This window comes from Dryocola clanedunensis (genome assembly GCF_038405435.1).
Taxonomy (GTDB): Bacteria; Pseudomonadota; Gammaproteobacteria; order Enterobacterales; family Enterobacteriaceae; genus Dryocola; species Dryocola clanedunensis_A.
The window spans coordinates 679,187-794,529 of sequence record NZ_JBBYHZ010000001.1; the positions used below are offsets into that span (position 1 = coordinate 679,187).

111 protein-coding genes, 2 tRNA genes and 3 pseudogenes (1 of these 116 cut by a window edge) are annotated in these 115,343 nt (G+C 54.4%); 54 read left to right on the top strand and 62 right to left on the bottom strand.

The genetic code is table 11. The annotated features are described in order from the left end of the window. Position 1: 1 nt before the first annotated feature. Both AAE045_RS03135 and orn read right to left on the bottom strand, forming a co-directional pair. Positions 2–77: transfer RNA gene (locus AAE045_RS03135), tRNA-Gly, on the bottom strand. Positions 78–325: 248 nt separating this feature from the next. Next, the gene (gene orn, locus AAE045_RS03140) at positions 326–871 is read right to left on the bottom strand and encodes an oligoribonuclease (RefSeq protein WP_455425993.1); all 546 of its coding nucleotides are present in this window, start codon (positions 869–871) and stop codon (positions 326–328) included. A 113-nt stretch (positions 872–984) separates the two neighbouring features. Here orn and rsgA point away from each other — a divergent pair, with 113 nt between their 5' ends. The 3 genes from rsgA (at position 985) to mscM (ending at position 6,481) form a co-directional block, all read left to right on the top strand. After that, positions 985–2,040, top strand: a complete 1,056-nt coding sequence (gene rsgA, locus AAE045_RS03145; protein ID WP_455546421.1) for a small ribosomal subunit biogenesis GTPase RsgA — start codon at positions 985–987, stop codon at positions 2,038–2,040. 80 nt (positions 2,041–2,120) lie between these two features. Next, complete coding sequence (gene asd / locus AAE045_RS03150; RefSeq protein WP_455546422.1) at positions 2,121–3,086, top strand: archaetidylserine decarboxylase; 966 nt, start codon at positions 2,121–2,123, stop codon at positions 3,084–3,086. Positions 3,087–3,145: 59 nt separating this feature from the next. Beyond that, positions 3,146–6,481, top strand: coding sequence for a miniconductance mechanosensitive channel MscM (mscM, locus tag AAE045_RS03155; protein ID WP_455546423.1), 3,336 nt, complete (start codon positions 3,146–3,148; stop codon positions 6,479–6,481). A gap of 105 nt (positions 6,482–6,586) precedes the next feature. Here mscM and epmA read toward each other — a convergent pair whose 3' ends face one another. Continuing rightward, positions 6,587–7,564, bottom strand: coding sequence for an elongation factor P--(R)-beta-lysine ligase (gene epmA, locus AAE045_RS03160; RefSeq protein ID WP_455546424.1), 978 nt, complete (start codon positions 7,562–7,564; stop codon positions 6,587–6,589). A gap of 330 nt (positions 7,565–7,894) precedes the next feature. Between epmA and frdA the strand changes: the two genes are divergently transcribed. The 5 genes from frdA to AAE045_RS03185 all read left to right on the top strand — a co-directional run bounded on the left by frdA (position 7,895) and on the right by AAE045_RS03185 (position 11,813). After that, on the top strand, positions 7,895–9,685 hold the full coding sequence (frdA, locus tag AAE045_RS03165) for a fumarate reductase (quinol) flavoprotein subunit (RefSeq protein WP_455546425.1): 1,791 nt from the start codon (positions 7,895–7,897) through the stop codon (positions 9,683–9,685). Beyond that, on the top strand, positions 9,678–10,415 hold the full coding sequence (locus tag AAE045_RS03170; protein WP_455546426.1) for a succinate dehydrogenase/fumarate reductase iron-sulfur subunit: 738 nt from the start codon (positions 9,678–9,680) through the stop codon (positions 10,413–10,415). The genes frdA and AAE045_RS03170 overlap by 8 nt, the downstream gene beginning before the upstream one ends. A gap of 10 nt (positions 10,416–10,425) precedes the next feature. Further along, a complete protein-coding gene (gene frdC / locus AAE045_RS03175; RefSeq protein WP_271130053.1) occupies positions 10,426–10,821 on the top strand; it encodes a fumarate reductase subunit FrdC in 396 nt (131 codons plus the stop codon). Positions 10,822–10,831: 10 nt separating this feature from the next. Further along, a complete protein-coding gene (gene frdD / locus AAE045_RS03180) occupies positions 10,832–11,191 on the top strand; it encodes a fumarate reductase subunit FrdD (protein WP_455546427.1) in 360 nt (119 codons plus the stop codon). 91 nt (positions 11,192–11,282) lie between these two features. Beyond that, on the top strand, positions 11,283–11,813 hold the full coding sequence (locus tag AAE045_RS03185) for a lipocalin family protein (protein ID WP_455546428.1): 531 nt from the start codon (positions 11,283–11,285) through the stop codon (positions 11,811–11,813). Here AAE045_RS03185 and sugE read toward each other — a convergent pair. Next, entirely contained in the window at positions 11,810–12,127 is a 318-nt protein-coding gene (gene sugE, locus AAE045_RS03190; RefSeq protein WP_455426004.1) for a quaternary ammonium compound efflux SMR transporter SugE, read from the bottom strand. The genes AAE045_RS03185 and sugE overlap by 4 nt on opposite strands. A gap of 289 nt (positions 12,128–12,416) precedes the next feature. On the opposite strand from sugE, the gene AAE045_RS03195 reads away from it, so the two are divergent. Beyond that, positions 12,417–13,013: a response regulator transcription factor gene (locus AAE045_RS03195; RefSeq protein ID WP_455546429.1), complete on the top strand. Its 597-nt coding sequence runs from the start codon at positions 12,417–12,419 to the stop codon at positions 13,011–13,013. A 37-nt stretch (positions 13,014–13,050) separates the two neighbouring features. Here AAE045_RS03195 and ecnB read toward each other — a convergent pair whose 3' ends face one another. The 3 genes from ecnB to efp all read right to left on the bottom strand — a co-directional run bounded on the left by ecnB (position 13,051) and on the right by efp (position 14,064). After that, entirely contained in the window at positions 13,051–13,197 is a 147-nt protein-coding gene (gene ecnB / locus AAE045_RS03200; RefSeq protein WP_202305374.1) for a lipoprotein toxin entericidin B, read from the bottom strand. 104 nt (positions 13,198–13,301) lie between these two features. Then, complete coding sequence (locus tag AAE045_RS03205) at positions 13,302–13,436, bottom strand: entericidin A/B family lipoprotein (RefSeq protein ID WP_455426006.1); 135 nt, start codon at positions 13,434–13,436, stop codon at positions 13,302–13,304. A 61-nt stretch (positions 13,437–13,497) separates the two neighbouring features. Beyond that, on the bottom strand, positions 13,498–14,064 hold the full coding sequence (gene efp / locus AAE045_RS03210; protein ID WP_202305372.1) for an elongation factor P: 567 nt from the start codon (positions 14,062–14,064) through the stop codon (positions 13,498–13,500). Positions 14,065–14,104: 40 nt separating this feature from the next. Between efp and epmB the strand changes: the two genes are divergently transcribed. Beyond that, positions 14,105–15,133: an EF-P beta-lysylation protein EpmB gene (gene epmB / locus AAE045_RS03215; protein WP_455546430.1), complete on the top strand. Its 1,029-nt coding sequence runs from the start codon at positions 14,105–14,107 to the stop codon at positions 15,131–15,133. A gap of 119 nt (positions 15,134–15,252) precedes the next feature. Here the strand turns inward: epmB and AAE045_RS03220 are convergent, their stop codons facing one another. The 4 genes from AAE045_RS03220 to AAE045_RS03235 all read right to left on the bottom strand — a co-directional run bounded on the left by AAE045_RS03220 (position 15,253) and on the right by AAE045_RS03235 (position 18,363). Then, positions 15,253–15,609, bottom strand: a complete 357-nt coding sequence (locus tag AAE045_RS03220) for a DUF4156 domain-containing protein (protein ID WP_455546431.1) — start codon at positions 15,607–15,609, stop codon at positions 15,253–15,255. A 141-nt stretch (positions 15,610–15,750) separates the two neighbouring features. Continuing rightward, positions 15,751–17,397 carry a chaperonin GroEL gene (gene groL / locus AAE045_RS03225; RefSeq protein WP_455426009.1) on the bottom strand — a complete coding sequence of 549 codons (1,647 nt, stop codon included), beginning with the start codon at positions 17,395–17,397 and terminating at the stop codon, positions 15,751–15,753. 38 nt (positions 17,398–17,435) lie between these two features. Then, positions 17,436–17,729 (bottom strand): co-chaperone GroES, encoded by a 294-nt coding sequence (locus AAE045_RS03230; RefSeq protein ID WP_043081801.1) that lies wholly within the window; start codon positions 17,727–17,729, stop codon positions 17,436–17,438. A gap of 136 nt (positions 17,730–17,865) precedes the next feature. Next, on the bottom strand, positions 17,866–18,363 hold the full coding sequence (locus tag AAE045_RS03235; protein WP_455546432.1) for an FxsA family protein: 498 nt from the start codon (positions 18,361–18,363) through the stop codon (positions 17,866–17,868). Positions 18,364–18,701: 338 nt separating this feature from the next. Here AAE045_RS03235 and aspA point away from each other — a divergent pair, with 338 nt between their 5' ends. The 5 genes from aspA (at position 18,702) to AAE045_RS03260 (ending at position 24,348) form a co-directional block, all read left to right on the top strand. Beyond that, positions 18,702–20,138, top strand: a complete 1,437-nt coding sequence (gene aspA, locus AAE045_RS03240) for an aspartate ammonia-lyase (RefSeq protein ID WP_455546433.1) — start codon at positions 18,702–18,704, stop codon at positions 20,136–20,138. Between the two features lie 118 nt (positions 20,139–20,256). Further along, complete coding sequence (locus tag AAE045_RS03245) at positions 20,257–21,558, top strand: anaerobic C4-dicarboxylate transporter (RefSeq protein WP_455546434.1); 1,302 nt, start codon at positions 20,257–20,259, stop codon at positions 21,556–21,558. 96 nt (positions 21,559–21,654) lie between these two features. Then, positions 21,655–21,978, top strand: a complete 324-nt coding sequence (cutA, locus tag AAE045_RS03250) for a divalent cation tolerance protein CutA (protein WP_455546435.1) — start codon at positions 21,655–21,657, stop codon at positions 21,976–21,978. Further along, complete coding sequence (locus tag AAE045_RS03255) at positions 21,954–23,726, top strand: protein-disulfide reductase DsbD (protein WP_455546436.1); 1,773 nt, start codon at positions 21,954–21,956, stop codon at positions 23,724–23,726. Before cutA ends, AAE045_RS03255 begins: the two co-directional genes overlap by 25 nt. Positions 23,727–23,772: 46 nt before the next feature. Then, positions 23,773–24,348: a transcriptional regulator gene (locus AAE045_RS03260; protein ID WP_455546437.1), complete on the top strand. Its 576-nt coding sequence runs from the start codon at positions 23,773–23,775 to the stop codon at positions 24,346–24,348. A gap of 2 nt (positions 24,349–24,350) precedes the next feature. On the opposite strand, the gene AAE045_RS03265 is transcribed toward AAE045_RS03260, so the two are convergent. Continuing rightward, positions 24,351–24,953 (bottom strand): LysE family translocator, encoded by a 603-nt coding sequence (locus AAE045_RS03265; RefSeq protein ID WP_455546438.1) that lies wholly within the window; start codon positions 24,951–24,953, stop codon positions 24,351–24,353. Between the two features lie 54 nt (positions 24,954–25,007). Continuing rightward, the gene (locus tag AAE045_RS03270; RefSeq protein ID WP_455546439.1) at positions 25,008–25,841 is read right to left on the bottom strand and encodes an AraC family ligand binding domain-containing protein; all 834 of its coding nucleotides are present in this window, start codon (positions 25,839–25,841) and stop codon (positions 25,008–25,010) included. 182 nt (positions 25,842–26,023) lie between these two features. Here AAE045_RS03270 and AAE045_RS03275 point away from each other — a divergent pair. The 12 genes from AAE045_RS03275 (at position 26,024) to AAE045_RS03330 (ending at position 37,711) form a co-directional block, all read left to right on the top strand. Next, positions 26,024–26,099: transfer RNA gene (locus AAE045_RS03275), tRNA-Phe, on the top strand. Between the two features lie 1,097 nt (positions 26,100–27,196). After that, positions 27,197–27,727, top strand: a complete 531-nt coding sequence (locus AAE045_RS03280; protein WP_455546440.1) for a fimbrial protein — start codon at positions 27,197–27,199, stop codon at positions 27,725–27,727. Between the two features lie 93 nt (positions 27,728–27,820). Then, positions 27,821–28,498, top strand: a complete 678-nt coding sequence (locus AAE045_RS03285; RefSeq protein ID WP_455546441.1) for a fimbrial biogenesis chaperone — start codon at positions 27,821–27,823, stop codon at positions 28,496–28,498. 95 nt (positions 28,499–28,593) lie between these two features. Next, on the top strand, positions 28,594–31,164 hold the full coding sequence (locus AAE045_RS03290) for a fimbria/pilus outer membrane usher protein (protein ID WP_455546442.1): 2,571 nt from the start codon (positions 28,594–28,596) through the stop codon (positions 31,162–31,164). Positions 31,165–31,210: 46 nt separating this feature from the next. Next, the gene (locus tag AAE045_RS03295; RefSeq protein WP_455546443.1) at positions 31,211–32,158 is read left to right on the top strand and encodes a fimbrial protein; all 948 of its coding nucleotides are present in this window, start codon (positions 31,211–31,213) and stop codon (positions 32,156–32,158) included. Between the two features lie 30 nt (positions 32,159–32,188). Then, the gene (locus AAE045_RS03300) at positions 32,189–32,701 is read left to right on the top strand and encodes a fimbrial protein (protein ID WP_455546444.1); all 513 of its coding nucleotides are present in this window, start codon (positions 32,189–32,191) and stop codon (positions 32,699–32,701) included. 165 nt (positions 32,702–32,866) lie between these two features. Continuing rightward, positions 32,867–33,262, top strand: a complete 396-nt coding sequence (locus AAE045_RS03305; protein ID WP_455546445.1) for a hypothetical protein — start codon at positions 32,867–32,869, stop codon at positions 33,260–33,262. A 109-nt stretch (positions 33,263–33,371) separates the two neighbouring features. After that, positions 33,372–34,289, top strand: coding sequence for a metal ABC transporter substrate-binding protein (locus tag AAE045_RS03310; protein WP_455546446.1), 918 nt, complete (start codon positions 33,372–33,374; stop codon positions 34,287–34,289). Continuing rightward, positions 34,286–35,095, top strand: a complete 810-nt coding sequence (locus AAE045_RS03315; RefSeq protein ID WP_455546447.1) for a manganese/iron ABC transporter ATP-binding protein — start codon at positions 34,286–34,288, stop codon at positions 35,093–35,095. Before AAE045_RS03310 ends, AAE045_RS03315 begins: the two co-directional genes overlap by 4 nt. Before the next feature lie 3 nt (positions 35,096–35,098). Continuing rightward, positions 35,099–35,956, top strand: a complete 858-nt coding sequence (gene sitC, locus AAE045_RS03320) for an iron/manganese ABC transporter permease subunit SitC (protein ID WP_455546448.1) — start codon at positions 35,099–35,101, stop codon at positions 35,954–35,956. 41 nt (positions 35,957–35,997) lie between these two features. Further along, positions 35,998–36,798: a metal ABC transporter permease gene (locus AAE045_RS03325; RefSeq protein ID WP_455546582.1), complete on the top strand. Its 801-nt coding sequence runs from the start codon at positions 35,998–36,000 to the stop codon at positions 36,796–36,798. 49 nt (positions 36,799–36,847) lie between these two features. After that, on the top strand, positions 36,848–37,711 hold the full coding sequence (locus AAE045_RS03330) for a MurR/RpiR family transcriptional regulator (protein ID WP_455546449.1): 864 nt from the start codon (positions 36,848–36,850) through the stop codon (positions 37,709–37,711). 59 nt (positions 37,712–37,770) lie between these two features. Here the strand turns inward: AAE045_RS03330 and AAE045_RS03335 are convergent, their stop codons facing one another. The 5 genes from AAE045_RS03335 to AAE045_RS03355 form a co-directional block, all read right to left on the bottom strand. Beyond that, the gene (locus AAE045_RS03335; protein ID WP_455546450.1) at positions 37,771–38,373 is read right to left on the bottom strand and encodes a 2-dehydro-3-deoxy-6-phosphogalactonate aldolase; all 603 of its coding nucleotides are present in this window, start codon (positions 38,371–38,373) and stop codon (positions 37,771–37,773) included. After that, on the bottom strand, positions 38,360–39,214 hold the full coding sequence (locus tag AAE045_RS03340) for a 2-dehydro-3-deoxygalactonokinase (RefSeq protein WP_455546583.1): 855 nt from the start codon (positions 39,212–39,214) through the stop codon (positions 38,360–38,362). Before AAE045_RS03340 ends, AAE045_RS03335 begins: the two co-directional genes overlap by 14 nt. Beyond that, complete coding sequence (locus AAE045_RS03345; RefSeq protein ID WP_455546451.1) at positions 39,214–40,704, bottom strand: sodium:solute symporter family protein; 1,491 nt, start codon at positions 40,702–40,704, stop codon at positions 39,214–39,216. The genes AAE045_RS03340 and AAE045_RS03345 overlap by 1 nt, the downstream gene beginning before the upstream one ends. A gap of 148 nt (positions 40,705–40,852) precedes the next feature. Next, positions 40,853–41,248 carry a RidA family protein gene (locus AAE045_RS03350; protein ID WP_455546452.1) on the bottom strand — a complete coding sequence of 132 codons (396 nt, stop codon included), beginning with the start codon at positions 41,246–41,248 and terminating at the stop codon, positions 40,853–40,855. Positions 41,249–41,319: 71 nt separating this feature from the next. Further along, complete coding sequence (locus AAE045_RS03355) at positions 41,320–42,750, bottom strand: N-acyl-D-amino-acid deacylase family protein (protein ID WP_455546453.1); 1,431 nt, start codon at positions 42,748–42,750, stop codon at positions 41,320–41,322. 202 nt (positions 42,751–42,952) lie between these two features. On the opposite strand from AAE045_RS03355, the gene AAE045_RS03360 reads away from it, so the two are divergent. Further along, on the top strand, positions 42,953–44,173 hold the full coding sequence (locus AAE045_RS03360; RefSeq protein WP_455546454.1) for an amino acid deaminase: 1,221 nt from the start codon (positions 42,953–42,955) through the stop codon (positions 44,171–44,173). A 58-nt stretch (positions 44,174–44,231) separates the two neighbouring features. On the opposite strand, the gene AAE045_RS03365 is transcribed toward AAE045_RS03360, so the two are convergent. The 16 genes from AAE045_RS03365 to AAE045_RS03440 all read right to left on the bottom strand — a co-directional run bounded on the left by AAE045_RS03365 (position 44,232) and on the right by AAE045_RS03440 (position 57,384). Next, a complete protein-coding gene (locus AAE045_RS03365) occupies positions 44,232–44,867 on the bottom strand; it encodes a hypothetical protein (protein ID WP_455546455.1) in 636 nt (211 codons plus the stop codon). Position 44,868: 1 nt separating this feature from the next. Beyond that, positions 44,869–46,479: a hypothetical protein gene (locus tag AAE045_RS03370; RefSeq protein WP_455546456.1), complete on the bottom strand. Its 1,611-nt coding sequence runs from the start codon at positions 46,477–46,479 to the stop codon at positions 44,869–44,871. 59 nt (positions 46,480–46,538) lie between these two features. After that, positions 46,539–47,063: a tight adherence pilus pseudopilin TadF gene (gene tadF, locus AAE045_RS03375; protein WP_455546457.1), complete on the bottom strand. Its 525-nt coding sequence runs from the start codon at positions 47,061–47,063 to the stop codon at positions 46,539–46,541. Next, positions 47,050–47,523, bottom strand: a complete 474-nt coding sequence (locus tag AAE045_RS03380) for a hypothetical protein (RefSeq protein ID WP_455546458.1) — start codon at positions 47,521–47,523, stop codon at positions 47,050–47,052. Before AAE045_RS03380 ends, tadF begins: the two co-directional genes overlap by 14 nt. Continuing rightward, positions 47,510–48,277 carry a tetratricopeptide repeat protein gene (locus AAE045_RS03385; RefSeq protein WP_455546459.1) on the bottom strand — a complete coding sequence of 256 codons (768 nt, stop codon included), beginning with the start codon at positions 48,275–48,277 and terminating at the stop codon, positions 47,510–47,512. Before AAE045_RS03385 ends, AAE045_RS03380 begins: the two co-directional genes overlap by 14 nt. Then, complete coding sequence (locus tag AAE045_RS03390; protein WP_455546460.1) at positions 48,274–49,188, bottom strand: type II secretion system F family protein; 915 nt, start codon at positions 49,186–49,188, stop codon at positions 48,274–48,276. The genes AAE045_RS03385 and AAE045_RS03390 overlap by 4 nt, the downstream gene beginning before the upstream one ends. Further along, positions 49,185–50,096 (bottom strand): type II secretion system F family protein, encoded by a 912-nt coding sequence (locus AAE045_RS03395; protein ID WP_455546461.1) that lies wholly within the window; start codon positions 50,094–50,096, stop codon positions 49,185–49,187. The genes AAE045_RS03390 and AAE045_RS03395 overlap by 4 nt, the downstream gene beginning before the upstream one ends. Further along, positions 50,089–51,342, bottom strand: coding sequence for a CpaF family protein (locus AAE045_RS03400; protein WP_455546462.1), 1,254 nt, complete (start codon positions 51,340–51,342; stop codon positions 50,089–50,091). The genes AAE045_RS03395 and AAE045_RS03400 overlap by 8 nt, the downstream gene beginning before the upstream one ends. A 3-nt stretch (positions 51,343–51,345) precedes the next feature. Next, entirely contained in the window at positions 51,346–52,485 is a 1,140-nt protein-coding gene (locus AAE045_RS03405; RefSeq protein WP_455546463.1) for a hypothetical protein, read from the bottom strand. After that, complete coding sequence (locus AAE045_RS03410; RefSeq protein ID WP_455546464.1) at positions 52,486–52,947, bottom strand: hypothetical protein; 462 nt, start codon at positions 52,945–52,947, stop codon at positions 52,486–52,488. Next, positions 52,934–54,226, bottom strand: coding sequence for a type II and III secretion system protein family protein (locus AAE045_RS03415; protein ID WP_455546465.1), 1,293 nt, complete (start codon positions 54,224–54,226; stop codon positions 52,934–52,936). The genes AAE045_RS03410 and AAE045_RS03415 overlap by 14 nt, the downstream gene beginning before the upstream one ends. Then, complete coding sequence (locus tag AAE045_RS03420; RefSeq protein ID WP_455546466.1) at positions 54,216–55,109, bottom strand: hypothetical protein; 894 nt, start codon at positions 55,107–55,109, stop codon at positions 54,216–54,218. Before AAE045_RS03420 ends, AAE045_RS03415 begins: the two co-directional genes overlap by 11 nt. A gap of 11 nt (positions 55,110–55,120) precedes the next feature. Next, complete coding sequence (locus AAE045_RS03425) at positions 55,121–55,582, bottom strand: prepilin peptidase (RefSeq protein WP_455546467.1); 462 nt, start codon at positions 55,580–55,582, stop codon at positions 55,121–55,123. Positions 55,583–55,728: 146 nt separating this feature from the next. Further along, on the bottom strand, positions 55,729–55,956 hold the full coding sequence (locus AAE045_RS03430; RefSeq protein WP_455546468.1) for a Flp family type IVb pilin: 228 nt from the start codon (positions 55,954–55,956) through the stop codon (positions 55,729–55,731). Between the two features lie 161 nt (positions 55,957–56,117). Further along, positions 56,118–56,603: a hypothetical protein gene (locus AAE045_RS03435; protein ID WP_455546469.1), complete on the bottom strand. Its 486-nt coding sequence runs from the start codon at positions 56,601–56,603 to the stop codon at positions 56,118–56,120. Next, positions 56,575–57,384, bottom strand: coding sequence for a winged helix-turn-helix domain-containing protein (locus AAE045_RS03440; protein ID WP_455546470.1), 810 nt, complete (start codon positions 57,382–57,384; stop codon positions 56,575–56,577). The genes AAE045_RS03435 and AAE045_RS03440 overlap by 29 nt, the downstream gene beginning before the upstream one ends. Positions 57,385–58,083: 699 nt before the next feature. Between AAE045_RS03440 and AAE045_RS03445 the strand changes: the two genes are divergently transcribed. After that, positions 58,084–58,251, top strand: a complete 168-nt coding sequence (locus tag AAE045_RS03445; protein WP_455546584.1) for a winged helix-turn-helix transcriptional regulator — start codon at positions 58,084–58,086, stop codon at positions 58,249–58,251. A gap of 28 nt (positions 58,252–58,279) precedes the next feature. Here the strand turns inward: AAE045_RS03445 and AAE045_RS03450 are convergent, their stop codons facing one another. The 8 genes and pseudogenes from AAE045_RS03450 to AAE045_RS03485 form a co-directional block, all read right to left on the bottom strand. Further along, entirely contained in the window at positions 58,280–58,954 is a 675-nt protein-coding gene (locus tag AAE045_RS03450; protein WP_455546471.1) for a DUF799 domain-containing protein, read from the bottom strand. Beyond that, positions 58,951–59,313 carry a DUF4810 domain-containing protein gene (locus AAE045_RS03455; RefSeq protein WP_455546472.1) on the bottom strand — a complete coding sequence of 121 codons (363 nt, stop codon included), beginning with the start codon at positions 59,311–59,313 and terminating at the stop codon, positions 58,951–58,953. Before AAE045_RS03455 ends, AAE045_RS03450 begins: the two co-directional genes overlap by 4 nt. An 11-nt stretch (positions 59,314–59,324) precedes the next feature. After that, entirely contained in the window at positions 59,325–59,954 is a 630-nt protein-coding gene (locus tag AAE045_RS03460) for a CsgG/HfaB family protein (RefSeq protein WP_455546585.1), read from the bottom strand. A gap of 615 nt (positions 59,955–60,569) precedes the next feature. Further along, positions 60,570–60,944 carry a CDI toxin immunity protein gene (locus tag AAE045_RS03465; RefSeq protein WP_455546473.1) on the bottom strand — a complete coding sequence of 125 codons (375 nt, stop codon included), beginning with the start codon at positions 60,942–60,944 and terminating at the stop codon, positions 60,570–60,572. Between the two features lie 5 nt (positions 60,945–60,949). Further along, a pseudogene (locus tag AAE045_RS03470) lies at positions 60,950–62,056 on the bottom strand (VENN motif pre-toxin domain-containing protein); the annotation flags it as partial. A 211-nt stretch (positions 62,057–62,267) separates the two neighbouring features. Further along, positions 62,268–62,882, bottom strand: coding sequence for a hypothetical protein (locus tag AAE045_RS03475; RefSeq protein ID WP_455546474.1), 615 nt, complete (start codon positions 62,880–62,882; stop codon positions 62,268–62,270). Next, a complete protein-coding gene (locus AAE045_RS03480) occupies positions 62,872–63,153 on the bottom strand; it encodes an HNH/endonuclease VII fold putative polymorphic toxin (RefSeq protein WP_455546586.1) in 282 nt (93 codons plus the stop codon). The genes AAE045_RS03475 and AAE045_RS03480 overlap by 11 nt, the downstream gene beginning before the upstream one ends. Before the next feature lie 138 nt (positions 63,154–63,291). Then, positions 63,292–64,569, bottom strand: a pseudogene (locus AAE045_RS03485) (VENN motif pre-toxin domain-containing protein); the annotation flags it as partial. Between the two features lie 117 nt (positions 64,570–64,686). Between AAE045_RS03485 and AAE045_RS03490 the strand changes: the two are divergent. Beyond that, positions 64,687–64,848 carry a hypothetical protein gene (locus AAE045_RS03490; RefSeq protein ID WP_455546589.1) on the top strand — a complete coding sequence of 54 codons (162 nt, stop codon included), beginning with the start codon at positions 64,687–64,689 and terminating at the stop codon, positions 64,846–64,848. A gap of 80 nt (positions 64,849–64,928) precedes the next feature. On the opposite strand, the gene AAE045_RS03495 is transcribed toward AAE045_RS03490, so the two are convergent. The 5 genes from AAE045_RS03495 to crfC form a co-directional block, all read right to left on the bottom strand. Continuing rightward, entirely contained in the window at positions 64,929–65,234 is a 306-nt protein-coding gene (locus AAE045_RS03495; protein ID WP_455546475.1) for a hypothetical protein, read from the bottom strand. Positions 65,235–65,247: 13 nt separating this feature from the next. Then, on the bottom strand, positions 65,248–75,291 hold the full coding sequence (locus AAE045_RS03500) for a hemagglutinin repeat-containing protein (RefSeq protein WP_455546476.1): 10,044 nt from the start codon (positions 75,289–75,291) through the stop codon (positions 65,248–65,250). 11 nt (positions 75,292–75,302) lie between these two features. Next, positions 75,303–76,979, bottom strand: coding sequence for a ShlB/FhaC/HecB family hemolysin secretion/activation protein (locus AAE045_RS03505; protein WP_455546477.1), 1,677 nt, complete (start codon positions 76,977–76,979; stop codon positions 75,303–75,305). Between the two features lie 160 nt (positions 76,980–77,139). Continuing rightward, entirely contained in the window at positions 77,140–78,015 is an 876-nt protein-coding gene (locus AAE045_RS03510; protein ID WP_455546478.1) for a diguanylate cyclase regulator RdcB family protein, read from the bottom strand. Further along, entirely contained in the window at positions 78,012–80,378 is a 2,367-nt protein-coding gene (gene crfC / locus AAE045_RS03515; protein WP_455546479.1) for a clamp-binding protein CrfC, read from the bottom strand. The genes AAE045_RS03510 and crfC overlap by 4 nt, the downstream gene beginning before the upstream one ends. A 631-nt stretch (positions 80,379–81,009) precedes the next feature. Between crfC and AAE045_RS03520 the strand changes: the two genes are divergently transcribed. Together AAE045_RS03520 and yjdN are read left to right on the top strand one after the other, a co-directional pair. Continuing rightward, on the top strand, positions 81,010–81,345 hold the full coding sequence (locus AAE045_RS03520) for a zinc ribbon domain-containing protein YjdM (RefSeq protein WP_271130076.1): 336 nt from the start codon (positions 81,010–81,012) through the stop codon (positions 81,343–81,345). Between the two features lie 128 nt (positions 81,346–81,473). Then, positions 81,474–81,914, top strand: coding sequence for a VOC family metalloprotein YjdN (gene yjdN, locus AAE045_RS03525; RefSeq protein ID WP_455546480.1), 441 nt, complete (start codon positions 81,474–81,476; stop codon positions 81,912–81,914). Positions 81,915–81,965: 51 nt separating this feature from the next. Here yjdN and AAE045_RS03530 read toward each other — a convergent pair whose 3' ends face one another. The 10 genes from AAE045_RS03530 to AAE045_RS03575 all read right to left on the bottom strand — a co-directional run bounded on the left by AAE045_RS03530 (position 81,966) and on the right by AAE045_RS03575 (position 92,263). Then, the gene (locus AAE045_RS03530; protein ID WP_455546481.1) at positions 81,966–82,928 is read right to left on the bottom strand and encodes a fimbrial protein; all 963 of its coding nucleotides are present in this window, start codon (positions 82,926–82,928) and stop codon (positions 81,966–81,968) included. Positions 82,929–82,947: 19 nt separating this feature from the next. After that, complete coding sequence (gene fimG / locus AAE045_RS03535; RefSeq protein WP_455546482.1) at positions 82,948–83,448, bottom strand: type 1 fimbrial minor subunit FimG; 501 nt, start codon at positions 83,446–83,448, stop codon at positions 82,948–82,950. A 14-nt stretch (positions 83,449–83,462) separates the two neighbouring features. Beyond that, positions 83,463–83,984: a type 1 fimbrial adaptor subunit FimF gene (gene fimF, locus AAE045_RS03540; RefSeq protein WP_455546483.1), complete on the bottom strand. Its 522-nt coding sequence runs from the start codon at positions 83,982–83,984 to the stop codon at positions 83,463–83,465. Positions 83,985–83,994: 10 nt separating this feature from the next. Further along, positions 83,995–86,628 carry a fimbrial biogenesis usher protein gene (locus AAE045_RS03545; protein ID WP_455546484.1) on the bottom strand — a complete coding sequence of 878 codons (2,634 nt, stop codon included), beginning with the start codon at positions 86,626–86,628 and terminating at the stop codon, positions 83,995–83,997. Positions 86,629–86,714: 86 nt separating this feature from the next. Beyond that, entirely contained in the window at positions 86,715–87,419 is a 705-nt protein-coding gene (locus AAE045_RS03550; RefSeq protein WP_455546485.1) for a fimbrial biogenesis chaperone, read from the bottom strand. A gap of 28 nt (positions 87,420–87,447) precedes the next feature. Further along, positions 87,448–87,990, bottom strand: a complete 543-nt coding sequence (locus AAE045_RS03555) for a fimbrial protein (protein WP_455546486.1) — start codon at positions 87,988–87,990, stop codon at positions 87,448–87,450. A 74-nt stretch (positions 87,991–88,064) separates the two neighbouring features. Further along, entirely contained in the window at positions 88,065–88,613 is a 549-nt protein-coding gene (gene fimA / locus AAE045_RS03560) for a type 1 fimbrial major subunit FimA (RefSeq protein ID WP_455546487.1), read from the bottom strand. 476 nt (positions 88,614–89,089) lie between these two features. Beyond that, positions 89,090–89,695: a tyrosine-type DNA invertase gene (locus tag AAE045_RS03565; RefSeq protein WP_455546488.1), complete on the bottom strand. Its 606-nt coding sequence runs from the start codon at positions 89,693–89,695 to the stop codon at positions 89,090–89,092. Between the two features lie 287 nt (positions 89,696–89,982). Beyond that, positions 89,983–90,588 carry a tyrosine-type DNA invertase gene (locus tag AAE045_RS03570; protein WP_455546489.1) on the bottom strand — a complete coding sequence of 202 codons (606 nt, stop codon included), beginning with the start codon at positions 90,586–90,588 and terminating at the stop codon, positions 89,983–89,985. Between the two features lie 460 nt (positions 90,589–91,048). Continuing rightward, a complete protein-coding gene (locus tag AAE045_RS03575) occupies positions 91,049–92,263 on the bottom strand; it encodes a phospholipase effector Tle1 domain-containing protein (protein WP_455546490.1) in 1,215 nt (404 codons plus the stop codon). 198 nt (positions 92,264–92,461) lie between these two features. Between AAE045_RS03575 and phnC the strand changes: the two genes are divergently transcribed. The 14 genes from phnC to phnP all read left to right on the top strand — a co-directional run bounded on the left by phnC (position 92,462) and on the right by phnP (position 103,379). Further along, complete coding sequence (phnC, locus tag AAE045_RS03580; RefSeq protein WP_455546491.1) at positions 92,462–93,244, top strand: phosphonate ABC transporter ATP-binding protein; 783 nt, start codon at positions 92,462–92,464, stop codon at positions 93,242–93,244. Positions 93,245–93,271: 27 nt separating this feature from the next. After that, on the top strand, positions 93,272–94,288 hold the full coding sequence (phnD, locus tag AAE045_RS03585) for a phosphonate ABC transporter substrate-binding protein (RefSeq protein WP_455546492.1): 1,017 nt from the start codon (positions 93,272–93,274) through the stop codon (positions 94,286–94,288). 94 nt (positions 94,289–94,382) lie between these two features. Further along, positions 94,383–95,165 (top strand): phosphonate ABC transporter, permease protein PhnE, encoded by a 783-nt coding sequence (gene phnE, locus AAE045_RS03590; protein ID WP_455546493.1) that lies wholly within the window; start codon positions 94,383–94,385, stop codon positions 95,163–95,165. A gap of 99 nt (positions 95,166–95,264) precedes the next feature. Next, complete coding sequence (phnF, locus tag AAE045_RS03595; protein ID WP_202305334.1) at positions 95,265–95,990, top strand: phosphonate metabolism transcriptional regulator PhnF; 726 nt, start codon at positions 95,265–95,267, stop codon at positions 95,988–95,990. After that, a complete protein-coding gene (phnG, locus tag AAE045_RS03600) occupies positions 95,991–96,452 on the top strand; it encodes a phosphonate C-P lyase system protein PhnG (protein ID WP_455546494.1) in 462 nt (153 codons plus the stop codon). Further along, a complete protein-coding gene (gene phnH / locus AAE045_RS03605) occupies positions 96,449–97,033 on the top strand; it encodes a phosphonate C-P lyase system protein PhnH (protein ID WP_455546495.1) in 585 nt (194 codons plus the stop codon). The genes phnG and phnH overlap by 4 nt, the downstream gene beginning before the upstream one ends. Next, a complete protein-coding gene (locus tag AAE045_RS03610; protein ID WP_455546496.1) occupies positions 97,033–98,097 on the top strand; it encodes a carbon-phosphorus lyase complex subunit PhnI in 1,065 nt (354 codons plus the stop codon). Before phnH ends, AAE045_RS03610 begins: the two co-directional genes overlap by 1 nt. Then, positions 98,090–98,935 (top strand): alpha-D-ribose 1-methylphosphonate 5-phosphate C-P-lyase PhnJ, encoded by an 846-nt coding sequence (locus tag AAE045_RS03615; RefSeq protein ID WP_271131239.1) that lies wholly within the window; start codon positions 98,090–98,092, stop codon positions 98,933–98,935. Before AAE045_RS03610 ends, AAE045_RS03615 begins: the two co-directional genes overlap by 8 nt. Continuing rightward, positions 98,932–99,690, top strand: coding sequence for a phosphonate C-P lyase system protein PhnK (gene phnK / locus AAE045_RS03620; RefSeq protein WP_455546497.1), 759 nt, complete (start codon positions 98,932–98,934; stop codon positions 99,688–99,690). The genes AAE045_RS03615 and phnK overlap by 4 nt, the downstream gene beginning before the upstream one ends. 81 nt (positions 99,691–99,771) lie before the next feature. Beyond that, positions 99,772–100,476 (top strand): phosphonate C-P lyase system protein PhnL, encoded by a 705-nt coding sequence (phnL, locus tag AAE045_RS03625; RefSeq protein ID WP_455546498.1) that lies wholly within the window; start codon positions 99,772–99,774, stop codon positions 100,474–100,476. Beyond that, positions 100,463–101,599 (top strand): alpha-D-ribose 1-methylphosphonate 5-triphosphate diphosphatase, encoded by a 1,137-nt coding sequence (phnM, locus tag AAE045_RS03630; protein ID WP_202305320.1) that lies wholly within the window; start codon positions 100,463–100,465, stop codon positions 101,597–101,599. The genes phnL and phnM overlap by 14 nt, the downstream gene beginning before the upstream one ends. Beyond that, complete coding sequence (phnN, locus tag AAE045_RS03635; RefSeq protein WP_455546499.1) at positions 101,599–102,186, top strand: ribose 1,5-bisphosphokinase; 588 nt, start codon at positions 101,599–101,601, stop codon at positions 102,184–102,186. Before phnM ends, phnN begins: the two co-directional genes overlap by 1 nt. Beyond that, on the top strand, positions 102,179–102,643 hold the full coding sequence (gene phnO / locus AAE045_RS03640) for an aminoalkylphosphonate N-acetyltransferase (RefSeq protein WP_202305316.1): 465 nt from the start codon (positions 102,179–102,181) through the stop codon (positions 102,641–102,643). The genes phnN and phnO overlap by 8 nt, the downstream gene beginning before the upstream one ends. Then, the gene (phnP, locus tag AAE045_RS03645) at positions 102,621–103,379 is read left to right on the top strand and encodes a phosphonate metabolism protein PhnP (RefSeq protein ID WP_455546500.1); all 759 of its coding nucleotides are present in this window, start codon (positions 102,621–102,623) and stop codon (positions 103,377–103,379) included. The genes phnO and phnP overlap by 23 nt, the downstream gene beginning before the upstream one ends. A gap of 139 nt (positions 103,380–103,518) precedes the next feature. On the opposite strand, the gene AAE045_RS03650 is transcribed toward phnP, so the two are convergent. From AAE045_RS03650 to AAE045_RS03670, 5 genes and pseudogenes are all read right to left on the bottom strand, one after another. Next, positions 103,519–104,025: an REP-associated tyrosine transposase gene (locus AAE045_RS03650; protein ID WP_455546501.1), complete on the bottom strand. Its 507-nt coding sequence runs from the start codon at positions 104,023–104,025 to the stop codon at positions 103,519–103,521. A gap of 99 nt (positions 104,026–104,124) precedes the next feature. Next, positions 104,125–104,538 (bottom strand): annotated as a pseudogene (locus tag AAE045_RS03655) (REP-associated tyrosine transposase); the annotation flags it as partial. 63 nt (positions 104,539–104,601) lie between these two features. Continuing rightward, positions 104,602–105,183, bottom strand: a complete 582-nt coding sequence (locus tag AAE045_RS03660) for a hypothetical protein (protein WP_455546502.1) — start codon at positions 105,181–105,183, stop codon at positions 104,602–104,604. A 247-nt stretch (positions 105,184–105,430) separates the two neighbouring features. After that, a complete protein-coding gene (gene yjdP / locus AAE045_RS03665; RefSeq protein ID WP_271131232.1) occupies positions 105,431–105,775 on the bottom strand; it encodes a DDRRRQL repeat protein YjdP in 345 nt (114 codons plus the stop codon). Between the two features lie 282 nt (positions 105,776–106,057). Next, positions 106,058–108,631: an ATP-binding protein gene (locus AAE045_RS03670; RefSeq protein WP_455546503.1), complete on the bottom strand. Its 2,574-nt coding sequence runs from the start codon at positions 108,629–108,631 to the stop codon at positions 106,058–106,060. A gap of 215 nt (positions 108,632–108,846) precedes the next feature. Here AAE045_RS03670 and AAE045_RS03675 point away from each other — a divergent pair, with 215 nt between their 5' ends. From AAE045_RS03675 to AAE045_RS03710, 8 genes are all read left to right on the top strand, one after another. Beyond that, positions 108,847–110,370, top strand: a complete 1,524-nt coding sequence (locus AAE045_RS03675) for a sugar ABC transporter ATP-binding protein (RefSeq protein ID WP_455546504.1) — start codon at positions 108,847–108,849, stop codon at positions 110,368–110,370. Beyond that, positions 110,363–111,358: an ABC transporter permease subunit gene (locus tag AAE045_RS03680; protein WP_202305299.1), complete on the top strand. Its 996-nt coding sequence runs from the start codon at positions 110,363–110,365 to the stop codon at positions 111,356–111,358. Before AAE045_RS03675 ends, AAE045_RS03680 begins: the two co-directional genes overlap by 8 nt. A 97-nt stretch (positions 111,359–111,455) precedes the next feature. After that, positions 111,456–112,388 carry an ABC transporter substrate-binding protein gene (locus AAE045_RS03685; protein WP_202305297.1) on the top strand — a complete coding sequence of 311 codons (933 nt, stop codon included), beginning with the start codon at positions 111,456–111,458 and terminating at the stop codon, positions 112,386–112,388. A 114-nt stretch (positions 112,389–112,502) separates the two neighbouring features. Next, the gene (locus tag AAE045_RS03690; protein WP_455546505.1) at positions 112,503–113,186 is read left to right on the top strand and encodes a D-lyxose/D-mannose isomerase; all 684 of its coding nucleotides are present in this window, start codon (positions 112,503–112,505) and stop codon (positions 113,184–113,186) included. Between the two features lie 332 nt (positions 113,187–113,518). Then, positions 113,519–113,674 (top strand): Hok/Gef family protein, encoded by a 156-nt coding sequence (locus AAE045_RS03695; protein ID WP_455546506.1) that lies wholly within the window; start codon positions 113,519–113,521, stop codon positions 113,672–113,674. A gap of 405 nt (positions 113,675–114,079) precedes the next feature. Next, entirely contained in the window at positions 114,080–114,235 is a 156-nt protein-coding gene (locus tag AAE045_RS03700; protein ID WP_455546507.1) for a Hok/Gef family protein, read from the top strand. 405 nt (positions 114,236–114,640) lie between these two features. Further along, entirely contained in the window at positions 114,641–114,796 is a 156-nt protein-coding gene (locus tag AAE045_RS03705; protein WP_455546508.1) for a Hok/Gef family protein, read from the top strand. A gap of 405 nt (positions 114,797–115,201) precedes the next feature. Next, positions 115,202–115,343: the 5' portion of a Hok/Gef family protein gene (locus AAE045_RS03710; protein ID WP_455546507.1), read on the top strand. 14 nt of this gene lie beyond the right edge of the window; the window shows 142 of its 156 coding nt (coding positions 1–142); it begins with the start codon at positions 115,202–115,204; its stop codon lies off the right edge, out of view.

Below are 115,343 nucleotides of genomic sequence, written 5' to 3' on the forward strand. Positions count from 1 at the left end.
TTGGAGCGGGAAACGAGACTCGAACTCGCGACCCCGACCTTGGCAAGGTCGTGCTCTACCAACTGAGCTATTCCCGCTCTGTGTAACGCTGCAAATTCTGCATCGGTACGGGAGGCGCATTATACGAGAAATCGTTTTAGCCGCAACCCCCTCAAACCATTTTTTTCATGAATTTAGTCTGAATGGTGATTTAAGCGGCAATCTGATTATTTTGCGTCCGCCCGCCCCGGTCTGCATGAAACATAGGGTAGATAAACGCGGTGTCACCCAGCACAAACGGTGGATGACACAGGCTTATCCGCGCTACGCAAACGTAAGCCGCAGATTACAGCTTAATAAAGTTTTCGCGGTAAAACGCCAGCTCCGCCACCGACTCGCGAATATCGTCCATCGCCTGGTGAGTGCCCTGCTTTTTGAAATCGGCAAGGATGGCTGGTTTCCAGCGGCGCGCCAGCTCTTTGAGCGTGCTGACATCCAGATAGCGGTAATGGAAGTAAGCCTCCAGCTCCGGCATATACTTAAACAGGAAGCGGCGATCCTGGCCGATGCTGTTGCCGCAGATAGGGGAAGCGCCCTGCGGCACCCACTGCTTCAGGAATTCAAGCGTTGCCAGCTCCGCCGCACGGTCGTCCTGGGTGCTGGCTTTTACTCGCTCAACCAGACCGCTGCCGGTATGGGTACGGACGTTCCAGTCATCCATCAGCGCGAGCTGCTCGTCGGACTGATGCACCGCAATAGTTGGCCCTTCCGCAAGGATGTTCAGATTGGCGTCGGTCACCAGGGTGGCAATTTCAATTATGCGATCCCGCTCTGGATCCAGACCGGTCATTTCTAAATCAATCCAAATCAGATTGTTTTCGTTTCCACTCATGCTATTTTCCACCCTTCTCGCTCGTTACCCAGCCGTGACGGTGGGTTAATTCGTATAAAATAGTGTGTATCATAGAGGTTTTGCCCCGCAGGGGCGACCAGGAGCCAGAACGATTGAGCAAAAATAAACTCTCCAAAGGACAGCAGCGCCGGGTAAAAGCAAACCACCAGCGTCGGCTTAAACAAACCGTGGAGAAAGCCGATCCCGACGACTCTCAGTTTGGCGAACCCCGGGATGGCCGGGTAATCAGCCGCTTCGGCCAGCACGCGGATGTCGAATCGCCGGAAGGCGAAGTCCACCGCTGCAACATTCGCCGCACCATCCGTTCGCTGGTCACCGGCGACCGCGTCGTCTGGCGCCCGGCGAAAGAAGCCGCCGCTGGCGTAACGATTAAAGGCATCGTAGATGCGGTTCATGAACGCACCTCGGTGCTGACCCGCCCGGACTTCTACGACGGCGTGAAGCCCATCGCCGCCAACATTGACCAGATTATTATCGTTTCCGCGATCCTGCCGGAGCTGTCATTAAATATTATTGACCGTTATCTGGTGGCCTGCGAAACGCTGGACGTAGAACCGCTGCTGGTCCTGAACAAAACTGACCTGCTGGACGAAGCGGGCCTGGCGTTTGTGAATGAGCAGATGGATATCTATCGCCATATCGGCTATCGCGTGCTGATGGTCTCCAGCCACAGGGCCGAAGGGTTAAAAGAGCTGGAAGAGGCGTTAATCGGGCGCATCAGCATCTTTGCCGGTCAGTCCGGCGTGGGCAAATCCAGCCTGCTGAATAACCTGCTCGGCTTCAAAGACGAACAGATACTGGTTAACAACGTTTCAGACAACTCAGGTCTTGGCCAGCACACCACCACCGCCTCCCGGCTCTATCACTTCCCGGGCGGCGGCGATGTTATCGACTCCCCAGGCGTGCGTGAATTCGGTCTGTGGCACTTAGAGCCGGAACAAATCACCCAGGGATTTGTCGAATTCCATGACTACCTTGGCCACTGCAAATACCGCGACTGCCGCCACGATAACGATCCGGGCTGTGCGCTGCGCGAAGCGGTAGAACGCGGCGAAATCGCTGAATTACGCTTCGATAGCTACCATCGCATTCTGGAAAGCATGGCGCAGGTAAAAACGCGTAAAAACTTTTCCGATATCGACAACTGACAATTAAGCTGGGCGCCGTTAGAATCGCCCCCTTTTTCTGTTTGATCCCGCTAAACCGGGTGCTTAGCCAGGAGGCTATCTTGTTAGACAACATTAAACTTTCGCTGCAATACATTCTGCCGAAACTCTGGCTGACCCGCCTTGCGGGCTGGGGCGCAAGTAAACGTGCTGGCTGGCTGACTAAGCTGGTCATTGACCTGTTTGTGAAATACTACAAGGTCGACATGAAAGAGGCGCAGAAGCCGGATACCGCAAGCTATCGCACCTTCAACGAGTTCTTCGTGCGCCCGCTGCGTGACGACGTGCGTCCGGTTAACACCGATCCTAACATTCTGGTTATGCCAGCCGACGGCGTTATCAGCCAGCTCGGCCGCATCGAAGAAGACAAAATTCTGCAGGCGAAGGGCCACAACTACAGCCTCGAAGCGCTGCTGGCCGGTAATTACCTGATGGCCGACCTGTTCCGCAACGGCAGCTTCGTCACCACCTATCTGTCGCCACGCGATTACCACCGCGTGCACATGCCGTGTAACGGTATTCTGCGCGAAATGATTTACGTGCCGGGCGACCTGTTCTCCGTAAACCATCTGACAGCCCAAAACGTGCCGAACCTGTTTGCGCGGAACGAGCGCGTAATCTGCCTGTTCGATACCGAGTTTGGCCCAATGGCGCAGATTCTGGTGGGTGCTACCATCGTTGGCAGCATCGAAACCGTCTGGGCTGGCACCATCACCCCACCGCGTGAAGGCGTGATTAAGCGCTGGACATGGCCTGCGGGCGAAAGCGACGGTGCGGTTGCGCTGCTTAAGGGTCAGGAAATGGGCCGTTTCAAACTGGGCTCAACCGTCATCAACCTGTTTGCCCCAGGCAAAGTGGATCTGGCAGAACAGCTGCAAAGCCTGTCGGTGACCAAAATCGGTGAGCCGCTGGCCGTCTCTACCGAAGCCATTGTGGAGCCGGAAGTGCCGGTGAGCGAGATCCCACAGGCGGAAGTCGAAGCTGAACTGGAAGCCAGCCCGCTGGTGGAAAACAAACCCGAAAGTTAATCTGCTCTTCCCCGCCCCGCTGGCTCACCGCCGGGGCGGACTCACCTATAGGTACTGACGTGCGCCTGATAATCACTTTTCTGATGGCCTGGTGCATCAGCCTGGGTGCGGTTGCCGCAACGCTCCCCGATGCAAAACAAATCTCCCAGGAACTCGAACAGGCCAAAGCCGCGAAGGATCAGCCGAACCAGGCCGATATCGTCGATGCGCTTACGGCCGCCCTTAACGCGCTCGATGAACGAAAGGCATCGTTAGAACGCGCTGACCAGTATCAGAAAGTCATTGATAACTTCCCTAAGCTGTCGGAAACCCTGCGCCAGCAGTTAGCTAATTTGCGTGATGAGCCGCAAAAAGTGCCGGAGGGCATGTCCACCGACGCGCTGAACCAGGAGATCCTGCAGGTCAGCAGCCAGCTGCTGGAGAAAAGCCGCCTGGCACAGCAGGAGCAGGAGCGCGCGCGGGAAATCGCCGATTCTCTGACCCAGCTTCCCCAGCAGCAAACGGACGCGCGTCGCCAGCTTAACGAAGTTGAGCGCCGGGCCGGAAGCCAGGCAACGACAGGTACGCCTTTGCTGCAGGCACAGCACCTCTCCCTGCAGGCTGAATCCGCCCGCCTGAAGGCGCTGGTCGACGAGCTGGAACTGGCGCAGCTCTCCGCCAGTAACCGTCAGGAGCTTGCCCGCCAGCGCGCGGAGCTGGCGCAGAAGCAAAGCGCTCAGTTGGATGCCTGGCTCCAGGGGCTGCGCAACCAGCTCAACAGCCAGCGTCAGCAGGAAGCCGAACGCGCGCTGGAAAGTACCGAACTGCTTGCTGAAAACAGCGCTGACCTGCCACCGGTTATCGTCGCGCAGTTCAAAAGCAACCGTGAGCTCTCCCAGGCGCTGAATCAGCAGGCCCAGCGTATGGACTTAGTCGCCTCTCAGCAGCGCCAGGCCAGCAGCCAGACGCTGCAGGTACGCCAGGCGCTGAACACCCTGCGCGAACAGGCTCAGTGGCTGGGCGTTTCTAACGTGCTGGGCGAAACGCTGCGGGCCCAGGTTTCACGCCTGCCGGAAATGCCCAAGCCGCAGCAGCTGGACACGGAGCTCGGCCAGCTTCGCGTCCAGCGACTGCATTACGAAGATCTGCTCAACAAGCAGCAACAGCTGCGCCAGACGCGTCAGCTGGATGGCAAGGATCTGACCGCCGAGCAAAATCGCATTCTTGAAGCGCAGTTGCGCACCCAGCGTGAGCTGCTGAATTCCCTGCTCCAGGGTGGCGATACGCTGATCTTAGAGCTGACGAAGCTCAAAGTCGCCAACGGCCAGCTTGAAGATGCCCTTAAAGAAGTCAACGAAGCGACCCACCGCTACCTGTTCTGGACATCAGACGTCAGCGCCATTGGCTTCTCGTGGCCCATCGAAATCGTCCAGGATTTGCGTCGGCTGATCTCGCTGGATACCGTCAGCCAGCTCGGCAGCGCCAGCATCATGATGCTGACCAGCAAAGCAACGCTGCTGCCGCTGTTTGCCGCCCTGATTCTGGTCGGCTTCAGCATCAGCTCCCGCCGCCACTTTACGGCGTTCCTCGAGCGTTCCAGCGCGAAGGTTGGCAAAGTTACCCAGGATCACTTCACCCTGACGCTGCGCACGCTGTTCTGGTCAATTCTGGTCGCTTCCCCGCTGCCGGTACTGTGGGCAACGCTGGGCTATGGCCTGCAAGAGGCATGGCCTTATCCGATTGCCGTCGCAGTAGGCGACGGGGTTACAGCAACCGTGCCGCTGCTGTGGGCGGTAATGATTTGCGCCACCTTCGCCCGCCCTACAGGCCTGTTCGTCGTCCACTTCAGCTGGCCGCGTGAACGCGTCGCCCGGGCGATGCGCTACTACCTGATGAGCATCGGGCTGATTGTGCCGCTGATTATGGCGCTCATCATGTTCGATAACCTCAACGACCGTGAATTTTCTGCCTCCCTGGGTCGGCTGTGCTTCATGCTGATTTGCGGTGCGCTGGCGCTCGTCACGCTCAGCCTGAAACGCGCGGGTATCCCGCTGTACGTGGACAAGCAGGGCAACAACGATAACGTCGTCAACAGGATGCTGTGGAACCTGCTGCTGTGCGCGCCGCTGTCCGCTATTCTGGCGGCCGCCGTGGGCTATCTGGCAACGTCCCAGGCGCTGCTTGCGCGTCTGGAAACCTCGGTCGCCATCTGGTTCCTGCTGCTGGTTATCTACCACGTTATCCGCCGCTGGATGCTGATTCAGCGCCGCCGTCTGGCCTTTGACCGCGCCAAGCATCGTCGTGCGGAAATACTGGCACAGCGCGCCCGTGGCGAAGAAGAGGCGCCCCACAGCCACAGTACCGAAGGCTCGGCAGAGATTTTTGAAGAGGCGGAAATCGATCTCGACACCATCAGCGCCCAGTCGCTGCGCCTGGTCAGGTCGATTCTTATGCTGATCGCCCTGCTGTCGGTCATAGTGCTGTGGTCGGAAATCCACTCCGCGTTCGGCTTCCTTGAGAACATCACGCTGTGGGATGCCACCTCGACGGTGCAGGGGGTGGAAAGCATTGAACCCATCACGCTCGGCGCGGTGTTAATCGCCATCCTGGTCATCATCATCACCATGCAGCTGGTGCGCAATTTACCCGCCCTGCTTGAACTGGCGATACTCCAGCATCTGGATTTAACGCCGGGTACGGGTTATGCCATCACGACCATCACCAAATACCTGCTGCTGCTGATTGGCGGGCTGGTTGGCTTCTCGATGATTGGCATTGAGTGGTCGAAGCTGCAGTGGCTGGTTGCCGCCCTGGGTGTCGGGCTGGGCTTTGGTTTACAGGAGATTTTCGCCAACTTTATTTCGGGCCTGATTATCCTCTTCGAGAAGCCGATCCGCATTGGCGACACGGTGACGATCCGCGATCTGACGGGCAGCGTTACCAGGATCAATACCCGGGCGACGACGATCAGCGACTGGGATCGCAAAGAGATCATCGTGCCGAATAAGGCGTTTATCACCGAGCAGTTTATCAACTGGTCGCTGTCCGACTCCGTCACGCGTGTGGTGCTGACCGTACCTGCCCCGTCGGATGCAAACAGCGAAGAGGTGACCAACATCCTGCTGAGAGCGGCCGAGCGCTGTTCGCTGGTGATAGACAACCCGCCGCCGGAAGCCTTCCTGGTGGATTTACAGGCTGGTCTGCAAATTTTCGAATTACGCATTTATGCCGCCGAGATGGGGCACCGCATGCCGCTGCGCCATGAGATCCACCAGCTGATCCTGCAGGGCTTCCGCGAGCACGACATCGACCTGCCGTTCCCACCGTTCCAGATGCGTCTGGAGAACATGGGGAGCGCAAAAACCAGGGCGATTAATTCAGCGGGTAAAGGCGGCAGGACGGCGGGAAGCCTCTAAAGGTCAGGGAGACGGGTTTTGTAGGGTGGATAAGCGGCAGCGTCATCCACCGGTATTTGCCGGATGACGCTTCGCTTTTCCGGCCTACGAGGCGGACGTTGCCTTTTAGGCGCGGTCCACCGGGAAGGCCAGCACGTCCGCAAGGCTCTCAGCCCCCAGCGCCAGCATAATCAGACGATCCACGCCCAGCGCCACGCCGGAGCAGTCCGGCAGCCCCGCCTTCAGCGCTTCCAGCAGGTTCGCGTCGACAGGCTGCTGCGGCAGGCCGCGGGCGGCGCGCTTGCGGTTATCCTGTTCGAAACGCTGCTGCTGCTCGCGGGCATCGGTCAGCTCGTGGAAACCATTCGCCAGCTCAATACCTTTGAAATAGACCTCAAAGCGCTCTGCCACGCGATGGTCTTCGGTGCTGATCTGCGCAAGCGAAGCCTGGCTCGCCGGGAAGTGGTAGATAAACGCCGGTTTATCCTTACCGATATGTGGTTCAACGCCCATGGTAAACAGCAGCTGCAGCAGGGTATCGCGATCTTCTTCGGTATCCGCGATATTGCTTAAATCCAGCTTAGCTGCCGCCTCACGCAGCGCGGGCTTGTCCGCCGACAGCGGATCGATTTCCAGGTGGCGCTGGAAAGCCTGCTGATAGGAAAGTGACTCCGCAGCTTCGCATTCCAGAACCTGCTGGAGCAGATCGTCCACCTCGTTCATCAGGCGGTACATATCGTAATGCGGACGGTACCACTCCAGCATGGTGAACTCTGGATTATGGTGACGTCCCATCTCTTCGTTACGGAAACTGCGGCACAGCTGGAACACAGGGCCAATGCCCGCCGCCAGCAGGCGCTTCATATGGTATTCCGGACTGGTCATCATGAACAGATTCATGCCCTGAGAGTGGCCCGGCCCAACAAAACGGGTTTCGAACGGCACCAGATGAATATCCGTGACCGTTGCCTGACTCATGCAGGGTGTTTCCACCTCCAGTACGCCGCGGTCGGCAAAAAAGCGCCGAATTTCCGCCATAATAGCGGCGCGTTTCAACAGGTTGGGGATGGACGCGCTCGGCTGCCAGGTGGCCGTTTCGCTCATGGTTTAGTCTCCGTAGTCAAACAAGGCCAGGAAGTCTACTCGCATCCCGTATGGGAGACAAATTTTGCTCAGCAAAACGGCGGGCATGGCCGGTACCCCATACTTATTAATAGTCATAATTTCGTGACGCAACTCATCACTCCTGAGAATTAATTGCGCCACAGAACAGCAAAAAAATCGAACACGTCAAATTTCCTTAAAATCCCTCCGGTTATACTTCGCTACCTACAAAGGAGCAGGGAAACACCCTTTCGCAATAGCCCCTACCGTTTCGGTGGTCTACCTTTGGTGAATTAGCATTGCGAAATAACTAAAAACTGGAGGAATGTCGTGCAAACCTTTCAAGCCGATCTCGCCATTATTGGCGCTGGCGGAGCGGGATTACGAGCGGCCATTGCCGCAGCTCAGGCCAATCCACAGGCTAAAATCGCTCTGATTTCCAAAGTCTATCCGATGCGTAGCCATACCGTGGCCGCAGAAGGTGGCTCCGCTGCCGTCGCGCAGGATCACGACAGCTTCGAGTACCATTTCCACGACACCGTGGCGGGCGGCGACTGGCTGTGCGAGCAGGACGTCGTGGATTACTTCGTACACCACTGCCCGACGGAGATGACCCAGCTTGAACAGTGGGGCTGCCCGTGGAGCCGTCGCCCGGACGGGTCGGTGAACGTACGCCGTTTTGGCGGCATGAAAATTGAGCGCACCTGGTTTGCCGCGGATAAAACCGGCTTCCACATGCTGCACACCCTGTTCCAGACCTCTTTGCAGTTCCCGCAGATTCAGCGCTTCGACGAGCATTTCGTCCTCGATATTCTGGTCGACGATGGTCAGGCGCGCGGCCTGGTGGCGATGAATATGATGGAAGGCTCGCTGGTGCAAATCCGAGCCAATGCCGTGGTGATGGCAACGGGCGGCGCGGGCCGCGTTTATCGCTATAACACCAACGGCGGTATCGTCACCGGTGACGGCATGGGCATGGCGCTGAGCCACGGCGTCCCCCTTCGCGATATGGAGTTCGTGCAGTACCACCCAACCGGCCTGCCGGGCTCCGGCATTCTGATGACGGAAGGCTGCCGCGGCGAAGGCGGCATTCTGGTCAACAAAGACGGCTACCGCTATTTGCAGGATTACGGTATGGGGCCAGAGACCCCGCTCGGCGAGCCGAAGAACAAATATATGGAGCTGGGTCCGCGCGACAAAGTCTCCCAGGCCTTCTGGCACGAATGGCGCGCTGGCCGCACCGTTCCTACGCCGCGTGGCGATGTGGTTTATCTCGACCTGCGCCATCTGGGCGAGAAAAAACTCCTCGAGCGCCTGCCGTTTATCTGCGAGCTGGCGAAAGCCTATGTTGGCGTAGATCCGGTGAAAGATCCGATTCCGGTGCGCCCAACCGCGCACTACACCATGGGCGGTATCGAAACCGACACCAAATGCGAAACCCGCATCAAAGGGCTGTTCGCGGTGGGCGAGTGCTCATCCGTAGGCCTGCACGGCGCGAACCGCTTAGGCTCCAACTCCCTCGCTGAACTGGTCGTGTTTGGCCGCATGGCGGGTGAACAGGCGATGCAGCGCGCAGGCGAAGCACAGCCTGCCAACGATGCGGCGCTTAACGCCCAGGCAGCGGACGTCGAAAGCCGCCTGAAGAAGCTGGTGAACCAGGAAGGCAGCGAAAACTGGTCGAAGATCCGCGACGAGATGGGCCTGTCGATGGAAGAAGGCTGCGGTATCTACCGTACGCCGGAGCTGATGCAAAAAACTATCGACAAGCTGGCGGAACTCCAGGAACGCTTCAGGCGCGTGCGCATTACCGACAGCTCCAGCGTGTTTAATACCGATCTGCTCTATACCATCGAGCTGGGCCACGGTCTGAACGTCGCGGAGTGTATGGCGCACTCGGCAATGGCACGTAAAGAGTCTCGCGGGGCGCACCAGCGCCTGGACGAAGGCTGCACAGAGCGTGACGACGTCAATTTCCTGAAACACACCCTCGCCTTCCGCGATGCGGATGGCACCACGCGTCTGGATTACAGCGACGTGAAAATCACCACCCTGCCACCGGCAAAACGCGTCTACGGTGCGGAAGCAGAAGCAGCCGACAAGAAGGAGGCGACGAATGGCTGAAGTGATGAAGTCCCTGAAGATTGAGATTGTGCGCTACAACCCGGAAACGGATAGCGAGCCGCACAGCGCAGTCTACGATGTCCCTTACGATGAACAAACCTCGCTGCTGGATGCGCTGGGTTACATCAAGGACAACCTGGCGCCGGACCTCAGCTACCGCTGGTCCTGCCGTATGGCGATCTGCGGCTCCTGCGGCATGATGGTTAACCGCGTGCCGAAGCTGGCCTGTAAGACCTTCCTGCGGGAGTACACGCAGGGCATGAAGGTCGAAGCGCTGGCGAACTTCCCAATCGAGCGCGACCTGGTGGTCGACATGACCCACTTTATCGAGAGCCTGGAGGCGATTAAGCCGTACATCATCGGCAATCCGCGCACGCCGGATCAGGGGCCAAACGTCCAGACTCCGGCGCAGATGGCGAAGTACCATCAGTTCTCCGGCTGTATCAACTGCGGCCTGTGCTATGCCGCCTGCCCGCAGTTTGGCCTGAATCCAGAGTTCATCGGCCCGGCGGCGATCACCCTCGCCCACCGCTACAACTTGGACAACCGCGACCACGGCAAGAAAGAGCGTATGGCGCAGTTAAACGGCCAGAACGGCGTCTGGAGCTGCACCTTCGTGGGCTTCTGCTCGGAAGTGTGTCCGAAGCACGTCGACCCGGCAGCCGCCATCCAGCAGGGCAAAGTCGAAAGCTCGAAAGACTTTTTGATTGCCACCCTGAAACCACGCTAAGGAGTGCACAATGACCACCAAACGTAAGCCGTATGTTCGCCCCATGACACCAACGTGGTGGCAAAAACTGGGCTTCTACCGCTTTTACATGCTGCGTGAAGGCACGGCGGTGCCGACGGTCTGGTTCAGCCTCGTGCTGATTTACGGCCTGTTTGCCCTGAAGGGCGGACCGGACAGCTGGATGGGATTTGTCAGCTTCCTGCAAAACCCCATCGTCGTGATCCTCAACATTATCACCCTGGCGGCGGCGCTGCTGCACACCAAAACCTGGTTTGAGCTGGCGCCGAAGGCTGCCAACATCATTGTTAAAGATGAAAAAATGGGGCCGGAGCCGGTCATTAAAGGGCTGTGGGCGGTAACTGCGGTTGCCACGGTCGTCATTCTTTTTGTTGCCCTGTTCTGGTAAGGAGGACGTTATGATCAATCCCAATCCGAAACGCTCCGACGAGCCGGTATTCTGGGGGCTGTTTGGCGCAGGCGGCATGTGGGGGGCAATAATCGCGCCCGTCATCGTGCTGCTGGTAGGTATCATGCTGCCGCTGGGCCTGTTCCCCGGCGATGCGCTGGGCTATGAGCGCGTGCTGGCTTTTTCCCAGAGCATCATCGGCCGCCTGTTCATCTTCCTGATGATCGTGCTGCCGCTGTGGTGCGGGCTGCACCGTATTCACCATGCGATGCACGACCTGAAAATCCATGTGCCGTCCGGCAAATGGGTCTTCTATGGTCTTGCTGCGATTCTGACCGTTGTGACGCTGATTGGCGTGATTACTCTGTAAGCCGCTAAGCAAGCGCTAAAATGCCTGCCGATGTGCAGGCATTTTTTTTGCCGCCATCTACACTTAGCAAAAAGCTGACAAGGATTAAGCTATGCGCATCTGGCCGATCGTTTCTGCCATCTCAGTGGCCCTATTGGTTGTATCCTGTAGTACCCCCACCCCGCCGCCGAACGTCACGGTGGTCAATAATTTTGATGCTAAGCGCTATCTCGGGCAGTGGTATGAAATTGCCCGCCTCGACCACAGCTTCGAGCGCGGCCTGCAGCAGGTCACGGCGACTTACAGCCTGATGGACGACGGCGGAATACGCGTGGTGAACCGGGGCTTTAATCCTGACCGGCAGAAATGGCAGCAGAGCATTGGTAAAGCGTACTTTACCGGCAGCCCCGATCGGGCGGCGCTGAAGGTGTCGTTCTTTGGGCCGTTCTATGGCGGCTATAACATTATTGCGCTGGATAAAGATTATCGCCACGCGCTGGTCTGCGGGCCGAACCGCGACTATCTGTGGATACTCTCCCGCACGCCGACCATCAGCCCGGAAGTCAAACAGCAGATGCTGGATACCGCGACCCGCCAGGGCTTCCCGGTCGAGAAGCTCCTGTGGATCCAGCAGAAAGGTTAGTGGGTGCTGAGCTTCAGGCCGATGATGCCGATGACGATCATAGCCAGGCTCGCGATGCGGGCCGGGCTTGCCGATTCACCTAACAGCAGGATCCCCGTGGTGGCCGCCCCAACGGCACCGATCCCCGTCCACACCGCGTAGGCCGTTCCCGTCGGCAGCGTTTTCATCGCCCATGACAGCAGCGCCATGCTCAGAACCATCGCCACGATGGTGATTACGCTTGGCCACAGGCGGCTAAAACCATGGGTATATTTCAGGCCGACGGCCCAGACCACTTCCAGAAGACCAGCAATAAACAGAACAAACCAGGACATAACCGCTCCTTGTGAAGGGGTCGTCCCCGAAATAAGAAGAGGCGCAGGCGGGTCGTCCCGCAAGGCCGATGCGAAGAGCATAGTTTAGCACCCGGTCCGGACAAGGAAAATCCCACACGGCTTTTTCCTTTTGCATGAAGCGATGCCCCCTTAGCCCTTGCTAAGCCTGGAATTAGCTCACGATCGTCACGCAGTTCCGCACTTCAACGGGCGGAGAATGCTCCTATGATTAAGCGTCTCCCTCTCGTCCCTGTAAAGGCTGCAATAATGAATGTCGTGAAGCTTAACCATGCTTAAAATATTATTGGTCGATCGCTGTGTTTATAGCCGTCAGGGAATAAAGGACTTAATTAATAAAGATAATATATTCTGTATTGCCGAAACCGATAATTTACTGCTGGCTCGGGAGAAAATAATACAGTGGCAGCCGAATATGGTGATTGCCGACTTCTCTGGCTTTTCAGGGATGCTGCATAATATTCGGCAGCTCTCCGCTATCTATTCCGCCTGCGGGAAGTCGACGCGCCTGATGGTCATGCAAAGCGGCGAACACCAGCAGATTGAGCACTATTGCCGACAGTGGGGTACGGCGCAAATCGTCAGCAAATCCATCCCTCTTGATGAGCTACGGAGCTTAACCGAGCGTATTATTCATTCGCGTCCACCCTTCAGGTTTCGCCAGAATAACATTGCGCCACTTTTGACGTTACGAGAAGAACGAATTTTGAAATTATGGTCGGAGGCGGTGAGTAACGAGGTAATCGCCCGCGTTATGGGCATCAGCACAAAAACGGTTTATACCTACAAGCGGAATATAAGGATGAAGCTGGGAGCGGATAACCGCTTTTCTTTATTTTTATCGCCGCCGTTAACGGCAGTAGAATAACGGTACGGCATAGACTACCGTACCGTAACGACACAAGTTAGTCCTGGGCTTTCGTTGCCGCGCCAGAAATCGCGTTACCACCATCCTGAATATCTTCACCAACGCCGCGCGTGGTATTACAAGCGGTCAGTAATGACGACAGCACCACAAGTGAAAAGAACGCTGCAATAGTTTTCTTAAGCATGACATTTTTCCTTTTTTGCCGATGTGATTGTGTATAGCCACTTAAGCATAGCCAAAAAATGGAAAGCTGATGTCAATCCTGAGGTTTTTTAGGAGTGATGGAAGTTATTTGTTTGCCGCACGCTCAATGGAGCCACCGAGGTGCTGTAAATCTTCGCCGAAGCCGCGCGTGGTGTTACAGCCGCTCAGAAACGACGCCAGGAATGCGATAAAAAGGAAACACTTAAGCTTAGAATTCATCTTCCCTGCCTTCAGCTAGCTGCGGCGCAGCCTGCAAAGCTACGCCGCGTTCACGCGTGAATTACTTAACGCGAGAGACGTATTCGCCAGTACGAGTATCAACTTTGATAACTTCGCCAATCTGTACGAACAATGGCACTTTAACCACGGCGCCGGTAGTCAGCTTAGCTGGTTTACCGCCGGTACCTGCGGTGTCGCCTTTCAGGCCTGGATCGGTTTCAACGATTTCCAGCTCAACGAAGTTTGGTGGCTGAACGGCGATTGGACGGCCGTTCCACAGGGTCACGATACATTCCGCCTGGTCCAGCATCCATTTCGCGTTATCGCCGATAGCCTTCTCGTCCGCAGCCAGCTGCTCGAAGGTTTCGTTGTTCATGAAGTGGTAGAATTCACCGTCGTTGTACAGGTAAGTCAGGTTCATATCGATAACGTCTGCGCCTTCGGCGGAGTCGGTAGATTTGAAGGTTTTCTCAACGCGGGTACCGGTCAGCAGGCGGCGCATTTTCACGCGGGCAAACGCCTGGCCTTTACCTGGTTTCACGAACTCGCTGGATTCGACAGCGTAAGGTTCGCCTTCGAACATGATTTTAAGACCGGCACGGAAATCGTTGCTAGAATAAGTCGCCATAAGGCCCTCTGAAATTGTTAATTGGTAGCTTAGCCAAAAAATGGCACACATTGTAACCCTAAATCCCCCCCGCAGAGAAGATTGGTTAACGCAACTTGCCGATGTTATAACCGATCCTGACGAACTGCTGCACATTTTAAATGTAGATGCCGACGAAGAGCTATTGGCAGGACGTGACGCACGTCGACTTTTTGCGCTTCGCGTCCCGCGCGCCTTCGTGGCCCGCATGGAAAAAGGTAATCCGCAGGATCCGCTGCTGCGCCAGGTGTTGACCGCTCAGGAAGAGTTCGTTGCCGCCCCCGGCTTCAGCACCGACCCGCTGGAAGAGCAGCACAGCGTAGTGCCCGGCCTGCTGCATAAATACCGCAACCGCGCCCTGCTGCTGGTAAAAGGCGGCTGCGCCGTTAACTGCCGTTATTGCTTCCGCCGCCACTTCCCGTATGCCGATAATCAGGGCAATAAGCGCAACTGGCAGGCCGCGCTGGCGTATATCAGCGAACACCCCGAGCTGGACGAGATTATTTTCTCCGGTGGCGATCCGCTGATGGCCAAAGATCACGAGCTGGACTGGCTGCTGGGCGAACTGGAAGCCATCCCGCACATTAAGCGCCTGCGCATTCACAGCCGGTTGCCAATAGTTATCCCGGCGCGCATTACCGAAACGCTGACGGCTCGCATTGCCCGCTCACGCCTTCAGGTGCTGCTGGTGAACCACGTCAACCACGCGCAGGAGATTGGCGATGAGTTTCGTGAAGCGATGAAAAGCCTGCGTCAGGCGGGCGTCACGCTGCTTAACCAGAGCGTGCTGCTGCGGGGCGTGAACGATAGCGCCGTGACGCTGGCGGAGCTGAGCAATGCGCTGTTTGATGCGGGCGTAATGCCTTATTACCTGCACGTGCTGGATAAGGTGCAGGGCGCGGCGCATTTCATGGTCAGTGACGATGAAGCAAGAAAGATTATGCGGGAGCTGCTGACGCTGGTTTCGGGCTATATGGTGCCGAAGCTGGCCCGCGAGATTGGCGGAGAGCCGAGCAAGACGCCGCTGGATTTGCAGCTGCGGCAGAGCTAAAGCTAAAGCGGTGGATGACGCTTCGCTTATCCACCCTACAAAATTGGGCATTCCCCTCACCCCAGCCCTCTCCCCAAAGGGGGGAGGGAGAAAACAACCGGGATAAGGGCAAAATTACATCAGTTCGGGCACTTATACACCTGGCCGTTCATGACGCTTGCGGTCGGCGCGAAGCTCGACAGCAGATTCTGGCTTGGGCTGCTGACGCCATAAATCACGTTACCGCCCATTGCGGCCGCATTGTTACGCAGGGCATTTGCCGCGCCGCGCATCGAGCCGCCCTCTTCGCCGTGCTGACCAGATAGCCAGTTGCTCTGCTCACCGCTGGCGCTGCCTAACAGCTGGCAGTTGCTGGCCGGCTTCTCTTCAACAAAGCGAACGCTTTGACCCGCGGCACTCAGATCGTTATTGCTGGTACTGCATCCCGCCAGCAGCAACGCTGCCACAGCCATTCCTGCTGAAACTTTTATGCGCATGTTGTTCCCCGTAATCAATGCTGTGTTCAATGTAGTCGTGGGCCATCATCACCCGGTATGACCTTATACCAGACTGAGGCCCAAAAGAAAAAACCCTCAGCCATTTCTGACTGAGGGTTCTTTAACACAAGGTGCTTTGGGTTACATCATGCCGCCCATGCCACCCATGCCGCCCATACCACCAGCGCCGCCTAAATCAGGCGCATCGCTTTTAGGCAGGTCGGTAACCATGCACTCGGTGGTGATCATCAGGCCAGCCACGGATGCCGCGTACTGCAGAGCAGAACGGGTCACTTTGGTTGGATCCAGGATACCCATGTCGATCATGTTGCCGTATTCTTCGGTTGCTGCGTTGTAGCCGTAGTTGCCGTCGCCCGCTTTCACGGTGTTAGCAACAACGGATGGCTCTTCGCCGCAGTTCAGCACGATTTGACGCAGCGGAGCTTCCATTGCACGCAGTGCAACTTTGATACCCACGTTCTGGTCTTCGTTCACGCCACGCAGTTCGCCCAGCTTAGAAGCGACACGGATCAGCGCAACGCCACCGCCAGCTACCACGCCTTCTTCTACCGCAGCACGAGTTGCGTGCAGAGCATCTTCAACGCGAGCTTTCTTCTCTTTCATTTCAACTTCGGTAGCCGCACCGACTTTGATTACCGCAACGCCGCCAGCCAGTTTCGCTACGCGCTCCTGCAGTTTTTCACGGTCGTAATCAGAAGTTGCTTCTTCGATCTGCTGACGGATCTGGGAGACGCGGCCAGCAATCGCAGGTTCTTCACCGCTGCCATCGATGATGGTGGTGGTGTCTTTGTTGATAACGATACGCTTAGCGGTACCCAGATCTTCCAGGGTCGCTTTCTCCAGCTCCATACCGATCTCTTCAGAGATAACGGTACCGCCGGTCAGGATAGCGATATCCTGCAGCATTGCTTTACGACGGTCGCCGAAGCCAGGTGCTTTAACAGCAGCCACTTTCACGATGCCGCGCATGGTGTTAACAACCAGCGTAGCCAGCGCTTCGCCTTCAACATCTTCAGCGATGATCAGCAGTGGTTTACCGGCTTTCGCAACGGCTTCCAGAACTGGCAGCATTTCACGGATGTTGGAGATTTTCTTGTCAGCCAGAAGGATGAACGGGCTGTCCAGTTCGATAGAACCGGTTTCTGGCTTGTTGATGAAGTACGGAGACAGGTAGCCACGGTCGAACTGCATACCTTCAACCACGTCCAGCTCGTCCTGCAGGCCGGTGCCTTCTTCAACGGTGATAACGCCTTCTTTGCCCACTTTCTCCATCGCTTCAGCGATCAGAGTACCTACGGTTTCGTCGGAGTTAGCAGAGATAGTACCAACCTGAGCGATAGCTTTAGAGTCAGAGCATGGTACGGACAGCGCTTTCAGCTCTTCAACCGCAGCGATAACCGCTTTGTCGATGCCGCGCTTCAGGTCCATTGGGTTCATGCCCGCAGCCACAGCTTTCAGGCCTTCGGTGATGATTGACTGAGCCAGTACGGTGGCGGTGGTGGTGCCGTCGCCCGCAGCGTCGTTCGCTTTAGAGGCAACTTCTTTCACCATCTGCGCGCCCATGTTTTCGAACTTGTCTTCCAGTTCGATTTCACGCGCTACGGAAACACCATCTTTAGTGATGGTCGGTGCACCGAAAGATTTATCCAGAACCACGTTACGGCCTTTAGGACCGAGGGTAACTTTCACTGCATCTGCCAGTACGTTTACGCCGCGCAGCATTTTCACACGAGCGTCGTTACCGAATTTTACGTCTTTAGCTGCCATTCTTTTTTTCCCTTAAATTCGTTTAATTTGCCTGCGGATTACGCTTCAACAATTGCCAGGATGTCGCTTTCGGACATGATCAACACTTCTTCATTGTCGATCTTCTCGGACTTCACACCGTAACCATCGTTGAAAATCACGATGTCGCCGACTTTTACGTCCAGCGGTTGCACGTTACCGTTTTCCAGGATGCGGCCTTTACCGACAGCGATGATTTCGCCACGAGTTGATTTACCTGCTGCGCTACCGGTCAGCACGATGCCGCCTGCAGACTTGGACTCAACTTCTTTACGCTTGACGATGACGCGGTCGTGTAGTGGACGAATACTCATGTGATAGCTCTCCTTTGAGAAAGTCAGTATCAATTGTTTGGGTAACGCCGGCCCAGATGGGTTATCGGCTGGTGACGTGAGAGATGGGGATGCGCCTTCCCCCCTTCAAGGGGGGAAAACAAAAAAATTATAATTTTTAACGATTGTGACGGTCGTCGTTATCACGGAAATCGTCACGCTCTTCGAGGCGCTTTGGGCCATCGTCCTTACGCTGGTACTCACCGTCGAAGGTCTGGCCGCCGTCCGCCCCCGCGCTGAAACCACCGCCAGGCATGCGGGAGAAGCGCAGATGGGGCATCAGCTTCATGGTCAGATGCTTCTGGACCGGCGGTAACAGCAGCAGCAGGCCCAGGAAATCCGTGAAGAAGCCGGGCAGCAGCAGCAGGAAGCCGGACAGCACCAGCGAGACGCTCTTTATCATCTCTGCCGCAGGGCTTTCGCCAGCCGCCATCTTCTGCTGCATCTGCATGAAGGTTTTAAAGCCCTGGTTGCGCACCAGCGACATACCGATGATGGAGGTAAAGATGACCAGCAGCAGGGTCAGCAGGACGCCAAACACATGAGCGACCTGAATAAATATGGATATCTCTATGTAAACATAAAGAAAAATGGCAATTAACGGTATCCAGCGCACCGTATTCTCCTGTAATGAGGCAGGCGCACCAGTGCACCTGCGAAAGGGTCAGCACTAACGCATTGCTAACAGATGGTGACGCTTTAGCCAAAGATCAATCTAACCACCAGCTTATTTTTCACGAAATCTTCATCCGTTGATCGAAATCACATATTAATAATTGTTATGTGATGTCGCTTTTAATAAGTGATCCAGATAGCTGCTTTTCGCTATGATCAGCATATCATCACGGCATGGAGACCGATTATGGACATATTCTTCGGTCTATTCATCTCACGACCACACATCCTGTGCGTGAAAACGGTACATTTATTGGCAGCTTGAAAAAGAAGGTTCACATGTTAAATAACATTCGTATCGAAGAAGATTTGTTGGGTACCAGGGAAGTGCCAGCGGACGCCTACTACGGCGTTCATACTCTGAGAGCGATTGAAAACTTCTACATCAGTAACAACAAAATCAGCGATATCCCTGAATTTGTGCGCGGTATGGTCATGGTGAAGAAAGCGGCAGCGATGGCGAACAAGGAGTTGCAGACCATCCCGAAAAGCATTGCCAACACCATTATTCAGGCCTGTGACGAAGTGTTGAACAACGGCAAGTGCATGGATCAGTTCCCGGTAGACGTTTACCAGGGCGGGGCCGGTACCTCCGTTAACATGAACACCAACGAAGTGCTCGCCAATATCGGGCTTGAGCTGATGGGCCACCAGAAAGGTGAGTATCAGTACCTCAACCCGAACGACCACGTCAATAAATGCCAGTCCACCAACGATGCCTACCCAACCGGTTTCCGCATCGCGGTATATGCCTCTATCGTCAAGCTGATCGATGCTATCAACCAGCTCGGCGACGGCTTCCAGCGCAAAGCTGTCGAATTCGAAAACATTCTGAAAATGGGCCGTACCCAGCTGCAGGATGCGGTGCCGATGACGCTGGGCCAGGAGTTCCACGCCTTTAACGTCCTGCTGACCGAAGAGACTAAAAACCTGCTGCGCACCGCAGAGCTGCTGCTGGAAGTTAACCTCGGCGCGACGGCAATCGGTACGCGTCTGAACACCCCTGAAGGCTACCAGCAGCTGGCCGTGCAGAAGCTGGCGGAAGTCAGCAACCTGCCGTGCGTACCGGCGGAAGACCTGATTGAAGCGACCTCCGACTGCGGCGCCTACGTCATGGTGCACAGCTCGCTCAAGCGCCTGGCGGTGAAAATGTCGAAGATCTGTAACGACCTTCGCCTGCTCTCCTCCGGTCCGCGCTCCGGCCTGAACGAAATCAACCTGCCAGAGCTGCAGGCCGGCTCTTCAATCATGCCTGCTAAGGTGAACCCGGTAGTGCCGGAAGTGGTGAACCAGGTGTGCTTCAAAGTCATCGGCAACGACATTACCGTGACCATGGCCTCTGAAGCGGGCCAGCTGCAGCTGAACGTCATGGAGCCGGTGATTGGCCAGGCGATGTTTGAGTCCATCCACATCCTGACCAACGCCTGCTACAACCTGCTGGAAAAATGCATCAACGGCATCACCGCTAACAAAGAAGTGTGCGAGAGCTACGTCTACAACTCGATTGGTATTGTGACTTATCTTAACCCGTTCATTGGCCACCACAACGGTGACATCGTCGGGAAGATTTGCGCGGAGACGGGTAAAAGCGTACGCGAGGTTGTGCTGGAACGCGGCCTGCTTACGGAAGCAGAGCTGGACGATATTTTCTCGGTCCATAACCTGATGCACCCGGTCTACAAAGCCAAACGCTACACGGATGAAAGTGAACAATGATATTCACGAGTAGCTAGCTAAGCCAAAAGGCACGTCCATCGCGACGTGCCTTTTTCGTTTCATAAACACAATAATACAACAACTCATTTTCAACTCATTAATCTTCAAGGAAGCATCCATGATAGTCATCGAGCTCATCATCGTGTTGGCAGCCATATTTCTTGGCGCAAGGTTAGGCGGTATCGGTATCGGCTATGCCGGGGGACTGGGGGTGCTGGTGCTGGCGCTGATAGGCGTAAAACCCGGCCATATCCCCTTTGATGTTATTTCCATTATTATGGCGGTGATCGCGGCTATCTCTGCGATGCAGATCGCGGGCGGCCTTGACTACCTGGTTAACCAGACTGAAAAGCTGCTGCGCAAGAACCCGAAATACATCACTATTCTCGCGCCCATCGTGACCTACTTCCTGACGATTTTTGCGGGAACCGGCAACATCTCTTTAGCCACGCTGCCGGTAATTGCAGAAGTTGCAAAAGAGCAGGGTATTAAGCCTTGTCGTCCTCTGTCCACCGCCGTTGTTTCGGCTCAGATTGCTATCACCGCGTCCCCAATTTCGGCGGCAGTGGTGTATATGTCCTCCGTGCTCGAAGGCCATGGCGTCAGCTACATTCATCTGCTGGCGGTGGTCATCCCTTCTACGCTGATGGCCGTGCTGATCATGTCCTTCCTGGTCTCTAAGCTGTTCAACTCAAAGCTCTCTGACGATCCGGTTTACCGCAAGCGCCTGGAAGAGGGGCTTATCGAACTGCGTGGCGACAAGCAGATGGAGATCAAGCCCCGGGCTAAAGCGTCCGTGCTGATGTTCCTGCTTGGGGTGGTGTGCGTTGTTATCTACGCCATTATCAACAGCCCGAGCCTGGGCCTGGTCGCCACGCCGCTGATGAACACCACCAATGCGATCCTGATTATCATGCTGTCCGTCGCCACGCTGACTACCGTCTTCTGCGGCGTTGAAACTGAAAGCATCCTTAGCTCAAGCACTTTCAAAGCGGGCATGAGCGCCTGTATCTGTATCCTGGGCGTGGCCTGGCTTGGTGATACCTTTGTTTCCGCCAACATCGATTGGATTAAAGAGACGGCCGGTAGCGTGATCCAGAGCCATCCGTGGCTGCTGGCGGTGATCTTCTTCTTCGCCTCCGCCCTGCTCTACTCCCAGGCGGCGACCGCTAAGGCGCTGATGCCGATGGCCCTGGCCCTGAACGTTTCGCCACTGACCGCGGTTGCTTCTTTTGCCGCCGTTTCCGGCCTGTTTATTCTGCCAACCTACCCGACGCTGGTCGCTGCGGTACAGATGGACGACACCGGCACCACGCGCATTGGCAAGTTCGTCTTTAATCATCCGTTCTTTATTCCGGGCACGATAGGCGTTGTGCTTTCGGTCTGCTTCGGCTTCCTGCTGGGCAGCTTCATTTTGTAAATATCCCAAAACGCGGGTCGCTTTGCGGCCCGTTCTCTTCTCGCTCGTCCCGCCGTGCTATAGTCACCCGCAGTTTCCCTTCAGAGGAGGTTTGCGATGTCGACTACCCAGGCCGTTGTCATATTGTGTACTGCCCCGGATGAGGCCACCGCCCAGGATCTTGCCGCTCTCGTACTGGCAGAAAAGCTCGCCGCGTGCGTGACCCTGCTGCCCGGCGCTACCTCGCTCTACTACTGGGAGGGGAAAATGGAACAGGAGTATGAAGTGCAGATGGTGCTTAAAAGCGACGTTGACCATCAGGAAGCGCTGCTGGCCTGTCTGAAATCGCACCATCCTTACAAAACACCTGAATTACTGGCTCTGCCGGTTACCCACGGAGATAGTGAATACCTCTCATGGCTCTACGCATCTTTACGCTGATCTTCCTGCTCTTCAGCACGCAAACTTTCGCAGGTCTGTTCGATAACCAGGGCAAATCGCAGTTCGTCCCGGTCGATCAGGCTTTTGCCTTTGATTTCCAGCAGTCCGGCAGCCAGCTCAACCTGAACTGGCAGATTAAACCTGGCTACTATCTGTATCGCCAGCAGATCAAGCTCAACCCGGCTCAGGCAGAGATTGCTCCGCCCGCCCTGCCGAAGGCGGCCTGGCACGAAGATGAGTTCTACGGCAAAACCGAGATTTACACCGATAAGCTGAACCTGCCGGTGACGGTGAACGCCGCCGCCAAAGGCGCGACGCTAAGCGTGACCTACCAGGGCTGCGCCGAAGCCGGGTTCTGCTATCCGCCGGAAACAAAAACCGTTCCGCTGAGTGAGGTCGTGGCTTCTGAAGAAAGTCGCCCTCACCCTACCCCTCTCCCCCAGGAGAGGGGACAAACCAGTGCAGAGCACTCTTCCTCCCTCTCCTCCTCTGGGGAGAGGGCCGGGGTGAGGGGAGCAGGCGACATAGAGTCTAACCAGCTCCCGTTCTCCGCTCTGTGGGCATTCCTGATCGGCATCGGCATCGCCTTCACGCCGTGCGTGCTGCCGATGTACCCGCTGATCTCCAGCATCGTACTGGGCGGTAAACAGCGCCTCTCCACCGGACGCGCGCTGCTGCTGGCATTTATCTACGTGCAGGGGATGGCCCTGACCTACACTGCGCTGGGCCTGGTGGTTGCGGCTGCGGGATTACAGTTCCAGGCCGCGCTGCAGCACCCGTACGTGCTAATCGGCCTGTCGGTGCTGTTTGTACTGCTGGCGGCGTCCATGTTCGGGATGTTCACCCTGCAACTCCCCTCTTCCCTGCAAACGCGCCTTACGCTGATGAGCAACCGCCAGCAGGGTGGTTCGGCGGGCGGCGTTTTTGCAATGGGCGCGCTGGCAGGGTTGATTTGCTCGCCGTGCACCACCGCACCGCTTAGCGCCATTCTGCTGTATATCGCGCAGAGCGGGAACATGTGGCTCGGCGGCGGCACGCTCTATCTTTACGCGCTGGGCATGGGCCTGCCGCTGATCCTGATCACCGTCTTCGGCAACCGCCTGCTGCCGAAAAGCGGCCCGTGGATGGAAACGGTCAAAATTGCCTTCGGCTTTGTGATCCTGGCGCTGCCGGTATTCCTGCTCGAACGCGTGCTGGGGGACGTCTGGGGCTTGCGTCTGTGGGGGCTGCTGGGCGTGGCGTTCTTCTGCTGGGCGTTTATCACCAGCCTGCAGGCCAGCAAACCGTGGATGCGCCTGGTGCAAATCATCCTGCTGGGTGCCGCGCTTGTTAGCGCGAAGCCGCTTCAGGACTGGGCGTTTGGCACGGCGGTTACCGCCAGCCAGCCTCACCTGAACTTCACACGTATTGCTAACGTCGATCAGCTTGACCAGGCGCTGACGCAGGCCAAAGGTAAACCGGTCATGCTGGACCTTTATGCAGACTGGTGCGTGGCCTGTAAAGAGTTCGAGAAATATACCTTTAGCGATCCGCAGGTTCAGAAGCAGCTCGCAAATACCGTGCTGCTCCAGGCAGATGTCACTGCCAATAACGCGCAGGATGTGGCACTGTTAAAGCATCTGAACGTATTAGGCCTGCCGACGATTCTGTTCTTTGATGCCGAAGGCCAGGAGCGTCCTGCCGCCCGCGTCACGGGCTTTATGGACGCCAGCGCTTTCGACACGCATTTGCGCAAACAGGCGCAGTAAACAACACTAATGTGGGATAACCCGTTGAACGACGGAGGAGAATACCGTGCAACGCGAAGACGTACTTGAGCACGCCCTGCACGTCCTTGAACGTGAAGGGATTGCCAGCACCACCCTGGAGATGGTCGCAGGTGAGGCGGACCAGCCGCTGCATGACATCGAAAAATACTGGCCCGACAGCGAAGCGCTGCTGTACGACGCGCTGCGCTACCTGAGCCAGCAGGCCGAGGCCTGGCGCCGTCAGTTCATGCTCGACGATTCACTGTCGATTGAGCAAAAGCTGATGAAGCGCTATGAGGCTCTGACCGAATGCGTCAACAATGAGCGCTATCCCGGCTGCCTGTTCATTGCCGCCTGCACGCTTTATCCCGATCCTTCCCACCCTGTTCATCAGCTGGCCGACCAGCAGAAAAAACGGGCGTGGGAGTACACTCACGAGCTGCTGACCCAGCTTGAGGTGGACGATCCGGTGATGGTCGCCCATCAGATGGACCTGGTGCTGGAAGGCTGCCTGAGCAAGCTGCTGGTCAACCGTAGCCAGGCGGACATCGATACCGCTCAGCGTCTTGCGGAAGATATTCTGCGCTTTGCCCAGTGCCGCAAGGGCGGCGCGCTGACCTGAGGCTAGCCGAGAAATCCTGCCCAGGCTGAAGCCAGCAAGCACAGCGCCATCCCCCGTTGGAACCAGACGAGTGATGTCGTTGTGCGAAATACCCTTTCCACCGCCTTCCCCAGCAAAGCCCAGCAGCTCAGGCAGAGCAAAGAAATCAGTAAAAACCACCCTGAGAGCAGTAACACCCCCTGCAAAGGCTGCGTCCCCTGAGGAGCAAACAGGCTGACCACCGCCAGCGCCATCATCCACGTTTTAGGATTAATAAGCTGCAACAGTGCCGCCGCCCGACAGCTAAATGGACGCAGAGCGTCATCCCTGAGGTTCGCCGCCGGTGCGCTAAATAGCTGCCAGCTCAGCCAGCTTAACCAGAGCGCGCCAGCCCAGCTCATGACGTCCCGTATCACAGGATACTGACGTAATAACTCCCCCGCTCCCGCACCGGAAATAAAGACGATAAGACAGGCGGCAAAACACGCCCCGAACACCGCCGGAAGCGTCGCCCTCACGCCGAAGCGCTGGCTGTTAGCCAGAATCAAAATATTGGTCGGTCCCGGGGTGATGGAAGCCACAAAGGCAAAAAGCAAAAATGGGGCAACAGAAGAAAGCTGGCTCACGGTTCAGCAACTCCGGTGATGGTCTGAACCCTGACTTTTACCTTTTTTGCCCGGCTAGTCTGGAAGGTTTGTGCACAACCTGCGGTAATGGGCCGGCGACAGGCGATAGGCACGCTGGAACCAGCGGCCTAAATGGCTTTGATCCGCAAACCCCAGCGCGGCCGCAACGTTGACCGGCAGCTCTCCCTTAGCGAGAAGCGCCCTCGCCCGCGCAAGACGTAGCTGGACGAGCCAGGCATGTGGCGCAAGATGAAATTCTCTTTTGAAGCAGCGGGTCAGCGTAAATCTGTCCGTCTGCGTTTCCCGCGCCAGGTCTGACAAACCGATATTCTCGCCTATGTGCGCATGCAGATAATCCCTGGCGCGGTGCGCAATGGCCGTACTGCGGACCTGCGAAGACAGACGCTTTCGCCACTCGCAGTGGCCAGTGAGCTGCCCTAAAAGATTATCCATCGTGTTTTGCTGCACAATCCTCATCTCTTCGCCGTGCAGGGCCTGAAACGCGCCAGAAATTGCCTGCGCGAGCCGGGGGTCATGTGCAATCGTGCGGCAAAAATGCAGCGAATAGCTGGAAGGCGTGCTTTCAAATAGTCCCTGAAGTGTTCTCGTCAGCCACTGCTCGTCGAGATAAAACGTCAGGTAGGTAAAACCGCCCGCAACCGGAGCGTCACCGTCGTGGATCTCCCCAGGCTCAAGCAAAAAAACATCGCCGGGCGTGCTGTGATGGCGTTCCCTGCGGCAGTGGAACTGCTGCGTGCCCGCAAGCGTGATGCCGACAAGATAGCTGTCGTGCCAGTGGGGGTCGTATGCGTGGCCCTCAAAATGGGCCCGAATCGTCTCTATGCCCGTCTCGCCATGTTGGTGTAGTTCAACCCAGTCTTGTGCCATTTCCCCTCCTGATTCCAGCCTGCCAGAATTTGCAACCGCGCGAAAAATGTCTGGAAGATTTGTGCATTATCGCCACCGAAGGGCAAACAACGCCTCAGATTGACGCAAAGTTAAGCGATTGAACAGTTTTCCCTGAAATATGATTGACGCCCAACGGCCTTTACGGTTTAATGCGCCCCGTTGCCCGGATAGCTCAGTCGGTAGAGCAGGGGATTGAAAATCCCCGTGTCCTTGGTTCGATTCCGAGTCCGGGCACCACTATTTAAAGAAACCAGCCTAAGGGCTGGTTTTTTGCTTTCTGGCATCTGGACTCGTCATCGAATTTGGTTCGATTATTCGCTGCGAGCAGCTCACCCCTTCGGGGCCAGCGCGAAGAGCGCGCAGTTCAAACTGCCTGCGGCGTTAGTCCGAGTCCGGGCCCCACTATTTAAAGAACCCAGCCTATGGCTGGGTTTTTGCTTTTCTGCGTCTGGACTCGTCATCGAATTTGGTTCAATTACTCGCTGCGAGCAGCTCACCCCTTCGGGGCCAGCGCGAAGAGCGCGCTGTTCAAACGCCTGCGGCGTTAGTCCGAGTCCGGGCACCACTGTTTTAAGAACCCAGCCTATGGCTGGGTTTTTGCTTTTCTGCGTCTGGACTCGTCATCGGACACATCAACGCCCCTGCCCCGATCATTGACCTCGCCCATAATATTCAGCTAATCGGCACTCTCTTCACGCGGCTTCCGACCCTGGCCCTGTTTCATTTATGGTCTGAAAACTTATCAAATCATAAAAAAAATATTATTCTCGCCTTTCTATTATTCATCAGCTTTATGAAACACGTAAAAGACAATCACTCAACCAATATTAAACCCGTCCTTTTAGACATACATACAGGCGAAACGGGAAAATTAGGAATATCTTTAGGTTTTTGTTCCCTCACTGCATTGCAGTCTGCTTTCATTTTACTTAACCTACCCAATAAGAAATAAGAAATTTTTATTTGCAAAGCTTACCGACGAATAAATTAAGCAGAATTATAGCTTCTACAAATATTATTTGCATAACAAAACATACAGTATCTAATAACAAACCTGCTGGGTAGGTTACCATCAAAAATGACCGGCGCGATGAACACATAAATAACTATAGTGCAAAGCGTTAAAAAATCAGGCGTTAAGCGTTTGAAAAAGCGGCTTTACTTTTGTTGAAAAACATAAGTTCGGGGATGGATTTATATATCTTTCCGGGGGCTTATTTTGAAGTAGGGTGTACTGCGGCGTCTCCGTAGAAACGCTCAATAATGGAAATGAATGGCGTAGAAATATGCCAACTACAACTGCGATGTAATATTACATCCTTAAAGGAATAGAAATGAAAAAGACTCTGATGACTGCCGCCATTCTGGCGACCACGGCTCTCACTTCAAGCGTTGTTGCCGCAAGCGACGGCCAGATTAACTTCACCGGTGAAATCATTACTGCTGCATGTTCAGTAACTAACACCCCGTCTGCTCCGCTGACCGTTGCTTTGGGCAAAGTGTCTAAAGGTGCCTTTACCGGCGCTGGTACAACTGCCTCACCAACCACTTTCCAGCTGGAATTAACATCTTGCCCTGACACCGCATCTTCTGCTTCTGTGCGCTTTGACGGCACTAGCGTCACTGGCGATACCAGCATACTGGCGCTGAACGCGGCTACCGGCGTGGCTACTGGCGTTGGTATCCAGATCTCTGATGACGCTGGCGCAGTTGTTTCATTATTCCAGCCGTCTAAAACTTACACCCTGGCAGAAGCCCCAGCGGTGAACAAGCTGGGCTTTGTTGCCCGTTATATCGCTACCGCAACCACCATTACTGCTGGTCCGGCAAACTCCACTGCCAACTTTACTATTAACTACAACTAAGTTTATTTCTGCTGTTGATACAGCAACTTAATACTGACCAGAGGGCCAGATAAGTTAGAGCTGGCCCTTTAATTACTTAAAGCGGACTGAAAAATGCGAATTTTACCTGGAACTCTGTTGGCGGCCTTACTTCTTAGCACCAGCATGGCTCATGCAGGCGTTATTGTTGGCGGCACACGCCTTATTTATGATGCCAGCAAAAAGGAATCTTCTCTTAACATCAGCAATCCAGATGACGTCCCTTATTTAATTCAGGCCTGGGTTGAAAGTAAAGACGGCGAAACGGCCAAACCTCCCTTTATCGTTACCCCACCCCTCTTCAGGCTGGAAGGCGGTCAGGAAAACGTACTACGCGTTGTACAGGCGGGGGGGAATTTGCCGACAGATAAAGAATCCCTCTACTGGATGAGTATTAAATCTATCCCCTCAGCGACTAAAGAATATTCGGGAAACACTCTGCAAATTGCAGTTAAAACACGCATCAAACTAATTTACCGTCCTAAAAGTATTAAAGGCGTGGCAGAAGATGTCACCGATAAGCTGAGATGGTCACGCAGTGGAAGCAAAATAACGGTCACCAACCCAACGCCATTTTATATGAATTTCCACCAGGTTACCTTCGGTGGCAAAAAGGTTGAGGATGTCACCTTTGTCGCACCAGGCAGCAGCAGCACCTATGTCGTTCCGAAGGGAGCCTCAGCAAATAAAATCAGCTGGAAAATTATCAGTGACTACGGCGGCTCCGGCAAGGAGCACAGCGCTTCATTATAGATGACAGCGATGCCTGAAAAATAAAATATCCCTGCACAGGCAGTGCAGGAAAGGACACAGGATCTGAGGATCCTGAAGCCTATGGAGCTAAATGGATGAATAGCGCTAAAAAAGGGCACAGCTCGCGGGCTGCCCCGCGTAAACACCGCCTTGCCTGGCTGATAGCCGGGCAGCTGGCACTGATGGGGGGAACCTTTACGAAAGCACACGCAAGGGAGTTTTTTAACCCTGCTTTGCTGGAGCTTGATTCTGTACAGGGCGCCAGCGACATCGACCTCACCATGTTCGAAGAACAAGGTACACAGCCGCCTGGCACCTATCACGTCGATATTTATGTGAACAATGACATGGTGGATACCCGCGACGTAGAGTTTCAGCTGAAAAAAACGGCCGATGGCCCGGAGCGGCTGGAGCCCTGCCTGAGCGTAAAGCAGCTTAGCGAAATGGGTGTGAAGACGGACCATTTCCCGGCGCTCGGCAGCGCTGAGGAGCAATGTGCCAACCTTTCAGCTATACCTCAGGCCAGCGCAGATTTTCGTTTCAGTTCTCAGCAACTGCTGCTCAGCTTCCCCCAGGCTTCTGTCTCAAAGCAGCCGCGTGGCTACGTGTCCAAAACACAGTGGGACGAGGGTATTACCGCGCTGTTAATGAACTACAGCATCAGCGGCTCTAATACCTACGCCGGTACTGCCAATACCTCTGACTCAAATAATCAATATGCCAACCTGAGGCCCGGGATAAATATTGGTCCATGGCGATTACGTAACTACTCCACGTGGAACCGTGACAGCGAAGGACAGCAGCAATGGAAATCCGTTTATACCTACGCCCAGCGGGCGATCGCCCCTCTGGACGCTTCCCTTACGCTTGGTGACAGCAACTCGCCGAGTGAGATCTTTGACGGCGTGCCCTTCAGGGGAGCGCAAATAGCTTCTGACGATGAAATGCTGCCGGACAGCATGCGAGGCTACGCGCCCGTAGTGCGGGGCATCGCGCGAACTAACGCGGAAGTTATTATTCGTCAGGACGGCTACACCATTTATCAAAGCTATGTCTCCCCGGGCGCATTCGAAATTAACGATATGTACCCTACCGGCGGCAACGGCGACCTCGACGTCACCATTAAGGAAGCCGACGGCAGTGAACAGCACCTCATCGTGCCTTATGCTTCCCTGCCGGTTTTGCAGCGTGAAGGCCGCCTGAAATACTCCCTGACCTATGGTCAGTACCGCGCCTACGATGACAGCGTGGATAAAGTCATGTTCGGTCAGGGCACGGCCATGTACGGCCTGCCGAGCGGCTTCACCCTCTACACCGGCGGACAATTTGCAGAAAAATATCAGTCGGCTGCATTAGGCGTGGGCAAAAACATTGGTGAAATGGGGGCGCTTTCCGTTGATTTAACCCAGGCGTGGTCCACGCCGAAAAATACGGAAGAACAGTCGGGACAATCCTGGCGCATTCGTTACAGTAAAAATATCGTTCGCACCGGGACCAACTTCGCCATCGCGGGCTACCGTTACTCCACAAAAGGGTTCTACAGCCTCAACGAAATTCTGGATACCTGGCGTGACAGCAGCGCACCGTTAAACGATCAGCGCCGCCGCAACCGGACTGAATTCACCATGAACCAGGAGTTAGGTGAAGTGGCGGGATCGCTGGCAGTTAGCTGGATGAGCGAAGACTACTGGAACAGTAATCGCACCATGCGCTCCATCGGTGCCAGCTACAACAACAGCTGGAACGGCATCAGCTACGGCCTTAACTACAGCTACAACATCAATAGCCAGGATACCGGCTCCGGTAAAACTTACGAACGCGACCAGATCTTAGGTTTCAACATCACCGTGCCGTTCAGCCGCTTTGAACACAATACCAACGCCACCTACGGCATCAGCAGCAGTAAAAAAGGCAATACTTCGCAGAACCTGGGGATTAACGGCACCCTGCTCGATGACGACAACCTTAGCTGGAGCGCGCAGGAAACCTACGGCAATAAAGGCGTTGGCTATGGCGGCAACCTGAGTACGGACTACCGTGGCGCCTATGGTGAAGTCAACGCTGGCTACGCCTGGGATAACTCATCTAAGCGTCTCAACTATGGGCTGCAGGGCGGCATTATCGCCCATGAAAACGGCATCACCTTTGGGCAACCACTGGGCGAAACCGTTGCCCTGGTTAAAGCACCTGGTGCCGCTGGCGTAAACATCAGTAACCAGACAGGGGTCAAAACCGACTGGCGCGGCTATGCCATCGTGCCTTATTCAAGCCCGTACCGTAAAAACATGGTGCAGCTGAATACTGAAACCTTACCTGAAAACGTGGACTTAACGCTGACCACCCAGGCCGTCGTGCCAACGCGTGGGGCAGTCGTGCGGGCAAACTTTGAGGCCAACGTAGGATACCGAATTCTGATGTCTCTCCTGCGGGCCAATGGCAGCGTGGTGCCGTTCGGCGCAGTGGTCAACGACCCACAGCAGAAAACAGCTCAGGGTTTCCTGGTAGGGGATGCAGGCCAGGTCTATTTAACAGGGATGGCCGACAGCGGCACGCTGCAGGTGAAATGGGGAGCCGACGACGAACAAAGCTGCACGGTATCGTACCGCCTGGATCAACAAAATTCTCAGGACACGGCCGTCAAGATAATGACCGGCAAGTGTCTGTAATAATTAAGGAGAAGACGCTTTGAACTACAAAATGTTATTTCGCCTGATGCTGATTGTTATTTCAGGCATGTTCTACAGCGGACAGGCGGCGGCATGGTGTACGAGCACGCCGTCGCTGCCAACAACTTTTAACGCGGGCAATCTCTCCGTGACAACGCTGCTTGCCGTGGGTTCTGAAGTCCCCGGCAGTGAGAAAGAGTTTACTTTATCCATTCTTTGCAGCGCTGAAGAATATCAAAAACCTATTAACGCCTGTTTTATGGGCCAGAAGCCTACGTGGGTAAGCGGTTATGATGCCGTCTATGAAAGCGGCGTCGAGGGCATTGGCATCGCACTGAAAAATGCCAGCGGCGAAAAAATCCGCGCAAATATGGCTAACTGCGGGAAATCGACCAGCTTAGGCACCGCAGCAAACTACCCCACCCCCGCCGCTATAAAATTGAAATTGGTGCTGGTTAAAACCAGCAATTTGATTTCGAACGGCTCGATAAACCCCGGACAGGCATGGGGGATTTTTATTGACCGGGATCGACTTCCTTCCTGGCCAAGCACCGTTTCCTTCACCGGCAATGTGGCGGTCAAGCCGCTGACCTGTCAGGTCGGCAACGGCACCAGCATGCTGGTAAAAATGGATAAAGTTATGGCCTCCGAGCTGCCAACTTTAGGCTCAATTGCCGGGAACACGGACTTTAGCATACCGGTAACCTGCGCCGGGGCTTCAACCGTTTCAATGACGATCACCCAGCCTGCAGGCACCTCGTCTGGACAGGGTTTACTGGCAGATTTAACAAATAAATACACCGGCTATGCCATACAAATGCTGAAAGACGGGGTGCCCGTGACGTTTGGCCGGGCGTACTCAATAGGCACCATCCCGGCCGGTGGCGGCACGCTGAATGTTCCCTTTAAGCTCAGGTACTACAGAAATAACACCTACGATGTAAACCCAGGCAAAGTCCAGTCATATGCAACAATTTCAATGACATATCAATAAATACTGGCTGTACTGAAGAGAGCGAATCTGATGAAAAAAACAATAATATTGCTGCTGTTATGTTTAAGCGCTACCGGGGCGTATGCCGGTGATTTCATCGTTAATATTGAAGGGGGCGTTATCACCGGCCCCTGTATTATTGACGCTGGTTCAACTAACCAGACCGTCAACTTTGGCAAAATGGCCATTTATAATATTGACCATGTTGGCGACGGCAGCAGCTGGCAATACTTTTCGATTAAACTGCGTAACTGCCCGGCGGATATCGTCACCGCTACTGCAACGTTCACCGGGCAGGCCTCAGCCACCGACCCAACCGTCTTCGTCAATTCCGGCACGGCTTCCGGGCTTGGCATTCAGCTCGCGCAGCGAGATTTTGCCTCCGTCATGATCTCCAACGGCAGCCGCATGGAACTGCCCGTCAAGCCTGACAGGACTGCTGAATTCGACGTCGGCGCGCGCGTTGTCCGTATCTCCACCGAAAGGGGAGTGAATACCGGTACGATAAAGGGGGCGGTGCAGTTTACCATTACCTATCAGTAGCGCTTTTATCTCATCACCCCACTCTCCGCGAGCCAGCAATCGCTGGCTTTGTCAGTTTAAATTTAAACATCTTTTTGGTGGTTTCCTGACCATCGTTGCGGGTATTTTCCAGTCCCAGACGCGATCGAACGCCCTGCATCGCCGTTTAGTTACCGAGGAAAACCCATGTCGAAAAAATCCATCTTGCTGCTGGCGCTGCTGCTGGCCGGCTGCGCAAACCATGTTGATAAGACGGTCAATGCCGTTAACCAGATTACGCTTCCTGCGGTCACCGCGACCACCGACAGCCAGGCGAACCCGGCAGAACTGCAGGGCATGCATGCATCCAACCAGAAAATTATCGGGCGTCTGACCGCAGAGATCAAAGAAGGACAGAACGTCAACGAGGCCCGCACCGACGATATCCTCAACCCGCACAGCGAGATCCACGCCGCCTTCAAAGCGCTGACCCAGCTCGAACAGATGAACCTGCTCAACGATTTATACCTCAAAGATAAGAACACATCGGGCCTGGGGATGATTGCAACCGCGCTGAAGCCGCTGGAAGGCAAGTCCGCTTAAACCCTAAGCACCCCAATCAAATGATAATTATTTGCATTTAAACATAGCTACGGCTATGTTTTATTGCAATTGCTATATCTGTGCGTTTATCAGACGATAAGGGGATGTCATGTTCGGAAAGGCAGCGGCAAAAAAACTGGTGGTAGCCAGCGTCATGGCGGCGCTGATGTTCTCTTCGGCGCAGGCGTGGGCGAAGGATAAATTTAAAGTCGTGACCACCTTTACCGTTATCGCGGATATGGCGAAGAACGTGGCGGGGGATGCGGCGGACGTGGAGTCCATCACCAAAGCGGGTGCGGAGATCCACGAATACCAGCCCACCCCGGGGGATATCCGCCGGGCGCAGGGCGCGAAGCTCATTTTAGCCAACGGGCTGAACCTCGAACTCTGGTTCCAGAAGTTTTATCAGCATCTCAACGGCGTGCCGGAAGTGGTTGTCTCCACCGGCATCACCCCCACCAGCATTACCGAAGGGCCGTACGACGGCAAACCGAACCCGCACGCCTGGATGTCACCGAATAACTCACTAATTTATGTCGATAACATTCGTGATGCGTTCAGCAAATACGATCCTGAAAATGCGGCCATCTACGCAAAAAACGCCGAAGCCTATAAGCAAAAAATCAAAGATACCCTGCAGCCGCTGCAGAGCGAGCTGGCGAAGATCCCGGAGGATAAGCGCTGGCTGGTGACCAGCGAAGGGGCGTTCTCCTACCTCGCCAACGACTTTAAGCTGAAAGAGCTTTATCTCTGGCCGATCAACGCCGACCAGCAGGGCACGCCGCAGCAGGTGCGCAAGGTGATCGACACCATTCGCAAAAACGCTATACCGGTAATTTTCAGCGAAAGCACCATCTCCGATAAGCCCGCCCGCCAGGTTGCCCGCGAAGCCGGTGCGCACTACGGCGGCGTGCTGTATGTGGATTCCCTGAGCGCGGCAGATGGCCCGGTTCCTACCTATCTCGACCTTTTGCGCGTCACAACCGCGACCATCGTTAAAGGCATTAACGAAGGAGCGCAAAAATGACGGACAGATTCGGCATCTCCGTTCAGGACGCCAGCGTCACCTACCGCAACGGCCACACCGCGCTGCGGGACGCAACGTTCACTATCCCGACCGGCACCATCGCGGCGCTGGTTGGCGTGAACGGCTCAGGAAAATCTACCCTCTTCAAGGCGATTATGGGCTTCGTGCATCTGGCGAAAGGCTCAATTTCGATTCTTGGCATGCCGACCAAAAAAGCGCTGCGCCAGAATATCGTCTCCTACGTGCCCCAGTCGGAGGACGTGGACTGGTCGTTCCCGGTGCTGGTGGAGGACGTAGTAATGATGGGCCGCTACGGCCATATGGGGATGCTGCGCATTCCGGGCAAGGCTGATAAACAGGCCGTGGATCATGCGCTGGCCCGCGTGGGGATGAGCGATTTCCGCCACCGGCAGATTGGCGAGCTGTCCGGCGGGCAGAAAAAGCGCGTGTTTCTCGCCCGCGCCATCGCCCAGGACGGCCAGGTCATACTGCTGGACGAGCCGTTCACCGGGGTGGATGTCAAAACCGAAGAGCAGATCATCAGCCTGCTGCGTGAGCTGCGCGACGAAGGCCGCACCATGCTGGTTGCCACCCATAACCTAGGGGCGGTCACCGACTACTGCGACCAGACCGTGCTGGTGAAAGGCACCGTTCTCGCCTATGGCCCCACCCGCGAAACCTTCACCCAGGAAAACCTCGAAATCGCCTTCAGCGGCGTGCTGCGTCACGTCACCCTGACGGGACTTGAAACCAGCGTGGTAACGGATGACGAACGCCCGTTTATTCGCGCCGTAAAAGGGGAGTAGCCGATGAGCATCCTGCTTGAGCCGTTCTCCTATGGCTACATGTTCAACGCCATCTGGGTATCCGCGCTGGTCGGCGGCGTCTGCGCGTTTCTTTCCTGCTACCTGATGCTGAAAGGCTGGTCATTGATTGGCGACGCGCTCTCGCACTCTATCGTGCCGGGCGTGGCGGGCGCTTATATGCTTGGCCTGCCCTTTTCCCTCGGTGCCTTTTTCTCCGGCGGGCTGGCGGCGGCCACCATGCTGTTTCTTAACCAGCGCACGCGCCTGCGGGAGGACACCATCATCGGGCTGATCTTCTCGTCGTTCTTCGGCCTCGGGCTGTTTATGGTGTCGCTGAACCCGACGTCGGTAAATATTCAGACCATCGTGCTCGGCAATATTCTGGCTATCGCCCCGGCGGATATCGTCCAGCTGGCGGTCATCGGCTTCGTGTCGCTGGCGATCCTGCTGGTGAAGTGGAAAGATCTGATGGTCACCTTCTTCGATGAAAACCACGCCCGCTCCATTGGCCTGAACCCCACCCTACTCAAGGGGCTGTTTTTCACCCTGCTTTCCGTGACCACGGTTGCCGCGCTGCAAACCGTTGGCGCGTTTCTGGTGATTTGCATGGTGGTGACGCCGGGCGCGACGGCCTATCTGCTGACCGACCGCTTCCCGAAATTACTGATGATTTCCGTGGCGCTGGGAAGCATGACCAGCGCGGTCGGCACCTACGTCAGTTACTACCTTGATGGCGCGACGGGCGGCATCATCGTCGTGCTGCAAACCATCCTGTTCCTGCTGGCCTTTATCTTTGCGCCGAAGCACGGCCTGCTGGCAAACCGCAAACGTGCGCGCCTCGCGCAGGGAGCCGTCCAGTGAGCCTTATCGACACGCTGCTTTCACCGTTTCAGTTCGACTTTATGGTTAACGCGCTGGTGATAACCGCGCTGATAGCCGTACCCTGCGCCTTGCTCTCCTGCTTCCTGGTTCTGAAAGGCTGGGCGCTGATGGGCGACGCCATGAGCCACGCGGTATTTCCCGGCGTGGTGATCGCCTGGATGGTCGGCCTGCCGCTGGGCATCGGCGCTTTTATCGCGGGATTATTCTGCGCGTTGGCCACCGGGTACGTGCAGGACAACAGCCGCATCAAGCGCGATACGGTGATGGGGATTGTGTTTTCCGGCATGTTTGGCGCGGGGCTGGTGCTTTACGTCTACCTGAAGCCGGAGATCCACCTCGACCATATCCTGTTTGGCGATATGCTGGGCGTCGGCCCTGCGGACATCCTTCAGACGGGGATTATCGCGCTGCTCACCGCCGCGATTGTCTTCGTGAAGTGGAAAGATTTCCTGCTGCACGCCTTCGACCCCACCCAGGCGCAGGCGTCAGGTCTTAACGTCAGGCTGCTGCACTACGGAATGCTGTGTATGGTGGCGCTGACTATCGTGGCGGCGCTGAAGGCCGTGGGGATTATTCTGGCAATCTCGCTGCTTATCGCCCCCGGTGCCATCGCCTCGCTGCTGACGCGCACCTTCCTGTCGATGATGCTGACCGCGCTGGCTGTCGCCCTGAGCGTCTCGTTTATCGGCGTTTACGCCTCGTTCTTTATCGACAGCGCCCCGGCCCCGACCATCGTCGTTCTGTCGGCCATGGTGTTTATCGCGGCGTTTATTTATTCGTCCCGCAAACAGGCGAAGCTGGAGGCCGGACAGCTGACCTGATCTGTGGTACAAAGTACCACATTAATATCCTTACTTTCAGGGACGCGCCATGGCCTTCTCCATCGACATTATCTCCTGCATTACCGACCGCTTTGTGGAGCTGACCGCCACGGAAAAGCGCATCGCGCAGTTCATTCTCGATGACGTGCAGTCCGCCGCGACATTGCCGATTGCAGAAATGGCGCGCCTTACCGCAACAAGCCAGGCATCCATTACCCGCTTTGCGCGCGCAATCGGCTGCAAGGACGTTCGCGAGCTGAAGGTGAAACTCGCCCAGTCGCTGGCCGTGGGGCAGCGCTTTATTCTGGACGTGCCGGATCTGGAAGGGGTGCAGGGAATTTATGAAACTATCATCAACGTGCTGGATATCAACCGCCGCGCGCTGAACCCTGAATCGCTCAACAAAGCCGTCGACTGGCTGAGCAACGCGCGGCAAATTCTGGCGATTGGCATGGGCGGCGGCTCGACGATCTGCGCGCAGGAGGTGCAGTTCCGCCTGTTCCGCCTGGGCCTGCCGGTCGTCAGCCAGAGCGACGGCCTGCTGGTGCGCATGATGTGCTCCTCCGTTGCGCCGAACGACGTGGTGCTGGCGCTGTCGCTGGGCGGCTACACGCCGGAAATCATTGAGAGTGCGGCCATGGCGCGGCAGTACGGCGCAAAGGTTATCGCCATCACGCCGGAAGAGACGCCCCTTGCCGCCAGTGCCGACGTGGTGCTGCCGCTGATCGTGCGGGAAAATGACTACATCTTTAAGCCGAGCACTTCACGCTACGCGATGCTGGCGATGGTGGACGTGCTGGCCACCGAGCTGGCAATGGCCAATAAAAGCCAGGCGAAAGACCGGCTGCGCCGCATCAAGCTGGCGCTGGACAGCCACCGCGGCGGCGTGGACCGCCAGCCGCTGGGGGATTAGTTTACCCTCACCCCTTTAAGGGCCTGTAGGCCGGATAAGCGCAGCGTCATCCGGCAAAATCATTCTAAAAATGCCGCCATAAACCGTCGAGCCTGCGCCCGCGTCACCTCAACGCCCTGCCCGGCGCGATACAAATCGCTGCCAGGCCCGGCCCCGGCGCAGCCCGCTTTCAGGTACTCACCCAGATTTTCAGGCGTGACTCCGCCAACCGCCAGCACCGGAACCTCCGGCGGCAATACGGCTTTCAGCGCCGAGATATAAGCCGGGCCAAACGCCGCAGACGGGAAGATTTTCAGCCACTGCGCGCCCGCTTCCAGCGCGGTAAACGCTTCGGTTGCGGTCGCACATCCTGCGCAAACCAGCATCCCGGCTTCCACAGCACGTCGGATCACCGCAGGGTTAGTATTTGGCGTAACCACCAGCTTTGCCCCCGCCTCCGCCAGAAAATCAACTTGCTCAACTTTCAGTACGGTTCCCGCACCAATCACTGCTTTTTCGCCGTACTTCGCCACCATCTGCGCAATGCTTTGCTGCCAGTCAGGGGAGTTAAGCGGGATCTCGATATAGCGAAATCCTTCTTCGATCAGCGCCCCGACGTGGCCGCTGGCCTCGTGAGGATGAATGCCGCGCAGTATGGCGACCAGTGCTTTAGCGTCTTGCATCAAGAAGGCTCCTTATACCCTGCTGGAAGGCGGTGTCACCCGCGATGTCGCTGACCTGAATACCGGCGGCGGTACACGCCTGGCGGTAGCGGTGGCACAGCGATTCCCCACCCACCAGCGTCACCTTAGTGGTATCGCCGCGCAGCGTGGAGACTTCGGCGCCGATCAGCAGGCCGGATAACCATTCGCTGACGGCCTCGGGCGGTAGGTCGCCCAGCACCCGGGCCGCACGGGCTTCAAAAAGTTTGTTGATAAGCGCAGGCGACTCCAGCCCGCTTTGCAGACCCGCCGCAAACGCCGCGCTGTCGTCCCGCTGTTCCGGCAGCCCTTTGCCAATCAGCGAGTGGTTCATGAGCATGTAATGCAGCTCGCCGGTCATTGCGGTCTCAAAACCCTTTACCGCGCCGCCGTTCACCTGCACCCATTTGCTGTGGGTACCGGGCATGACGTAGCAGGCTGCGGGCGACAGCTGCATCGCCCCCAGCAGCTGGGTCTCTTCACCGCGCATTACGTTTCGCGCGGTTTTCAGCCCCGGCACAATCCACACGTTTTCCGCCACGGCATAAAGCTGCGAGCTAAGCTCATGGAGCAAAACCGGACAGGCCAGATACGGCACGGGCTGCCAGCCCGCGTCGCTGCCGATCATCCCGGCCATGACCACCGGCATCTCTTCCTGCCGACGCCAGGGCGCAACGTACTTATCGAATATTTCGCGGGGGGAGTGCTCCACCAGACGGCTTACGCCGTAGGGCAGTTGCAGGCTGTCCACGCATTCTCCGCTGCGGTACAGCCACGCGCGCAGGTGGGTAGAACCCCAGTCGATGGCGATATAGCTCTCGATCATCGTGCGCTCCCCGTCGCGCGCTTGCCCAGCGGCACAGGGACCGGCTCCGGCTGGCTTTCACGCTCGCGCGTGATCATCTCCAGCGCCTCTTCACGGCTCACCTTGCTGGCAGGGGTCACCAGCGTGACGACCACCGCGCAGCCCAGGCTTGCCAGCACGGAAGGCACGCACGGGTTGCCCCAGAACTTCATCCAGCTCGCGTCCGCCAGCATAATCATTGAGGTCCCCGCCCCGCCGATAAGCGCCGCCAGCGCGCCCTGCCAGTTAAAGCGCGTCCAGAAGCGGCCCAGCATCGAACAGATGAACATCCCGGACATGATCATCGAGATCATTTTGGTGATGTAGCTGATGATGTCGTTGGAGGTCAGGGCAAACAGCAGCGCCAGGCCAATCACCAGCACCAGGAAAATACGCGACATGCGGATCGCCTTTTCCGGCGCGGGCATGTGCCCGGTAATCAGCGTATACAGGTCACGCAGCATGATAGAGACCGCCGCAATGGCATCGGAGCTGCCCGAGGACATGTTCGCCGACATCCCGGCAATCAGCACCGCCATCGCCAGCACCGGCGGCAGCACCTGGGTGGCAAACAGGAAGGCGAAGCCGCTGTTCTCCAGCGCCGGGTTCATGGTGTAGGCCGCCATGCCGATGATCGCGGGCAGGAAGGAGAAGCCGAGATACAGCAGGCCGGTAATGACGAAAGATTTGCGCACCGTGCCGACGGACTTAGCGGAGTAAATGCGCTGGCGGTAAGAAGGCGTTGCCAGCACGCCGACGCCAATCACCATCGCCAGTGAGAAGGCGGGCAGAATGCCAAGCTTATCCACCGCAAACAGGCTTTGCGCCGCCGGATCGACGGCCTGCTGGATGTGGCTCCAGCCGCCCACGTGGTGAACCGCCAGCCCCGCCATCAGAATAAAACCGATAAACAGAATTAGAGACTGAATGGTGTCAATCCATACCACCGCAGAATAGCCGCCGATGCCGACGTAAACCACAAAGGCCGCCGCAATAATAATTTTCGCCGTATTAATATTAATGCCGCTCGCCCACGCCAGATATAAACCCCCACCCAAAATATGGGCACCCAGCCAGCCGATAGAGGCGATAAATATCAGAATGGCAACGACGTTTTTCACCAGTTTACTGCCGCCGGTATAATAGGATATCTCTTCGCTCATGGTCATAAAGCGCATTTTACGCACCGGGGCGAACAGCCAGGCGACCAGCAGAATACCCACGGCGCCGCCAAGGCCATATAACATCCCTGCCCAGCCGTTAGTATAGCCAAAGCCTACCGCGCCTACGCTCGACCCCGTCCCCACCATGGTGCCAACGGTCGATCCCAGCGTTAAAATCATCGGTAATGAACGACCGCCCAGCAAAAAGTCGTCGCCATTTTTCTGGTTGCGCGAAACATACCAGCCCAGCGTAATCATCGCGCAGGCATATATTCCAAACCAGATCAAAAAGGAGTAATTATTCATGGCTCACTTCCAGATTAATAATAAAGGTGAAATTAGCCGCCTGAAAAAAACCTACAGGAAACCCGTTGGCACTTTTAATAAGTGGTGCCTTAAATTAATTTTTTAATTATTGGGCGGATAAGCGTAATGTTATCCGCCGTGGTTAATTTTATTTTGCCCGGTCGGCGTTGTAACAGGTCAGGTCCACTTCTACTTTGCAGTCCACCACCAGGTCAGCCACGCAGCAGACGCGGGCTGGCGGATGGTCGGCAAAGAACTCGCTGAACACTTTGTTGAACGACTGAAAATAGCGGGAGTCGGTCAGGAATACTTTTACGTGCACCACGTCGGCCAGGGTGTAACCGGCGCTTTCCATGATGTCCACGCAGTTCTGAATCGCCAGGCGGGACTGCTCGATTATCCCCCCTTCCACGACCTCACCCTCTTTCATCGGCGTTTGCCCTGAGACGTACAGCCAGCCGCCCGCTTCTACCGCTTTCGCAAAGGGCAGCTTCTGCCCGCCGGTGCCGGTGCTGCCGCCTACTCCGTAACGTTTAATGCTCATTGTTGCTCCTTTCCTGATGGTGGATGGCGCTGCGCTTATCCACCCTACATGTCAAATTCGTGGATAAATGTTTAACGGCGTAAAAACCTTCCGGCACGCCCGGTAACCTGCTTGTTCTGGCCATAGCTCATCACGCCGTTGACCATCACCGCTTCAATGCCCGCCGCTGGCTGCTGCGGGTCGCTGAAGCTTGCCACGTCGCGCACCGTTTCCGGGTCGAACATTACCAGATCGGCATAGTAGCCGCATTTCACCAGTCCGCGTTTTGGGAGCTGGAACCGCGCTGCGGACATGCCCGTCATCTTATGTACCGCCACGGTAAGCGGGAAAAGCTTCTCGTCGCGGCTGTAGTGCCCCAGCACGCGCGGGAAAGCCCCCCACAGGCGTGGATGCGGCATCGGATCGTTCGGCAGACCGTCAGAACCGACCATCGTCACCGGGTAGCTCAGCACCCGGCGCACGTCCTGCTCGTCCATGTTGTAGTAAATCGCCCCGGCGGGCATCAGCAGTTTGCCGGCCTCAACCAGCGACATCGACCAGCCCTCGGCAATCTGCTTCAGCGACTGCCCGGCAATCTCCGGATGCGGCTCCGACCAGGTGATAATGATGTCGAACTCGTCGGTGATCTGCTTCACGTCCAGCGTCGACGAACTGGCGGAGTAGGGGTAGCAGTCACAGGAGACGTCCTGCTGCTCGCGCACCTTGTCGAACAGCTTCAGCGTTTCAACGGTGCGGCCCCAGTTCTTCGCCCCGGCGCACTTATGGTGCGAAACTACCACCGGCACCCTGCCGTGGCGGCCAATGCGGAACGCTTCATCCAGCGCGTCCAGAATCGGCTCAAACTCGGAGCGCAGGTGCGTGGTGTAAATCCCCTTCTGCGCCGCTAACTCTTCCGCCAGCGCCATCACCTCTTCGGTGGAGGACTGGAACGCGGAGGCGTAGGCAAGGCCGGTACTCAATCCCAGCGCGCCCTGCTCCAGCGCCAGGCGAAGCTGCCTGCGCATGCCGCTGATTTCTTCTTCGGTGGCGGTGCGGAACAGATCGTCCATATGGTTATTGCGTAATGCGGTGTGGCCGACCAGCGTACCTACGTTTATCGCCGGGCGAGCCTGCTCAACGGCATGCGCATAGTCGGCAACCGTCGGGTAAATAAACTGGTCCACGTCACCGAGAAGATTCATCGGATCTGGCACACTGCCTTTCATGGTCGCCGTCGCGGCGCTGATGCCGCAGTTGCCGACAATCACCGTGGTGATGCCCTGGCTGATCTTCGGCAGGTACTCCGGTATACGGATCACGTTGATGTCGTCGTGGGTGTGGACATCGATAAATCCGGGCGCCAGCACGCGGCCCGTGCCGTCAATTTCATGCAGCGCCTGGCCGCCGATTGCCGGGGCAATTTCGGCGATGGTGTCGTCTTTAATCGCGACGTCGGCGCGGTATTCCGGGCCGCCGCTGCCGTCGATTACCGTGACGTTCCTGAACAGATAGTCGAACTTCATGTGTTCCATACCCCCGTTATGTTCTGGACTAAAGTTAACCATTTACAAGCCGGAAAAACAGTGGAAGACTACGCAAAACGCATACGATTTTCTGATACTTTTATTCATCATCATTGCAACACGAAAGATATATCATCTATTTTCAATAAGTTAAAAACGATACCCACTCTGAAAGAAAAGATAATCGCAAAGGAATTATGTTATGAAATACCAAGCCAGTAACCTCGTTCCGCACAAATCTGCCCCTATGTTTACCCCTGCCAACATCCTGCAGGAAGACGTTTGCCTGCCCGCAGCGGTCATTAAAAAGGCTGCGCTGGAGAATAATATTCGCTGGATGCAGCGTTACGCCGACACGCGCGGCGTATCCCTTGCCCCGCACGGCAAAACCACCATGACGCCGTGGATCTTCCAGCAGCAGCAGGAGGCGGGAGCCTGGGCCGTGGGGGTGGGCAGCGCGTGGCAGGCCAGCATTGCGATGGTCGCGGGTATCAGGCGGGTGCTGATGGTGAACCAGCTCGTCGGCAAAGCGAATATGCAGCTGGTTGCAAACCTTAAAGCAGAGTATCAGGACGTCGATTATCTTTGCTGCGTGGACAGCATCGCCAACGCAAAAGCCCTCTCCGCCTTCTTCAGCGCGCAGAACCAACGGCTTGATGTTCTTATCGAGCTGGGCGTGCCGGGCGGACGCTGCGGCTGCCGCACGGCGGAACAGGCGCTGGCGCTGGCCGAATCCATTGCTGCCTTGCCGGGCCTGCATCTGCGCGGGCTGGAGCTGTACGAAGGCGTGCTGCACGGTGAGAACCCGCAGCCAAAAGTGGAGGCTTTGCTGCGCGATGCCGCCGCGCTGGCATGCCAGCTGGAACGCTATGTGGAAGGTGAGTTTGTACTCACTGGGGCGGGTTCAGTCTGGTATGACGTGGTGTGCAACGTCTGGCTGGAGGCGGAAAAACCGGCCAGCTGCCGCGTGGCGATCCGCCCCGGCTGCTACATCACGCACGACGGCGGTATCTATCAGGAAGCGCAGGACGAGCTGATGGCGCGCGACAAGGTTGCCTGCGATTTAGGGGGAGATCTGGTTTCCGCGCTGGAGCTGGTTGCCATGGTGCAGTCCGTACCGGAAAGCGACCGTGCAATCGTCAACTTCGGCAAGCGGGACAGCGCCTTTGACGCCGGTCTGCCGCAGCCCGTCGCCCACTACCGCCAGGGCAAAGCGCTGGGCCAGCCTGCTGAATCCATCGAAACCACCGGGATTATGGACCAGCACGCGATGCTGAAGCTGAAGCCGGGTGCGGACGTGCAGGTGGGGGATATTCTGGTGTTCAGCACCTCCCACCCGTGCCTGACGTTTGATAAGTGGAAGGCGCTGCTGCTGGTGGACGAGGAGTACAACGTGCTGGAGACGTTAGAGACCGCGTTCTGATTAAGCCAGGGCGGATGAGAGACGTGCATCCGCCCGGTATAAGCATGCAGTTAAGCGCTTAGTTTTTAAGCCGATAGTAATAGACGTCCGCCTTGCGATATTTTGGGTCGTTGGTGTGCGGCCTGCTTTTCATATACATGCTCCCCAGCGCGATAATCGCGACCGGCTTATTCTGCTGAAGATCGACGGCGCTATTGTTTGCCCGTCGCCAGGAGAGCGTCTCGTTCATTTTCGCCTCGCCCATGGTGTCCGTACTGCCAATGGCAAGCAGGCCATCATACTGGCTAATCAACAGCAGTTTTTTTCGTAAATTCTCTTTCGCGCTGCTATAGGCCCTGTCACTGCCGCTGGCGAAATATATAGTTCCCAAATATTTAAGATCGTAATTTAAATTTACCGAGAAGTACTTCATCACGGAATTTGGATCCCAGTCGATACTTTTATTACACAGGACGTCGCGGTTCAGCCCCAGGGTATTGATTAACTGATGCTGTCTGAACTGCGCTTTGGATACCGCCATGCTGATGCTGCCGTCAAATAATAGAATAGGCCGCACTTCTATTTGCTTTTTAGCCGCGTACAACGACGAGTCTGAACAGTTCAGCGTTGATACCCTGCCGTCAGCGTTTAACGATGCCCGACATAAAGAGACGCTCATCAGGAGCAGGCCCATAAAAAAGATAACTTTTCTCATATTACATAGCACTCCTGCTGGTAGATTCCTGGGTCATTGCCTGCAGGAATTTTTCCTGTAAAGCGTTTGAAAAATCTTTTGTAATGTCGTCCAGAACGATATAGCCCGTATCGTTAGCCCACTGCGTTGCGCAGCCCTGGCGCTCGAATTTCTTCCGTCCGTTCTTATTTGCCGTAATGACCAGTAATTTGGCCACATTGCCATTGGCGAGCAGGCTGCGGATCCCCGAACAGGTATTGCCGACGCCCGGCAGCTTATCGGGTTCGGTGGTGTCTTTCTTATCAGAGACGAACAGCATTACCACGTTGCGGGTATTGCCGTTATTGCGGCTGAATACGGTCCTGCCTGCCCATAAAAGCCCTTCAAGGGTCTGGATGTACTGGCCTGCGTAATCGATACTGCCTACTGCCGAACGGATAGCGGAAAGGTTCGTCAGATCGGTGCGAACCTGGGCTGCCGGACAGCTCGTCGAATCGCCAAAGTAACGGCTACGCTGAACCGCTAAAGATCGATAGTAATTGGGCGGAAGGGTTAGCTGGTTGGCCGCAGCGTAATAGCGCGTTTCGGGCATGCTGTAGCTTCCCTGATTAGAAAACCTGTCAAGGTAGTCAGAGAAAAGCCGATAGTTATCGCCCGCGCGCGAATAGTGCTTAGACAAGCTAAGATAGATTTTATATTGCGGCTGCTTTTCCATTTGTTCAACAAGCCTGGCCTGCTGCTTAACGGCATAATCATTGTTATTAACGGTGAGCTGAAGGGAAGGAATGCGGCTATTGGCATCCAGCAGCGAGGCGTTAATATTTCTTATTTGTCGGCTAAGCTGCAAGTACTCCTTGGAGCCAGGATCCAGATCCTGCTGTTTTTTGGTTGCCTGCTTGATCTGCTCATTATAATTTTCAATCGCGCGATAGGTGTAACTTAACGAATTCTGAGCATCGCGTAGATTCTGCTGCGCGCGGTTCAGATTTTCCTGCTGCATATAATAATCCTCCCACCACTGAAAGGAAAAATCATCGCCTCGTCCAATACCAGTGTAACAATAGCCGCCCTGATTAACCCTGTAGGAATAGGGAATGACGCTCACTTTCATCTTAATGCCAGCATTGATTTCCCGGCCAGCCGCAGTATAAAAAGCGTTAATGGCGCGTGAGACAGATGAGTAATTATCAGGAGATGCCTCTACGGCCATTATTATATTTAGAGGATGGACTAATTTAACGACCTTATCCGCAGTGGAAGAGCGAGTGCGGGTATCTAATGAAAGCGACCGATTAATCTCCTCAAAGGGTAACGATTTAACGGAGGAGGTAAGCGCAGCCGTGCTGTAAATTTCATCGCGACGCTGCGTTTTATTCATTTTGTCGAGCGCGTCAATTTTTGCCTCTGAAACAGAAGCCTGCGTATTTCGGCTCAGAGCGTTAAAATCTACATTAGCCGCGGATGCTAACAGCCTTGCATTATCAACTGAGCCGCCAGCAATCATTGCCGAACGCGAAATGACCTGCGCGATTTGCAGCTCCTGAGCTTTCTCAAGCAGCGAGTAGGACATGTTCTCCATTAAGAAAATAGAAACGATCGTCGCCATGCCGCCCAAAGCCCAATAGGGCATCATGCTTCCCTGCTCGTTATTAATTATACGTCCCGGCATAATTTAACCCATACTGTTATCTATTAATGGTGATGACCAACCTGAACCGCACTTGCTGATATCATAAAACCACCAGGAAAGAACAAGCCCTTGGCAAACTTCCGGCAAAGTACAACCCGGTAAACAGAGTTTGTCTTTTCATAAGAGGAGCGAAGATTAAATCCATATTGATTAAGCGATTTGTTCAGCGTGCACGAGCCTCCCTGATTGCGCAGCGTAATGACGCTGTAGCGTCCTGTGGCATAAGCTACCTCTTCAATAAAAAAATCAAATTTCATACCGTTAGAATATTTTGATAATTCCGGGAACAGCTTTGCCATTTTATTGATATCAGCGTTTGCTAAATTAGCGCCGTTAAAGAGCAGCTGCCGCTGGGCAACAATATTGACCATTTGTATCGCGAGCTTATCGGCCCTGGCCTTAATAGTCATCGCCAGCGCCTGGTTAATGGTATACATCAGTAAACCGACAAAAAAGATGGCGATGAAGGTCCCTTCTATCGAAGTTACGCCTGACTCATCGGCAACAAAAGACTTAAAAATAGTCATTTATTACAAAGACCTCTCTATCGATATCAACCGGAAAAAGGTCGGTGGTTTTCGAAAAAATACGGCTTGTGAAACGACGATGTACTTTATAAGTAATCTTCATCAGCCGACAGCTGGCGCTCAATTTTCCTGTCAGCGGCGTGAAGGTTGCAGCGTTCATACAAACCACTTTCAGTTTATTTGCATCATAGCTAATGCTGCGAAAAAAACTGCTGTCCATTGAGGCGTTTAAATTTCTCCAGAACTGATCCTTTAGCTTTTCAGGCTGCTTTTGCAGAACGGTGAAATCCAGCTGCTGAACGGCAACCTGCTCGTTGTAGCTGATAACAGACATGTCCTTTTGAAAGCCAATAACTTCAAAGATCGTCATCGTCAGCAGGACAACGATCAGAAATATTACTGGCGTTTCGATACTGGCAATCCCTTCCTCTGCCGAGGTAAGGTCATCAATAAGCCACATTTTTACTTTTCAACTTTTTCAGGTCGTTGACGATAAGCATGGAAGTTTCCGGTGGATATCTCATGCTCAGCAGCTCATAAGCCTTACCCGTATCGCCTTTATTGACCAGAGCCATAATCAGATTAAAGTAGATAGGGTCTGATTTTGTATTCTTCAGGCCGCTGTACAGCAGGTTTATATCGGGCGTTTTCTCATACATGCCCTGCATATATCTGGCTAACTGAATGTTATCAATAATCGCAGGATTACCCGGCAGATAGACTCTGGCTTCATTCAGATACTTAATGCACAGGTCGTAATCGTTTTCTTTGCATATCGCCACCCCGATGTACATATTCGCAAGCCCCTTCTGCTCATCAGAAAGTAAATCGAGGCTGTTCTGCTCCACCATAGCCTGCTGCCAGGTTACGGAAGTACATTTATAGTCATTGCGTATAAGGCAGTTACGCATAATGGCAAGATTCACCCGTGCATAATCTTTGGAACCTATCGGGCTCTTTTGTTTAAGGGTGGAAAGCTCCTGATATTCAAGATCTAATTTATTTTGGCGAGCGTAGATATCAGCTAACTGAAATCGCAACCCCTTATTTTCAGGGTTTTGCTTTAAATCATTTACCACCAACTCTTCGGCTTTATTCAACGCGCCGACCTGGATAGCAATATCCGTTGTTTCATTATCAGTTGTTTTCGTTGCAAAACTACCGGCATGACAACCACATAAGACAAAAATAAAACTAATGGCGAGTTTTTTCACTTGACGATCCCTCCCAAAGTAAACTCACTGACCGCGCGCAACAGTCCTGGCGCAATAATTTCGACGATAATTGGAAACATAATAAAAAGTATCAGCGGAATGCCCATCTTAGCGTTTACCGAACCTATTTTTTCCTCTGTTTCAATAAAATGCGTCTTGCGGATTTCCTGTGACAACTCATTCAGGCTCGTCGCCATACTGGAACCGTACTTAAGTGAGTTTTTCACGGTACTGATGAAATCTTTAACCTCAGCAAGGGGAACTTGCTCATACAATTTATTACTGGCATCATCAATGTTGCCGTACTTGATATTCTGCGAGTAGTTCGACATAGCGATGCCAAGCAGTCCGGAAAAGTTACCCACAATGGGATGAAGCGTTTCCAGCGAAGCTGTGAGGGTCATACCAGTTTTAATACAGGCTGCGCTAAGATCGAGAAAGTAGATGAAATTCACTCGAAAATTATGCATCTCTTTTTTGTGTTTTCTTTCAAGATAGATTTTACTGCCAATATAATAGATAGCCATAGAGGCCGGAATGACAAAAATTTGCACCGAGCCATTTAAATAAAGAATAATTGCGGTAATTTCCAGCGCCAACAAACATACGACAGCCATAACATAAAATTTAATCGCTCGGCCCTGCTGATAGTATCCTGCACTGACAACCAGCTGATGATATTCAGTATGCGCTAATCGTTTATTGATAACCTCGCCTACATAGTCATATAGCCCGGTCGTCAATGACCTGAATCTGTTTAATATGCTCAGATAGTTGTTTAACGTCTGGTGCTTTGACACGATAAAATAAAACTTATCGTAGTACTGCTCTTCCTTTCTGTGCTTTTTTATCACAAACAGGAAGATGGCAATGCCAGCGATGAAAAAAAGTATTGAGATGAATTTAATCATAATTCAACCTTTTTGATCATCCGGTTAATCCATAAAAACCCAATCGTGACGCTGATAACTAAGTAAATAACTACGTAGCGGCCATTCTGCGCCGTAAAAAGATAATAGAAATTTGCGGAAGCAAAACACCAGAGAATGCCCAGCATGACCACAGGAAGCACTGCCAAAATTTTTGCTGACATGCGTGATTCCGACGTTAACGCCTTCGTCTTCTTTTTAATTAGCTGGGCCGCCAGGAGATCTTCTGCAAGTGCAGCCAGGGTATCCTTTAAATTTCCGCCTTTTTTGAGAGAAACGCGCAGATAGGAACTGAACACCAGATACCCTTTATAGGGATAAAGTTTTTCTCCTCTGGTTAAGACCTCTTCAAAGGTATTACCGGCCTTAAGCTGCTGCGAAATGCGGATAAATTCTCTCTGCATTATGTCATTAAGATTTTCAGCCGCGGCTTCAATGGCTGAAAATATCGTCTGGCCCACGGAAAGATTTCGGCTGATCAGGCGTAATGCGGAGGGAAAATTTGCTTCAAAATAATCGCTGTAGCGCATTTTATACTGTTGCTGAACGGACCACCCTGCAATGGCCACGACCAGGACAACCCCAGCCGCATAGGACAGGAAAGAGAGCCCAAAAGTATAGCTGCAAAATACCCAGAAACTGGCATAGCCAAACGTTAATACAGCGGCTATGAGTAAATCTGCCATGCCAAATATCAGCAAAAACTCCGGGGTGCTCATCCATTTCCAGAGGATGTTTATTTTTTTATCGTCGCCTTTTTTTTCTTCGCTATGGGGCTTGTCGACGATGATGGTCGACCAGATTTTCTGTTTTTTGTCACGACGTTTCAGCCCACGTATTATCAGCAGCAGGACAATAACAAAAATAAAAAAAAGCAGGATATTAATCATGCAGAACTCCTTTGAGCTCCGCCAGCAGCCCTACATCCTCCGCCTTCTTTTCTAAAAGTGAATGAGAGATGGTTTTGAGAAAAGCATAGCCAAGTTCACCGTCACCTTTGCGATGGATATCCAGCGTAAAAACATCCTGATGCTGGATTACGTCTCCTTCAAGCGCGCCTATTTCCGTAATATTAGTGATTTTGCGCTGCCCTGAAGGCAAACGCGAACATTGCACGATAATATCGATGGCCTGAGAGATCTGGCTATGAATGGTTTTCGCGCTGACGTTTGGGTTTGCCATAGAAAGCATGCTTTCAAGGCGAACCAGCGCGTCTTTGGGCGTATTAGCATGAATGGTCGACATAGAGCCTTCATGGCCGGTGTTCATGGCCTGCAGCATCTCAAACGTCTCGTCTCCGCGGCACTCCCCAACGATGATTCGGTCAGGACGCATACGCAGGGAGTTGATGACTAAATCACGGATACTGACTTCACCGCCGCCGTCCGCCCCTCTGGGACGAGATTCCAGACGTACAACGTGATCTTTTTGCAGCTGCAGTTCGGCGGCATCTTCAATAGTCACGATACGGTCACCGTCGCTGATCTCATTAGAAATCGCGTTCAGCAGCGTTGTTTTACCCGATCCTGTGCCGCCAGAAATAATAATATTCGCCTTAATCATGACCATTAAACTTAAATAATGAGCCATCTCCTTGCTCATAGATTCGAAGTTAATCAGATCGAAGAGATCGAGCTTGTCTTCGCGGAATTTACGAATAGAGATCACGCAGCCGTCGAGTGCTACAGGGGGCACAATAATATTAACGCGGCTGCCGTCAGCCAGACGGGCATCGACCATTGGAGAGCTTTCATCTACCCGACGGCCAATAGGGGCAACAATGCGCTGTGCGATGCGTAATATTTGCTCGTTAGACTTAAAATTTTCATCTAATTTTAAGAGACGACCTGCGCGTTCAATGTAGATAGACTCGCAGCCGTTAACCATAATGTCGCTAATCGTATGATCGGCTAACAGATCCTGAAGCGGCCCAAAGCCAAAAATATCATCATAATAGCTTTTGATAAGCTCTTCGACCTTACGTCGCGTAACGATGATATTTTCTTTGTCCAACAGGGGAATAAGCAGCTCCTCGATTCCGCCCATGACTTCTTCGACAGATGAGTCGGTATAATCAGCAGGATTGATTTTATCAAGAATCTCAATGCGCAGCTTGTCGTAAAGTTTAATGTCCATATTTTACCTTAGCACCTGTTGGATAATGTTATCGCTATTGTCATTATTGCGGAATCGGGCCAAAAAACCGCTCTTATTACCTAACAATGTACTGCCATCGACTACAACACCCAGCTTGGCATTAATTTCCGCATCCGTGATGGTAAACTTATTGGTATCATTTTGTCGGCGAATTGAAAAAAGTTTATCTCTTTTTTTATCACTCTTAGTTTGTTTGAAACCAATACGCTCCTTCAAAACATGGATATTATAGATAGATTCTATTTTTCCATCTGTTAACAGCAATCGAACGTCACTACTGTTAAGCAGCTGAATACCATTACTTAGTGACAGCGCATAATAGGGGATATTGATAAATATAAAACCATAATTATTAGCAACCGCATCAATGTAGCGTTCCAGCCCGGCAAAAATAGCATCAATATTGTTCGCGCGATGGTCTTCGCTAATCGCATTGAATGAAATATAGTCAAAATTACTGTCTATTTTTGAAACCAGCTTTAGTGCCAGCCTTGTATCAATCTCATTTTCAATATTCATGATTGATTCTAGCGCCTGCTTATTAGCCTTGACTCCGAGGACGGCATCAAAATAAACGTTGGCAATATCGCAGTTAACGAATAACGTAGAGTAGCTCCCCATCATACGGCTGTCATGCAGGTCATGAAAAACGCGATAGCTGATTTCCACATCTGCAGAAGTATTGCACACACCGACGACGAGCGAGGTGCGTGAACGGGTATGCCCGAAGTAACTTACAATCTGGACCGCAATAAAACGCACTTCGCTGGCCAGCGTGAAATAACTGGCAAAACCCGACTCTTTTGCAATGCAGGCTGCCTGAATTGAATCATCCTCACCAATGAGCATTGACTGAAAGCGGCCACGGGTTGTCATAGATATTTCAACGGTGTCATTCTCGCTGTAGGCACTGGCATCAACAATGAAAAAGATCTGCCCCTTAATGCCAGTATCAGCAATAGCGGTAATTTCTGAAATACTATGATAGACAGCGCTGCAGTCCAGAGTATACAGCGATAATATTTCAATAAGTTCATTGAACGCCTCAGGCCGCCGGGTCAAAATTATGACCTGCTCTCTTTTCCTGGTGCCTGCTTTACGTTTTAATTTATCAATAAACATTTAATTAGCCCGGGAAAACTGGTCGTTCATGTTTGTGGCACAGACTTCACGCTGAATGTATTGTGCGAGCTCTTCGCTTGTCGATTTATACCAGTTGATATCATCAAGCTCGAATATATAGCAATCATCTTTTCCAGGGTTAGTATATTGCATAGACAGATATAGCTTGTTGTCATCATCTGAAATCAGCAGAGTGCGGGCAGTTACGCCATAGTATTTTTCAACCAGGCCGGCTAACACTTTACTGTCCGCAGTTCTGTTCTTGCCATATAAAACCTCAAGGTTCTTCACCTCAGTCGAGTTTTTTTGCATGATGAAATGGTCCACCTGTGACATCATGCTTTCCTGTGGCGCAGACTCAAATTCTACAAAATATCTGTCGTCAGCAGCTGGCTGCATCGACTGGCAGCCGCTGATGAGCAAAATGCTCAGATATAGCAGAGCTGTTTTATTGAATAACATAATCTGCCCCTTTAATGAAATCGCTGGTCACGCTGTTGATATTACTGTCTTCCTTAATACCGAAATAAATCTCCCAGGGGCTTGAAAAGCGGACATAAGGCAGCTTGATATTTTTCTGTTCGGTTGGCTTAACATATTCTACCGTGGCGAATACCACTAATTCACTGCGTCCGGTAGTAAAGCCGGTTGATTTAAACAAGCTGCCAAAAATTGGTATATCTGCAAGTCCGGGGACTTTGTTCACGTACTGAGTCTGGCTGTTATCAATTAACCCGCCTAAAACAAATGATTCACCATTTTTCATGCGTACGCTGGTTTTAACGTTTCTTGTTTTGATCGTCGGCAGATCGCTACCTTCATAGCGGTAATAGCCCGCAATTTGCGACGACTCAACGCTTACGTCCATGCTGATAGTTGAATCACTATTTATGACCGGCGTGAAGTTGAGCATCACGCCGTAGTCCTTCCACTCGACCGTCGAGCCTTCTTCCGTTCGCTGGAAAATAGGGATTTCCCCCCCACCGTGAAACGAGGCGGATTTCCCGTTGGTCACGGTCAGGCTTGGCGTCGTCAGAACGGTGGCCAGGTTGTTTTTTGCTAAAGCGTTAATCGCTACGCCCAGGGCGTCAAAGTTAAAGCCGCGAACTAAGGAATGATAAACACCCCCGCTCACGGTCAGTTCAGCAAGTGTGCCACCGCCACCGCCTGTGACATCGTCCATCCCGGACATGGCCTGTCCCCATTCGATGCCCAATGTTTCACTGACATTTTTTGATACTTCGGCAACCGTCACCCGTATTTTGATTTGCTGATTCTTCTGGGTGACCAGTGAATATCGGATGTTATCCGTGCTGGCGCTTTCCGAGATCAAATCACGAACGTAGTCCGCATCCTCGTTGGTTTCAACGGTACCGTTGACGAGCAGTTCACCGCCCATGCTGACGACCTTAACTTCCTTATAACCTTCACTGATAAGCATTGCGCTCAGGGTGACGGCCTGTTCAGAGAGATCGTTTACTTTTACGGCAACAACCTTTTTTTTCCTGCCCTCTCCGGTCACCGTCACGTTTGTCTGACCAGCCTTTTTTCCAAATAAATAAACATACTTTTCGTCGACGATCCTGAAATCTGCGACGTCAGGCGACCCGACAATGACTGATTTGATGGGAAAATCGACGTTTATTTCCTTCGTTTTATCGATGTCTATCTCAAGGGCATTTACGTTGAAAGCCAGAACGCTAATCAGCAATATAAGTCTTCTCAGATATTTACCGTGCATTTTCAGTCGTTCCTCTGATTTCCTGTATCCGCGTTGGTGTGACGGAGTGCGCTGCGCCTGCAATCACTTCTGCTGGCGTGACTTCTCTTGAGTTAGTAATGATTTGTGAAACACCAGAATTGATATTGTCCGGATGCGCGGGGATCAGGAAAAACATCCCCAGTATTTGCGCCTGAATAACTTTTTCAACGGATTTCACAGGGAAGTAAACGTAAATCACGCTCCCTCCCGTTATATCACCATTCGCATTATTATTAGCTGGCGGTGATGAAGAATTCTCTTTAACGTTAAGTAGCGCATCGTTATTTCTGACGAAATAAACATTTTTAGCAAAAAGCTTTACTCGTGTATCTTTATAATCTAATCCCTTTCCGCCGGAGGTTTTATTATAGATATCTTGATCGTAGACATCATTGCTGTTTGCAAGCAAATAGATGTCAATAAAGCCAGAGTCGCCAATGTGTGGATTAATAAGGTTGATTGCTGAAACCGAAATTGGGATGGTGACGAATTCTTTATCGAATTTCTGCGTTATTCCTTCGATCTGCGCATTTTTAAGCACGCCGCCCTTTGCCAGGTTGTCGCGCAGCACCGCTCCGGACGTCATAATTTTGGTAAAGGCGTCTTTTGTCACCGCATCCTGAACCCATTCCGGCTGCTCACCAGCGCGAAACTGTTTTGTCTGCAGTGTGAGATCGTTGTTTCTGACAACTAAACCGCTGGCCAGATCTCGATTGGCAGCATAGAACTCAACGGTCTGGTATTTTTCCTGAATGTCAGGATCGACAATAACACCATCGTCCTTGTTGAGGATATTTACCATCAGTAAAACACCAATACCGATCATCATAACCGCGATAATCGCTAAGGATTTGTATCGCATGAAAAATCCTTTTAAAGTTTCCCAATAAAACTCAGCAGGCAAAGACTAAATAATATGGGTATGGCATAAGGTATCCCTTTTTGCACCTTATCCATCTTTTTTATAAATGCCAGCCGCGACAAGCCGTATTCCCATGTAATAGCCCACACCCCCCCGCCAAACAGAACCAGATATATCATGGGAATGATATTCTCTTCCGGCATGACCAGAGATGCGGTGAAAATTAACTTTGTATCGCCATATCCCATAATTTTAAAATGAGATAATAAAATTCCTACGCCCAGTATAATGAAACATACCAGGAACACACGGACACTAACGGGTGCATTTCCACTTAGGGTATTTTGTATGTATGCCAAAAGTAATATTACATAGTGACAAACGTTTGGAATCCTTCGTTCACAAATATCCTTATAGGCAACAACGATAGCCACCGCTATAAGCGCCAGAAGGAAAAAAGCCCCATAATACATATGTCGTATCTTTCTTTTATGAACGGAGCGCTGGTAGATAACAGAAGCCAGCGCTCCACCGCAGGGATTGTCAGGGAGAAAACCTGTTCACCATCTGGTGAATAGATATTTACCTAATCGAACGACAATGCCCCGTGTTCACTTGATTATCCCAGGATATTCGCTGCACCCATAATACGGTTCGCCATGACACCCCATGCGTTACGCAGCGTTGACAGGAAGTTACCATCGCTAAAGATGAAGAACAGCGCAGATGCCATAGCAACACCAATGATTGCATATTCGATTGCGGTTACGCCATTTTCGTTTTCTTTAAGGCCCTGAACCATCATCTGAGCTTTAACGAATGCTTTAGTGGTCATAGTAGTAAACATAATTTCTAACTCCGTGAAAAAATTTTGCATTTATGCAATAAAGGTTAACTTAATCCAGCTCTCATCTCCTGAGAGCAAACAGATTATCCTCATGCCGTTATCTTTAGTCATATCAAATTAATCGATTTTATATCACTAAATTATTGCTACGATAACGCTGCTTACTGACTACGCTTACTCAATATAAAAATCATCTCTTTGACATCTGAGCCATTATCTAAGAAAAAGTCATTTTTATTGACTATCAGGTATTTTTTCCCACCTTCTATGCGCAAGATTGCAGAGACGAGCTTATTGTCATTACCATAAATTTGCGTAGGCACACCCTTAACGATGTTGAATACTTCGATGTGTGCATTTGCTAAGGGGACATGCATCAATGCGTTATACTTTATGCGTGCAGTAATGTATTGCCCTAAGTTTCCCGTCTGCTGGTTGAATTTTATAAAGTACTCATCTTCATCGGTACTGAAGTTAAGATTAGCGGTTATCTTTCTGCCATCGTTCAGAACCAGTGTGCCATAGTAACCTACGCCAGCTATATTCACTTTCTCAGCCGCTCTTTTCAGTTCTGCTCCAAAGATAAAACAGATTGTTAGAAATAAAAGGGCTATTAATCTATTGTGCGACTTTGCAATGGGTTTCATCGATGTGTTCATGTCTGCTGTTGTCCTTTTTAATCAGCTCACAGCTCACAAGCTGTGTATCCTGATAAAACTTTACTGCTCCCTGTTCAATGGCAACCTGTAAACCATCTATAAAGATTTTCTTCCCTGTATGGGCATCATAAATAGCCGCTGCTGCCCATCCAGAGATAAACATTAGAATTCCACAACCAAACAATGTGAGGGTAAAGCACTGATTGAATTTTTGCTTGAGAAGAACCTTCGCCGTCTGAAGAATCGTTGCTTTTACGGGGAGATTCTGTACGGGACAGAGCGCAACCTGAGGTTGTTCATTCAGGTGAGGGGCAGTCAGTGGAGTTTCCTGCCCCGTTGGGTATAGCGGCAGGTCGGGAGCAACTGCTACGGCTTTAGTATCCGGCACTTCCTCTCCAGTAACTTTTTCACGATCGGAGAACGAAGTATCCAAGGCGTGGCAAGCTGCCTGCTCACCGCTTTCTCGGTTATCTGTAACCAGGCTGCGATCAAGCGCATAGCCCTGTTTAGGCATGGTTACTATCAACGTACGCTCGCAGTCACTGAGCTTTTTCCTCAGGGCATTTATCGTCTGATTAATTGTAAAATCCGAGACGTAGCGCCCTTGCCAGACAATTTCACATAACTCTTTTCGCGTAACAATTCCGGGGCTATTTTCATAAAGAATATCCCATAAAATCTGTTCCTTTGGCCGAAGCGAGATAAGCGTGTTCGTATCACCAGAAACCAGTCTTCTGGTGCTTTTATAATATATTAGGCTTGCTGACATGATTCTCTGCCTCCGTGCAGGTCATTTAGACTAAAAAGGGTAAGCCATTACGTCCAGTAATAGGATTATGAATTTTAGTTATTATAAAAAGCGTCTGCCCTCCGCCTTGCTGGCGGAATTCGTTTATCAACACGGCAAGCACTATATCAAGCCTTTAAGATAATTCAAACCCCCGACAAAAATATAAAAACGTCGCAGATAATTTAATATATTTAGCTCGCTGCTATATAAGGCCAGTAATTCATGGCTCTTTTTTACAATTATGCTGTAGAAGCTTACTCAAAGTTATTACATACCCGCTACATTATTGTCAAACCTCTGCTTCAACTGCTTGCTAATTTTTTATATAAAAACATCGGTTTAATCCTATTCGGATTAAATCTTATAATTATGTTCATTATTTTATCAACAACACAGCCTTAACTATCGCTAAATAGTTAGTTAAGTTAACAAATAACCCAGGAGTAGAGTAACGTTAGCTGTGTAAGCATAAACTCTTATATATTCGGGGATTAGCCTGGCGACTAATAGATAAATCCAATCACTGAAATGAGATTGATAGTGCTCCGCTTCCTGGCGGTATTTAATTTTCAGGCGGTAGGCCCAGGGCTAAGACCGTTAACGCAAATACCTCTGCTGCTTTGCGGCAGCACATTGCGCGTTGTAAGCCTCATTGCACAATAAGAGCTAACGGAACAGCTGCGCCAGTTTGAGGCCAGGAGATTAATGACGAGGCAGGTATTAGCGGAGGCACCGCCTGGAGTGGAGTATCAGATCACGGCGTTAGGAAAATCACTGTACCCCAGCCTTTATTCGCTGGCGGGGTGGATGCGGGAGAATGCTCCACATCTTTCTCTGGCGCATTAAGAGAAAGCTTGTGGAGCATGAGGGGGCTTTATAAACCCTGTTTTGCGTATTCCGGCGAGCGCGGACCGTACAGCATGCCGCTGCCCGTCCCCGCAGCCAGCAGCCGCGTGCTGGTGATGGCCGCTACATCGTGAGCCTTATCAAAAACGGTATCAGAGATCTGATTCACCGCCGCCGCAATAAGCGTGCCTAACAGGCTGTTATTGTTGTTATACCCTTTCTTTTCGTTTGAGGATGCGGAAGCGCTCCCTGTCCACAGCTCTTTCCCACTGCGCACATCAACAAGCCGGGCCTTAGCCGCCACGCGCGTTTCGCTATCGATCACCTGATATGAAGTCCCATAATCGGTCACCGTCAGATACAACACGGCATCGGCACCAAAGATGGAATGCAGCTTCGCAAGGCTGACGGAGTTGATATCATTCGCGTGCGTTACCCCATTATGCTTAAAGGTTTCTTCCACAACGGCAACCGGGAATACGTAGTAGCCCGCCTCTGCCAGCGGAAAAGTCACCTCTGAAATAAAACCATAGCCTGCACTCACGTCCGGAGAGTCATTCTTCGGCATCAGCACCAGTATGCTGCGCGGCTTACTTTCCCTGAACGCTGAATAATCTTGCTTATCAGCGCCTGAATTGGTCTTTGCGCATCCGCTTAACAGCAGTGCCAGAGCGAGGCTTGTAACAATGCTAAATAATTTCATTTCAGGCTTCCTTTTCCTTTGCTCATCAGAAAATCAATATAGGAGGCGGACTCCGGAAATAGCTGCTTCTCCAGATTAAATTCAGCCATCGCGTCGTCCATTTTTCCTGCGTTGCTAAACAGCAGACCCAGCTGCGCATGCAGACCCGGCGGCACAGGTTTGGCAGATGCCTTTGCCTGTTCAACAAGTTTTTGCAGCACGGCAATTTGTTCGGCTGGAGTGGTATCGCCTTTGTAATATTGATAAATCGCTTCCTGGTAGCCATCCCACTTATAAATTTCTTTTGGTGCCTTGCTGTTCTGGCAGCCGACCAGGCAGGCCGACAGCAGGCAGAGCAATACAAAATTATTCCTTTTCATTATGACTTCCTTTATTTCGCAGTTGGGGTCCAGGTATGGTTTTCAATCCCGTTAACCAGATCGTTCACGGCCTCGCGAATAGCGAGATCCAGCACCTTGCCGTTTAACGTTGAGTCGTAGCTTGCCGTACCGCCGAAGCCAATAATCTCACGGTTAGACAAGGCGTATTCCCCGGCGCCCTGAGCGGAGTAAACCACTTCGGAGGTGTTAACATTCACCACGTTGAGCGCAACTTTGGCATAGGCCACCTGAGATTTTCCGCGTCCAAGAATGCCGAACATCGCGCGGTCGCCGGTTTCTTTGCGGCCAAATTCAGTGACGTCGCCGGTAATGACGTAGTCAGCCCCTTTCAGCTGCTGCTGTTTGCCGTTGATGCCAGCTTCGGTTTTTATCTCCTCCATGTTTGTCCGATCCATGACGCTAAACCGCCCGGTCTGCTGCAGGTGGCTCATCAGGATGGTCTTTGACTGATTGCCAAGGCGGTCGACGCCATCGGAGAAGATGCCGTTCATATAGCTCGAACGGTTATCAAACTTGCCGACGCTAATCGGGCTTTTGGGCCCGCTATAGCTGGTGTTGTAAGACGCCACCTTTTCAACCGCCAGCGTTCTGGATGATTCAGACGCGCAACCAGCTACCATTAGCGCCGCGCAAACGGCACTGACCGCGATCAGTTTGTTTATCAAGATAAATTCCTTTTCTGAGTGATTGTTATTATTAATTGATGCCAGAAATATAACTAAGAGTTATATTTTTATTGCCAATACTTCATTTATAATGTTGCTGAATTGGCCCCTTTTTTATATTTCAGCAGCGACAAAAACACCAGCACAAAGATAGATTCAGACATATCATTGAGACTTTAATTATTTATTTATGTCAAATAGTCTCATTTATCGCGCGGAGCTTTTCATGCATTCATAAAAGGAATATTTATGACATCAAGCAATGCATTTTTAATATATTAATTTTCTATAGTTTCTCGCGATGTATAGTTCCCTGATATCCATCAGAAGGGTGGTGTACTTTAGCCAGCCCAAAGGTTATGCCGGTTAAGAGGTTGCAGGGTCTCGATAGTTACGCTGGGGTCAGAGCATCATGCAGACGCTGAAGAAGGTTTGTAAGATCCTGGTCCGCAAGAAGCGGCAGATCACTGATTTTTATGGCGAAGAAGGCATATTTTGGGAAGTGGGGCTGATGGCTAATTGACAGATAAAAAAGCTCCCGGCGCAGAGGGCCGGGATTTATACTTCAGATTATTGGCTTATTCCTAAGCGAAACATTTCGGTAGGGAATAAAGCTTGTATTATCACTTCATTATTAAAAATAAATAATTTTGGTGACAAAGCTGTGACGTCGTAAATATTTTCAGCGATCAGGCTTAACTTTGATCTAAAAACAGGAATATCTGCGTCATCTGCAAAAACGAATACATGATCATTTTCTATATGATGCGCGATGATGAGGGCGTCAATGCTCTCATAATCTGTATGTTTTATTGCTGACCAAGTAACGCTTCCTTTTGCAAGAGGATATTTATTGAGAATATCAATAGCCTCCTGCTGAGCTTTACCCTCAACTATATTAAAATCAGCACTTAGTGCTTCTCGACACTCATCAAACAAAGTCATTTACTCTACCTGTTTAGCTGTTTCAATATAGATTCAAAAGACTTCTCATTACCTTCAAAAGGTATGACTTGCTTCACTGCTTTTCCTGGCCCTTTGCCCTGAGAATAATCCCATATATTGATATGTGTACCCTTCTCAGGATCATAATCTACACGCCAACCTACTTTTCCATCACTAGATTGACGTCCAATAACTTTTCCATTCCCGGCACTTACTTCTAAACGGCCAATAACTGGCTTAGAATTTACACCTAAATTGCCAACGAGATCCAATGGCTTGTTTCGAGCACTTTCCCAATTCTTTTCTGGTTTAAGAGTTTGTTCGATTTTAGGCTGAGTACCTACTTTCGCCTTATTGATCCCGCCAAACGCCGATGCCGCAGCACTTGCAACTATACCTGCCTGAACTTCATCCAGACCATATTCTTTCTTAAGCGCTTCAGACACTTTATTAGTGGCCACAACACCTTCAGCCTGCATCTGATGCGCCCAGGTCGCTGTCAGATCGTAGACCATCTTGATCGGGATGTCTTTGCCAAGTGCATTATCAAGAGCCTGCTTCACAGCCATGCTATCGGCCAGAACATCACCGTATTTCTGCTGACAGATGGCCGGGCTGTTTGCACAGTCGTTGATCAGCTGCTTTTGTTGCGCAGTACTCAGCTCTTCGTACTTTTTAACGATCCCACTACAGTCACCGCCGCCAGCCTGACAGGTCTTCATTTCGGTAGACCAGGCATCTATCTGTTTACTGCTCAGATAGTTATTCTCAACCGCATTTTTCCCGGCTGCTGCACCCGTGACCGCACTTTCCGTGCTGTTTCCCGCCAGGCCGCCTGCCAGTCCTGCGGCAAGGGTGGAGAGCGCGGCAATGCTCTGCTTCTGCTCTTCTGACAGGTCGCTGCGTTTTACTCCCGGGTACAGCTGCTGGGCAATCAGTTCGCCCGTGGCGGCCCCTGTCGCGCCCGCTGCGGCATTATGGCCCTGCAGCTCGGCCACCACGCCGCCCAGAATGGCGTGGGCCACTGCGTTCGCCGCTTTGTTTTCCTCACCGACCTGAAGCTTAATCTGCTCATCAAGACTTGGCACAAGTCCAGTTACCGCAGCCAGAGAATCAATCGCGCTTACCGCTTCATGGAATCCCTTGATATCACCAGGTTTTGGCGCAAATCCAGCACCAAACAATGCGTATACTGCAACCTCAAAGGTTCTGTTCTACCCTCGGTGTTACTGATTACACTCCATCAACCATGAAAAATTAGAAAATATTGTTGGAGAGTATTCATTCTGAACATTACGCTCAAGTCAAAGTGTTATATAAAAATCAAAGAAGTGGTGATATATACTTTTCATGCCCCACTGCAACTATTTCACAAGAATTATCATCTGCATACCCCATAGGGAATAATACGATACCATTAAGACTCTCAACAAAATCCAGCCAAGATTTTCTTCCTACCCACTCTTCAAAGATGGGGACACTCAAATCTTGACTCAATAATGTGAAATACACATAATCATCGCGATTCAATAATATTTCCAATGTTTCTTGATCATCAGCCTCGACATTTGCGACGCCGCTTAGAACAAACCCATCACCAACGTCTAATAAAAAATCTTGTTTATTTGAGATAGCATCTAAACGAAGGCCTTCATTCCTTAGCAAGCCCCAAGTTTTTTTATATTTTACTACTGCAGATTTCGGTTGCTTTGCAGACATCTCTATCATCACAAATAGTACCATATGTTTACTATCCGTTAACCTAGCTATCATGGCTTTTAGTAATTGCACGCCATAATTTCGTCTCGTTATACATGGCACTTCCCAGCTAATAGCCGAAAGATTATATGATGAAATGCCATACCGCCGACTGAAGTTTGCTATTTCATTAGCTTGCTGGATGTCTTTTGCACATCTGATAATAATTTCAGTAGTCATAATGGTTCCCGTTAGGATCGTTAAAATGCGGCCCTCTGTTTTGTGGATCATTTACACCAAAACTATGGCCTCCAGCATCGTCTCTAATGTAAACTTTTTTAGTTCCACCGCCTTCCTTAGGAACCGTGAACTCATAAATCAAGCCTGGCTGCAAGTTATCACGCTTATCACGATTTAGATAAACGTTACTTGGATTTTGGGTGACAGGTATTCCAGCCTGACGTTTCGCTTCTCTAAAAGCCCCCTTTCTACCAGCACCTTCTGGAGCCATGTTTGCAGGACGGCTATCCTTACCCCCTCCCTTTTGTACCTTACCATCCTCATCAAGAACTTTAGCATTCTGATTGAACAGTGGATTAATATCGATTATATCCACTGAACGCAGTCCAAGGCGCTTCTCGCCTTCCTTGCTCAGCGCATTATTCTCAACCGCATTTTTCCCGGCTGCTGCACCCGTGACGGCACTTTCCGTGCTGTTTCCCGCCAGGCCGCCTGCCAGTCCTGCGGCAAGGGTGGAGAGCGCGGCAATGCTCTGCTTCTGCTCTTCTGACAGGTCGCTGCGCTTTACTCCCGGGTACAGCTGCTGGGCAATCAGCTCGCCCGTGGCGGCCCCTGTCGCGCCCGCTGCGGCATTATGGCCCTGCAGCTCGGCCACCACGCCGCCCAGAATGGCGTGGGCCACTGCGTTCGCCGCTTTGTTTTCCTCACCGACCTGAAGCTTAATCTGCTCCGCCAGATACGGCGCTGCGGCACCCGCGATGACCGCTCCTGCGCTTCCCCCTGCCAGCCCCTGAAGCGCGCCGGTCGCCGCCTGAATTCCCCGCTGGATATCGCTGCCGGTTCCCCACTGCTTCATGGCCTGCTTATAACTGGCCGTTTCGCTCAGCGCCCTGTTATAGTCGTTCCATTCCTTCTGTGGCGCGCCCTTCTTCGGCTCTTTTTTGCCTGTCTTCTCCAGCTCCGCCTTGCCTGCGTTTATCGCGATAATTTTCCCTTCAGTACGCGCAATGTCCCCGGCCTGGCTGCCTATCTCGCCTATCGTCTGGGCTATCTCCAGCCGCTTCTGCTCTTTCTCCTTGTCGAATATCGGGCTGATGCTGCCGTTGGCGTGCTCCGTATCGCGGCTCAGTCCTGACACCTCCTGCTGCTGGCTCGCTTTGTCGCGGATGGTGATGCTGCCGTCTGCAACCGCCGAACGCGTTGTCCCTTCTGCATCGCCGCCGCTACCCAGATTCGTCAGCGTGTTCATGGCCATATTGCCCATGAACTGGTCGGCGACGTTGCCGCCCGTGCTGAAGCTCCCGCCGCTGTGGCTGACGTCATACTCCGCTTTATTGTGGAGGCTGCTCCAGCCCAGCGTCCCGGTATCAAGGCTGTTATTCCCGGCGTCTGCCGTGCTGGCTATCACCGCCCCGTCCAGCCGGGTATGCTTCCCGACCGTGATGTCGAAGCCGCCGTCGCCCGCAAATATGCCGCTCTGCTCAATAACCGAGTCGTAGTTGCTGCGCATTTTGTCCTGGCTGACGCTCAGGCTGGCCGAGCCGCTCATCGAGCCAAAGGAGAAGCTGGCTCCGCCGCTGACGCTGCTCTGCCTGCTGTCGTAGCGGTCGCTGTCCTGCTGGCTGCTGATGGTCAGGTCGCGCCCCACGTCCGCCACAACTTTGTTCCCGCTGACCTGCGCCCCGCTCTTTTTCTACTCCTTCAGGCAATCCGCCCTCACCATCAATCTGAAGGGCTACAGCTGGAGGATGCGGGATTCCTAACAGGAACGCCTTTAAAGATTCGCGTGACGCCCGGTTGCCTGGTGCTTACTACTGAGAAATCATTACCTGCGCCGCCGCCAGAGCAGGAGATCATTCAGACGCTGAAGAAGGTCTGTAAGCTCCCGGTCCGCGAACAGCGGCAGATCACTGATTTTATTGAGATGATCATGGCGAAGAAGGCTTCAGTCGGGAAGTGGAACTGATGGTTGGCTGACAGGTCAAAAAATCCCGCCGACTAAGGGCGGGATTCAATATCAAAGCATACCTATATAATGATTTATGGTCAGTTTTCCTTTCTTAGAAAAACACTACAACCCTGTTTCAGTATAATTGGCTCTGGATAATCAAGCCTTTTTATAATGGTCTCTATATCAAAATTATCCTCAAAATCTGCTATGACTTCTGTTTCAACTATAGAGATATTCTCTTCATCATCGCGCCGGACTTCCCCATCAATAAAAAAATACAGCATAATTTTATCATCCACGATATCTACCGCTATATTTCTCATATTTTGAGTAATAGCCCCAAGAAGAGCAGACTGCATTGATAACTTTAATCTTTTTAAATATTCATGATTATTTTTCATTATAGCCTCCCGATTATGGACGTGCAGGTACTATGTGAGCACCATCCTTACCATAATGCACAATTCCTTTTGTTGTAGGTAAAGATAAACCAGTGTCTTTATCTACAAAGGTTCCAATGACTTTACCAAAATCAATTCGTTCTTTAGAACCAGCCAATCCAACCTCTATTTTTCCGACTTGTTGCCCTGTTCCTAATTGGGGCAGTAAAGATTGAGGTTCAACCGTAATGATACTACGCTGGCTCCCTGACGACGCTGCCGCAGTCTTATATTCATTAGTACCTACAATGTGTTTATTTTGCTGCCCTTTATTGATGGTGGCAGGTTTTACAGCTTTTCCACCATAAGCATTGACGTTTCCATCTTCGTCAACAAAACCAATTTTCAGCGGGTTTACTTCGAGGATTTTTACAGGTCGCAGGCCAAGTTTTTTCGCATCCTTGTCACCCAATGCATTATTCTCAACAACCGTCTTACCGGTCTGCGCCCCGGCAACGGCATCCGCTGTACTGTCTCCTGTCAACCCGCCAGCAAGACCTGCCGCAAGTGTAGCAAGTGCGGATACGGTTTGCTTCTCCGTTTCGCTCAGTTCCCTTACCGGCTTTCCGTAAACATTCAGCGCGACCATTGCTGCCATTTCACCGGTTGCTGCACCTGCCGCGCCGACCAGGGCGCTATTTCCCTGGGCTGCGGCAAGGGCGGCATTCACAGCGGCGTGCGCCATCGTTCTGGCTGCCGGATCGTCAATACTGTCGGCAATGGCACTGGTGATATAAGGAGCTGCGCCGTTGGCGATAGCTGCGGCAACATCTCCCCCTGCCAGCCCCTGGATCACCGCCGTCGCGGCCTGCATGGCACGCTGCACTTTCCCGCCGGTACCAAAGCCTGTATCCGCAAACGCCTTTTCATAAGCCGTTTCATACGCCTGCTTCTGAATGGCTTCCGGTGTGGTTTCTTTTCCCTCCTTCTCAAGCTTCTCTTTTGCTGCTGCCTGCGCTACCGGGTCATTCTGCTTAGCCTTCGCCGCTTTTGTCGCTTCTATCTTCCCTTCGGTTCTGGCGATATCCATCGCCTGGCTGCCTATCTCGCCTATCGTCTGGGCTATCTCCAGCCGCTTCTGCTCTTTCTCCTTGTCGAATATCGGGCTGATGCTGCCGTTGGCATGTTCCGTATCACGGCTCAGTCCTGACACCTCCTGCTGCTGGCTCGCTTTGTCGCGGATGGTGATGCTGCCGTCTGCAACCGCCGAACGCGTTGTTCCCTCGGCATCGCCGCCGCTACCCAGATTCGTCAGCGTGTTCATGGCCATATTGCCCATGAACTGGTCGGCGACGTTGCCGCCCGTGCTGAAGCTCCCGCCGCTGTGGCTGACGTCATACTCCGCTTTATTGTGGAGGCTGCTCCAGCCCAGCGTCCCGGTATCAAGGCTGTTATTCCCGGCGTCTGCCGTGCTGGCTATCACCGCCCCGTCCAGCCGGGTATGCTTCCCGACCGTGATGTCGAAGCCGCCGTCGCCCGCAAATATGCCGCTCTGCTCAGTAACCGAGTCGTAGTTGCTGTGCATTTTGTCCTGGCTGACGCTCAGGCTGGCCGAGCCGCTCATCGAGCCAAAGGAGAAGCTGGCCCCGCCGCTGACGCTGCTCTGCCTGCTGTCGTAGCGGTCGCTGTCCTGCTGGCTGCTGATGGTCAGGTCGCGCCCCACGTCCGCCACAACGTTGTTCCCGCTGACCTGCGCCCCGGCGAGCGTCGCATCCCGCCCGCTGATGATGCTGACCTGGCTGCCCGCATCCACCGTGGTTTCGTTCTGCTGCGTACCGTTGCCGTTCTCTTTGCCGTGCGCGCTGTTGCCGCTGGCGGAGACGTTGATGCCCCAGCCGCCGGAGCCGACGCCGATACCCACGCCCACGGCCCCGCCGCTGCTTTTGTTGCTGCCCTCAAGCAGCTGCGTATTCTGCGAGGAGACCAGGTTTACGTCCCTGGCCGCATCCAGCAGCACGTCCTTTCCGGCCTTCATCTGGCTGCCTGCAGCCGAGATGTCGCCCCCCGTAGCGGTCAATGAGAGACTGTTGCCAGCGGTAAGCGTGCTGCCGACAGCGGTGTCCTGTTCGCTGTGGGATCGGGATTTGGAGGACTGGGTGCCGAGCGTGGCGCTGATGCCAACGGCGTTCGTGTTCGACGGATCGCCGCCCTGCGCCGCATCCAGCCGTAACGCCTGCTCTGCCTGCACGCCATACATCCCCGCCTGAACGCCCTTGAGCGCCGCCAGCCTGTCGTCACTTTCGTTGCTGGCGGCCTGGACTGCGCCTACCGCGCCGTTTACCGCCGCGCCCGCAGCCCCGGACAGCGCTATCGTCAGGCCGCTGCTCTTCTGCTCGAACGTCTCATCGCGGGTGCGCCTGTCGTGGCCAGGATCGATAAGTACGCTGTCGCCGGTGACGGATATGTCCCGGCCCGCGATTAAATCGGAGCCGCCAACGTGCGCCTGCCCGCCCGCGCTGATGCTGACGCTGCCGCCCGTGGAGCCGACCGTGCTGGCGCTCCGGCTCTGGGTGGTGCCGTCTTCGTTCACTTCGTGGCGGGACCTGTTGGTGCCGATGGTGAAACCAAGGCCGCCGCTGCCCATCAGCCCGCTCTTTTTCTTCTCTTTGAGGCGCCAGGTGGAGTCGGTGTTTGTCGCCGCCACGATATCCACGTTGTTGCCCGCGCCCAGCGCGACGTCGCCGTCGCCCACCACCGAAGAGCCTTCCACCAGCAGGTTGTTACCCGCCGAGAGGGTGACGTTATCGCCGCTCAGCAGCGTGCCCGCCTCGCGCGTTGCGCTGTCTTCCTCAACGGTGTGGGTGGTGGTTTTCTTCAGGAACCCTTTTTTGGTTTTGGTTTCCTCTTTGAAGCGGTAGTCGCTTTCGGTGGCGGTGCTCAGGTTAATATCGCGCCCTGCGCCCACGCCGATATCGCCGCTGGCGGTGACCTGCGCGGCTTCACTGTTGACGTCCCGGCCTGCCACGATGGTGGTGGTGCCGCCGCTGGCGATTTCGGTGCCCTGCTGGCGTACCGACTCGTCGATAACGACCTTTTTCTTCGCCCTGTAGCTGCTGCCGTCGGTGGTTTCCTCCGCGAGCAGGTTCACGTCGCGGCCCGCCTGCATCGCCACGTCGCCTTCTGCGGCAAGGCCCGCAGCCTGGCCGGTGATATCCCTTCCTGCGGCAAGCGTCAGATCCCCGCCGCTGCTGACGGTGGCGCGCGCCACGTCCGTACTGTGGGATTCGCTTTTGCCGTGGCGGCTGCTTTCGCTGGTCTGCGCGGCGTTGAGGTTCAGGTCATTACCCGCTGTCAGGCTGGCGTTATCCCCCGCGTTTACCGCGCTGGCCGCCACCGTCAGGTCGCCGCCTGCCTTCATGCCCAGGCTGCCGCCTGCGGTTATCGTGCTGCCCTGGCTGGTGACCGAGGAGCTGCCAGTCGCATCTGCGCCACGGAAGCCAGACCGGCTGTAGCTGTCGGTAACCTGGTTTGCGGCCACCGCTATATTGCCCCCGGCGTTCATCAGCAGGTCGCCGCCCGCAGCGACGTTCGCGCCGGTAACGTTAATATCTTTCCCGGCGCGGAGGCTCAGGGGATCCAGGGAGGTTATCGCCGCGATATCGCCAACCGTGGTATCCGCTATCCCGACCCGGCCATTTTTGCTGCCGTCGTTAATGCGCCAGGTGTCCGTCAGCGTGACGTTGTTGATGCTGCCGTCCAGGCTCTCAAGCTCAACGGTTTTGCCGCTGATGCGCGAGCCGATATTGTTGATATCCCCCAGCGAGCTCAGCCGCAGGTCGCTGCCCGCGCTGATGAGCCCGCTGTTAAGGTTGCTGATGCCGCCAGCGCCGTCGATATTCAGGCCGTTTTTAGCGGCGATCGTGCTGCCATCGTTGCTGATATTTCCACCCGCAAGCTGCACGCTGTTACCGGCAATCACGCTGCCGTTATTCACCGTCACATCTTTTGGCGAGAGGTAGACTTTCGGCACCATCACCGTCTGGCCGTTGACGCTTTTCGCTTCCCACCACAGCAGGCTCTGGTCGAGCGAAGCTATCTGCGCGGCGGTCAGCGCAATGCCGAACTGCAGGCCAAGCGACTGCTGCGCGCTGGCGGCGTTGTCCATCAGGTACTGCATCTGCGCCAGATCCGAACCGACGCCGTTGATGTAGCGGCTGCCGGTCTTGTTCAGCACGTAGTTGCTGACGTAGCGGGTATCAAACGCCGCGTCGCCCAGGAAGCGGTAGTCGTACTCGGGGTGGAGGTTCAGGCGGTCCATAAAGTATGACGAGCCGAGAAACTTGTTCCGGTCGGTGTAGGTGCCGTCGGTTTCCCTCGGCGCCTCACCCGGCGTCATCCCCATCATGGAGTAGAGATCGCCAAACAGCGACGGATCGAGCTGGCCCAGCCCGTCCAGCTTCGGGTTGCTGACGATCAGGTAAGGGCTTGTGGGATCGCTGGCGGGCACAAAGTAGCCGTTTTCACCGCCCGGCAGCGGATAAGCGCTGATATCAACCGTTTTACCCTTCCGGTTGCTGAGGGCCGTGTTCTCAGGATCGATCGGATCTGCCGATCCCGTATCGCCCTCAAGGCTTTCACCGCCGCTAATTTGCCGGATGGCATCTTCAAGCCGATCCTGCCACTGGGGCGCATCCAGCACGGTTCGATCGACAGCGCTGAGGCTTTGCTTCGCGATGCCGTCGCCGAGGTTCTGGTTGCTGAGGGTGTTGAGCGTAGGGGCAGAAAGCGAGTTGCTTATGCCGCCCGCATGAGCAGTAGTAGAGGTGTTGCTGATATTGCTGGTGAAGTTGGTTGTGACGTTGCCGCCTGCGCTAATGACGGCTTTATAAACACTTCCATCCGCAACATATTCTGTGAACTTATTACCCAGAACATACGGAACCCACGTATGGTAATCCCTGCTGTTCTTAGATGAAACGATGCGAGAATCTGTTTCTGGAACTCCAGGTAATCCAGGCCCAGAACAAGAGTAAAAGAACCATTCACAGCGGTATTTAGCCTCAATTATTGTATTCTGGTGACCTCCTTCCGCTGAGAGGTTATTCAATACATCTCCAGTTAGCACCACATTACGACCAGCCAGTATATGGCTCGCTCGGTTATAAAGATTTTCGGCGCTAATCGTGATATCACGACCAGAAGCAATACGGGCTGCCGCTCCGGTTGCAGACACAGATACGATAGATTCACTCAACAAAAACTGGCGTGTATCTTCGCCATAAAGTTGAAAATAAACATATTCATGACAATGATCATTTGTTGCCCCAGTACAGACCCGCTCCGTACGCGAAATAATCCTTCTCGGATCGCCATCCCATTCATTCAAGCTAATTTCAAAATCCGGTCTTATTTTTGGATAAAATAAGCCATGCAACCTTTTACCAACCTTCGGAACAGCATCTGGGTATTCCTGTTCATAATGAGTTATTGACAGGCCATCCATTTCATTCAGGAAGCTCAAAGTAGTTATCGATATATCCCCCCGCAGCGTCTCAATATTCCCGGAGCTGTTCACCACTTCGCTGTTGGCGCCGCCCGCCGCGTCACGCTGCATCCACAGGTTGTCCCCTGCCAGGATATCTCCCTTCTGATTGCGGAGGCTGTCGGCAAACAGGCGCATATTTTTGCCCGCGTACAGCAGCGCGGTATTAATAATAGATCCCGTCGCGGTGGCGGTCAGGCTGCCGCTGGTGCCGGTAAACCCGCTCAGAAGAATATCGCTGGCGCTGGTCAGGGCGATATCGCCGCCGGACTGCAGCGAGCCTGCGGCATCCATCGCAATGCGGCTGCCGCTTAGATCGCTGGCCGCAGCGCCTGCGGTGAGCTGACCACTGTTGATCAGCGCTCCGCCAGCACGGATGCTTAGCCCCTGGCCCTGCATCACGCTCTGGTTGGTAATATCGCCGCGGCTGGTCAGGGTCAGCCTGTTTCCGGCCGCCATGGTATTACGCGCGGTGAAGGCATTCGTCAGGGAGACCGTCAGGTTGCCCAGCGCCAGCACCTGGCCGAGCTGCTCAAACCCGGCGCTGTTGAGCAGCAGATCGCCGCCGCTGAATAATTTTCCCGTGGCCTGCAGGTTGACCTGGTTTGCCGTGACGGTGAGCTGATTTTCGCCAAACGCCGTGCCGCTGTTATTCACGGCTGCGGCATTCAGCAGCAGGGTTGTGGCCTGCAGCCAGCCGCTGTTGGTCAGCGCTGCGGTGTTCAGCGTCAGGTCGCGGGCGAACAGCAGCCTGCCGTCATTGCGTAAGGAATCCCTCGCGTCGATGCGGGCGGCTGTTTCCCCCTGCAGCACGCCATAGTTAACCAGGTTCGGGGTAGTGATGTTCAGCGCTTTGTCGCTGATAATGCTTCCCGCCGCGCGGTTGGTCAGGCTGCCGGTAAGCGTCAGGCGAAGATTATTATTCCCCTGGATATGCCCCTGGTTATCCAGCGTGCCGCCGGTGATTTGCGTGTCGCCCCCTTCAATGCGGCCCTGGTTGCTGACCGACGCCGCGTTCAGCGCCAGCGTACCGTCCGTGAGCAGCTTTTTGCCCTGCTGCTGGGTAAACGCGCCGCTGAGCGCTGCCGTTAATCCCTCAACCCCAGATATCTCACCGCTGTTAGTCAGGTTCGTGCCGCGCAGGGTCAGATTTTTGGCCAGCCACTGCCCGCCGTTGGTCAGGTTCAGCGCCTGAATCGCCGCGCTGCCTTCGGCGATGATTTTGCTGTTTTCCGCCGACGTCAAATCGCCGCTCAGGATCAGGCTCACCCCGTCGCTGCCTGTAATCGCGCCGTTGTTTTGCAGTTTGCTGGCGGCCAGCACGATGTTTTTTCCCTGCCAGCTGCCGCTGTTGGTGATATTCACACCGTTAATCGTCAGGCTGCCCTGGGTTAACAGCTGCCCACCCGCTTCGTTGACCAGCTCAAGCAGCGGCGTCGCCATCGCCAGACGTGCGTTCAGCGCCTGCTGGCGTGCTTCGAAGGTCAGCGCGTTCATGCCGATCAGCGTGCCGCGGTTGGTCACGTTGCTCTGGTGGACGGTCAGATTTTTGCCCTGGATTGAGCCGCTGTTGGTGAGCGCTGCGCCATCCAGCGTCATCTCCCCGTCGCTGAGCAGCGAGCCGCCGTTGCTCAACGTCTGCGCCCTTATCGCTGCCGGTCCGTTGCTCAGAAGATCCCCATCGTTGACCAGCGTATCGCTCACGCTGACGCTGAAGCTGTTCTTACCAATAGCAGAGCCACCGTTGCGCCAGCTCCGGGCGGTAAACCGATCCTGCCCGCCCTGCAGCAGCCCGTCGTTTACCAGCGTTCCGCCAGTCAGGGTAAGCGCTCCGTCCGTCAACACACGCCCGCTGCGGCCAACGGTGATAGCATCCCCGCTGGCGGTCAGCCAGTCGCTGCCCTGCCACAGACCGTTGTTGGTAAGCGTGTTGGCGTTCAGCGCCAGGCTCCTGCCCTGGATTTTGCCGCTGTTGCTGAGGCTGTCTGCCGTCAGGGTGATGCCTTTCTGGCTCCAGATTTCGCCGCTGCTGCTGCCTGCCCCCTCCACGGTCGCGCTGATGCCATTGATACTTTTCACGATACCGGCGTTGGTCAGGCTTTCTAACGCTAAGGTCAGCACGCCGTTGCTCAGCAGGTTACCGGCGCTCTGATTGTCCAGCGCGCCCGCCGTGAGCGTCAGCAGCTCCCTGCCCTGCAGCGCGCCCGAGTTGGTTACCTTCGACGCGTTGACCGTCGTTTCAGCGGCGTCGATCAACCCTGCGTTGGTTAATTCCACGGCCGTAATCGTCAGGCGGCTTTCAGCATCCAGGACGCCGTTTCTCTGGTTGGTGAACTGCCGGGTAAGGGACAGCAGCAGCGCCGTGGCCTGGAGTTTGCCGTCGTTGGTGAAGGCGTCGGCGTTTACGGTAAGGTTCCCGCCCGTAAGAAGCTTGCCCTGATTACGCGCATCGCTGGAGAGTAATGAAAGAGAGCGTCCGCCTTCGATGGTGCCCGCGTTGATGAAGCTATCCCCACGCAGATCGACGTTATTTGCCTTCAGAAGCCCTGCGTTTTCAAACGTGCTGCCGGTAAGTTTCAGGTCATCTTCTGCCAGCAGCACGCCGTCCCTTTTGTTCAGAACGCTGCCGCTGTTAAGCGTCAGATTTTTACCGTTAATTTCGCCGATATTCGTCAGCTGCCCGCCGTCCAGCAGCAGATCGCGCTCGCTCGTTATCAGCCCCGCGTTATCGATAACGGGAACGTTGAAGGAAAGATTTTGCGCGCTGTAGAGGCTTGCCCCGGCCAGGTTATCCAGGCGGCTGGCGTTCAGGATCAGGCTCTGGTCGCCTTTCAGCAGCCCGCCGTTGGTCAGCCGCTCCGCTTTTAGCGTCAGCGATGGCGTCACTACGGTGCCATTGTTGGTGAGGCTGTCGGCCTGCAGGGTGATAGCCGGCGCGCTGGCTTTACCGCCGTGGATCAGCTTATCGGCAGAAACGCTGAGCGCGCCCTTAGCCGCGAGGGTTCCGTTAAGCGTGGCGTCTTTGGCCTGTAGCACCAGAGCGCCGTCGCTCTGCAGCTGTGACCCGGCACGCGCCGTTAACCCTTCGGTGCGGGCAGATAAATCCCCCGTCGCGATGATGCTACCGTCCAGATCGGCCCGGGTGACGTTCAGCGTAATATTGCCCTGGCTGCCCGTACTCGACCCCGTGCGGGTGGTCAGGCTGCTGCCGGTAATCTTCAGCCCCGCCTTGCCCGAGAGCGTGCCGCTGCTGTCGACGCCAGCGGCATTGAGCTTCAGCTCACCCGTCGCGCTCAGCCTGCCGCCGTTCACCAGCTCGTTGGCCTGGAAGACGAAGTCTTTACCGGCAACCATCTGCCCCTGGCTATCAGCACGGGCGGCCACCGTCGCGCTGATATTCCGCGCCGCATCGACCCGGCTTGCCTGGTTCTGCGTAAATTCCCCGGCGTTCAGCTTCAGGTCTTTGCCGACGGTGAGCGTGGCATCGTTCAGCGCCAGCTTGCCGCTGCTGCTGAGGGTAATATCGCCGTCGCTGGCAAATTTACCGCTGCTGAGCGCTATCTCCCGGCCGCTGACATTGAGGCTGCCCGCCGCTTTATGCTCGCCGTTCAGCACCACGCCGTCGCCTTTTGCCGTTAAGCTGCCGCTGGCGAGGCTGTTTTTTACCGTCAGCCTGCCGCTGGCATCCAGGATGATATCCCCCTGCCGCGCGTCCAGATTGCCGAGGTTAACCCCCACGCCTTTTTCGCTGGATACCAGATGAATGCGGTTGGCGTACATGCCGCCCAGCGCGCCGGTATCAATCGAAACCGTTGGCGCAGGGCCTTCGCCCGCGATTGCCGTGGCTTTTCCGTCTGCCGTGACACGGTTCGCCCCGGCGATAACCTTCAGATCTCTGGCGTGGATCTGCGCGTTGATCTCCGTGGCGCGGGAGATGATCGTCAGCGCGTCCGCCTGGCTGGCGTCCAGGCCCTTCCCTTCAACGAGGATGCTTCCTTTGGTGACATCGAGAGATTGCACGTTGCCGCTGGCGTCAAACACTGGCCTGCCGGTGGTCAGCGTCGCATTCGGCGTATTGATAAATCCGCAGCCGTTACAGGTGATGCCGTACGGGTTGGCGACCATCACGTTCGCCGCCTTGCCCGCCACTTCGGTATACCCCTGCAGCTGCGAGCGGCTGCCGCCCGTCACCTCGTTGATAATGCCCCGCGCTTCCGCCCCCGCCTTCAGGTTCGCGTTGCCCTGAATCAGCCCGCCGAGCTGCGTCTGGTTGAGCTGCCCGGTGGCATTGTTGAGGATGATCCCCTCTTTGCCTACGCTGTAATCTTTGAACTGGTTATGGGAGATCCCCGCCCCGTTTGGCGTAGCGATATTAACGATCGGCACGCCGTTCGCCGCCCTGTCCATTTGCGTACTGCCGTTCGCCGGGGTGGCTGCCGCAAAGGCCGGGAACACGGGCTGTCCGGCAATCAGGAAGCAGATCAGATAGCTGACAAGACGCCGGGAGAGTCGAACGGGCTGCTGATGATTTTCCATAATCATTGACCTCAAAGAGCAAACGCGATGCGGTAGTAAAGGCTGATGCGATCGGGCGCCAGCCAGTCCGGATATTTCACCGGCAGGCCAACGGTAAACTGGCTTGAGTAATAGCGGTTCGCGGTAGACAGGCCAACGGCCGCGCCCCACAGCGTGCCGGAGGCCCAGGGATCCTTGCCGTCTTTTTCCAGCCAGCCGCCGTCAAGGGCGGCCACGCCGCTGACCTGGCCAATAAACGGAAGTGCGATCAGCGCGTAGCTCAGCTCGTTGCGCAGATACCCGCCGTTGTCGCCGGAGAGATACTGCTCCTTAAACCCCCGAACCGAGCTCTCCCCGCCGAGGGTCAGGCGCTCGCTGCCGTAGAGCCTGTCCGGCGACCACTGACCGTAAAAGCTGGTAAGCCACCAGGCATCGTTGGCGACCGGAAGCTGGTAGCTGCCGTTAACGCTCCATTTCTTGAACCCGGCTTTTGGCAGGTCGCCTTTTTTGCCGTGGTCGTCTTCCGCATCGAACCAGGGCACGCCGTGGCTGAAGGTGGGGTTCAGCGTGGCGATGCCGCCGAACATTTTTTGCGTGTGGCTGAGGCCAAACAGCAGGCTGGTTAATTTACGGCTGCTGCTCTCAAGCTTCGTCTCATTGAGGTAGTTATTGCTGATCTGATGGCTGAGCCCCAGCGAGGCGCCCGTTTTGATATCGCCGTTGCGGAACAGCACGCGGGAGGCGGTCAGGCGATGGGTGATGCTGTCGCCGGTGGAGGCCCAGCTTAAACCCCCGTTGTCGATGGTATTGAGGTAATTGCTCCAGCTGTACGAATAATCCAGCAGGCTGTAGCCGTAGGGCAGGCTGACGCCCGCCTGGAAATTCTGCGCGTCGTGGCTGGATGAGAAATCGCTGCTGCGCCCGCCGCTGACAAACCATTTATCCGCCAGCCCCAGCAGGTTGTTGCCCGTCAGCGAGCCGTTAACTTGCCCGGTGCCGGTGCTCTTTTGCCCGCTGTTATCAAAGCTGAGCGAGGCAGAGAGCGGGAATTCCGGCGAGGCGGTGAGATTAACAATGGAGTAGCCGGGCCTGTCACCCGGCAGGATTTCAATCTGCACCGGCGTCGTACGCACACGGTTGATCTGCTCCATGCCCTGCTCAATGTCGCGCAGGTTAAGAATTTTTCCCTTCAGGCCGGGAAAGGCCATACTAATCTGCCCGGCGCCGGTCCCTTCCAGCCGAATATCCTCCAGGCGCCCCTCAAGCACGGCAATCTGTAAATTACCCTGAGATAAATCCTGCTCGGTAATCAATGCCCGGCTGGTTATATAGCCCTCATGAATATACCAGTCGGATATTTCCCTTGTCAGATCGTTAATTTTCCCGATATCAAGACAGCGATTTATATAGGATGAAACAAGTTCGCGCTGCCTTTTATGACTCAGCAGTGTAGCGTTACTAATATAAATATTATGTATGGTGAAACAGGGGCCGACAGGCCGTGCCGGGCGGCTGTCTTCCGGCACTTCTGGCGCAGCGCTGCGCTGCAATTCTTCGCGCTGCCGCTGATTTTGCTGCAGTAACTCCTGCTGTTCCTGATTTATCAGCGCGCGGTCTGCGGGGCTTAGCGGGGCGGCGGCCGCTATATTTGCAGAAAATATAAATAGCGCGGCAAAAAAATATATATGGAGGCGTTTTATCTCTGGCATGTGCACTCTTCCGTGAGCTTATATACCAGCGGGGGAAACTCGCTGACATAGTTAAATACAAAAAAGATATGATTTATAAAATAAACCACATCTTTTTCTTATATACAAGGCGCAACGATAATTATAAGCAGCATTAGCTTTATATAAATGTAAGCTCCGCTTAAATAAATACCTCATCCACCATCGCGCTGCCTAAACGCATGGCCGAACAAATACGCGGCATGCCCAGGGCTATTCCCTGCCAGGTTTGCGTGACGGAATAGCTCACCGGCTGGCGCTCGCTGTCGCTGCCGTTGCCCAGCCAGATAAGGGCGTCTTTATGCTCCATCAGGCCCGCTGCGGGCGGCGTGCTCAGCCACTGATGATAAAAGTGACGCGTCCTTGTTGAGGCGTCGATATCCACCGCCAGACGATTTATGGCATGGCTGCGAACCTGCTCCAGAAGCTGCGCGGCCTGTTCTGCCGGGCAGTGACGCAGGGCATCACCAAACGCGCCCCAGCGTAGCTCCTGCAAAGCGACATAGCAGCGGCCTGCGGGGGAAAACGCCTGGTAGTGTCCTGCACCCCAGCGAGCGAAGACCTGTTCGCAGTGCACGGTTGCCATAAGGTAAAGATTATTTTGCTCAAACTGTTTCCCGGCCTTCTGAAGGCGCTGTTCGAGCTGCTGTTTCAGCAGGGCCAGCTGGCCGCGCGCCTCAGCAGAGTAAGAGGCCACCCGCATAGACGCGCCGTTCATCTGGCTGATTCGCTCGTGAACAAGCGCTGTGGCCAGATGGCTTTTCGCCACCTTGCCCACCAGCTGCCCAAGCCAGGCGAGGGACACTTCCAGGTTATCCAGCAACGCGTCGTCCATCGCCCACTGCCGCAGTCGGTTTTGCCCAATGAACGTCTCTTTCAGCCGCTGGTAGTAGGCCATTCCCTGCGGGCTGCGCCACGGGTCGCGGGCCGTATCAATTCCCTGGGCAAAATCGACGACAAACTTCTCCGTGATGCATTCAAGCGTACGGGCCGGACCTTCGGTTAATAACGTGCTCATTGCTGCTCCGCCGCGTAAAGCGTCTGGATATCGTCCCGCAGTAAGCGGGTATCCTCGTAGATATAACGGGTTGTTCTTATGCACTGGGTGAGCTGCATCTGCAGCGCCAGCTGCGCCTCTTCGTTCTGCTGGCGGGCCGTCAGGCTCTGCTGCAGACTGGTTTTAATGGCCTCCAGCGCCCGGCTAAAATCAGCGAAAAAGGTCGCCATGCCCGCCATCACGGAGACATCGATCTGCGCGACAAGCGACTTATTCAACTGCGCAAGGAAAGCAGCAACCTCCTGATGCAGCTTATGTTGGAGATCCGGCAGAACAATCACGTACCGGCTTTGCTTCGCGGTATACCCTTCCCAGCCCCAGTCGTCGCTGTTCAGCCAGCGTGCCACGGTGCCGCGCATCCCGCTCTGGCGGCGAAGCTGGGACACCGGGATTTCCTGATGGGTAATCACGTCGCTAAAGGCATGCTGCGCATCGAAGTTTAGCTGGCTGCTCTGCAACGTTGGCAGGCTTATCCGCGCGCGAAATCCTGCCTGAGCCAGGCCGTCCGCTACCCGCGTTTCGACAGGCTTAAGCGTCGTTCGTAATGTTTCCACTAATGAGAGTTCGAGCCTGGCCAGCAGCTGCGTCAGCTCATCGCTCATCGCCTGGCGGGCCGCCAGTATCATAGCGTCGCTGGAAGCGCGGATTTTATTCAGCAGCACCGATGCGGCCTGCTCATCGGCAACGGTTATCGCTTCGCAGCCCGGCTCAAAATCCCGGCTGCGTATGGCAGACATTCTGAAGGCGTGGCGCACTCCGTCCTCCTGCACTCTGCCCAGCTCAAAATAGTTGTTAATGTCGGCAGCGATGCGTTTTTCATAGCGGCTAATCAGCCCGGCTACGGCCGTCAGCGCGCTATCGACGTCCTCACGGATAATGCGGCTGGCGGCCTGCTGGCTTGATTCCAGCAGCTGCATATCCTCTTCCAGCAGGCTGATGTTCTCTTCGAGCTTCTCGTTGGCGACCTGCAATCCCTGGCAGCGGAAATTCAGATAGCTTTCCGCGCCCTGGGCGTAGTCGAGGATTTTCTGGCTGGCGGCCCGGAGCGCGTACAGAGAGGCGTTGGCATGGGCCGCATGCAGGATGGTGCTGATGGGCGAGGCGAACATGGAGTCCTCCCACAGCAGGTCGGCGGCGTGGCGGATGTGTTCGACGTCGTCCAGGTCCTCACTGCGCCAGCGGCGGCCAAGGGCGGCTTCGGCAAAGTCCTGCACCCAGCGCTGCTCTTCGGGATTGGGCAATTTGCCGTGCGCGGCAATCTCGTAACGCGCACGATTAGCCAGATAGCCCCACATCGACGAGACGGGGAATACGTGGTCAGGCTCAATGGTGCCTTTCATCAGCGTGCCGGAAATCAGCGCCTTAACCTGGGTTTCGTCATCGCTGTTGCGATCCTTTTGATCGAACTTATTGACCAGCGCGTACAGCGGTACCGACTTCCCGACGCCAAGAATAGCCCGGCGGACATCCTCGTCCGAGATGGATTTCAGCTGGGTATAATCCATGATGGCCAGCACGGCGGACGCCTGCGCCAACTGCTCCTGGAGCATCTTTTTCAGGTGCGGCTGCCCGGCCTCGTTAGGCCCCGGCGTGTCCAGCAGGGTCAGCTGTCCGTGTCCTTTGCCAAGCCCGGCCAGGTGGATAAACTCCACTTCTATCACCGGCACGTGCTCGATGGCGGCATAGGCTTTAAACGGGAAAGCGACATCCAGCACTTTGGATAAGCGCACCAGATCGTTGAGGCTTTTCAGGCAGTGAAAAATAGGCTGCGCCCCGAGATAATGCTTTTCGAACGTGCCGCCGCTGGCAATGCGCGTCAGCAGGTCATCCATGTCACGGTCGATCTCCAGCTGCTGCGCCAGAAAATCACGCGGCGTAGCCTTCAGCTTCGCCTCCAGCTCCCCCATAAGGGCTTCTATGGGCTGGACGTACGGAAAATGCAGCACCGGCTCGCGCTGGCCCGGCGTGTGGCGTATGAGGGTGGGCAGAGCGGTCATCGGCCTGTTGCGGTTGGGCAGGACTTCTGTGCCGATAATCGCATTGATGGTCGTTGATTTTCCCGCCTTCATGGTGCCGACAATCGCCAGCACCATCTCATTCTGCGTCACCTTGCGCAGCTCGTTTTGCAGCATCGCCTGCTGCGCCTGAATACCCCGTGTGCTAAAGCGCAGCGGAACGGCGCTTGCTGCCTGCGGCGAAGAGGGATCGTGCTGTTCGTTCTGCGTAGCCAGCGGAATGCTTTTTAACGCGTTAAGATTCATCAGGGCGAGCTGCAATAGCCGCTCCGCCTCCTGACTTAATTCAAAAATTGTTTGTGTGTGCATAAAAAATCTTTCCTTAACTCAAATTATCCGGTTTTTAAAAGGCCATTATTTTTATCAACCAACGGCCACCGGCTTTTATAATTACGTGAGGAAAATATTTTATTGTTCTGCCCACACCCGTTCGCAAAGCTGGGTTTAAAAGCATGACGCTTAATTCCAGGGAATTGCTTTTTTTTAAGTTTTATGTATTGGTGTGAGGATATATTGCGCGCCATAAAAACCCGCCTCAGAGCAGGGCTCAGAGGGCGTAGTGCCGCATAGCGTAGCGCATTTTTTTGATCCCTAGGCAATAATGCCGTGAATTTAACAGATTCTTTAATTAATAAAAACAGCCGCGTCAACGGGCACAATTTATTTATTCATTTTTGCCAATATTAAACAGGTATTGATCGCCAATGTTTAAAAGCTGTTCAGGGTATTATAGCGTCAGCGGAATAATTCCCAGCCGCTCCTGCGTAGTTTTCGCCCTGCCACAGCGCTTTACCATACCCCGGTGGGCTGCCGAATAATCCCTACAACCGTAGGGATTTGATGTATAATCCTGATACTTTTCAGCGGTTCGTCTCAATTGTTAATGAAACCCCTGATTTTCAGTCATTTTCCCAAATTACTTATGTTCGAGGTTACTGATATGCAACTCCCTCATTGCCCACAATGCAATTCCGAATACACCTATGAAGATAACGGTATGTATGTTTGCCCGGAATGTGCGCATGAATGGAACGACGCAGCGCCTGCGCAGGATGCGGACGAACTCATCGTGAAAGACGCAAACGGCAACCTGCTTGCCGACGGCGATAACGTCACCGTGGTCAAAGACCTTAAGGTGAAAGGCAGCTCTTCCATGCTGAAAATCGGCACCAAAGTGAAAGGCATTCGCCTGGTGGAAGGCGACCACAATATCGACTGCAAAATTGATGGTTTTGGCCCGATGAAGCTGAAATCTGAGTTTGTGAAGAAAAACTAAAGGTTTTCAATTTTGTAGGTGGATGGCGCTTCGCTTATCCACCCTGCGTAAATCACCGCCCCGCCTGGCTTGCCCCAAATCCGACAGCTACACTTCATAGGCCCCTGTTCCCCATTGAGGAAAGGCTTATGTCTGTCAGTCCCTATATCTTTTTCGACGGTACCTGTGAGGAAGCCATTGCTTTTTATCAGCAGGCGATGGGTGCCGAACTGCTTTTTAAAATGACCTTCGGCGAAATGCCGAAAGATGGCGAAACCGCAGAAGCAGAAGGCTGCGCCAGCGGATTCAACTGGCCGGATGATAAAATCATGCATGCCAGCGTGCGTATTGGTGACGGTGAAGTGATGATGAGCGACGGGAATATGTGTGCTGATAAAGTCAAACACACGGGATATTCCCTCAGCCTTTCGTCAAAAGATCTCGCGGAAGGAGAGCGCTGGTTTAATAATCTTGCGGCGGGCGGCGACGTCACCATGCCGTGGGGAGAAACCTTCTGGGCAAAAGGATTTGGCATGTTAACGGATAAATACGGCATTCCCTGGATGGTGAATGTCGAGAAGCCGATGTAACTCTTTTACCCGTGGAATAATTAAGGCTTGCTGCGGCAAGCCTTAAGTTTTTCATTCATAAACAAACGTGACGCCGACAACCGCCTGAACATTCCCTGCCGAACCCTGACCGCCCGTTTTCATGTAAGAAGCTTTTAACCCCAAAGATTTGTACGCGCCTGCCACAGTCCCCAGAGAAACGGTCCGATTCGTCGGGATAGCGCCGCTGCTGTCGGCTATCTGTATGCCAATCCCCTGCGCTGCATTTTTTGACGCGACGTTTTTGAAAACGGTGCGCTGAGAATCGACTGTCGTTCCTGACAAATAGTAAGAAAGCTTCTGGCGCATGCCACACTTTACGGATAAAGGGATCGCTGAATCACCGGGATAATCGGGCAGCATCACATTCACGTTACGCGAATTCACCTCGCAGCCGCCAGTCGGGACGACCACCTGTTTTTTTGTATGCAGCCGCCAGGTAAAGATGAGATTTTCAACACCAGTACCATCTGATTCAGTTCCCAGCTGTTTTAATACAAATGTCGCAAAATAGGCGCCTGCCTGGAGAGTGACGCCACCCGCTACGGAGATGGGGGTCAGATAAAGTTTTACATCCCAGCGTTGGGTTGCATTCGCTCTGCCAACAAACGCCCGGGTTCTTGTTGGCGAATTGAGCGGGAAGTCATAGCGTTCGCCAAAATATTCCAGGTAGCCTTTATAATTATTTAAGGCCCCACCATAGGCCGATCCCGAGGTTAAACTGACATAGTCCAGTCGATAATCCGGCAGCTGATTGATACAAGTAATGCTTTGGCCAAGATCAACCACTAACACTTTGCCTCCGGCAGTGCTGGGAACAACATCGACGTAGATATCTACCGTAGCGTTACCGGCCGTGTATTCATAAAACTTACCCGAGGCCCAGCAGCCAAACGCCCAGCCGTTCGCCGAAAAACCCAGTAAACACGGCAATAATACAAACAGCTGAACCAGGGTTTTAGCACCCTGGGGGAATTTCTTCGGACAGCTTTTCATTGATAATCTTCCCTGACCGTCAAGAATAGGTATAAGTGATACTTATCACTGACTGAATGGTTCCCTGAACTGCGCCTCCGCTTACAGAAACAGCACGGACCCAGAGCGGAAAAACAGCCGCTTTGGTAGTGGTATTTACCGCAACCTGTTTAGAGGAGCCGTTATTTAGGTTAATACTTTTTTCGTCTTGTATTTGCAGCTGAATATTCCCGGCGCTCCCCTGGTTTTTATAATAACCGGTAGCATCTGCCGTGCCGCTAAATGTTGCTTTAACGCTGCTGGTACCCGCCGGGCAGCTACTCAGATTCATCGTTACGGCAAACCATTTTGACGCGGAACCTGCGCGGGTATAATCCGATGCCGGCAGATCCCCCATATTGATCGTTGCGTTCTTTGTCGACACGACGCAGGGCATTGAGACTATTCGCCCGGAAACCGTGATAGTGGAATCTGCAGCCTGTGCCGCTGGTAAGCCTGCAAACAGTAGCCCGGTCATTAATCCAGATATGACTTTAAACATAGAAACTCCTTTTTCTATTGAAACTCTAGTATGAAATTAGCGGATGAACTGACGTGGCCCGCGGTGACGGGAATCTTTATGGCCATCAATTGCGCATAAAAAATTAAAGCGTTCTTTTTTCCCGGTTCGAGGGTCTGCCAGTTCAGCGTGGCTGATGCTGCATTCAACGGAATCACTTCCTTACTGCTATTTAGAAGCTGTATTCCAACGCCTGACGCATTTCCCCGGATCGGATCCAGCTTGAGCAAGCCCGGCGCGTTAATATCCGATACGCCGGTAAAACTTACTTTCACCGCCGTTGCAAAACCGCCGCATGAATCAAGAATGATGCTGAAGGGCATCATCGAGCCCTTATTTCCTTTCGCCCTGAACTGCTTCGTCATGCTCTCCTGTAGATTGACCGTCAAATCTTTTGAATCGCCCGAAACGGTGCAGGTGTTGCTTTTTAACGAGCCGGTAATTGATATCGAGCTGTCCGCAGCAAAACCAGCGTGAGGCAGCAGTGCGATAAGCAATAACAAACGTTTTGCCATCATCATAAGTCCCTTATTTGCAGATGAACGATGCTTCACTCAGCGCCTGCGTGATGCTCTCAGCAGGGAGCTGATAGGAGGCCGTACACTGCTTATCCGCGTCTTCCCCCCATTTCGCCAGCAACTTGCCCGATAATGGCAGCCCGGTGAGATAGACCTGACCGTTATCTGCCACAATGCTGCCTGACTCACTGTCCCCTGTGGTGACGATTGTCCCAAAGGGCAAAGGCTTACCTTTATAAGTCAGCGTGAGCACGGCCTTCATGCCTACGTGAGAACGAAAGTTTGCCCGCACTATTGCGCCCCGGGTAGGAACGGCGCTTGCCACGGTATCCTCCAGGTCGACGTTATCCGCAAGAGTATTGGCATCCAGCGCAATACGGTTCTCTCTGTACTCCGTGGCGTAGGGCAATACGGCGTAGCCTCGCCAGTCGGTCGTCACGCCCGTCTGGTTTTCCACCTTTACATTGTCAGCGCCAGGGGCCTGAATGAGGATAACGGTGTCGTTCAGCGGCTGACTGAAGGTCACGCCGTTTTCATGCGCCAGGATCCCCCCGCTCACCCCAAAGTAGGTCTGGTTGTAGGTCCTGCTGCGGCTAAAGCCGACGTTTGCATTGCCATAGGTTCCGTTATAGTCGAGTGCCGCAAAGCCGGTGTCACCAGAGTTCCCGGTGCCTCCTTTGGTATAGCCCGTCTGTACGCTGTAGCTCAGATTATTGTCCGCCAACAGCGTGCCGTAGAGCCCCACCAGGTTTGTCATTTGCCCATTGAGGTCATCCGTCATGTTGTAATTTACGCTGGCGTTCTTCCAGACTGATTTATTGTCTGAGCGTAGCCAGTGGCTAAACGGAATGCTCACATTGAGCGATACCAGCTGGTTCCGCTCCTGAAACCAGGCCGATTTGGTCATGCTGTAACTGGCCATCCAGTTAATATCATCCACCGCAAAATTAACGCCGGCCTGAATCTGCCGATCCAAATTGTCGGTGCCCCAGTAGCTCTGACGATTTCCATTCAGGTACAGTGTTATCTGGCTGCTCACCTGCTGGGTCACGCTTGCCTGGATCTGTCCACGGCGGTTATAGGCAAGGTTGTAGTAGTCGGTAAAGACGGGCTCAACATTGATGGTGCCGTCCTGTCCCTCGACGCTGTAACCCTTCATTTTACGGTAGGCCGTATCCGCCAGGTTGAAATAGCCACTGGTGGAATAGCGGTAGCCTATCAGCTGAAAGTTGGTACCCAGATCGCTCAGCGATTTGTTGTACAGAAAACGCATCGACTGGCCCTGGTGGTCACTGTCATCCGGCAGCCGGGCATTCGCCTGGGTAACATCCAGCGACAGGGCACCCAGGACACCCATATTTTTCCCGATGCCAAGGTTGTAGGCCCGGTATTTGTCCGCCAGCTGAGCGCCACCGTAAAGGGTCCAGCCTGCCCCCATACCGCGCATGACGGTACTTTGCAGAAAGCCCGGCGTATCCTGTTCGTTGCTGCCGCTGCGATACTCGCCAAGGGTCAAAGCGTATCGGGTATACCCTTCACGCTGTAAAACCGGTACCGAAGAGAAAGGCACGCTAAAGGCCTGAGTACTCCCGTCCGCTTCCTTAATCGTAACGTTCAGATCGCCACCGCTCCCCGTCGCATACAGATCGTTGATGGTAAAGGGACCTGGCGGAACCGTCGTCTGGTAGATCTCGTAACCATTTTGCCGAATAGAGACCTGGGCCGTACCCCGGGCAATGCCATGTACCACCGGGGCAAAGCCTCTCAGGCTGTCTGGCAACATATTGTCGTCAGAGGCCAGCTGTAAGCCGCGAAAATTTACGCCGGTGAAGATGTCGGTGGGGGTATAGCTGTCACCTAACGTCAGTCGCGAATTAATAGAAGTAAAGTTTCGTTCAAGCCAGCTATTAACGTGCTGCCACGAGCTGCGGCTCTCGGTCGAGCCGCCGGAGCTGTAGCTCCAGGTCGAGTTATCTCTCAGTCGCCATGGGCCATAATTCAGACCGCTTTGAAGGTTGAGCCAGGCAGAATTGCTGTCTTCGCCGCTTTGATTGCGTGAGCTATTACCCGTCATGGTGTAATTCACACGCGCTGCGGTAATCCCGTTATCCCACCGCTCCGGGGGGATAAATCCCCTGGCGTGGTTGCCCATATAGGCCTGCGGTATGGTAATTGACAGGCGCTGTTCGCCCACGTCGAAAAGCGTGGTTGCGGCAGGGATCAGCGTCATCAGCGACACGCAGACATCGTCGGCCACGGAGTCCGCGCCTTTAAGCGCAAAAATATTTACGCCTAACGCGCTGAGCTGGCTTTTTGTCAGACAGGGAACGAGCCCCTGAACGCCCTCATCGGCCTGAAAGGAGACATCCCTGGTCGTTCTGAACCCATCATTCAAATAAATATCAACGCGATAGATACCAGGGGGAACTTCCTGCCCCTGGGAGAAACCTGATAAATCGGCGACCTCAGAAGGATCCTGCGACAAAAAGCGTGGGTTAAAAAACACTTCTGCCATTGCCGTAGAAGCCTGCATGACGGAGAGCACCGTTAAGACCGTCAATGTAAGCTGGCCGCCAGCCAGTTTCGGACAAAAAAAGGTATTTCTGGGACTAAAAGAGCCCGCTCCATGGTTTAAATCTGACATATTTCCCTCCGGTTCGATTCACTTCGCCCGGTTGTCTTTTTGCGGTTCTTCAGACAAGTGTTGACGCGGTCGTCAACGCTGCACTCCTATTGCATAATGGCTTTCAATTTTGGCGTCAGCGCCCCGTAGTCATTAATCGTTTTGTATGAGATATCGCGTCCGGCATTCGCAGGCAGAGTTACGGTAATTTCCCCCATCGGCGGCACTAACGTCCCTTCCAGTTCCGTATTGCCGACATACAGTTCCGTAACCGTCAGGAAATAGGGCGTGGGATTGATAAGGGATAATTGCCCTGCGGCACGCTTGAAACGTAATTTTTCGGCAGCCTGATCCGGCGGCAGAGAAAGATTAACCGGTCGGTAGAGCAGTTTAATCCGGCTGATAATTGCCAGCTGCAGCGTATTCTTATTTTCGCTTGCTTTATCCATGCCGGGTATTGCCTTAACGTTAATCCAGAAGAGGCTTTCCCGATCCTGCGGCAGCTGTTTATTTGATACATTAACGATGCGTAAGGTATTTTCCTTTTTGCCTTTCATAGCAACCAGCGGTGGCGTAATAAGGAACCGCCCATCTTTTTTATCGTCCGCATTTTCTATCCATGACTGAATAAGAAACGTGCTCATTTCGTCATTGTTGGTCACCGGCAATTTGACCTGCTTTTGATCGGCCGGATAGATAACGCGAGTGGCTCCCAGAGCAACGCTTGCCTGTGCCTGGGAAACACAGCCGATGCTCAGTGCCATTAATATCATCACCGGGAAAGAAGCCAGCCATTCCATTGTCTTGTTCATTTTTCCTTAAATTCCTTCTGTTATCCATTTATTGATACGTCAATAAAAACATAGCCTGTGCATGTGCTAATCCGTCTGTCACAGGTAGCCGAGTGGATCGATATTTACTCACGAAGTGTAACTTCACCGCTCCGGCACCGGGTTTTGTCCCGTTTCGAGGCTCACTATTCAGTGGAATAAGTTGCCCCCGTTCGTTATATAGCGCTACGCCCACGCCCTGCGCGGCATCGTGCCCAGCATTAATAGAAAGGAGATCCGGATTATTAGCATTAGCTATTCCCCGAAAGCCCACGCTGACACGCTGGCTGACCTCGGAGCTACACTCTTCAAGATAAATATCGAAAGGCGTCGGGTTAACATCCTCACCTAAAGTATGAAACTGGCTGTGGATTACCAGCCCAAGAGGAATAACCAACTGGCCGTTCTGAGAGACGACGCGGCAGGTTTCGGCAATAACCTCTCCCTGAAAGGACATCACTCCGCCGGAGAGCGTGTCACCGCTGTAGCTGCCTGCCAGCACACACGCTGATGCCAGCACCAATGACAGACCCGATATTATCCTTAACATCATGTCCTGCTCATCCTAATCAGTTTCATTAAACGGGCCATCCTGGCCCTTAACGCGTCCCTGCACTGCTGAAACTTTTACTGATACTGAACTTTAAACGTTGCGTCTGCGTTTGCAGTACCTGCCGTTGCGGCACCGGTGGCGTAATAGCGCGCCTGGAATGGCAGGATACTGGTCCCATCATTCAGGGTGACTGGATTACTGAAGGTCGCGCCATCCAGCTTCAGCGCCACGCCCTGGCCGTCAAGAATCTGAACGCCTACGTTGCCTGCGCTACCAGCAGCGGAAGACTGCAGAGCCAGAACCGTATCGTATGCGCTACTAACGGCTACGCCGGTGAAGGCTACGGCAGCTTTAGTCGAAACGGTGGTATCACAATCATTGAGCTGGATTTTGAACCCAACGGCAGAGCTGTTGCTGCCCGCTGTCGCCAGTCTGGCTGAACGTACCTGACCAAGCTGAATAGTTTGATCGGCAGAACCGGCATCTATTGCGCAGGCAGCATTTACCACTTCGCCTTTAAAATGGATTGCTCCACCGTTAACGGTCGTAGTATATGCATTTGATGCCAGAGAGAATAAAGAAAGTGAAGAGACTAATGACAGTGCTAATACATTGATTTTCATATTTTTCCTAAACATGTTTATTTTACAAATCCGACGGGCCAGCCCCGGAGAGCTATCCCGACATCCTGTTTTCGGCTAAATGATTTAGCCGTCGGTTCTGCAAATTTGGCACCGCAAAGATGAGTCAATTGGGGCCATTTTGACTCCTTGTTATAATCTGCTTAAATTGTTTATAATTATGAATATAATTAGAATATAAAGCTATACATGCGAATATTTATAGTTTTATATTCTATAATGGGAAAATGTAAGCTTCTTTATTATCACCAGGACAAATTTAAGCAGGCGTATAAAAATCGTGTCGTGAATGTATTATTTAGGGGGGAAGTTCAAGAATGCTATATAAAATCAAAAGGATAAAAAATACAGTACGATTAATAACGTCTTGCTATTGCTTTAAATAGCCATTTAATTTTAAAGTATGGTCAGTTTGGCCCCAATTGACCAGTTCGACTCCTTAGGCTTCACCTATTAAATCAATTGGTTTTCCTCTTCTCTTTGCTTGAATATTTTTCATGGAGACTTTGTCTTTCCCATAACCCGGCAAAACGGGCTGCGTTACTTGCGGTGTAACGTACCGTATGCCGGATATTGCGGTGGCCTAAATAATCCTGAATTAAACGGGTATCGGTTCCTCTTTCTGCCAGTTCATAGCCACAGGCATGACGAAGCATATGGGGATGCGTTTTGGTCACCGTACCGGCGAGTTCACCGGCGACGCGGATGATTCGATAAGCCTGCTGCCGTGAAAGACGGGTGCCGCGTTGTGAGATAAAAATAGCATCGGTGGACGCTGATGATTTCCAGTGCGCCCTGGCCGTGCTCCAGCTGTTGATTGCGTCACACTCATCTGGCATCAGGGGATGGACGGTTGAAAAGCCATTTTTAAGCCTGCGAATATTAATTCGGCCCTCATTCAGATCTAAATCACGATAATGAAGGTCAAGCAGTTCGCTTATTCGCATACCATGGCGAAAGGCTAATAAAATGAGACAATAATCACGCTCTCCCGTTAGCCTATTACGAACGGCAGTCATCATATCCTGAACTTCCTTACCGGTTAAAAATCGACGCCTTGACATAATATTAGCTCCTGATTAATTACATTGATTAACACTTCAACATAATCATAGCAGCAGTAATGACTCGTCGGTTGCTACAGCGTCATATTTCCAGAAAAGACCCGCATCCTTTAGCGCTTCCTCAGATAAAATAAGAACTTTCTCTTCAACAATAATATTTGATCAATTATAAAATTTTAATTTTGCCGGGCCGGGGGAATGCATTATTTTGACGTGACATAAGGTTTGCAGAAAGGCGAAAGAGGATGCTTAGCCTCTCCTGGCCGGGGCAAGGAGAGGGAGTGGTTTTAACGAAATAAAGCGTACTGGTTCCGCTCCTGCTGGTTATCCCAGATGCCATAAAAACGCCCCGCATTACTGGCAGTATACCAGACGGTATGACGAATGTTCCGGTGCCCCAGATAGTCCTGGATTAGCCGCGTGTCGATTCCCATGTTGGCCAGCGCGTAACCGCAGGAGTGCCTTAGCATATGGGGATGCGTCACAAGAGGGATTCCCGCAGCCTCACCACAAGAAACGATGATCTGATAGAACTGCTGCCGGGAGACAGGATTCCCCTTGCGGGATAAAAATAACCATTCGCTGCCCGACTGAGGATAATTAGCACGAACCGCGAGCCAGTTTTTTAGCGCCTGGATCTCCTTTTCCAGTAAAGGATGAGTTGTTGAAAACCCATTTTTAAGTCGCCGAATGTAAATGCACTTTGATTCGAGATCGATATCCGAAAGCTGTAATCTACAAATCTCACTCGCGCGCAAACCATGAATAAAGCAAGTCAGTACCAGGCTATAATTGCGGATTGCATGATCGCCCTTTTGCGTGGCGGCGAGTAAAGCTCCAATTTCAGTCTGATTCAGATAGCTCCGTTTTCTGACACAATAATTCTTATCCAAAACATTATCTCAATGTAATTTCGCGATTAGAAACACTCAGAAACAGCAAACACTTTCTGTAATATCTGCCAGACCCTTAAAGGGATAAAATATAAATTCCCGCCTTTCTGAACCTCAATAAAAATCATTGCTTTTCAGTAATGAATATAAAACTTACCAACCAGATCCTTAACATTATCTCGTCAATATTTTACATGTGAACTTTGTGAATAATTATCTTTTACAATTAGCCGCCGTCGTTTTTTAACAAAATTATGACTTATTCATAGGATTAATCTCAAAATAAAACTCAAGCAGACTACTTCATATGAATAACGATGCAAAGCAAAAAAAAGCGGAAAAAGATGAATAAAAAGAATGCTATCCATGAATAATGGCTATAGCATTCATCGAAATTATATTTGTCAAAGTAAAAGCGCCTGAACTTATAATTCAGAACCGCTCTGCCAGTCACCATACTCTACCGCGATACCGCCCATTCTCGCGGCACCTCGCCAGCATGCAGCAAGTAACTTTGCAGTGAGGCGGGCAGATATCTCCCGTTAAGCCACTCTCCCCCCTGCGCCGACTGCCAGGGCACGGGCACCCCGGACCTGTAGCGGTCTACCGCCGAATAATGGATCATCATTGACGAAGACAGCGGCGCGGGCAGCCTTCTTGGGGATATTCGCTGCCAGGTCGTTGGCGGATACCACTCGCAGTGCAGACGCCCCAGGGGATCGGCTTTCACCTCGCTGGGCGCAAGATGCATCCCCAAATCGTCCAGCGCGTCATGCATCCACAGATACGCCCCGTTCGACAGCCCGCACTCGTCTTCGCAGCAGCTGTAGCCTCCTCCCACGTCCTGGTGAATGCCGGGGAAAAGCACCTGCACGATGCGGTCCCGGTTGTCCCAGACGGCAGGAGTAAAATCGACGCGCTGTTCGTCGATGGCAATCGCCTGCAATCCGTATTTAACGCGGGCGTGCAGCACGTTGTCCGTAAAGCGAAAAACGTCCATCCGCTTATCGTTAAGGTATTTTGGGATCCCCAGATGCCCCACCGTTTCCCACACCGCCACGGCTTCCACCGGCACGCTGGACGTCATGCAGAGCGGGTCAACGCTGTCGCAGAAGAAAGCAGGGAAATCCCGCAGCACCGCGCCCAGCAGATTACTGCTCACACCCGGTGTATGCGCGCGGTGCAGCGCCCAGACGGACGCCGCCATCCGCCAGGCCTCTTCTTTGTGGCGCTCATCAAGATGCAGCCTGTCCCGGTTGAGCAGCCCGCGGTCAATAATCATATTCGCCAGCGCGCGGGCCGTGTAAGCGCCGCGGCTGAAGCCAACCAGATAGATGCGGTCCCCCGGCTCCCAGTGGCGGCTCAGAAAGGTATATCCCCGAATAATCGGTGCGATCATACCGGCGCCGAAAGTGCCGCCGAGCAGCTTTACGAAGCTGTTGTGCGGATCCCCCGCGCCGTGAATGTACTTCGCGACCTGCGCCACCTGCCCGCTGCCGTCCAGCCAGAATTTCTCCTGTTCGTTAGCCAGCAGCAGGCTCTGCTTATCCCCCACCCCTTTCATATCAACGAACAGCTGATAGACATTGCTGACCACCAGCTCATCGTCCGGAAGCTCATCGACGCCGGGTGGGCTCCATGTGCCGTCGGCACAGAAAATTATATTTTTCCCCATGTGTGTTCCTCGCCCAGAAGGAATCCTTTAAGAAAAGGCAAAAACGCCCCGTCCCGCAATACGACAAATAGCTGATTAGGCTGATGACTTCTGGCTGGCCGTCGGCGCCCTCCTCACTCTTCATCTTTTAGAAACCAATACTTAACAAAAGCGTCACATTTCATCGGCACCATGGGGCAACTTTTATGGAGGCCGCCAATGCAAACAATTATTCGCGTCAACAAGCTGAGCAAAACCTTCAACCACCACCAGGCGCTGAACGCGGTGGATTTGCAGGTCTGCGAAGGTGAGATGGTGGCGCTGCTGGGGCCTTCCGGCTCGGGTAAATCGACGCTGTTACGCCACCTGAGCGGGCTGATAACGTCTGACAGAACCGCAGAATGCCACGTCGAGCTGCTTGGCCGCACCGTGCAAAAGGCAGGCCGCCTGGCGAGCGATATCCGCAAAAGCCGCGCTCACACCGGCTACATCTTCCAGCAGTTCAACCTCGTTAACCGCCTGACGGTGCTGGAAAACGTGCTGATTGGCGCGCTGGGCTCTACCCCCTTCTGGCGCACCTGCCTGAAATTATTCACCCGGGAACAAAAGCAACGAGCTTTGCAGGCGCTGACCCGCGTCGGCATGGCGCAGTTGGCTTATCAGCGAGTCTCCACCCTGTCCGGTGGGCAGCAGCAGCGCGTGGCGATAGCCCGCGCGCTGATGCAGCAGGCAAAAGTCATTCTCGCCGACGAGCCAATCGCCTCTCTCGACCCGGAATCCGCCCGCATCGTTATGGAAACGCTGCACGACATTAACCGCCTGGACGGCATTACCGTGGTGGTGACGCTGCATCAGGTGGATTACGCCCTGCGCTATTGCGAACGCATAGTCGCGCTGCGCCAGGGGCACGTGTTTTACGACGGAAGCAGCTCGGCGTTCGACAGCGAACGGCTGGGGAATCTCTACCGCAGCATCGCCCGCGTTGACGCGGTAGCTGCCTGATATTTTCATCTACCTTAAGGAATGGTCATGAGCTACAAAAAAGTTGCCGCCCTCGCTTTTACCAGCCTGCTGAGCGTCAGCACCCTGTTTGCCCCGGCCCATGCGGATGAACAGGAAAAATCGATTAACTTCGGCATTATCTCCACCGAATCCCAGCAAAACCTCAAGCCGCAGTGGGAGCCGTTCCTGAAGGATATGTCAGCGAAACTAGGGATGAAGGTGAACGCTTTCTTCGCCCCGGACTACGCGGGGATCATCCAGGGCATGCGCTTTAACAAAGTGGACATCGCCTGGTACGGCAACCTTTCCGCGATGGAAGCAGTGGACAGGGCAAACGGCCAGGTCTTCGCCCAGACCGTTGCAGCGGACGGATCGCCGGGCTACTGGAGCGTGCTGATCGTTAATAAAGACAGTCCGATCAACAACCTTCAGGATCTGCTGGCCAAACGCAAGGATCTGACCTTCGGCAACGGCGATCCGAACTCTACCTCTGGCTACCTCGTCCCCGGCTACTACGTCTTCGCGAAAAATAACGTCACCGTGAACGAGTTTAAGCGCTCGGTGAATGCCAGCCATGAGACCAACGCGCTGGCCGTCGCCAACGGGCAGGTGGACGTGGCGACCAACAACACCGAAAACCTCGACAAGCTGAAGACCTCCGCGCCCGACAAGCTCAAAGCGCTGAAGGTGATCTGGAAGTCGCCGCTGATCCCGGGCGACCCTATCGTGTGGCGTAAAAACCTCTCCGAAGCCACGAAGGACAAAATCTACGACTTCTTTATGAGCTACGGCAAAACCCCGGAAGAGAAAGACGTGCTGACCCGCCTGGGCTGGGCGCCATTCCGCGCCTCAAGCGACCTGCAGCTGGTGCCGATTCGCCAGCTGGCGCTGTTCAAGCAGATGCAGGGCGTGAAGGACAACAAGGGGCTGGACGACAAAGAGAAGGTCAGCAAGGTCAGCGAGCTGCAAAACCAGCTTAACGATCTGGATCGCCTGACCGCGGCCCTGACGGCGATGACCGGCGTGAATAAAGCGGTGCAGTGATTTTTTGGTAGATGACGCAGCGCTTATCCACCCGCTGCAGGTCGGATAAGCGTTAGCGTCATCCGACAAAAAGCGACACTTTTACGGAGTCACCATGCAACAAACTATCCAAATCGCCGCCCCGAAGCGCAGCTGGTTTTCGCTGTTAAGCTGGGGGATTTTGCTGGCGGTGCTCGCCGTCTCCTGGCAGGGCGCGGAAATGGCGCCGCTCAACCTGTTCCGCGACGCGGGCAATATGGCGACCTTCGCCGCCGACTTTTTCCCGCCTGACTTCAGCGACTGGCGCGTCTACCTGGGCGAAATGGGCATCACCCTGCAAATCGCCGTCTGGGGCACCGCCCTGTCCATCGTACTGTCCATTCCCTGCGGCCTGATGTGCGCCGACAACCTCGTGCCGTGGTGGGTTTACCAGCCGATGCGCCGCCTGATGGACGCATGCCGCGCCATCAACGAAATGGTCTTTGCGATGCTGTTCGTGGTCGCCGTTGGCCTGGGGCCGTTCGCTGGCGTGCTGGCCCTGTTCATCCACACCACCGGCGTGCTCTCGAAGTTACTTTCTGAAGCCGTTGAAGCTATCGAGCCCGGCCCGGTTGAAGGCATTCGCGCCACCGGAGCGAACAAGCTGGAAGAGATCCTTTACGGCGTCCTGCCCCAGGTGATGCCGCTGCTGATCTCCTACTCCCTCTACCGCTTCGAGTCGAACGTCCGTTCGGCAACCGTGGTCGGCATGGTGGGCGCGGGCGGCATCGGCGTGACGCTGTGGGAGGCGATTCGCGGCTTCCAGTTCCAGCAAACCTGCGCGCTGATGATCGTCATCATCATCACCGTCAGCCTGCTGGATTTCATGTCCCAGCGTCTGCGTAAGCATTTCATTTGAGGGGACGAAGGATGCCGTGGATGACGAAAACGGATAGCTGTAGGTCGGGTAAGCGCAGCGTCACCCGACAAATCAAAAACAAGCAGAGGATTGACTGACATGCACTTATCCAGACATCCGACCAGTTACCCCACCCGCTACCAGGAGATCGCCGCCCTGCTTGAGCTGGAGCTGCGTAACAACTACCGCTGCGGCGACTATCTACCCGCAGAAGGCCAGCTGGCGGCGCGCTACGAAGTCAACCGCCACACCCTGCGCCGCGCCATCGACCAGCTGGTGGAAAAAGGCTGGGTGCAGCGCCGTCAGGGCGTTGGCGTGCTGGTTTTAATGCGCCCGTTCGACTACCCGCTGAACGCCCAGGCGCGCTTCAGCCAGAACCTGCTCGACCAGGGCAGCCACCCCACCAGCGAGCGCTTACTTGCCGTATTGCGCCCGGCCTCCAGCCACGTTGCCGATGCACTGGGTGTAGCCGAAGGCGAAGAAGTTATTCACCTGCGCACCCTAAGGCGCGTTAACGGCATCGCCGTTTGCCTTATCGACCACTACTTTGCCGACCTGACGTGGTGGCCCGCGCTGCAGCAGTTCCACAGCGGATCGCTGCACGACGTGATCGGCAGCCAGCTCGGCATTCATCTTAAACGAACGCAGACCCGCATCAGCGCCCGCCGCGCGCAGGCCAAAGAGAGCCGCCTGCTGGAGATCCCCAACATGGCTCCGCTGCTGTGCGTGCGCACCCTTAACCACCGTGAAGGCGAGGCTAACCCGGCGGAGTACTCCGTCAGCCTGACCCGCGCCGACATGATCGAATTCACTATGGAGCACTAAATGGACGCCACGCAAAAAGATATCGCACAGCGCCAGAACTGGATGGCCGTGCTCGCCCACTGCCTGCCGCAGGAGCTGGCGGAACGCTGGGCCGAACTGAAGCTAAACCCTGTCTATCAGGTCATTCGCCAGCCGGAAGTGGGACTAGTGCAGATCCAGGCGCGCATGGGCGCAACGGGGCAACGTTTCTTCGCGGGCGACGCCACCATAACCCGCGCCGTTGTGCAGCTGGATAACGGCACCTACGGCTACAGCTATTTATTAGGGCGGGATAAAGCCCACGCCGAGCGCTGCGCGGCGATCGACGCGCTGATGCAGGAAGAGAGCCTGCGCAGAACGTTACAGGAAACCTTAATTGCGCCGCTGGCGGCTAACCGGGAGCAGCGCCTTGCCAGAAGACGCGCCGAGGTGAACACCAGCCGCGTCGACTTCTTTACCCTGGTTCGCGGAGATAACGCATGACCTTAATGACCGCTTTCACCCTGCCCGTGCAGGACGCCCAGCAGAGCTTCCGTCGCCTGCTAAAAGCCATGAGCGAGCCGGGCGTTATCGTCGCGCTGCACTCGCTTCATCAGGGCTGGACGCCGCTGAACGTCGCCTCCACCAGCGTGCTGCTGACGCTTGCCGACAACGATACTCCGGTGTGGATTAGCGAGGCGTTGAACAACGAAACCACCGCGCAAAATGCTCGTTTCCATACCAATGCTCCGCTCGCCCGGACGCCGGAAACGGCCCAGTTTGCCGTAGCCGATGTCAGTATTTCAGGTGAACAGCTTAATGCCCTGGCCCAGGGAACGGACGTTGCCCCCGACACCAGCGCCACGCTGATTTTACAGGTCAGCAGCCTGAGCGGAGGCCGCATGCTGCGCCTGACCGGCGCGGGCATTCAGGAAGAGCGCATGATTGCCCCGCAGCTGCCGGACTGCGTGATCCATGAGTTAACCGAGCGCCCGCATCCGTTCCCGCTGGGCATCGACCTGATCCTCACCTGCGGCGAGCGCCTGCTGGCTATCCCTCGTACCACCCACGTGGAGGTGTGCTGATGTACGTCGCCGTGAAAGGGGGCGAGAAGGCGATTGCCGCCGCCCACACGCTGCAGGAGCTGAACCGCCGGGGTGAACAGAGCCTCGCCGAGCTGAGCGTGGCGCAAATCGAACAGCAGCTGGGCCTGGCGGTAGACCGCGTGATGACCGAAGGTGGTATTGCCGACCGTGAACTCGCGGCCCTTGCCATCAAGCAGGCGAGCGGCGATATGGTTGAAGCCATCTTCCTGCTGCGCGCTTACCGCACCACGCTGCCGCGTTTAGCCGTGAGCGAACCGCTGAATACCTCGGAGATGCGGCTGGAGCGCCGCATTTCGGCCACTTACAAAGACATTCCCGGCGGCCAGCTGCTCGGCCCGACCTACGACTACACCCACCGCCTGCTGGACTTCACGCTGCTGGCCAACGGTGAAACCCCGGAGCTAAAAGCGGGCGATACCCACGCCGACCCGGCCCCGCACGTGTTCAGCATGCTGGCGAAGCAGGGCCTGGCGAAAGCCGAAGAAGACAACGGCGAGCAGCCGGACGACATCACCCGCCAGCCGCCGGTTTATCCGTGCTCCCGCTCCTCCCGCTTACAGCAGCTGGTGCGCGGCGACGAAGGTTATCTGCTGGCGCTGGCCTACTCCACCCAGCGCGGCTACGGGCGCAATCACCCGTTCGCGGGGGAGATCCGCAGCGGCTACGTTGATATCGAAATCGTGCCGGAAGAGCTGGGATTTGCGGTGAACGTCGGCGAACTGCTGCTGACCGAGTGTGAAATGGTCAACGGTTTTGTCGCCCCCGAAGAAGAAGCCCCACACTTTACGCGCGGCTACGGGCTGGCGTTCGGCATGAGCGAGCGCAAGGCGATGGCGATGGCGCTGGTCGACCGCGCGCTGCAGGCCCCGGACTACGACGAAACCGTTGCCGGCCCGGCGCAGGACGAAGAGTTTGTGCTCTCGCACGCGGATAACGTGGAGGCTGCGGGCTTCGTCTCGCACCTCAAGCTGCCGCACTACGTCGATTTCCAGGCCGAGCTGGAACTGCTGAACCGCCTGATTAAGGAGCGCGACCATGGCTAACCTGAGCGGCTACAACTTCGCCTATCTGGACGAGCAAACCAAACGCATGATCCGCCGCGCCATCCTCAAGGCCGTGGCTATTCCCGGCTATCAGGTGCCGTTTGGCGGACGCGAGATGCCGATGCCCTACGGCTGGGGCACGGGCGGCATTCAGATCACCGCCAGCGTAATTGGTGAAGCAGACGTGCTGAAGGTCATCGACCAGGGCGCGGACGACACCACTAACGCCGTGTCGATCCGCAACTTCTTCAGGCGCGTGACTGGCGTGAACACCACCGAGCGCACGGAAGACGCGACGCTGATCCAGACCCGCCACCGCATCCCGGAAACGCCGCTCGCTGAAGACCAGATCCTGATTTACCAGGTGCCGATCCCCGAGCCGCTGCGCTTTATCGAACCGCGCGAAACGGAGACCCGCACCATGCATGCGCTGGAAGAGTACGGCGTGATGCAGGTGAAGCTGTACGAAGATATCGCCCGCTTCGGCCACATCGCCACCACCTACGCCTACCCGGTGAAGGTCAACGAGCGCTACGTGATGGACCCGTCGCCGATCCCGAAATTCGACAACCCGAAGATGGACAGGATGCCCGCGCTGCAGCTGTTCGGCGCCGGACGCGAGAAGCGTATTTATGCCGTGCCGCCGTTTACCCGCGTGGAGAGCCTCGACTTCGACGACCATCCGTTCACCGTTCAGGAGTGGGATGAGCCTTGCGCTATCTGCGGCTCGCACCACAGCTACCTGGATGAAGTGGTGCTGGACGATGCGGGCAGCCGCATGTTCGTCTGCTCCGATACCGATTTCTGCCGCCAGAACAGCGAGGCCGCCGCCCAATGATCCAGCCACTCCTTTCGGTCAACAACCTGACCCACCTCTACGCCCCCGGCAAAGGCTTCAGCGACGTATCGTTTGAGCTCTACCCCGGCGAAGTGCTGGGCATTGTCGGCGAGTCCGGCTCCGGCAAAACCACGCTGTTAAAGTCGATTTCTGCCCGCCTCGCGCCGCAGAACGGCGAAGTGATGTATCTGGATGAGTCGCTGTACGGCATGAGCGAAGGCGACCGCCGCCGCCTGCTGCGCACCGAGTGGGGCGTGGTGCATCAGCATGCGATGGACGGCCTGCGCCGCCACGTCTCCGCCGGTGGCAACATCGGCGAGCGGCTGATGGCAACCGGCGCACGCCACTACGGCGAGATCCGCGCCACGGCCCAGCGCTGGCTGGAAGAGGTGGAAATCCCTGCATCGCGTATCGATGACCTGCCAACGACGTTTTCCGGCGGTATGCAGCAGCGCCTGCAAATCGCCCGCAACCTGGTGACGCATCCGAAGCTGGTATTTATGGATGAGCCAACCGGCGGGCTGGACGTGTCGGTTCAGGCGCGCCTGCTCGACCTGCTGCGCAGCCTGGTGCGGGAGCTGAACCTGGCGGTGGTGATTGTCACCCACGACCTGGGCGTGGCGCGCCTGCTGGCCGACCGGCTGCTGGTGATGAAGCAGGGCCAGGTGGTGGAGAGCGGGCTGACCGACCGCGTGCTGGACGATCCGCACCACTCTTACACCCAGCTGCTGGTGTCATCGGTATTGCAGAACTGATTTTGCCGGATGGCGCACCAGTAGATCGGATAAGGCGCCAGCCGCCATCCGACGTGATAGCAACCATTTCAAGGAATCCATATGTCCCGCTTACGGGTAGAAAACCTCAGCAAAACCTTTGTGCTGCACCACCAGCACGGCATTCGCCTGCCGGTGCTGGCAAACGCCTCTTTAGAAGTTAAAGGTGGGGAATGCGTGGTGCTGCACGGCCACTCCGGCAGCGGCAAATCCACCCTGCTCCGCTCGCTGTACGCCAACTATCTGCCGGATGAAGGCCATATCTGGGTGAAGCATGACGACGCCTGGCTGGATATCGTGCGGGCTCCGGCGCGGGACGTGCTGGCGGTGCGCCGCAAAACCATCGGCTGGGTGAGCCAGTTCCTGCGGGTTATCCCGCGAATCTCCGCTCTGGAAGTTGTGATGCAGCCACTGCTGGATTTGGGCGTCCCCCGTGACGAGTGCGTGGCGAAGGCCTCTCGCCTGTTAACTCGCCTGAACGTGCCGGAACGCCTGTGGAGCCTTGCCCCCTCGACGTTTTCCGGCGGCGAACAGCAGCGGGTGAACATCGCCCGCGGGTTTATCGTCGACTACCCGATTCTGCTGCTCGATGAGCCGACCGCCTCGCTGGATGCGAAAAACAGCGCCGCCGTGGTGACGCTGATTCAGGAGGCAAAAGCGCGGGGCGCGGCGGTTGTCGGAATATTCCACGACGAAGCGGTACGCAATCAGGTGGCGGACCGCCTGCATTCCATGGCTACGGTAGAGGCGCAACATGATTATCAATAACGTCAGGCTGGTGCTGGAAAACGAAGTGGTTAGCGGCTCGCTGGAAGTGGCCGACGGACTGATCCGAAACTTTGCCGACAGCCCAAGCAGCCTGCCCCAGGCCCACGACGGCGAGGGCGGCTGGCTGCTGCCGGGGCTTATCGAGCTGCACACCGATAACCTGGACAAATTCTTCACCCCGCGCCCGAAGGTGGACTGGCCCGCCCACTCCGCCATGAGCAGCCACGACGCGTTGATGGTGGCAAGCGGCATCACCACCGTGCTGGACGCGGTGGCGCTGGGCGACGTGCGGGACGGCGGCGACCGGCTGGAAAACTTAGAGAAGATGATCAACGCGGTGATGCAGACCCAGGCCCGGGGCATCAACCGCGCCGAGCATCGCCTGCACCTGCGCTGCGAGCTGCCTCACCACACGACCCTGCCGCTCTTCCGGCAGCTTATCGACCGGGGCGGCGTCTCGCTGGTGTCGCTGATGGACCACTCGCCGGGCCAGCGCCAGTTCTCTAATCTGGTTAAGTATCGCGAGTATTATCAGGGAAAATATTCCCTCAGCGACGCGGAGATGAACAGCTACGAGGCGGATCAGCTGGCGCTGGCGGAACGCTGGTCGCAGCCGAACCGCCTGGCGATTGCCGCCGAATGCCGGGCGCGAAACATTGCCCTTGCCAGCCATGACGACGCGACCGCCGCGCACGTGGCGGAATCCCACGAGCTGGGCAGCGTCATCGCCGAGTTCCCGACGACCCTTGAAGCCGCACAGGCTTCACGTCAGCACGGCCTGAGCGTGCTGATGGGCGCACCGAATATCGTGCGGGGCGGCTCGCATTCCGGCAACGTGGCCGCGCATCAGCTGGCGCAGGCGGGGCTGCTGGACATCCTCTCTTCCGATTACTACCCGGCGAGCCTGCTGGATGCGGCCTTCCGCGTGGCGCACGACGAGTCGAACAGCTTCACGCTCCCGCAGGCGGTGGCGCTGGTGACGCGTAACCCGGCGCGGGCGCTCAGTCTGGAAGATCGCGGCGTGCTGGCGGAAGGAAAACGGGCGGATATGGTACTGGCCCATCAGCACGGCGACCACGTTTACGTCGGGCACGTCTGGCGTCAGGGAATGCGGGTGTTCTGATGAGCAAAATGGTCTGGTTGATGGGGCCGTCCGGCTCCGGGAAAGACAGCCTGCTGACGGCGCTCCGCCAGCAGGAGAACAATCGGCTGCTGGTGGCGCACCGCTACATCACCCGCGCGGCCGACGCGGGCTGCGAAAATCACGTTGCGCTCAGCGAAAAGGAGTTCGCGCTGCGGCAGGAGCAGGGGCTGTTTGCCCTGAGCTGGCAGGCGCATCACCAGAGCTACGGCGTCGGCGTCGAGCTGGATATCTGGCTTGAGGCGGGCTTTGACGTGGTGGTGAACGGCTCGCGCCAGCACCTGAAGCAGGCGCGACGGCGCTACGGCGACGCGCTGGTGCCCATTTGCCTGCACGTTTCAACGGAAGTGCTGCGCCAGCGGCTCGAGCTGCGCGGACGGGAAACGCCGCAGCAGATAGAGCAGCGCCTGCAGCGGGCGGCCTTTAATGCGCCGGATCTGGACGATTGTCTGGTACTCCATAACGACGGCAGTCTGCTACAGTCAGTCGAGTCGTTTATGCGCATGGTAAACGGCCAGCGCAACGCCAACGTCGTCCACTTTCGCCGTAAGGAGCCACGCCATGTCTGAAGTTGAATTTCGCCGCGCCACGATTGCCGACGGCGATATTGTTTACGCCCTGATCTGCGAGCTGAAGCAGGCGGAGTTTGACCGCCAGGCTTTTAACGTCGGCTTTGCGGCGAATCTCGAAGATCACAACCTTTGCTACCAGCTTGCCCTGCTTAACGGCGACGTTGTCGGCATGATCGGCCTGCATATGCAGTTTCATCTGCATCACGTGAACTGGATTGCGGAGATCCAGGAGCTGGTGGTGATGCCCCAGGCGCGGGGCCACGGCGTAGGCAGCAAGCTGCTGGCGTGGGCGGAAGAGCAGGCGCGTATCGCGGGGGCGGAGCTAACGGAACTTTCCACCAGCACCGGACGCCTGGACGCGCACCGTTTTTACCAGCGGGAAGGCTATAAACAGACCCATTTTCGCTTTACCAAACCGGTGGAGATCAACAGTGAGCCTGAAAATCACCCTTAGCGGCACCGGTGGCGCGCAGCTGGTTCCCGCTTTTGGCTGCCGCTGTAACGCCTGCGAACGCGCCCGCAATAACCCGCAGTATCGCCGCAAACCGTGCAGCGCAGTGGTGAAGTTCAACAAGGCGGTGACGCTGCTGGACGCGGGGATTCCCGACCTGATGGACTGCTGGCAGCCCGAAGAGATCCACCAGTTTCTGCTCACCCATTACCATATGGATCATGTGCAGGGCCTGTTCCCGCTGCGCTGGGGCGTAGGTGAGAAAATCCGCGTTTATGGCCCGCCTGATGAGCAAGGCTGCGACGATCTCTTTAAGCACCCCGGCATGCTGGATTTCAGCCATACGCTGGAGCCGTTCGTCTGGTTCACCCTGCAGGCGCTGCGCGTGACACCTCTGCCCCTGAACCACTCGAAGCTGACCTACGGCTACCTGTTCGAAACGCCACACAGCCGCGTCGCCTGGCTGTGCGATACGGCAGGGCTGCCGGAGAAGACATTGAAGTTTCTGGTGAACAATAAGCCCGAAGTGGTGGTGATTGATTGCAGCCACGAACCCAGAGCGGAAACGCCAAAAAACCACTGCGATTTGAATACGGTGATAGCCCTGAATGAACACATCGGCTGCCCGCGCGTGATCCTCACGCACATCAGCCACCAGTTCGACTGCTGGCTAATGGAAAACGATTTACCACCGGGATTCGAAGCCGGATTTGACGGGCTGGTGATCGAGGTGGATTAAGGTTTTTGCCGGATGGCGCTTCGCTTATCCGGCCTACGAAGATGTTACCCATGTGGTCGGTTTGCGGCTTTTTTGCCGGATGGCGCTGCGCTTATCCGGCCTACGTTGCGTTGAAGTTGTAGGGGGGATAAGCGCAGCGTCATCCACCGAATTGTTTACGCTCACCGGCATTAACAATTTCAACCGTTCCCGCCCAATCCTCCGGGTACAAACCTCTTTGCACATCACGGTGAAACGTTGAAAACGGCCACTCTCTTACCCTTGTCACCAGGCCATGCTTAACCGGGTTGATATAAACGTAATCCATGTGCGCCCTGTAATCTTTTTCATCACGGACGCAGTGCTCCCAGTACCTTTTCTGCCAGACCTGACCGTTACAGGCGAGTGACTTCGTGAAGGATTTTTTAATAGCCCGCCAGCGGCCAGGAAAGTCGTTATCGCCCTTCGGGAGCGTCCAGATGCAATGCATATGTTCGGGTAAAACAACCCATGCGTTGATATCGAAAGGATGGCGTGCCTTTACTTGCCGAATGGCAACTCGTAGCGCATGGATGTGTCTGGTAAGCAAATCGCTGTGTCGGTCATGAAGATTAACGGTAAAAAAGAAGGTGCCACCGTTATGAAAAGCACGACGATAGTTCGACATGGTTCAGCTTCCTTGCATGAAATATCCCTGGATTGCCGGATGGCGCTGCGCTTATCCGGCCTACTTTGCGTTGAAGTTGTAGGGGGGATAAGCGCAGCGTCATCCACCGAAATGTTTACGCTCACCGGCATTAACAATCTCAACCGTTCCCGCCCAATCCTCCGGGTACAAACCTCTTTGCACATCACGGTGAAACGTTGAAAACGGCCACTCTCTTACCCTTGTCACCAGGCCATGCTTAACCGGGTTGATATAAACGTAATCCATGTGCGCCCTGTAATCTTTTTCATCCCGGACGCAGTGCTCCCAGTACCTTTTCTGCCAGACCTGACCGTTACAGGCGAGTGACTTCGTGAAGGATTTTTTAATAGCCCGCCAGCGGTCAGGAAAGTCGTTATCGCCCTTCGGGAGCGTCCAGATGCAATGCATATGTTCGGGTAAAACAACCCATGCGTTGATATCGAAAGGATGGCGTGCCTTTACTTGCCGAATGGCAACTCGTAGCGCATGGATATTGCCGGATTGCGCTACGCTTATCCAGCCTACGAAAGATGGTGATTATCAACACCTCAGAGGCTATTTGATCCGGGCAATAACCAGCAGGCGATGCGGATGGATTTCCGGGTCGGTCCCCCATGCCCAGGGCGACCATTTGCTCACGAATTCCGCTTCGCTGGCGATAACGTGTAATTCATTCTCTTCTTTGTTTCCATCCCAGACCATGACTTCATAACGCGGGTTCGTAATGGCTTCGGTGATGCGGTATTCCCAGAAGCGACGCCCATCGCCGGTCTGTTCTTTATCCGATACGACGATGTCATAGGTTTCCAGAAGCCAGGCAAAAAACAGCTGTGCCAGGCCATTAAGGGCATGCTGATACTCGGCCAAAAACGTTCGCCAGACCATCACCTGCGTGCAATGTTCTTTACCGGGCACCACAAAATTTCCCGTGACGATTTTTACGGCATACGAGGTGATGTCATCTTTGATGAGGCGGCACTGTTTTTCATCCCGCGAGATCAATAAGCGATAGCCAGCCGGAGGAACATAGCCAGGCAAACTGAACGGCTTTACGCCCTTGTCCAGAAAGGCAAGCGTGTGCTCCCGGTTACGAGCCGGATCGTTGAGTTTTCTGTTGAATTCCGCGTCGCTGATCAATTTCGGTGCCATCGGTGGAGAAGTCCTTATCTCAAGTATGCTTATTTTTCCCTTTTAAGCCAGCGCATATTTTCGACTTTTCCCAGTAATTACTGGTACTTGTATCATCGAAATACACGGCCAAGGAAAAACCATACCATAGCGACAGGCACTTTTTTTGCTCTTCTTATGAGCAGATTTAAGCTCCCCGAGACAGCTCGCAAATCAGAAATGTAACGCTGTAACTGTTGCCGGTGAAGATTATCAGTTACCGAAAATCATCATCAAGTCTACGCTCGTCGTCTTCAAGCTGGCGGCGCTGTTCGTCCAGCTGACGCTGCTGGTCATCCAGCTGACGGCGGCGGTCTTCCAGCTGCCGGTGACGGTCTTCGTAGCGGCGCTGGTCGTCTGAATTTCGCTGCCTGTCGTCCTCGTACGGGCGACGATCGTCATCGTCACGGTTCTGGCTGCCGTTGGGGTTATAGGCGTCGTTAATCGCCTGCGAAATCGAGCTGACGATGGAGTTATCGAACAGGCCGTCCAGCTCGTCTGCGTGGACAAGCGGAGTCATGCTCAGGGCGGATAACAGCACGGCGGTGGCGTATCGGTTCATAAGTCAGTCTCAGAAAAGGTCTGCGGCTAGCGTATGAAAGGCGCTCGGTGCGCGACAGCAGAGGATTCCCATATTCGGCGAGGTGCCTGCAAAGTCAGCCCCTCTTTGCAGAGGGGCTAAGTCCTTGCTACAGGATGATTGATGAGGTGCATAGTTTAATGAGGCGCTCAGGTGACTTTCCGGTTCCGCCCGCTTCCTACTGGAAGCCTTGAAGGGGCAATCTATTAATGTCCGCTTCCGTCCGCCGAGTCAATTGTTTGCCGTTGACCTTTTTTCCTTTTGTCATGCCGATGAAGCATGCCAGGCGCGGCGCAGGGCCTGGGCAAGCTGAAGCTGACTAAACGGCTTACGCAACAGCTCCACGTCCGGCAGCTGCCGCCCGCTGGCGCGCAGGTCCTGGCCGCTGATTAACAGTAATGTGAGCTGCGGATAATGCTCCCGCGCGTGCTGTAAAACCTCTGCTCCGCTCTTGCTTCCGGGCAGCATTAAGTCGCTTATCACAATGCTGATATCCGGGACCTCTGCCAGCATGCTGATAGCCTGCTCGCTGTCCGCCGTTTCCAGCGTCAGGTAGCCCAGCTGATGAAGCTGTTCGCACAATGTCTGGCGCACATCGTGTTCATCCTCCAGCACCAGCACAAGCCGATCCTGGATCTCATTAGCGGCGGGCATCAATGGCGAAGGGATCTCCACTGCCCGTGCGGGCGCCCGTGGCAGCTGCAGCCGCACCAGCGTCCCCTGCCCCGGCGCGCTTTCAATCTGCACCCGGCCTCCGGACTGGCGCACAAAGCCGTAAACCATCGACAGGCCGAGACCGCTGCCGCTGCCGGTCTGTTTGGTGGTAAAGAACGGCTCGAAAACCTGCGCTTTTATCTCAGCCGACATCCCGTGTCCGGCATCAATCACCTCAAGGGCGACCATATCCTGCTTACGCCCGCTGGAGCGCACCACCCGCTGATTCCAGGTGCGGATTGTTATGCTGCCCGCCTGCCCGTCCATGGCGTCCCGGGCGTTCATGACCAGGTTGATAATCGCATTTTCCAGCTGATTCACGTCAATCCATGCGGGCCAGGCCGGCTGCTGCGCTTCAATGTCCAGCGACAGTCCGGCCGGAAGCGAGTGGCGTATCAGCGGGTCGAGGTTCTCCAGCAGGCTTTTCATGGCGACGGCGTGCGGATGCAGCGATTGCTTGCGCGAAAACGCCAGCAGACGCTGGGTCAGCTGCGCGCCGCGTTCCGCCGCCCTTAGGGAGCGGGTAACGCGTGCGGCATCCGGCGAATCCGTGGGGATAAGCTCCAGGCTGCCGACGATCACCGCCAGCAGGTTATTGAAATCATGCGCCAGACCGCCGGTCAGCTGCCCTACCGCCTTCATTTTCTGGCCGTGTACCAGCGCTTCCTCCAGCGCCTTACGCTCGCTTCTCTCAAGCACCAGGTTGACCATGCCGCGCCCAGGCACCGGGCTGAAGCGCAGTTCGATGGTTCTGTTATCTTCCAGCCGCAGCTCCTGCGGCTTTGGCAGGGGACGGGAGAGGTTTTCCAGAATGTGCTGCTGCAAAGTAGTGACCTGCTTTAACAGAGCCAGATAGTGCTGGCCGCGCTGTAATTGTTCCGGCCTTAGCCCCAGCAGCAGCGGGTAATGCGGATTCCATACCACCAGACAGCCGTCGTTATCAAACAGGGCAAAACCGTCCCGCATGGCGTGGAAGGTCGTTTCCAGCTGCGTACTTTTTTCCTTCAGCAGCTTCGAGGTGTGCTCCAGAGATGCGGTATTGCGCGCAAAAACGTTAAACGCGCGCGCCAGTTCGCCAAGTTCGTCCCTCCGCTGCAACGCCGGGACGCTGACATCCCGCTCCCCACGGGCCAGCCGCGTCATAGCTTGCGAAATAGCCGTCAGGTTTGAACCCAGATTGCGGTAGATATACCAGCCGGCAAATCCGGTGATAACCAGCGCCAGCAGGGCGAAAAGCCCGATAAAGGAGATGATGGACTGGAGGTCTTTATGGCTTTGCTCCGTGCGGTTCAGCGACTCCTGCCCGACCTTTTGCACATAAAGATTGATGTCCTGATTCAGGAACGCCACCAGCGCTTTGATGTGATACATAAACCATGCGATGGCAAGATTGCTGTTATCAAGCCGCTGGGAAAGCGGGAGTAAAAGACGCAAATGGGTGCGCATCTCCTGCAAAATATCATTTACCGGCGGCGATTGAGCAGCAGCGGGTAGCGCAGCCATAACTTCGGTTAACTGCGCTACCGTGGCTTTCGGTGACGGCGTCTGGATGGCAATCAGTATCAGCCGGTCCAGCTCGGCGAGCAGGGCCGCATCCGGCACGTTCAGCCGGTCACGGGCGTTGATATCCTGAATGTGGTGTAAATAACTCTGGTTCTGGTAGAGCGCGCTGAGCAGGTCGTTTCGCTCCATGTGGCGGCGATGGCCCAGCTCCAGCATGCGCGTCACGCTGCTTTCCAGCTCGTTGCTTCTTTTGGTAATGCGTGCCACCAGCTGCGGCTCATGGCGGGCAAGCGGCGCGTTCGCCAGATGGCTCAGGGAGTTCTGCAAAGCCAGCTGCGTTTGCTTAAGCTGCGCGGCTTCGCTCTGGTATTCCAGCGCCCCCACAACCTGCGTCAGCCGCACCGCCGCCGTCGCCACGTTTGCCGTATCCCGCGCCAGCTCCATGCTGCCGGACATATCGCTGAGCGTTTGTCCCTGCACCTGCTCCTGTAAACGGCTGGCGTGCTGAAAGCCCAGCACCGCCACGCCGCAGACCATTAACGTTACCGCCATCACCAACAGGTTGAAGGACAGCAGGCGGCCACGAGCGCTGGAAAAAAACGGTGTGCTGGGTTGCGGCATGCAGGCTCCGGTCTGTTTCAACGGTGGATGGCGCAGCGCTTATCCACCTTACAGGTTTAGCCCATGACGTTTGTTATCGAATCATTCCCAGCCGGCAATGTGATCTCGGTTAACTATTCACAACTATGACAAATATGAACGGCTTCTGACATTTTGCATTTACCCGCGTGTGGTTGACTGGCAGCAATCGAAACCTTATCCGCAGGAGCCGCGCCATGAGTAGCGTTCCCATTCTGGAGATGCGCAATATTGCCAAATCTTTTGGCAAGTTCTATGCGCTGAAAGGCGTCGACCTGACGGTGTTCCCCGGCGAAATTCACTCGTTGATGGGCGAAAACGGCGCGGGCAAAAGCACGCTGATGAAGATCCTAGCCGGGGCCAACACCGCCACCAGCGGCGAAATCCTTATTGAAGGGCAGCCCTACAGCATTAAGGGGCCAAAAGACGCGCTCAGCGCAGGCATCACGCTTATCTATCAGGAAATGCAGCTGGCCCCTAACCTCACCGTTGCGGAGAACATTTTCCTCGGCAGCGAGCTGTCACGCGGCGGGCTGGTTCAGCGTAAAGAGATGGTGATGCAGGCCCAGACGGTGATAGACCGCCTCGGCGCGCAGTTCAAGGCCAGCGATTTAGTGATGAAGCTGACCATCGCCGAACAGCAGCAGGTAGAGATTGCTCGTGCGCTACACCGCAACAGCCGCATTTTAGTCATGGACGAGCCAACCGCAGCGCTCTCATCAAGAGAAACCCACCGCCTGTTTGAGCTGATTATGCGGCTGCGCGATGAGGGGATGGCGATTATCTATATCAGCCACCGCATGGCGGAAGTGTATGAATTATCGGACCGGGTCAGCGTGCTGCGCGACGGGCAGTACGTCGGCAGCCTGACGCGGGAAAATCTCAACGCCAGCGAGCTGGTTCGTATGATGGTTGGCCGTCCGCTGAGCGATCTGTTCAACAAAGAACGAGATATCCCGTTAGGTAACCCGCGCCTCAACGTCCACCACCTGACGGACGACGGCAAAGTCCAGCCGGTGAGCTTACAGGTACGCTCCGGGGAAATCGTCGGCCTCGCGGGGCTGGTCGGAGCCGGACGCTCCGAGCTGGCACAGCTGATTTTTGGCGTCCGCAAATCCACGGGCGGCACGATTGAAATCGACGGAAATCCCGTCTCTATCCGCTCCCCTCGCGAAGCTATTCGCCACGGCATCGGTTTTCTGACCGAGAACCGTAAAGAACAGGGCCTGTTCCTGGAGCTGGCGGCGCAGGACAACATCACCATGGCCACGCTCGAACGTGACGCCCGCTACGGCTGGCTGGATCGCAAGAAGGCCCGGACGATTTCTGACGATGCCATCAGCCTGCTGAATATCCGCGTTCCGCATGCGCAGGTGCGCGCCGGGGGCCTGTCCGGCGGCAACCAGCAGAAGCTGCTGATCTCCCGCTGGGTGGCGATCGGCCCGCGAATTTTGATCCTCGACGAGCCAACCCGTGGCGTTGACGTTGGGGCGAAAAGTGAGATCTACCGGATCATGAGCCAGATGGCCCGCCAGGGCGTGGCGATCCTGATGATCTCCAGCGAGCTGCCGGAAGTCATCGGCATGAGCGATCGCGTTTACGTGATGCGGGAAGGCAGCATTGCGGGTGAGCTTCACGGCAGAGATATCTCGCAAGAGAACATTATGACGCTGGCAACCGGCGTGGAAGATGCCCATAAAAAGGTGGTTCATCATGACTAATCCTGTCACCCCCCAGCAGGTCGCTAAATCAGCCTCGCTGAAAAAGGCCCTTTTTGGCGATTTGATGCAAACGGTGGGGATATTGCCCATTCTGATCCTTATCGTCGCCGTTTTTGGCTTTATCACCCCGAACTTTTTTACCGAATCTAACCTGCTGAACATCGCCCGGCAGTCGTCGATCAATATCGTTCTCGCCGCCGGGATGACCTTCATCATTCTGACCGGAGGGATTGACCTGTCCGTGGGTTCGATTCTGGGCACCACGGCGGTGACGGCGATGGTGGTGTCGCTGATGCCGGGCTGGGAGTCGCTGTCGATCCCCGCCGCGCTGATGATGGGCACCGGGCTTGGGCTGTTTAACGGCATGCTGGTCGCCTGGGCGGGGCTGCCGCCGTTTATCGTCACGCTCGGCACCTATACCGCCCTGCGCGGCGCGGCTTACCTGCTGGCGGACGGCACCACGGTCATCAACTCAAATATTAACTTCGAATGGATAGGCAACTCGTACCTTGGCCCCATTCCCTGGCTGGTCGTAATTGCCCTGGCGGTGATCGTGGTTTGCTGGTTCATCCTGCGTCGTACCACGCTCGGGGTGCATATCTACGCGGTGGGCGGCAACATGCAGGCCGCACGCCTGACGGGGATCAAGGTCTGGCTGGTGCTGCTGTTCGTCTACGGCATGAGCGGGCTGCTTTCCGGGCTTGGCGGCGTGATGAGCGCTTCCCGACTGTACAGCGCCAACGGCAACCTTGGCATGGGCTACGAGCTGGACGCCATTGCGGCGGTGATCCTTGGCGGCACCAGCTTTGTGGGCGGAATTGGCACCATTACCGGCACCCTGGTGGGGGCGCTGATTATCGCCACGCTCAACAACGGTATGACGCTGATGGGCGTCTCCTATTTCTGGCAGCTGGTGATCAAAGGGGCGGTGATCATCATCGCGGTGCTGATCGACAAATACCGCACCCGGCACCATCAAAGTTCATAACAACATCGCTCTTTAACAGGTCGGGTTTAGCCGACAAAACGGGCGCAAACGGTGGATGACGCTATCGCTTATCCACCCTACAAATGAGGAAAAGACCATGCGTTTAAAGCTAATAGCCACGGCTCTTATGATTGCCGCAGCGCCTTTTGTTCAGGCAAAAGAGCTGAAATCCATCGGGGTGACGGTGGGCGATCTCGCCAACCCGTTCTTCGTCCAGATTACCAAGGGTGCCGAGCTTGAGGCACGCAAGCTGGCGGGGGATAACGTGAAGGTTACGCTTGTCTCCAGCGGTTACGACCTGGGCCAGCAGGTTTCGCAGATCGATAATTTTATTGCCGCGAAGGTAGACATGATTATCCTGAACGCGGCGGATTCGAAAGGGATCGGCCCGGCGGTGAAACGTGCGAAAGATGCAGGGATCGTCGTGGTCGCCGTTGACGTCGCAGCGGAAGGGGCGGATGCGACGATAACCTCGAACAACACCCAGGCGGGCGAGATGGCCTGTAAGTACATTGCGGATCGCTTAAAAGAGAAAGGCAACGTGGTGATCATCAACGGACCGCCGGTCTCCGCCGTGCAGAACCGTGTCGAAGGCTGCGTGACCGAATTTAAAAAGCACCCGGACATCAAGATCCTTTCCTCTAATCAGAACGCCAAGGGCAGCCGTGAGGGTGGCCTGGAAGTGATGACGTCGCTACTGGCGGCGAATCCGAAGATCGACGGCGTGTTTGCCATTAACGATCCGACGGCGATCGGTGCCGATCTGGCGGCGAAACAGGCCCAGCGAAACGAGTTCTTTATCGTGGGCGTGGACGGTAGCCCGGATGCGGAAGAAGCGCTGAAGCGCGGCGGCAATACGCTGTTCGTGGCGACACCAGCCCAGGATCCGCAGGTCATGGCGGCAAAAGCCGTGGAGATCGGTTATGACATCCTTCAGGGCAAACCTGCGCCTAAAGAACCCGTGCTGATCCCGGTGACGATGATCGATAAAAACAATATCGGCACCTATAAGGGCTGGACGGTCAAGTAACGCTTACTGCCTGTCGGATGACGGCGTAAAAGCCTCATCCGACCTCCAACGTATTCATTTGTAGGTCTGATAAGCGCAGCGCCATCAGACATCAGGATGGGGAAATACAGCCTAATGAAACGTTCAGAAGTGAATCAGATCCTGTCCCGGACTCGTGAATTTTTTATGCAGCACGACGTACATTTGCCTCCCTTCGCCGCATACGACCTGACGAAATGGCAGCAGCTGGATAAAGAACTCTGGCAGGAAGTGTTCGATCTAAAACTCGGCTGGGACGTGACGGCCTTTGGCGGCCACGATTTTCTGGCGCAGGGGCTGACGCTGTTCACCTTGCGTAACGGCTCGCCGGAGGGTGCGCCCTACCCTAAATGTTACGCAGAGAAAATCATGCACGTCCGTGAAGGGCAGCTTACCCCGATGCATTTCCACTGGCGTAAACGCGAGGACATTATCAATCGCGGCGGCGGCAATCTGATTGTCGAACTGTGGAATGCAGACCAGTTTGAACAACCGGAAGAGAGTGACGTCACGGTAGTTATCGACGGCTGCCGCCAGACCGTCGCGGCGGGAAGCCAGGTGCGCCTTTCACCAGGGGAAAGCATCTGCCTTGTACCCGGCGTCTATCACAGTTTCTGGGGGGAATCTGGCTACGGCGACGTGCTGGTCGGCGAGGTGTCGACAATCAATGACGACGATCGCGATAACCGTTTCCTGAAGCCGCTGGAACGCTTTAATGCCGTTATCGAAGACGAACCGGCGCGGCTTCTGTTGTGCAATGAGTATCGTCAGTACTTTTAATTATCCAGACATCACTGCAGAATTTTGGCGCTTTATGGATTAAACACAAATATTATTACTTTTTTAAGTAATAGCTAATATGCGAAACAGGTTCCAGAAATATGTAATAGCTGGCACTAAATTACATCAGGCTATCCATTACAAATATTTAAATTCCCAGTAAACTACATCGCGGGTGCTTAGGGCTTTCTGTCCTGAGCATGGCGAGGGATATTCCTGGAACTCAGGAAAAAGAAAGCCCCGGGCAACTTTAACGTTAACCCGAGGCTATCCCTCAACTCCACACAAGTTGAGATTAGCCTCTTATTCGCCGCAAGGCAAGGAGAAGAGGCATGAAGCCAACAAAATCTGTTGTCCTGTGTCTGTTAATTGTTTGTGTAACAATAATAGTCATAACCTTATTAACGCGCCGCAATTTATGTGAGGTGAAAATAAGGAGCGACAATCAGGAGGTGGTGGCTAAGCTGGCCTGCCCATTCGCGGGCTAGCGCTCAACGGGCGGGGTTCGCCCCGCCCAACTTGTGAGGGAAAAGGGAGAAGTCTTAAGCACCCATTCTGACAGCTACGCGATCGAGTAATAACACTTCAGCCAATATTTCCCGATAACTTATTCACTAAGCTAATTGGTTATGAACATTATGCGAAGTTGGTCCAGAAAATAATGAAATCTACCCATGGATAATTACATCAGGTTATCCATTCCAAATATTTAAATTACCAGTAAACTACATCGCGGGTGCTTAGGGCTTTCTGTCCTGAGCATGGCGAGGGATATTCCTGAACCTCAGGAAAAAGAAAGCCCCGGGCAACTTTAACGTTAACCCGAGGCTATCCCTCAACTCCGAACAAGTTGAGATTAGCCTCTTATTCGCCGCAAGGCAAGGAGAAGAGGCATGAAGCCAACAAAATCTGTTGTCCTGTGTCTGTTAATTGTTTGCGTAACAATAATAGTCATAACCTTATTAACGCGCCGCAATTTATGTGAGGTGAAAATAAGGAGCGACAATCAGGAGGTGGTGGCTAAGCTGGCCTGCTCATTCGCGGGCTAGCGCTCAACGGGCGGGGTTCGCCCCGCCCAACTTGTGAGGGATAAGGGAGAAGTCTTAAGCACCCATTCTGACAGCTACGCGATCGAGTAATAACACTTCAGCCAATATTTCCCGATAACTTATTCACTAAGCTAATTGATTATGAATATTATGCGAAGTTGGTCCAGAAAATAATGAAATCTATCCATGGATAATTACATCAGGTTATCCATTCCAAATATTTAAATAGTCGGTAAACTACATCGCGGGTGCTTAGGGCTTTCTGTCCTGAGCATGGCGAGGGATATTCCTGAACCTCAGGAAAAAGAAAGCCCCGGGCAACTTTAACGTTAACCCGAGGCTATCCCTCAACTCCCAACAAGTTGAGATTAGCCTCTTATTCGCCGCAAGGCAAGGAGAAGAGGCATGAAGCCAACAAAATCTGTTGTCCTGTGTCTGTTAATTGTTTGCGTAACAATAATAGTCATAACCTTATTAACGCGCCGCAATTTATGTGAGGTGAAAATAAGGAGCGACAATCAGGAGGTGGTGGCTAAGCTGGCCTGCCCATTCGCGGACTAGCGCTCAACGGGCGGGGTTCGCCCCGCCCAACTTGTGACGGAAAAGGGAGAAGTCTTAAGCACCCATTCTGACAGCTACGCGATCGAGTAATAACACCTCAGACAATATTCCCAGATAACTTATTCATTAAGTTAATTGGTTCTGAAATTTATGCGAAGTATGTTCAGAAAACAATGAAATCCCTCTACGGATAATTACATCAGGTTATCCATTCCAAATATTTAAATAGTCGGTAAACTACATCGCGGGTGCTTAGGGCTTTCTGTCCTGAGCATAGTGAGGGATATTCCTGAAACGCAGGAAAAAGAAAGCCCCGGGCAACTTTAACGTTAACCCGAGGCTATCCCTCAACTCCAAGCAAGTTGAGATTAGCCTCTTATTCGCCGCAAGGCAAGGAGAAGAGGCATGAAGCCAACAAAATCTGTTGTCCTGTGTCTGTTAATTGTTTGCGTAACAATAATAGTCATAACCTTATTAACGCGCCGCAATTTATGTGAGGTGAAAATAAGGAGCGACAATCAGGAGGTGGTGGCTAAGCTGGCCTGCT

Coding starts and splice junctions, on each gene's coding strand:
- orn (WP_455425993.1), bottom strand. CDS start 871: ATGAGTGGAAACGAAAACAATCTGATTTGGATTGATTTAGAAATGACC.
- epmA (WP_455546424.1), bottom strand. CDS start 7,564: ATGAGCGAAACGGCCACCTGGCAGCCGAGCGCGTCCATCCCCAACCTG.
- AAE045_RS03170 (WP_455546426.1), top strand. CDS start 9,678: ATGGCTGAAGTGATGAAGTCCCTGAAGATTGAGATTGTGCGCTACAAC.
- frdC (WP_271130053.1), top strand. CDS start 10,426: ATGACCACCAAACGTAAGCCGTATGTTCGCCCCATGACACCAACGTGG.
- frdD (WP_455546427.1), top strand. CDS start 10,832: ATGATCAATCCCAATCCGAAACGCTCCGACGAGCCGGTATTCTGGGGG.
- AAE045_RS03185 (WP_455546428.1), top strand. CDS start 11,283: ATGCGCATCTGGCCGATCGTTTCTGCCATCTCAGTGGCCCTATTGGTT.
- sugE (WP_455426004.1), bottom strand. CDS start 12,127: ATGTCCTGGTTTGTTCTGTTTATTGCTGGTCTTCTGGAAGTGGTCTGG.
- AAE045_RS03195 (WP_455546429.1), top strand. CDS start 12,417: ATGCTTAAAATATTATTGGTCGATCGCTGTGTTTATAGCCGTCAGGGA.
- ecnB (WP_202305374.1), bottom strand. CDS start 13,197: ATGCTTAAGAAAACTATTGCAGCGTTCTTTTCACTTGTGGTGCTGTCG.
- AAE045_RS03205 (WP_455426006.1), bottom strand. CDS start 13,436: ATGAATTCTAAGCTTAAGTGTTTCCTTTTTATCGCATTCCTGGCGTCG.
- efp (WP_202305372.1), bottom strand. CDS start 14,064: ATGGCGACTTATTCTAGCAACGATTTCCGTGCCGGTCTTAAAATCATG.
- epmB (WP_455546430.1), top strand. CDS start 14,105: ATGGCACACATTGTAACCCTAAATCCCCCCCGCAGAGAAGATTGGTTA.
- AAE045_RS03220 (WP_455546431.1), bottom strand. CDS start 15,609: ATGCGCATAAAAGTTTCAGCAGGAATGGCTGTGGCAGCGTTGCTGCTG.
- groL (WP_455426009.1), bottom strand. CDS start 17,397: ATGGCAGCTAAAGACGTAAAATTCGGTAACGACGCTCGTGTGAAAATG.
- AAE045_RS03230 (WP_043081801.1), bottom strand. CDS start 17,729: ATGAGTATTCGTCCACTACACGACCGCGTCATCGTCAAGCGTAAAGAA.
- aspA (WP_455546433.1), top strand. CDS start 18,702: ATGTTAAATAACATTCGTATCGAAGAAGATTTGTTGGGTACCAGGGAA.
- AAE045_RS03245 (WP_455546434.1), top strand. CDS start 20,257: ATGATAGTCATCGAGCTCATCATCGTGTTGGCAGCCATATTTCTTGGC.
- cutA (WP_455546435.1), top strand. CDS start 21,655: ATGTCGACTACCCAGGCCGTTGTCATATTGTGTACTGCCCCGGATGAG.
- AAE045_RS03255 (WP_455546436.1), top strand. CDS start 21,954: ATGGCTCTACGCATCTTTACGCTGATCTTCCTGCTCTTCAGCACGCAA.
- AAE045_RS03270 (WP_455546439.1), bottom strand. CDS start 25,841: ATGGCACAAGACTGGGTTGAACTACACCAACATGGCGAGACGGGCATA.
- AAE045_RS03280 (WP_455546440.1), top strand. CDS start 27,197: ATGAAAAAGACTCTGATGACTGCCGCCATTCTGGCGACCACGGCTCTC.
- AAE045_RS03285 (WP_455546441.1), top strand. CDS start 27,821: ATGCGAATTTTACCTGGAACTCTGTTGGCGGCCTTACTTCTTAGCACC.
- AAE045_RS03290 (WP_455546442.1), top strand. CDS start 28,594: ATGAATAGCGCTAAAAAAGGGCACAGCTCGCGGGCTGCCCCGCGTAAA.
- AAE045_RS03295 (WP_455546443.1), top strand. CDS start 31,211: ATGCTGATTGTTATTTCAGGCATGTTCTACAGCGGACAGGCGGCGGCA.
- AAE045_RS03300 (WP_455546444.1), top strand. CDS start 32,189: ATGAAAAAAACAATAATATTGCTGCTGTTATGTTTAAGCGCTACCGGG.
- AAE045_RS03305 (WP_455546445.1), top strand. CDS start 32,867: ATGTCGAAAAAATCCATCTTGCTGCTGGCGCTGCTGCTGGCCGGCTGC.
- AAE045_RS03310 (WP_455546446.1), top strand. CDS start 33,372: ATGTTCGGAAAGGCAGCGGCAAAAAAACTGGTGGTAGCCAGCGTCATG.
- AAE045_RS03315 (WP_455546447.1), top strand. CDS start 34,286: ATGACGGACAGATTCGGCATCTCCGTTCAGGACGCCAGCGTCACCTAC.
- sitC (WP_455546448.1), top strand. CDS start 35,099: ATGAGCATCCTGCTTGAGCCGTTCTCCTATGGCTACATGTTCAACGCC.
- AAE045_RS03325 (WP_455546582.1), top strand. CDS start 35,998: ATGGTTAACGCGCTGGTGATAACCGCGCTGATAGCCGTACCCTGCGCC.
- AAE045_RS03330 (WP_455546449.1), top strand. CDS start 36,848: ATGGCCTTCTCCATCGACATTATCTCCTGCATTACCGACCGCTTTGTG.
- AAE045_RS03335 (WP_455546450.1), bottom strand. CDS start 38,373: ATGCAAGACGCTAAAGCACTGGTCGCCATACTGCGCGGCATTCATCCT.
- AAE045_RS03345 (WP_455546451.1), bottom strand. CDS start 40,704: ATGAATAATTACTCCTTTTTGATCTGGTTTGGAATATATGCCTGCGCG.
- AAE045_RS03350 (WP_455546452.1), bottom strand. CDS start 41,248: ATGAGCATTAAACGTTACGGAGTAGGCGGCAGCACCGGCACCGGCGGG.
- AAE045_RS03355 (WP_455546453.1), bottom strand. CDS start 42,750: ATGAAGTTCGACTATCTGTTCAGGAACGTCACGGTAATCGACGGCAGC.
- AAE045_RS03360 (WP_455546454.1), top strand. CDS start 42,953: ATGAAATACCAAGCCAGTAACCTCGTTCCGCACAAATCTGCCCCTATG.
- AAE045_RS03365 (WP_455546455.1), bottom strand. CDS start 44,867: ATGAGAAAAGTTATCTTTTTTATGGGCCTGCTCCTGATGAGCGTCTCT.
- AAE045_RS03370 (WP_455546456.1), bottom strand. CDS start 46,479: ATGATGCCCTATTGGGCTTTGGGCGGCATGGCGACGATCGTTTCTATT.
- tadF (WP_455546457.1), bottom strand. CDS start 47,063: ATGACTATTTTTAAGTCTTTTGTTGCCGATGAGTCAGGCGTAACTTCG.
- AAE045_RS03380 (WP_455546458.1), bottom strand. CDS start 47,523: ATGTGGCTTATTGATGACCTTACCTCGGCAGAGGAAGGGATTGCCAGT.
- AAE045_RS03390 (WP_455546460.1), bottom strand. CDS start 49,188: ATGATTAAATTCATCTCAATACTTTTTTTCATCGCTGGCATTGCCATC.
- AAE045_RS03395 (WP_455546461.1), bottom strand. CDS start 50,096: ATGATTAATATCCTGCTTTTTTTTATTTTTGTTATTGTCCTGCTGCTG.
- AAE045_RS03400 (WP_455546462.1), bottom strand. CDS start 51,342: ATGGACATTAAACTTTACGACAAGCTGCGCATTGAGATTCTTGATAAA.
- AAE045_RS03405 (WP_455546463.1), bottom strand. CDS start 52,485: ATGTTTATTGATAAATTAAAACGTAAAGCAGGCACCAGGAAAAGAGAG.
- AAE045_RS03410 (WP_455546464.1), bottom strand. CDS start 52,947: ATGTTATTCAATAAAACAGCTCTGCTATATCTGAGCATTTTGCTCATC.
- AAE045_RS03415 (WP_455546465.1), bottom strand. CDS start 54,226: ATGCACGGTAAATATCTGAGAAGACTTATATTGCTGATTAGCGTTCTG.
- AAE045_RS03420 (WP_455546466.1), bottom strand. CDS start 55,109: ATGCGATACAAATCCTTAGCGATTATCGCGGTTATGATGATCGGTATT.
- AAE045_RS03425 (WP_455546467.1), bottom strand. CDS start 55,582: ATGTATTATGGGGCTTTTTTCCTTCTGGCGCTTATAGCGGTGGCTATC.
- AAE045_RS03430 (WP_455546468.1), bottom strand. CDS start 55,956: ATGTTTACTACTATGACCACTAAAGCATTCGTTAAAGCTCAGATGATG.
- AAE045_RS03435 (WP_455546469.1), bottom strand. CDS start 56,603: ATGAAACCCATTGCAAAGTCGCACAATAGATTAATAGCCCTTTTATTT.
- AAE045_RS03440 (WP_455546470.1), bottom strand. CDS start 57,384: ATGTCAGCAAGCCTAATATATTATAAAAGCACCAGAAGACTGGTTTCT.
- AAE045_RS03450 (WP_455546471.1), bottom strand. CDS start 58,954: ATGAAATTATTTAGCATTGTTACAAGCCTCGCTCTGGCACTGCTGTTA.
- AAE045_RS03455 (WP_455546472.1), bottom strand. CDS start 59,313: ATGAAAAGGAATAATTTTGTATTGCTCTGCCTGCTGTCGGCCTGCCTG.
- AAE045_RS03460 (WP_455546585.1), bottom strand. CDS start 59,954: ATGGTAGCTGGTTGCGCGTCTGAATCATCCAGAACGCTGGCGGTTGAA.
- AAE045_RS03465 (WP_455546473.1), bottom strand. CDS start 60,944: ATGACTTTGTTTGATGAGTGTCGAGAAGCACTAAGTGCTGATTTTAAT.
- AAE045_RS03475 (WP_455546474.1), bottom strand. CDS start 62,882: ATGACTACTGAAATTATTATCAGATGTGCAAAAGACATCCAGCAAGCT.
- AAE045_RS03480 (WP_455546586.1), bottom strand. CDS start 63,153: ATGGCTCCAGAAGGTGCTGGTAGAAAGGGGGCTTTTAGAGAAGCGAAA.
- AAE045_RS03495 (WP_455546475.1), bottom strand. CDS start 65,234: ATGAAAAATAATCATGAATATTTAAAAAGATTAAAGTTATCAATGCAG.
- AAE045_RS03500 (WP_455546476.1), bottom strand. CDS start 75,291: ATGGAAAATCATCAGCAGCCCGTTCGACTCTCCCGGCGTCTTGTCAGC.
- AAE045_RS03505 (WP_455546477.1), bottom strand. CDS start 76,979: ATGCCAGAGATAAAACGCCTCCATATATATTTTTTTGCCGCGCTATTT.
- AAE045_RS03510 (WP_455546478.1), bottom strand. CDS start 78,015: ATGAGCACGTTATTAACCGAAGGTCCGGCCCGTACGCTTGAATGCATC.
- crfC (WP_455546479.1), bottom strand. CDS start 80,378: ATGCACACACAAACAATTTTTGAATTAAGTCAGGAGGCGGAGCGGCTA.
- AAE045_RS03520 (WP_271130076.1), top strand. CDS start 81,010: ATGCAACTCCCTCATTGCCCACAATGCAATTCCGAATACACCTATGAA.
- yjdN (WP_455546480.1), top strand. CDS start 81,474: ATGTCTGTCAGTCCCTATATCTTTTTCGACGGTACCTGTGAGGAAGCC.
- AAE045_RS03530 (WP_455546481.1), bottom strand. CDS start 82,928: ATGAAAAGCTGTCCGAAGAAATTCCCCCAGGGTGCTAAAACCCTGGTT.
- fimG (WP_455546482.1), bottom strand. CDS start 83,448: ATGTTTAAAGTCATATCTGGATTAATGACCGGGCTACTGTTTGCAGGC.
- fimF (WP_455546483.1), bottom strand. CDS start 83,984: ATGATGGCAAAACGTTTGTTATTGCTTATCGCACTGCTGCCTCACGCT.
- AAE045_RS03545 (WP_455546484.1), bottom strand. CDS start 86,628: ATGTCAGATTTAAACCATGGAGCGGGCTCTTTTAGTCCCAGAAATACC.
- AAE045_RS03550 (WP_455546485.1), bottom strand. CDS start 87,419: ATGAACAAGACAATGGAATGGCTGGCTTCTTTCCCGGTGATGATATTA.
- AAE045_RS03555 (WP_455546486.1), bottom strand. CDS start 87,990: ATGATGTTAAGGATAATATCGGGTCTGTCATTGGTGCTGGCATCAGCG.
- fimA (WP_455546487.1), bottom strand. CDS start 88,613: ATGAAAATCAATGTATTAGCACTGTCATTAGTCTCTTCACTTTCTTTA.
- AAE045_RS03565 (WP_455546488.1), bottom strand. CDS start 89,695: ATGTCAAGGCGTCGATTTTTAACCGGTAAGGAAGTTCAGGATATGATG.
- AAE045_RS03575 (WP_455546490.1), bottom strand. CDS start 92,263: ATGGGGAAAAATATAATTTTCTGTGCCGACGGCACATGGAGCCCACCC.
- phnC (WP_455546491.1), top strand. CDS start 92,462: ATGCAAACAATTATTCGCGTCAACAAGCTGAGCAAAACCTTCAACCAC.
- phnD (WP_455546492.1), top strand. CDS start 93,272: ATGAGCTACAAAAAAGTTGCCGCCCTCGCTTTTACCAGCCTGCTGAGC.
- phnE (WP_455546493.1), top strand. CDS start 94,383: ATGCAACAAACTATCCAAATCGCCGCCCCGAAGCGCAGCTGGTTTTCG.
- phnF (WP_202305334.1), top strand. CDS start 95,265: ATGCACTTATCCAGACATCCGACCAGTTACCCCACCCGCTACCAGGAG.
- phnG (WP_455546494.1), top strand. CDS start 95,991: ATGGACGCCACGCAAAAAGATATCGCACAGCGCCAGAACTGGATGGCC.
- phnH (WP_455546495.1), top strand. CDS start 96,449: ATGACCTTAATGACCGCTTTCACCCTGCCCGTGCAGGACGCCCAGCAG.
- AAE045_RS03610 (WP_455546496.1), top strand. CDS start 97,033: ATGTACGTCGCCGTGAAAGGGGGCGAGAAGGCGATTGCCGCCGCCCAC.
- AAE045_RS03615 (WP_271131239.1), top strand. CDS start 98,090: ATGGCTAACCTGAGCGGCTACAACTTCGCCTATCTGGACGAGCAAACC.
- phnK (WP_455546497.1), top strand. CDS start 98,932: ATGATCCAGCCACTCCTTTCGGTCAACAACCTGACCCACCTCTACGCC.
- phnL (WP_455546498.1), top strand. CDS start 99,772: ATGTCCCGCTTACGGGTAGAAAACCTCAGCAAAACCTTTGTGCTGCAC.
- phnM (WP_202305320.1), top strand. CDS start 100,463: ATGATTATCAATAACGTCAGGCTGGTGCTGGAAAACGAAGTGGTTAGC.
- phnN (WP_455546499.1), top strand. CDS start 101,599: ATGAGCAAAATGGTCTGGTTGATGGGGCCGTCCGGCTCCGGGAAAGAC.
- phnO (WP_202305316.1), top strand. CDS start 102,179: ATGTCTGAAGTTGAATTTCGCCGCGCCACGATTGCCGACGGCGATATT.
- AAE045_RS03650 (WP_455546501.1), bottom strand. CDS start 104,025: ATGTCGAACTATCGTCGTGCTTTTCATAACGGTGGCACCTTCTTTTTT.
- yjdP (WP_271131232.1), bottom strand. CDS start 105,775: ATGAACCGATACGCCACCGCCGTGCTGTTATCCGCCCTGAGCATGACT.
- AAE045_RS03670 (WP_455546503.1), bottom strand. CDS start 108,631: ATGCCGCAACCCAGCACACCGTTTTTTTCCAGCGCTCGTGGCCGCCTG.
- AAE045_RS03675 (WP_455546504.1), top strand. CDS start 108,847: ATGAGTAGCGTTCCCATTCTGGAGATGCGCAATATTGCCAAATCTTTT.
- AAE045_RS03680 (WP_202305299.1), top strand. CDS start 110,363: ATGACTAATCCTGTCACCCCCCAGCAGGTCGCTAAATCAGCCTCGCTG.
- AAE045_RS03685 (WP_202305297.1), top strand. CDS start 111,456: ATGCGTTTAAAGCTAATAGCCACGGCTCTTATGATTGCCGCAGCGCCT.
- AAE045_RS03690 (WP_455546505.1), top strand. CDS start 112,503: ATGAAACGTTCAGAAGTGAATCAGATCCTGTCCCGGACTCGTGAATTT.
- AAE045_RS03695 (WP_455546506.1), top strand. CDS start 113,519: ATGAAGCCAACAAAATCTGTTGTCCTGTGTCTGTTAATTGTTTGTGTA.
- AAE045_RS03700 (WP_455546507.1), top strand. CDS start 114,080: ATGAAGCCAACAAAATCTGTTGTCCTGTGTCTGTTAATTGTTTGCGTA.
- AAE045_RS03705 (WP_455546508.1), top strand. CDS start 114,641: ATGAAGCCAACAAAATCTGTTGTCCTGTGTCTGTTAATTGTTTGCGTA.